The sequence below is a fragment of the Paenibacillus glucanolyticus NBRC 15330 genome (genome assembly GCF_004000885.1).
Classification (GTDB): Bacteria; Bacillota; Bacilli; order Paenibacillales; family Paenibacillaceae; genus Paenibacillus_AQ; species Paenibacillus_AQ glucanolyticus.
The window spans coordinates 1-115343 of the sequence record NZ_BIMC01000003.1; the positions used below are offsets into that span (position 1 = coordinate 1).

General features: G+C 47.8%; 121 protein-coding genes, 1 tRNA gene and 1 pseudogene (1 of these 123 running past the window's edge). 90 read left to right on the forward strand and 33 right to left on the reverse strand.

Features of this window, described 5'->3' with window-relative positions; translation table 11 throughout:
• Positions 1-185: 185 nt before the first annotated feature.
• Positions 186-1298, reverse strand: a complete 1113-nt coding sequence (locus PGL02S_RS06050) for an HD-GYP domain-containing protein (protein ID WP_006207392.1) — start codon at positions 1296-1298, stop codon at positions 186-188.
• A gap of 172 nt (positions 1299-1470) precedes the next feature.
• Positions 1471-3969 carry a DNA gyrase subunit A gene (gyrA, locus tag PGL02S_RS06055; RefSeq protein WP_036640567.1) on the reverse strand — a complete coding sequence of 833 codons (2499 nt, stop codon included), beginning with the start codon at positions 3967-3969 and terminating at the stop codon, positions 1471-1473.
• Between the two features lie 409 nt (positions 3970-4378).
• Here gyrA and PGL02S_RS06060 point away from each other — a divergent pair, with 409 nt between their 5' ends.
• On the forward strand, positions 4379-5182 hold the full coding sequence (locus PGL02S_RS06060) for a YheC/YheD family protein (protein ID WP_036640566.1): 804 nt from the start codon (positions 4379-4381) through the stop codon (positions 5180-5182).
• A 160-nt stretch (positions 5183-5342) separates the two neighbouring features.
• On the opposite strand, the gene gyrB is transcribed toward PGL02S_RS06060, so the two are convergent.
• From gyrB to dnaA, 6 genes are all read right to left on the reverse strand, one after another.
• Positions 5343-7253 carry a DNA topoisomerase (ATP-hydrolyzing) subunit B gene (gyrB, locus tag PGL02S_RS06065; protein WP_036640565.1) on the reverse strand — a complete coding sequence of 637 codons (1911 nt, stop codon included), beginning with the start codon at positions 7251-7253 and terminating at the stop codon, positions 5343-5345.
• Positions 7254-7279: 26 nt separating this feature from the next.
• Positions 7280-7531, reverse strand: coding sequence for an extracellular matrix regulator RemB (gene remB, locus PGL02S_RS06070; RefSeq protein ID WP_006207389.1), 252 nt, complete (start codon positions 7529-7531; stop codon positions 7280-7282).
• Positions 7532-7544: 13 nt separating this feature from the next.
• On the reverse strand, positions 7545-8657 hold the full coding sequence (gene recF / locus PGL02S_RS06075) for a DNA replication/repair protein RecF (RefSeq protein WP_036640564.1): 1113 nt from the start codon (positions 8655-8657) through the stop codon (positions 7545-7547).
• Positions 8658-8713: 56 nt separating this feature from the next.
• Positions 8714-8929, reverse strand: coding sequence for a S4 domain-containing protein YaaA (yaaA, locus tag PGL02S_RS06080; RefSeq protein ID WP_006207387.1), 216 nt, complete (start codon positions 8927-8929; stop codon positions 8714-8716).
• Positions 8930-8967: 38 nt separating this feature from the next.
• Positions 8968-10110 carry a DNA polymerase III subunit beta gene (dnaN, locus tag PGL02S_RS06085; RefSeq protein ID WP_006207386.1) on the reverse strand — a complete coding sequence of 381 codons (1143 nt, stop codon included), beginning with the start codon at positions 10108-10110 and terminating at the stop codon, positions 8968-8970.
• 203 nt (positions 10111-10313) lie between these two features.
• Entirely contained in the window at positions 10314-11660 is a 1347-nt protein-coding gene (gene dnaA, locus PGL02S_RS06090; RefSeq protein WP_006207385.1) for a chromosomal replication initiator protein DnaA, read from the reverse strand.
• Positions 11661-12392: 732 nt separating this feature from the next.
• Between dnaA and PGL02S_RS06095 the strand changes: the two genes are divergently transcribed.
• Complete coding sequence (locus PGL02S_RS06095; protein WP_228030089.1) at positions 12393-13106, forward strand: hypothetical protein; 714 nt, start codon at positions 12393-12395, stop codon at positions 13104-13106.
• Between the two features lie 75 nt (positions 13107-13181).
• Here PGL02S_RS06095 and gntK read toward each other — a convergent pair whose 3' ends face one another.
• The 4 genes from gntK to gnd all read right to left on the reverse strand — a co-directional run bounded on the left by gntK (position 13182) and on the right by gnd (position 18044).
• On the reverse strand, positions 13182-14729 hold the full coding sequence (gene gntK / locus PGL02S_RS06100) for a gluconokinase (protein ID WP_173937126.1): 1548 nt from the start codon (positions 14727-14729) through the stop codon (positions 13182-13184).
• Between the two features lie 87 nt (positions 14730-14816).
• Positions 14817-16178, reverse strand: coding sequence for a GntP family permease (locus PGL02S_RS06105; RefSeq protein ID WP_006207382.1), 1362 nt, complete (start codon positions 16176-16178; stop codon positions 14817-14819).
• A 154-nt stretch (positions 16179-16332) separates the two neighbouring features.
• A complete protein-coding gene (locus PGL02S_RS06110; RefSeq protein WP_006207381.1) occupies positions 16333-17010 on the reverse strand; it encodes a GntR family transcriptional regulator in 678 nt (225 codons plus the stop codon).
• Positions 17011-17144: 134 nt separating this feature from the next.
• Positions 17145-18044 (reverse strand): phosphogluconate dehydrogenase (NAD(+)-dependent, decarboxylating), encoded by a 900-nt coding sequence (gnd, locus tag PGL02S_RS06115; RefSeq protein WP_006207380.1) that lies wholly within the window; start codon positions 18042-18044, stop codon positions 17145-17147.
• A 455-nt stretch (positions 18045-18499) separates the two neighbouring features.
• Between gnd and rpmH the strand changes: the two genes are divergently transcribed.
• From rpmH to PGL02S_RS06175, 12 genes are all read left to right on the forward strand, one after another.
• Positions 18500-18634 (forward strand): 50S ribosomal protein L34, encoded by a 135-nt coding sequence (rpmH, locus tag PGL02S_RS06120; protein WP_006207379.1) that lies wholly within the window; start codon positions 18500-18502, stop codon positions 18632-18634.
• 221 nt (positions 18635-18855) lie between these two features.
• Entirely contained in the window at positions 18856-19206 is a 351-nt protein-coding gene (gene rnpA / locus PGL02S_RS06125) for a ribonuclease P protein component (RefSeq protein WP_009591465.1), read from the forward strand.
• A 75-nt stretch (positions 19207-19281) separates the two neighbouring features.
• Complete coding sequence (locus tag PGL02S_RS06130) at positions 19282-20172, forward strand: YidC/Oxa1 family membrane protein insertase (protein WP_036640559.1); 891 nt, start codon at positions 19282-19284, stop codon at positions 20170-20172.
• Complete coding sequence (gene jag / locus PGL02S_RS06135) at positions 20169-20951, forward strand: RNA-binding cell elongation regulator Jag/EloR (protein WP_036640557.1); 783 nt, start codon at positions 20169-20171, stop codon at positions 20949-20951. Before PGL02S_RS06130 ends, jag begins: the two co-directional genes overlap by 4 nt.
• 188 nt (positions 20952-21139) lie before the next feature.
• Positions 21140-22516 (forward strand): tRNA uridine-5-carboxymethylaminomethyl(34) synthesis GTPase MnmE, encoded by a 1377-nt coding sequence (gene mnmE / locus PGL02S_RS06140; RefSeq protein WP_036640637.1) that lies wholly within the window; start codon positions 21140-21142, stop codon positions 22514-22516.
• A gap of 109 nt (positions 22517-22625) precedes the next feature.
• Positions 22626-24512, forward strand: a complete 1887-nt coding sequence (gene mnmG / locus PGL02S_RS06145; protein ID WP_036640554.1) for a tRNA uridine-5-carboxymethylaminomethyl(34) synthesis enzyme MnmG — start codon at positions 22626-22628, stop codon at positions 24510-24512.
• A gap of 3 nt (positions 24513-24515) precedes the next feature.
• A complete protein-coding gene (gene rsmG / locus PGL02S_RS06150) occupies positions 24516-25238 on the forward strand; it encodes a 16S rRNA (guanine(527)-N(7))-methyltransferase RsmG (protein ID WP_006207373.1) in 723 nt (240 codons plus the stop codon).
• 1293 nt (positions 25239-26531) lie between these two features.
• Complete coding sequence (gene noc, locus PGL02S_RS06155) at positions 26532-27350, forward strand: nucleoid occlusion protein (RefSeq protein WP_006207372.1); 819 nt, start codon at positions 26532-26534, stop codon at positions 27348-27350.
• 291 nt (positions 27351-27641) lie between these two features.
• Complete coding sequence (locus PGL02S_RS06160; RefSeq protein ID WP_006207371.1) at positions 27642-28403, forward strand: ParA family protein; 762 nt, start codon at positions 27642-27644, stop codon at positions 28401-28403.
• Positions 28396-29235 carry a ParB/RepB/Spo0J family partition protein gene (locus tag PGL02S_RS06165; protein WP_006207370.1) on the forward strand — a complete coding sequence of 280 codons (840 nt, stop codon included), beginning with the start codon at positions 28396-28398 and terminating at the stop codon, positions 29233-29235. Before PGL02S_RS06160 ends, PGL02S_RS06165 begins: the two co-directional genes overlap by 8 nt.
• Positions 29236-29478: 243 nt before the next feature.
• On the forward strand, positions 29479-30627 hold the full coding sequence (locus PGL02S_RS06170; protein ID WP_036640552.1) for an aminotransferase class V-fold PLP-dependent enzyme: 1149 nt from the start codon (positions 29479-29481) through the stop codon (positions 30625-30627).
• 38 nt (positions 30628-30665) lie between these two features.
• Entirely contained in the window at positions 30666-31166 is a 501-nt protein-coding gene (locus tag PGL02S_RS06175) for a DUF4446 family protein (RefSeq protein ID WP_006207368.1), read from the forward strand.
• Here PGL02S_RS06175 and yyaC read toward each other — a convergent pair.
• Complete coding sequence (gene yyaC, locus PGL02S_RS06180; RefSeq protein ID WP_036640550.1) at positions 31141-31746, reverse strand: spore protease YyaC; 606 nt, start codon at positions 31744-31746, stop codon at positions 31141-31143. The genes PGL02S_RS06175 and yyaC overlap by 26 nt on opposite strands.
• 272 nt (positions 31747-32018) lie before the next feature.
• Here yyaC and PGL02S_RS06185 point away from each other — a divergent pair, with 272 nt between their 5' ends.
• The 7 genes from PGL02S_RS06185 to PGL02S_RS06215 all read left to right on the forward strand — a co-directional run bounded on the left by PGL02S_RS06185 (position 32019) and on the right by PGL02S_RS06215 (position 36537).
• The gene (locus PGL02S_RS06185) at positions 32019-32273 is read left to right on the forward strand and encodes a DUF3343 domain-containing protein (protein ID WP_036640546.1); all 255 of its coding nucleotides are present in this window, start codon (positions 32019-32021) and stop codon (positions 32271-32273) included.
• 77 nt (positions 32274-32350) lie between these two features.
• On the forward strand, positions 32351-33178 hold the full coding sequence (locus PGL02S_RS06190; protein ID WP_306766004.1) for a mechanosensitive ion channel family protein: 828 nt from the start codon (positions 32351-32353) through the stop codon (positions 33176-33178).
• Between the two features lie 67 nt (positions 33179-33245).
• Positions 33246-33467 (forward strand): DUF951 domain-containing protein, encoded by a 222-nt coding sequence (locus tag PGL02S_RS06195; RefSeq protein WP_006207362.1) that lies wholly within the window; start codon positions 33246-33248, stop codon positions 33465-33467.
• Positions 33468-33634: 167 nt separating this feature from the next.
• A tRNA-Ser gene (locus PGL02S_RS06200) sits at positions 33635-33725 on the forward strand.
• Positions 33726-33881: 156 nt separating this feature from the next.
• Positions 33882-34922, forward strand: coding sequence for a tyrosine-type recombinase/integrase (locus PGL02S_RS06205; RefSeq protein WP_036640545.1), 1041 nt, complete (start codon positions 33882-33884; stop codon positions 34920-34922).
• Position 34923: 1 nt separating this feature from the next.
• Complete coding sequence (locus PGL02S_RS06210) at positions 34924-35670, forward strand: helix-turn-helix domain-containing protein (RefSeq protein ID WP_036640543.1); 747 nt, start codon at positions 34924-34926, stop codon at positions 35668-35670.
• Between the two features lie 603 nt (positions 35671-36273).
• Positions 36274-36537: a hypothetical protein gene (locus PGL02S_RS06215; RefSeq protein WP_036640541.1), complete on the forward strand. Its 264-nt coding sequence runs from the start codon at positions 36274-36276 to the stop codon at positions 36535-36537.
• A gap of 59 nt (positions 36538-36596) precedes the next feature.
• Here the strand turns inward: PGL02S_RS06215 and PGL02S_RS06220 are convergent, their stop codons facing one another.
• Complete coding sequence (locus PGL02S_RS06220; RefSeq protein WP_081742779.1) at positions 36597-36827, reverse strand: hypothetical protein; 231 nt, start codon at positions 36825-36827, stop codon at positions 36597-36599.
• An 82-nt stretch (positions 36828-36909) separates the two neighbouring features.
• A complete protein-coding gene (locus tag PGL02S_RS06225) occupies positions 36910-37125 on the reverse strand; it encodes a helix-turn-helix domain-containing protein (protein WP_036640539.1) in 216 nt (71 codons plus the stop codon).
• Positions 37126-37269: 144 nt separating this feature from the next.
• On the opposite strand from PGL02S_RS06225, the gene PGL02S_RS06230 reads away from it, so the two are divergent.
• From PGL02S_RS06230 to PGL02S_RS06300, 15 genes are all read left to right on the forward strand, one after another.
• Positions 37270-37572 (forward strand): hypothetical protein, encoded by a 303-nt coding sequence (locus PGL02S_RS06230; RefSeq protein WP_036640538.1) that lies wholly within the window; start codon positions 37270-37272, stop codon positions 37570-37572.
• A gap of 117 nt (positions 37573-37689) precedes the next feature.
• Positions 37690-38001, forward strand: a complete 312-nt coding sequence (locus PGL02S_RS06235; RefSeq protein ID WP_036640532.1) for a hypothetical protein — start codon at positions 37690-37692, stop codon at positions 37999-38001.
• A gap of 1066 nt (positions 38002-39067) precedes the next feature.
• Positions 39068-39418, forward strand: coding sequence for a hypothetical protein (locus PGL02S_RS06240; protein ID WP_036640529.1), 351 nt, complete (start codon positions 39068-39070; stop codon positions 39416-39418).
• A 182-nt stretch (positions 39419-39600) separates the two neighbouring features.
• Positions 39601-41013: a bifunctional DNA primase/polymerase gene (locus PGL02S_RS06245; protein ID WP_036640527.1), complete on the forward strand. Its 1413-nt coding sequence runs from the start codon at positions 39601-39603 to the stop codon at positions 41011-41013.
• Between the two features lie 167 nt (positions 41014-41180).
• Positions 41181-41867, forward strand: a complete 687-nt coding sequence (locus PGL02S_RS06250) for a hypothetical protein (protein ID WP_164762860.1) — start codon at positions 41181-41183, stop codon at positions 41865-41867.
• A gap of 97 nt (positions 41868-41964) precedes the next feature.
• Positions 41965-42189, forward strand: a complete 225-nt coding sequence (locus PGL02S_RS06255; RefSeq protein WP_036640523.1) for a helix-turn-helix domain-containing protein — start codon at positions 41965-41967, stop codon at positions 42187-42189.
• 211 nt (positions 42190-42400) lie between these two features.
• Positions 42401-42790, forward strand: a complete 390-nt coding sequence (locus tag PGL02S_RS06260; protein WP_036640522.1) for a hypothetical protein — start codon at positions 42401-42403, stop codon at positions 42788-42790.
• Positions 42783-42989: a hypothetical protein gene (locus tag PGL02S_RS06265; RefSeq protein WP_036640521.1), complete on the forward strand. Its 207-nt coding sequence runs from the start codon at positions 42783-42785 to the stop codon at positions 42987-42989. Before PGL02S_RS06260 ends, PGL02S_RS06265 begins: the two co-directional genes overlap by 8 nt.
• 518 nt (positions 42990-43507) lie before the next feature.
• On the forward strand, positions 43508-43840 hold the full coding sequence (locus PGL02S_RS06270; protein WP_051449209.1) for a cold-shock protein: 333 nt from the start codon (positions 43508-43510) through the stop codon (positions 43838-43840).
• Positions 43841-43943: 103 nt separating this feature from the next.
• A complete protein-coding gene (locus tag PGL02S_RS06275) occupies positions 43944-44681 on the forward strand; it encodes a hypothetical protein (RefSeq protein ID WP_167666158.1) in 738 nt (245 codons plus the stop codon).
• Complete coding sequence (locus tag PGL02S_RS06280) at positions 44681-44890, forward strand: hypothetical protein (RefSeq protein ID WP_036640518.1); 210 nt, start codon at positions 44681-44683, stop codon at positions 44888-44890. Before PGL02S_RS06275 ends, PGL02S_RS06280 begins: the two co-directional genes overlap by 1 nt.
• Position 44891: 1 nt before the next feature.
• Positions 44892-45212 carry a hypothetical protein gene (locus PGL02S_RS06285; protein ID WP_036640517.1) on the forward strand — a complete coding sequence of 107 codons (321 nt, stop codon included), beginning with the start codon at positions 44892-44894 and terminating at the stop codon, positions 45210-45212.
• Between the two features lie 44 nt (positions 45213-45256).
• Positions 45257-45610, forward strand: a complete 354-nt coding sequence (locus tag PGL02S_RS06290) for a hypothetical protein (RefSeq protein WP_063455970.1) — start codon at positions 45257-45259, stop codon at positions 45608-45610.
• A gap of 538 nt (positions 45611-46148) precedes the next feature.
• Entirely contained in the window at positions 46149-47411 is a 1263-nt protein-coding gene (locus tag PGL02S_RS06295) for a hypothetical protein (RefSeq protein ID WP_127502848.1), read from the forward strand.
• A gap of 14 nt (positions 47412-47425) precedes the next feature.
• Positions 47426-47755 carry a DUF2577 family protein gene (locus tag PGL02S_RS06300; RefSeq protein ID WP_036640511.1) on the forward strand — a complete coding sequence of 110 codons (330 nt, stop codon included), beginning with the start codon at positions 47426-47428 and terminating at the stop codon, positions 47753-47755.
• A 1505-nt stretch (positions 47756-49260) separates the two neighbouring features.
• On the opposite strand, the gene PGL02S_RS06305 is transcribed toward PGL02S_RS06300, so the two are convergent.
• Entirely contained in the window at positions 49261-49455 is a 195-nt protein-coding gene (locus PGL02S_RS06305; protein ID WP_006207336.1) for a YjzC family protein, read from the reverse strand.
• Positions 49456-49694: 239 nt separating this feature from the next.
• Between PGL02S_RS06305 and rpsF the strand changes: the two genes are divergently transcribed.
• The 18 genes from rpsF (at position 49695) to PGL02S_RS06395 (ending at position 68794) form a co-directional block, all read left to right on the forward strand.
• Positions 49695-49979 carry a 30S ribosomal protein S6 gene (rpsF, locus tag PGL02S_RS06310; RefSeq protein WP_036640509.1) on the forward strand — a complete coding sequence of 95 codons (285 nt, stop codon included), beginning with the start codon at positions 49695-49697 and terminating at the stop codon, positions 49977-49979.
• Between the two features lie 46 nt (positions 49980-50025).
• Complete coding sequence (gene ssb, locus PGL02S_RS06315) at positions 50026-50523, forward strand: single-stranded DNA-binding protein (protein WP_036640506.1); 498 nt, start codon at positions 50026-50028, stop codon at positions 50521-50523.
• 21 nt (positions 50524-50544) lie between these two features.
• A complete protein-coding gene (rpsR, locus tag PGL02S_RS06320; RefSeq protein ID WP_006207333.1) occupies positions 50545-50817 on the forward strand; it encodes a 30S ribosomal protein S18 in 273 nt (90 codons plus the stop codon).
• Positions 50818-51652: 835 nt separating this feature from the next.
• A complete protein-coding gene (locus PGL02S_RS06325; protein WP_036640504.1) occupies positions 51653-52327 on the forward strand; it encodes an SOS response-associated peptidase in 675 nt (224 codons plus the stop codon).
• Between the two features lie 728 nt (positions 52328-53055).
• The gene (locus tag PGL02S_RS06330) at positions 53056-54822 is read left to right on the forward strand and encodes an ABC transporter substrate-binding protein (RefSeq protein ID WP_036640502.1); all 1767 of its coding nucleotides are present in this window, start codon (positions 53056-53058) and stop codon (positions 54820-54822) included.
• Positions 54823-54888: 66 nt separating this feature from the next.
• On the forward strand, positions 54889-55851 hold the full coding sequence (locus PGL02S_RS06335; RefSeq protein WP_006207328.1) for an ABC transporter permease: 963 nt from the start codon (positions 54889-54891) through the stop codon (positions 55849-55851).
• Between the two features lie 12 nt (positions 55852-55863).
• Positions 55864-56787: an oligopeptide ABC transporter permease gene (gene opp4C, locus PGL02S_RS06340; RefSeq protein ID WP_006207327.1), complete on the forward strand. Its 924-nt coding sequence runs from the start codon at positions 55864-55866 to the stop codon at positions 56785-56787.
• A gap of 11 nt (positions 56788-56798) precedes the next feature.
• Positions 56799-57776, forward strand: a complete 978-nt coding sequence (locus PGL02S_RS06345; RefSeq protein WP_006207326.1) for an ABC transporter ATP-binding protein — start codon at positions 56799-56801, stop codon at positions 57774-57776.
• Positions 57773-58738: an ABC transporter ATP-binding protein gene (locus tag PGL02S_RS06350; protein WP_006207325.1), complete on the forward strand. Its 966-nt coding sequence runs from the start codon at positions 57773-57775 to the stop codon at positions 58736-58738. Before PGL02S_RS06345 ends, PGL02S_RS06350 begins: the two co-directional genes overlap by 4 nt.
• Before the next feature lie 217 nt (positions 58739-58955).
• On the forward strand, positions 58956-59948 hold the full coding sequence (locus PGL02S_RS06355; RefSeq protein ID WP_036640499.1) for a D-alanyl-D-alanine carboxypeptidase family protein: 993 nt from the start codon (positions 58956-58958) through the stop codon (positions 59946-59948).
• A gap of 242 nt (positions 59949-60190) precedes the next feature.
• Positions 60191-61177: an LCP family protein gene (locus PGL02S_RS06360; protein ID WP_036640496.1), complete on the forward strand. Its 987-nt coding sequence runs from the start codon at positions 60191-60193 to the stop codon at positions 61175-61177.
• Between the two features lie 231 nt (positions 61178-61408).
• The gene (locus PGL02S_RS06365) at positions 61409-61852 is read left to right on the forward strand and encodes a CBS domain-containing protein (RefSeq protein WP_006207322.1); all 444 of its coding nucleotides are present in this window, start codon (positions 61409-61411) and stop codon (positions 61850-61852) included.
• A 252-nt stretch (positions 61853-62104) separates the two neighbouring features.
• A complete protein-coding gene (locus PGL02S_RS06370) occupies positions 62105-62407 on the forward strand; it encodes a MazG-like family protein (RefSeq protein WP_172964086.1) in 303 nt (100 codons plus the stop codon).
• Positions 62404-63330 (forward strand): DUF2232 domain-containing protein, encoded by a 927-nt coding sequence (locus PGL02S_RS06375; RefSeq protein ID WP_253806067.1) that lies wholly within the window; start codon positions 62404-62406, stop codon positions 63328-63330. The genes PGL02S_RS06370 and PGL02S_RS06375 overlap by 4 nt, the downstream gene beginning before the upstream one ends.
• Positions 63331-63341: 11 nt before the next feature.
• Complete coding sequence (locus tag PGL02S_RS06380; RefSeq protein WP_036640493.1) at positions 63342-65342, forward strand: DHH family phosphoesterase; 2001 nt, start codon at positions 63342-63344, stop codon at positions 65340-65342.
• Positions 65339-65782, forward strand: coding sequence for a 50S ribosomal protein L9 (gene rplI / locus PGL02S_RS06385; protein WP_006207318.1), 444 nt, complete (start codon positions 65339-65341; stop codon positions 65780-65782). Before PGL02S_RS06380 ends, rplI begins: the two co-directional genes overlap by 4 nt.
• A 1-nt stretch (position 65783) precedes the next feature.
• Positions 65784-67148 carry a replicative DNA helicase gene (dnaB, locus tag PGL02S_RS06390; protein ID WP_036640492.1) on the forward strand — a complete coding sequence of 455 codons (1365 nt, stop codon included), beginning with the start codon at positions 65784-65786 and terminating at the stop codon, positions 67146-67148.
• Between the two features lie 356 nt (positions 67149-67504).
• Complete coding sequence (locus PGL02S_RS06395; RefSeq protein WP_006207316.1) at positions 67505-68794, forward strand: adenylosuccinate synthase; 1290 nt, start codon at positions 67505-67507, stop codon at positions 68792-68794.
• Between the two features lie 426 nt (positions 68795-69220).
• Here PGL02S_RS06395 and PGL02S_RS06400 read toward each other — a convergent pair whose 3' ends face one another.
• From PGL02S_RS06400 to PGL02S_RS06415, 4 genes are all read right to left on the reverse strand, one after another.
• The gene (locus tag PGL02S_RS06400; protein WP_006207315.1) at positions 69221-69919 is read right to left on the reverse strand and encodes an ABC transporter ATP-binding protein; all 699 of its coding nucleotides are present in this window, start codon (positions 69917-69919) and stop codon (positions 69221-69223) included.
• Complete coding sequence (locus tag PGL02S_RS06405) at positions 69919-71019, reverse strand: ABC transporter permease (RefSeq protein WP_036640490.1); 1101 nt, start codon at positions 71017-71019, stop codon at positions 69919-69921. Before PGL02S_RS06405 ends, PGL02S_RS06400 begins: the two co-directional genes overlap by 1 nt.
• A gap of 118 nt (positions 71020-71137) precedes the next feature.
• Positions 71138-72520, reverse strand: a complete 1383-nt coding sequence (locus tag PGL02S_RS06410; RefSeq protein WP_036640488.1) for a sensor histidine kinase — start codon at positions 72518-72520, stop codon at positions 71138-71140.
• On the reverse strand, positions 72517-73194 hold the full coding sequence (locus PGL02S_RS06415; RefSeq protein ID WP_036640486.1) for a response regulator transcription factor: 678 nt from the start codon (positions 73192-73194) through the stop codon (positions 72517-72519). The genes PGL02S_RS06410 and PGL02S_RS06415 overlap by 4 nt, the downstream gene beginning before the upstream one ends.
• 259 nt (positions 73195-73453) lie before the next feature.
• Between PGL02S_RS06415 and PGL02S_RS06420 the strand changes: the two genes are divergently transcribed.
• The 7 genes from PGL02S_RS06420 (at position 73454) to PGL02S_RS06450 (ending at position 82090) form a co-directional block, all read left to right on the forward strand.
• Complete coding sequence (locus PGL02S_RS06420) at positions 73454-74134, forward strand: hypothetical protein (protein ID WP_036640484.1); 681 nt, start codon at positions 73454-73456, stop codon at positions 74132-74134.
• Between the two features lie 272 nt (positions 74135-74406).
• On the forward strand, positions 74407-75981 hold the full coding sequence (locus tag PGL02S_RS06425) for a peptidoglycan DD-metalloendopeptidase family protein (protein ID WP_036640483.1): 1575 nt from the start codon (positions 74407-74409) through the stop codon (positions 75979-75981).
• Positions 75982-76654: 673 nt separating this feature from the next.
• Positions 76655-77386, forward strand: a complete 732-nt coding sequence (yycF, locus tag PGL02S_RS06430) for a response regulator YycF (RefSeq protein ID WP_006207308.1) — start codon at positions 76655-76657, stop codon at positions 77384-77386.
• Between the two features lie 74 nt (positions 77387-77460).
• Positions 77461-79215 carry a cell wall metabolism sensor histidine kinase WalK gene (gene walK / locus PGL02S_RS06435; RefSeq protein ID WP_379431668.1) on the forward strand — a complete coding sequence of 585 codons (1755 nt, stop codon included), beginning with the start codon at positions 77461-77463 and terminating at the stop codon, positions 79213-79215.
• The gene (locus PGL02S_RS06440) at positions 79212-80489 is read left to right on the forward strand and encodes a YycH family regulatory protein (RefSeq protein ID WP_036640478.1); all 1278 of its coding nucleotides are present in this window, start codon (positions 79212-79214) and stop codon (positions 80487-80489) included. Before walK ends, PGL02S_RS06440 begins: the two co-directional genes overlap by 4 nt.
• A 40-nt stretch (positions 80490-80529) precedes the next feature.
• Positions 80530-81279: a two-component system regulatory protein YycI gene (yycI, locus tag PGL02S_RS06445; RefSeq protein ID WP_036640476.1), complete on the forward strand. Its 750-nt coding sequence runs from the start codon at positions 80530-80532 to the stop codon at positions 81277-81279.
• A 7-nt stretch (positions 81280-81286) separates the two neighbouring features.
• On the forward strand, positions 81287-82090 hold the full coding sequence (locus tag PGL02S_RS06450) for an MBL fold metallo-hydrolase (RefSeq protein ID WP_036640474.1): 804 nt from the start codon (positions 81287-81289) through the stop codon (positions 82088-82090).
• Between the two features lie 118 nt (positions 82091-82208).
• Here PGL02S_RS06450 and PGL02S_RS06455 read toward each other — a convergent pair whose 3' ends face one another.
• The gene (locus PGL02S_RS06455) at positions 82209-82472 is read right to left on the reverse strand and encodes an alpha/beta-type small acid-soluble spore protein (RefSeq protein WP_173937127.1); all 264 of its coding nucleotides are present in this window, start codon (positions 82470-82472) and stop codon (positions 82209-82211) included.
• A gap of 1097 nt (positions 82473-83569) precedes the next feature.
• Between PGL02S_RS06455 and PGL02S_RS06460 the strand changes: the two genes are divergently transcribed.
• The 4 genes from PGL02S_RS06460 to PGL02S_RS06475 all read left to right on the forward strand — a co-directional run bounded on the left by PGL02S_RS06460 (position 83570) and on the right by PGL02S_RS06475 (position 87314).
• A complete protein-coding gene (locus tag PGL02S_RS06460) occupies positions 83570-84940 on the forward strand; it encodes a S1C family serine protease (RefSeq protein WP_036640472.1) in 1371 nt (456 codons plus the stop codon).
• Between the two features lie 413 nt (positions 84941-85353).
• A complete protein-coding gene (locus PGL02S_RS06465) occupies positions 85354-85521 on the forward strand; it encodes a CxxH/CxxC protein (protein ID WP_006207301.1) in 168 nt (55 codons plus the stop codon).
• Positions 85522-85642: 121 nt separating this feature from the next.
• A complete protein-coding gene (locus PGL02S_RS06470) occupies positions 85643-86089 on the forward strand; it encodes a GNAT family N-acetyltransferase (RefSeq protein ID WP_036640471.1) in 447 nt (148 codons plus the stop codon).
• 190 nt (positions 86090-86279) lie between these two features.
• Positions 86280-87314, forward strand: coding sequence for a GTPase (locus PGL02S_RS06475; RefSeq protein ID WP_036640469.1), 1035 nt, complete (start codon positions 86280-86282; stop codon positions 87312-87314).
• A 71-nt stretch (positions 87315-87385) separates the two neighbouring features.
• Here the strand turns inward: PGL02S_RS06475 and PGL02S_RS06480 are convergent, their stop codons facing one another.
• From PGL02S_RS06480 to PGL02S_RS06490, 3 genes are all read right to left on the reverse strand, one after another.
• On the reverse strand, positions 87386-87676 hold the full coding sequence (locus PGL02S_RS06480; RefSeq protein WP_036640466.1) for a hypothetical protein: 291 nt from the start codon (positions 87674-87676) through the stop codon (positions 87386-87388).
• 111 nt (positions 87677-87787) lie between these two features.
• The gene (locus PGL02S_RS06485; RefSeq protein WP_036640464.1) at positions 87788-88231 is read right to left on the reverse strand and encodes a HEAT repeat domain-containing protein; all 444 of its coding nucleotides are present in this window, start codon (positions 88229-88231) and stop codon (positions 87788-87790) included.
• A 53-nt stretch (positions 88232-88284) separates the two neighbouring features.
• Positions 88285-88458, reverse strand: coding sequence for a DUF3934 family protein (locus PGL02S_RS06490; RefSeq protein ID WP_006207297.1), 174 nt, complete (start codon positions 88456-88458; stop codon positions 88285-88287).
• 257 nt (positions 88459-88715) lie between these two features.
• Here PGL02S_RS06490 and PGL02S_RS06495 point away from each other — a divergent pair, with 257 nt between their 5' ends.
• The 3 genes from PGL02S_RS06495 to rlmH all read left to right on the forward strand — a co-directional run bounded on the left by PGL02S_RS06495 (position 88716) and on the right by rlmH (position 91231).
• Positions 88716-89294, forward strand: a complete 579-nt coding sequence (locus tag PGL02S_RS06495; RefSeq protein WP_036640462.1) for a TetR/AcrR family transcriptional regulator — start codon at positions 88716-88718, stop codon at positions 89292-89294.
• A gap of 77 nt (positions 89295-89371) precedes the next feature.
• On the forward strand, positions 89372-90496 hold the full coding sequence (locus PGL02S_RS06500; RefSeq protein WP_235187377.1) for a cytochrome P450: 1125 nt from the start codon (positions 89372-89374) through the stop codon (positions 90494-90496).
• Between the two features lie 255 nt (positions 90497-90751).
• The gene (gene rlmH / locus PGL02S_RS06505; protein ID WP_036640455.1) at positions 90752-91231 is read left to right on the forward strand and encodes a 23S rRNA (pseudouridine(1915)-N(3))-methyltransferase RlmH; all 480 of its coding nucleotides are present in this window, start codon (positions 90752-90754) and stop codon (positions 91229-91231) included.
• Positions 91232-91234: 3 nt separating this feature from the next.
• Here rlmH and PGL02S_RS06510 read toward each other — a convergent pair whose 3' ends face one another.
• Entirely contained in the window at positions 91235-91483 is a 249-nt protein-coding gene (locus tag PGL02S_RS06510; RefSeq protein ID WP_036640454.1) for a hypothetical protein, read from the reverse strand.
• Between the two features lie 338 nt (positions 91484-91821).
• Here PGL02S_RS06510 and PGL02S_RS28710 point away from each other — a divergent pair, with 338 nt between their 5' ends.
• Positions 91822-92109: a zinc-binding dehydrogenase gene (locus PGL02S_RS28710; protein ID WP_235187371.1), complete on the forward strand. Its 288-nt coding sequence runs from the start codon at positions 91822-91824 to the stop codon at positions 92107-92109.
• On the forward strand, positions 91998-92291 hold the full coding sequence (locus PGL02S_RS28715) for a zinc-binding dehydrogenase (RefSeq protein ID WP_228030086.1): 294 nt from the start codon (positions 91998-92000) through the stop codon (positions 92289-92291). Before PGL02S_RS28710 ends, PGL02S_RS28715 begins: the two co-directional genes overlap by 112 nt.
• A gap of 537 nt (positions 92292-92828) precedes the next feature.
• On the opposite strand, the gene PGL02S_RS06520 is transcribed toward PGL02S_RS28715, so the two are convergent.
• Positions 92829-94139, reverse strand: a complete 1311-nt coding sequence (locus PGL02S_RS06520) for an amidohydrolase family protein (RefSeq protein WP_036640453.1) — start codon at positions 94137-94139, stop codon at positions 92829-92831.
• Between the two features lie 159 nt (positions 94140-94298).
• Here PGL02S_RS06520 and PGL02S_RS06525 point away from each other — a divergent pair, with 159 nt between their 5' ends.
• Both PGL02S_RS06525 and PGL02S_RS06530 read left to right on the forward strand, forming a co-directional pair.
• Positions 94299-94727, forward strand: a complete 429-nt coding sequence (locus PGL02S_RS06525) for a MarR family winged helix-turn-helix transcriptional regulator (RefSeq protein WP_036640450.1) — start codon at positions 94299-94301, stop codon at positions 94725-94727.
• 392 nt (positions 94728-95119) lie between these two features.
• Positions 95120-95503: a hypothetical protein gene (locus PGL02S_RS06530; protein WP_036640448.1), complete on the forward strand. Its 384-nt coding sequence runs from the start codon at positions 95120-95122 to the stop codon at positions 95501-95503.
• A 200-nt stretch (positions 95504-95703) separates the two neighbouring features.
• Here PGL02S_RS06530 and PGL02S_RS06535 read toward each other — a convergent pair whose 3' ends face one another.
• Entirely contained in the window at positions 95704-96408 is a 705-nt protein-coding gene (locus PGL02S_RS06535) for a LysR family transcriptional regulator (protein WP_036640427.1), read from the reverse strand.
• 215 nt (positions 96409-96623) lie between these two features.
• On the reverse strand, positions 96624-97286 hold the full coding sequence (locus PGL02S_RS06545) for a type 1 glutamine amidotransferase domain-containing protein (protein ID WP_036640425.1): 663 nt from the start codon (positions 97284-97286) through the stop codon (positions 96624-96626).
• Between the two features lie 585 nt (positions 97287-97871).
• Between PGL02S_RS06545 and PGL02S_RS06550 the strand changes: the two genes are divergently transcribed.
• The 4 genes from PGL02S_RS06550 (at position 97872) to PGL02S_RS06560 (ending at position 99266) form a co-directional block, all read left to right on the forward strand.
• Positions 97872-98096: a hypothetical protein gene (locus PGL02S_RS06550; RefSeq protein ID WP_006207251.1), complete on the forward strand. Its 225-nt coding sequence runs from the start codon at positions 97872-97874 to the stop codon at positions 98094-98096.
• Between the two features lie 95 nt (positions 98097-98191).
• Positions 98192-98482: a hypothetical protein gene (locus PGL02S_RS28090; RefSeq protein WP_006207250.1), complete on the forward strand. Its 291-nt coding sequence runs from the start codon at positions 98192-98194 to the stop codon at positions 98480-98482.
• 17 nt (positions 98483-98499) lie between these two features.
• Positions 98500-98769, forward strand: a complete 270-nt coding sequence (locus tag PGL02S_RS06555) for a hypothetical protein (protein WP_244892319.1) — start codon at positions 98500-98502, stop codon at positions 98767-98769.
• 38 nt (positions 98770-98807) lie between these two features.
• Entirely contained in the window at positions 98808-99266 is a 459-nt protein-coding gene (locus PGL02S_RS06560; RefSeq protein WP_155984604.1) for an Hsp20/alpha crystallin family protein, read from the forward strand.
• Here PGL02S_RS06560 and PGL02S_RS28095 read toward each other — a convergent pair whose 3' ends face one another.
• Complete coding sequence (locus PGL02S_RS28095) at positions 99267-99467, reverse strand: hypothetical protein (protein ID WP_006207247.1); 201 nt, start codon at positions 99465-99467, stop codon at positions 99267-99269.
• Positions 99468-99543: 76 nt separating this feature from the next.
• Here PGL02S_RS28095 and PGL02S_RS06565 point away from each other — a divergent pair, with 76 nt between their 5' ends.
• The 5 genes from PGL02S_RS06565 (at position 99544) to PGL02S_RS06590 (ending at position 102594) form a co-directional block, all read left to right on the forward strand.
• Positions 99544-99804, forward strand: a complete 261-nt coding sequence (locus PGL02S_RS06565) for a hypothetical protein (protein WP_231887964.1) — start codon at positions 99544-99546, stop codon at positions 99802-99804.
• Between the two features lie 363 nt (positions 99805-100167).
• On the forward strand, positions 100168-100608 hold the full coding sequence (locus PGL02S_RS06570; protein WP_006207245.1) for an Hsp20/alpha crystallin family protein: 441 nt from the start codon (positions 100168-100170) through the stop codon (positions 100606-100608).
• A 140-nt stretch (positions 100609-100748) separates the two neighbouring features.
• Positions 100749-101285 (forward strand): hypothetical protein, encoded by a 537-nt coding sequence (locus PGL02S_RS06575; protein ID WP_006207244.1) that lies wholly within the window; start codon positions 100749-100751, stop codon positions 101283-101285.
• A gap of 36 nt (positions 101286-101321) precedes the next feature.
• Positions 101322-101582, forward strand: coding sequence for a hypothetical protein (locus tag PGL02S_RS06580; protein WP_235187374.1), 261 nt, complete (start codon positions 101322-101324; stop codon positions 101580-101582).
• 796 nt (positions 101583-102378) lie between these two features.
• Positions 102379-102594: a glyoxalase/bleomycin resistance/dioxygenase family protein gene (locus PGL02S_RS06590; RefSeq protein WP_036640418.1), complete on the forward strand. Its 216-nt coding sequence runs from the start codon at positions 102379-102381 to the stop codon at positions 102592-102594.
• Positions 102595-102809: 215 nt separating this feature from the next.
• On the opposite strand, the gene PGL02S_RS06595 is transcribed toward PGL02S_RS06590, so the two are convergent.
• On the reverse strand, positions 102810-103700 hold the full coding sequence (locus tag PGL02S_RS06595) for a hypothetical protein (RefSeq protein ID WP_036640416.1): 891 nt from the start codon (positions 103698-103700) through the stop codon (positions 102810-102812).
• Positions 103701-103999: 299 nt separating this feature from the next.
• Between PGL02S_RS06595 and PGL02S_RS29095 the strand changes: the two are divergent.
• The 3 genes and pseudogenes from PGL02S_RS29095 to PGL02S_RS06610 all read left to right on the forward strand — a co-directional run.
• A pseudogene (locus tag PGL02S_RS29095) lies at positions 104000-104050 on the forward strand (S-layer homology domain-containing protein); the annotation flags it as partial.
• A 12-nt stretch (positions 104051-104062) separates the two neighbouring features.
• Positions 104063-104458, forward strand: a complete 396-nt coding sequence (locus PGL02S_RS06605; RefSeq protein ID WP_159063492.1) for an S-layer homology domain-containing protein — start codon at positions 104063-104065, stop codon at positions 104456-104458.
• A 204-nt stretch (positions 104459-104662) separates the two neighbouring features.
• The gene (locus PGL02S_RS06610) at positions 104663-106033 is read left to right on the forward strand and encodes a hypothetical protein (RefSeq protein WP_036640411.1); all 1371 of its coding nucleotides are present in this window, start codon (positions 104663-104665) and stop codon (positions 106031-106033) included.
• Positions 106034-106261: 228 nt separating this feature from the next.
• Here the strand turns inward: PGL02S_RS06610 and PGL02S_RS29100 are convergent, their stop codons facing one another.
• Positions 106262-106417, reverse strand: a complete 156-nt coding sequence (locus tag PGL02S_RS29100; protein ID WP_409372503.1) for an aldehyde dehydrogenase family protein — start codon at positions 106415-106417, stop codon at positions 106262-106264.
• Positions 106418-106422: 5 nt separating this feature from the next.
• Entirely contained in the window at positions 106423-106662 is a 240-nt protein-coding gene (locus PGL02S_RS29105; RefSeq protein ID WP_036640409.1) for an aldehyde dehydrogenase family protein, read from the reverse strand.
• A gap of 431 nt (positions 106663-107093) precedes the next feature.
• Here PGL02S_RS29105 and PGL02S_RS06620 point away from each other — a divergent pair, with 431 nt between their 5' ends.
• Genes PGL02S_RS06620 through PGL02S_RS06635 form a run of 5 tightly spaced genes read left to right on the forward strand, consistent with a single transcriptional unit; the run spans position 107094 to position 111392 of the window.
• On the forward strand, positions 107094-108197 hold the full coding sequence (locus tag PGL02S_RS06620; RefSeq protein WP_051449205.1) for a glycosyl hydrolase: 1104 nt from the start codon (positions 107094-107096) through the stop codon (positions 108195-108197).
• Positions 108187-109062 carry a GGDEF domain-containing protein gene (locus PGL02S_RS06625; RefSeq protein ID WP_036640622.1) on the forward strand — a complete coding sequence of 292 codons (876 nt, stop codon included), beginning with the start codon at positions 108187-108189 and terminating at the stop codon, positions 109060-109062. Before PGL02S_RS06620 ends, PGL02S_RS06625 begins: the two co-directional genes overlap by 11 nt.
• A 50-nt stretch (positions 109063-109112) precedes the next feature.
• Complete coding sequence (locus tag PGL02S_RS28100) at positions 109113-109256, forward strand: hypothetical protein (protein ID WP_006207234.1); 144 nt, start codon at positions 109113-109115, stop codon at positions 109254-109256.
• A complete protein-coding gene (locus PGL02S_RS06630) occupies positions 109249-110550 on the forward strand; it encodes a glycosyltransferase family 2 protein (protein ID WP_036640405.1) in 1302 nt (433 codons plus the stop codon). Before PGL02S_RS28100 ends, PGL02S_RS06630 begins: the two co-directional genes overlap by 8 nt.
• A gap of 53 nt (positions 110551-110603) precedes the next feature.
• A complete protein-coding gene (locus tag PGL02S_RS06635; protein WP_036640403.1) occupies positions 110604-111392 on the forward strand; it encodes an AAC(3) family N-acetyltransferase in 789 nt (262 codons plus the stop codon).
• 235 nt (positions 111393-111627) lie between these two features.
• On the opposite strand, the gene PGL02S_RS06640 is transcribed toward PGL02S_RS06635, so the two are convergent.
• Positions 111628-112410 (reverse strand): hypothetical protein, encoded by a 783-nt coding sequence (locus tag PGL02S_RS06640; RefSeq protein ID WP_244892318.1) that lies wholly within the window; start codon positions 112408-112410, stop codon positions 111628-111630.
• Positions 112411-112857: 447 nt separating this feature from the next.
• Between PGL02S_RS06640 and PGL02S_RS06645 the strand changes: the two genes are divergently transcribed.
• Positions 112858-115343, forward strand: partial view of a hybrid sensor histidine kinase/response regulator gene (locus PGL02S_RS06645; RefSeq protein ID WP_244892317.1) — the 5' portion only. It continues 577 nt past the right edge of the window; only the first 2486 of its 3063 coding nucleotides appear in the window; it begins with the start codon at positions 112858-112860; its stop codon lies beyond the right edge, outside the window.

The window sequence follows — 115343 nt, forward strand, 5'->3', positions numbered from 1 at the left end:
CTTCTTCGTTGTCGGTGCATCTCGTTCGCACCAGCAACTCTTATAATATATCACACTCTCAAGTACTTAGCAAGCTTTTTTTTGAAAAACTTTCTTTCAATGAAAGCTGCGATATATATCCGCTCAGAAGCGGCAAGAAATAATATATCACAGCATTCTTATGTAGGTCAACCCTTTTTTTAAAACTAGGAAATGACTTCTTCTATATAGAGCTGTCGCTGCTGCACCAGATTGATAATCTCCCCTTGAACCGATACCATCGGCCTTGTCGGATGCTGGCTGTCGGTAAATACAATTTCCCCTGAGCTGCCATTGCTTAGACGCACCCTGGTTCCTGAATGCAAGGCTGTCACTTTATGAATGAAGGTCTGAACGATCTTCGGATCCAGTTTGCCGAAGGCTTCAAGCTGAATCTGTTCCAGCACTCGATATGGAGACTGGGCATTCCGATAAAACTTGTCCAGGGTCATCGCATGAAAGATATCCGTTACGGCTACGATTTTGGCATAGATATGAATCTTATTCCCTTCAAGACGAAGCGGATAACCTGAGCCATCTACTTTTTCATGATGCTGCAGGGCCGCGAGCCGCACCCCTTCATTCACCGCCGCCACATTCTTAAGGATCTGATATCCGTAAGTTGTATGCTGGCGCACTTCCTCGTTCTCTTCTTCGGTTAGTTTGGAAGGTTTGTTTAACACAATCGGATCAATTTTAGCATTGCCGATATCATGCAGCAGTCCCGCAAAAGCCACTTGCATCCAGTCTTTCTGCGGAAGCCCTACCCACTGTGCCAGCTTATATGAAGAAAGGGCACAGAGCACAGCGCTGTGATACCGGTAATCATGACGATTTGTCATGCGTGGAATAAATTTGAGAATATGATAATCCTGCTGATGCTTCAATAAATTATCCAGCTGATTACGAACCTCATACATTCGAAGCTCGCCCGTTATTGCAGATTGATAACAGTTTTTGACCAAGATCATGGTTTTGTCGTACTCTTCGTGCAGGGGAAGGTCTTTTCGAACGGGTGCCTCTTCGGTCCCATCCCCCTGCTGACTCCCTGTAAAAATCAGCGACGGCTTCTGCCCTGCAGATTTTACAGTTGGTATTCTTGTACTATCTGCTTCTACAGACTCTACAGCAACCTGATCCACCATAAAAGCTTTGAGTACTTCCAGATCCCGCGGAAGCAAGACCTTTCCTTTTTGAAGCAACAATCCTCCAAGAGGCGTGTGCACATCTTTAGCCAGCTTCACACCGGCCACCACTTCATTCACGGCTTTGATCGTCATGATCAACCCTCTCCATCTATTAGGCTGCACCATGGCAGCAAACTTCACCTTATATTATACATATTATAGTTCGACTTCCGCAGCCTGTACAATACCAATTCCCTGAATTTGTAATCCAAAAGCACAAAAAAAGAGCATAGATGCAAATCTGCATCTATACCCTCTTACTTCGTTATTCTTCAGTTGCCTCTGTCGGCGTTGTGTCGCCGTCCTGGCCTTCTTCATCTTCATCATCCGGTTCCGGATCATCGCTCTTATCCGCACGGCACACCGTACCAACAGAATCGTCCTCACGGATGTTGATCAATTTCACACCCTGAGCATAACGGCCCATGGTGGAGATGCCTTCCATGCTAGTACGGATAATGGTACCGCTAGACGTAATGATCATGAGATCTTCTTCCGATTTCACGACCTTCAATGCTACAACCGGTCCATTCTTCTCCGTAATATTAATCGTCTTGATCCCTTTACCGCCACGGGTCTGGCTGCGATAATCACTCGCTGGCGTCCGCTTGCCGTAACCTTTGGTCGTTACAATGAGGATATCAAGCTCCCGATCCACAACGTCCATGCCGATGACTTCGTCATCGTCATCCAGCGTAATCCCTTTTACGCCTGTCGCACTTCTTCCCATCGAGCGCACATCGCTCTCCTTGAAGCGGATGGACATTCCCTGCGCCGTTCCTATAATGATCTCCTGCTGACCGTCTGTCAGCTTGACCTCAATCAAGGAATCATCCTCGCGCAGGTTAATTGCAATCAGACCGCCCTTGCGGATATTCACATAATCCTCAAGCGGGGTTTTCTTGACAACACCTTGGCGTGTGGCAAAGAACAGGAAATTATCGCTATCAAAGTTCTCCACCGGGATCACGGCATTAATCGATTCACCCTGCTCAATCTGAATCAGGTTGATGATCGGTGTTCCGCGTGCCGTACGACTAAGCTCCGGAATCTCATAGGCTTTCAGTCGATACGCCTTCCCTTTGTCCGTGAAGAACATGAGGTAATGGTGAGAATTCGTCACGAAGAGATGCTCAACAAAGTCCTCGCTCTTCGTGTCCATCCCCACGACGCCACGTCCACCCCGCTTCTGGCTGCGATACGTGTTCGCAGGCAGACGCTTGATATAACCGGTATGCGTAATGGTGATGATCACTTCTTCCCGTGGAATCAGATCCTCATCCAGGATGCTGTCTTCCCCAACCGTAATCTCTGTACGGCGCTCGTCGGAGAAGCGCTCTTTAATCTCTTGAAGCTCATCATTGATGATCTGAAGCACAAGATGCTCGTTCGCCAAAATTTCGCGCAGTTCCGCGATTTTGGCAAGAAGCTCCTGGTATTCATTCTCAATTTTCTCGCGTTCGAGACCAGTCAGACGCTGCAAACGCATATCCAGAATGGCCTGCGCCTGCTCTTGACTAAGACCAAAACGTTCAATCAAGCCCTCGCGAGCGGCCTCTGTCGTCTGGGACGCACGAATGAGCGCAATGACCTCATCAAGGTGATCCAGCGCAATCCGCAAACCTTCGAGGATGTGGGCACGCGCTTCCGCCTTTCTGAGTTCGAACTCGGTACGGCGGCGAATAACGATGACTTGGTGCTCCAAATAGTAGAACAACACGTCCCGCAGGTTCAAAATTTTCGGCTCATTGTTAACAATGGCAAGCATGTTAATACCGAAATTCGACTGCATGGCCGTATGTTTATAGAGGTTATTCAACACGACATTCGGGTTGACATCCCGGCGCAGCTCAATCACGATCCGCATACCGTTACGATCCGATTCATCCCGGAGATCCGTAATTCCGTCAATCCGCTTGTCACGAACCAACTCGGCAATCTTCTCGACCAGACGAGCCTTGTTCACCTGATATGGAATCTCATGAACGACAATGCGCGCCTTGTTGTTATTCTCTTCAATCGTTGCCTTCGCCCGCATCGTAACGGAACCGCGACCGGTGCGATAGGCTTGACGAATACCTTCACGTCCAAGGATAAAACCCGCTGTAGGGAAATCCGGACCTTGGATATATTCCATCAGCTCCATCGGTGTGATGTCAGGATTACGAATCATCGCCTGAACCCCATCGATAACTTCACCAAGATTATGAGGTGGAATATTGGTGGCCATACCTACTGCGATTCCTGATACGCCGTTTACCAGCAAGTTAGGATAACGCGCAGGAAGAACAACCGGTTCATGTTCCTCACCATCATAGTTTGGAGCAAAGTCTATAGTCTCTTTATTAATATCACGCAGCATTTCCATGGCAATTTTCGATAAACGCGCCTCTGTATACCGCATAGCCGCTGCCATATCGCCGTCAATGGAACCGAAGTTTCCGTGACCGTCAACAAGCATGTAACGCATGGAGAAGTCCTGCGCCATCCGAACCATGGATTCATAAACTGCGGAGTCACCGTGAGGGTGGTACTTACCGATAACCTCGCCAACGATTCTTGCCGATTTCTTATGCGGTTTATCCGGGGCCATTCCGAGTTCAGACATCGCATATAAAATACGACGGTGTACTGGCTTCATTCCGTCCCGTACATCCGGCAAAGCCCGGCTGACAATGATGCTCATCGCGTAATCCATAAAGGACTCGCGCATCTCGGTACCAATGTCCCGATCTTTGATTTGGGAGAAATTTTCTTCCGCCATGCTGGACCTCCTTCATTTTCCTATCAACCATGCCTTGATCTATGTGAAAAAAGCAGAATAGTGATCAGAAACCTAGAAACGCACTAACCTTTATTATATTACTTTCACAAACCGCGCACAATTAAACCCGGGATGGATAGTGAAAGAATGATTTTTGCCCGGATACCGGGATATACGCCCTGTCCTCCGTGCCGCTTTTCACATACAATGCATTGCAAAGAACTTTTTCGAATCATCACATCTTTATATTATACCACTGTTTGTCATACTTGTCCTATGTTTTCCGGGTGCAGCCTCTCTTGCTGGAGTCGGTCCAAATCTTTCATATGAGCTCGGATAAACATGACCTTTTGTTACGAGACAGGCAAAATCCTGTCACACATCACACGGCCGGAAAGGATGAAGATGGTTGGCTATACAACGCGTTGCAAGTAAATGGGCGAAAACGAAAATACTCTTGAACAATAAAGGTCTCGCCTCTTATATTCCCTCTACCCGCCAATATTCTATGGAGGCGCTTGAAGATATGCTTAATACGCACACGCTTGTGTATATTAAGCCGGATCGGGGGACCTACGGCATCGGCGTCATGTCAGTCGAACAGCTCCATTCCCTAAACGCTGAACCTACCGGGACCTCAACTGCTTCCTACAGGCTTCGTTATGACCAAAAGAACGATGTGTTTACCTCCCTCGAGAGTCTCCATAAAACACTGAACGCTCTGTTTCAAGGCCAAGAGTATCTGATTCAGCAAGGGATTCATCTTCTTCGTCATAAAGGGCGCCCCTTCGATCTTCGAGTACTTACACAGAAGAGTCCATCGGGTCAATGGGTGAGCACGGGCATTATTGGCCGGGTGGCAGCCAAGAACAAAATCATTACCAACCACCACAGCGGCGGCGTTGCCCAACACTATAAACCGCTGATGATTGAGCATATGACAGCACAAGAAGCAGAGAACATCCGAAGAGAGCTGAATGTGCTCGGGGTTAACGTCGCGGCTCAGCTGCAGAAATCCTATCCCAATCTGAAAGAGATCGGTCTTGACGTTGCCATCGATGAACGGTGGAACATCTGGATTTTGGAGGTTAATACTAAACCTGCACTATTCCCGTTCAAGAAATTTTTCAAAGATCCAAGCGTCTATAAACAGGTTAAAAAATATGCTGACGCCTACGGTCGCAAGTTATCCAGCAAGAAAAAAGCGAACTAACCCCTACTGTCGTACGATTCGGTCCTGATAAAGCTTGAACGGTTTGTATAACAAGTACGTGAGAATCATATTCCCTGATGTTAGGACAATGTTGGCAAAAAAATAAAGGGGCCCCCAGGCCATCAAAGACCTTGGGATGCCCCTTTTGGCTTACATCCGTTTATACATCCAAATTCCGGACCGTTTTTGCATGCTCTTGAATGAAATCTCGACGCGGCTCAACGTTGTCGCCCATCAGGGTATCAAACAATGTATCTGCCAGGATTGCATCCTCGATTGTCACCTGAAGCATGGTACGGCTCTCAGGATCCATTGTTGTCTCCCACAGCTGGCCGGCGTTCATCTCACCGAGACCTTTGTAACGCTGTACGTTGATTTTGACGTTCTCGCCGAATTCCTTAATGATCTCGTCACGCTCTTTCTCACTGCCGGCATAACGGATCACCTTGTTGCGCTCGACTTTAAAGAGCGGCGGTTGAGCGATATATATATATCCCGCTTCTACCAGCTTACGCATGTAACGGTAGAAGAACGTCAGCAGCAGGGTACGAATATGCGCACCGTCGACATCGGCATCGGTCATAATGATGATTTTGTGATAACGGGCTTTGGACAGATCGAAATCCTCTGCAATCCCCGTACCCAGAGCCGTAATAATCGCCCGGATTTCGGCGTTGGACAAAATGCGGTCAAGCCGCGCTTTCTCCACGTTGAGGATTTTACCACGCAGTGGCAAAATGGCCTGGAAATGTCGGTCGCGCCCCTGCTTGGCGGATCCGCCGGCAGAGTCACCTTCGACGATGTACAGCTCACTGATGGAAGCATCCTTGGAGGAGCAGTCAGCCAGTTTACCTGGCAGAGCACTCACTTCAAGCGCACTCTTCCGGCGTGTCATCTCCCGGGCTTTACGCGCAGCTTCACGCGCACGCGATGCCTGGAGCGCCTTCTCCAAAATTCGACGGGACACCGACGGATTCTCCTGCAGGAACTCCTGCAGCTTCTCAGCGAACAAGGACTCTACAATACCACGCACTTCGCTGTTGCCTAGCTTGGTCTTGGTTTGTCCTTCGAACTGTGGCTCCGGCACCTTGACCGAGATAATGGCCGTCAATCCTTCACGTACATCATCACCTGACAGGTTGTTGTTGTTATCCTTGATCATCCCGGTTTTGCGGGCATAGTCATTGATAATCCGAGTGAGCGCACTCTTAAAGCCGGATTCATGCGTCCCACCTTCGTGCGTATTGATGTTATTCGCAAAAGAGTAAATATTCTCGGTGTAACTGTCGTTATACTGAAGCGACACTTCAACCTGAATATTGTCCCTTGAACCCTCAACATAAATAGGATCTTCGTGCAGAGCTTCCTTCTTCTCATTCAGGAACTTGACGTATTCAATGATTCCGCCCTCGTATTTGAAAAAGTCGGACGCACCCGTACGTTCATCCGTCAGTGTAAGTGCAATGCCCTTGTTCAGGAATGCCAGCTCACGGATCCGTGTTAGCAGGGTGGTGTACTCATATACCGTCGTTTCCGTGAAAATCTCCGGATCCGGCAGGAAGGTTACGGTTGTGCCGTGCTCATCGGAATCACCGATGACTTTGATGTCATATTGAGGTACGCCGCGATGATATTCCTGCTGGTAGATGTGTCCGTCACGTTTAACCTGAACCACGACTTTAGAAGACAGTGCATTCACAACCGAAACGCCGACGCCATGCAGACCGCCGGATACTTTATATCCGCCGCCGCCAAATTTACCGCCGGCATGAAGGACGGTCATAACGACTTCCAACGTCGACTTCTTCAGCTTGGCGTTCTCACCGACCGGAATTCCGCGCCCGTTATCGATAACCGTTACACTGTTATCCTCATGGACAATAATCTCGATATGGTCGCATATTCCCGCCATCGCTTCGTCAATACTATTGTCCACAACTTCCCATACCAAATGATGCAAACCCTTGGCACTGGTAGATCCGATATACATCCCCGGACGTTTACGAACGGCTTCCAATCCTTCCAGTACCTGAATCTGATTCTCATCATATGTCGGTTGATTCATAGACATGCGTTCACCTACTTCTACAGATTCTGTTATGCCTGAGCTACAAAATGATTCGCTCGTTTCTTAAGCGTTGCAGAGGAGATCGGGGAGTAATAGACGATCGTTTTCGTCACCACAATGGATTTCGGATCTTCTTCGCCAATCATCTCCACGACTTTATGCTGCTGGGCATGCGTGACGAACTGCTTGGAGATCTTCGAAGATTTCTCTATCGAGATATCAAATATCCCAACCAGCTCTGACGAACGGATGATCTTCTCTCCGCCCAAATGAATATACATATGGAATCACTCCTTAAGAGCCCACCTGTCCATCATGGACATGAAAAATGCTGGCACCCTTCAATTTGTCGGTATTCAAACTCTCAATTCCCGTCGCCGTGATGAATGTCTGCACTTTGCTCTGGAATGTCTCGATCAATTGTGTCTGCCGGTACGGATCCAATTCAGACAGCACATCATCCAGAAGCAGCACCGGATATTCACCGATCTCTTCCTGTATCAGCTCAATTTCAGCCAGCTTCAAAGATAGCGCCGTCGTCCGCTGCTGGCCTTGGGATCCATACGTTTGGACTTCTTTGCCATTAATATAAAAAGCCAGATCATCTCGATGAGGACCTGCCAATGTCATACCACGCCGTATTTCTTGCTCTTTCATTTGTGATAATTTTATCATAAATGTCTCAAATAAGACAGCTTCATCTTCTTCCTCCGCGTCAGCAAAGGACGGAAGGTAGTGCAGCGAGAGATCTTCGAGGCCGTTTGTGATGCCCTGATGGATGCTTTCGGCCCACTTTTGCAGCTTTTTTATAAATTGTTTCCTCTTCTTGACGATTTTAACACCATGTTCTGCCAATTGGCTGTTCCAAATGTCCAGCATCGCTTGCTCGGCGCTGCCTTTTCCCCATAATTGCTTCAGCAGATTGTTGCGCTGCACAAGCACCTTCTGGTATTGCTGGAGATGAAACAGGTAGCTTGGGGCCACCTGCCCGATCTCCATGTCAAGAAACCGGCGGCGAACCCCCGGCGTGCCTTTGACAATCTCCAGATCCTCGGGCGCAAACATCACGACATTGAGCGAGCCGATGAAATCGCTGAGCTTCCGCTGCTCCAGCCCGTTAATCTTTGCCCTCTTCCCCTGCTGAGACAGACTCAGCTCAAGCTTTAAGGCGCCATACTTGCGATCGATCTCTGCCGAGACATGGGCATGCGATTGCTCGAATCCAATCAATTCGCGATCCTTGGAGGTACGGTGGCTCTTCGTTAAAGCCAATACGAAGAGCGCCTCCATCAAATTCGTTTTTCCTTGCGCATTGCGTCCGATAATCAGATTGACATCACCAAACGCCTCAAGCTGCAGCTTCTCATAGTTGCGATAGTGCTGCAGGCTGACATTTTTGACAAACAAGCTTATCCTCTCCCTCGTCTTCCGCGCTTAGCGCCAAAGCGGCTGCGGGAGGCTGTCTATTGTGCTGCCACCTGAAACGTTCCGCAGTCCTCCACCTTGATAATGTCGCCGGGAACCAGTTTGCGTCCGCGCCGCTCTTCCTTTTCGTCGTTGACCAGGACTGCTCCTTCCTGCAGCAGAGCCTTTGCCATTCCACCTGTGGATACGCAATCTGAAAGCTTCAGGAACTGATCCAGCTTGATATATTCACTGTGGATAAATATTTGCTTCATGACTTCGTCCTTTCATCCCTATCAACATGGGGATAACTTTAATTGGCCGTACGGTACGGCAGAATAATATATTGGCTCTTGCTGTCGTCCAGCGGCTTCAGAACGATCGGGCTCATCACGCCCATAAAAGCGATCATCAGCTGTTCACTCTCAACCACCTTCAACACATCGAGCATGTACTTTGAGTTAAACGAGATGCGCAGCGGCTCCCCTTTGAAATCAATCAAATCCAATTCTTCACGCACTTTACCGAGCTCCGATGAGCTGGAGGAAATTTCAATGCCTCCGTGTTCCATCGTTTGCAGGAGGACAATGTTCGTTTTTTCCTCTTTGGAGAGCAGATAGGCACGATCGATCGACTCGCTCAATTTTTTTGTGTCCAAAACAAGTTCTGTTTTATGCGATGTTGGAATAATTCTAGAAGTATCGGGATAAATTCCATCGAGTATACGGGAATAGAACAGAACACGGTCAATTTTAAATAATACCTGATTATCTGCCACAACGATATCTACAAGTGTATTTTGGTCCGGAATGATCTTGCTCAGCTCATTGAGTGTTTTGCCTGCAATAACGACATTGTTGAACGAAATGTCCTGAGTCCCCTCAAGCTGTGCTGAACGCGTAGCCAAGCGGTGACGGTCCGTAGCGGTAAATTTCAGCTCGTTATCGTTAAGATTCCACAATACCCCTGTCAAAATAGGCGTTGTTTCATGGGTGGAGATCGAAAATACCGTTTGCTTGATCATATTTTTCAGCAGATCCCCGGGTATAGATACGGTTTGGCTGTCTTCAATGTTGGGCAATACCGGGAATTCTTCGGGATCCAAGCCGACCATCTGAATTTCCGTTGCTCCTGAAGAAATAAAGGTTTGGAAGTTGTCTTTAACCTCCATCTGAATTTCTTGGGAAGGCAGTTTCTTGATGATTTCAACGAAAAACTTAGCCGGCAGCACAACACTACCAGGCTGCTCTACTTGCACGATCGTATGTTTCTCATCTTCCGAAGGAATAAACGATTGAATGGAAATATCAGTATCGCTAGCGGTTAGTGTAACACCTGAATAAGTGACGTCCAGTTTAATGCCGCTGAGGATCGGAATTGTGGTTCGGCTGGAAATCGCCTTCGATACGTGTTGAATGGATTCGTTTAATACATTTTTTAATATGCTGATTTTCATCAATTTCACTCCTTACGGAAAAATGAGAGGGGTTTTTATCACGTGGCGAATGCCATGATGATCCCCCTCTTTATGGTTAATTTATTTATTAATTATTATTAGTAATAGTAATAGGGGCACTGAATATGTGGATAAGCCCCAGAAAAGGCATAAAATTAAGCCTATCCACATGTGTATAGATTGTGCATAGGCTTTGAACTTGTTCAGGATGGATTTTTGATTTTCTCTGTAAGATTATTGACCACTTTGAAAAGCTCCTGGTCATTTTTCAGAGATTGGGTAATCTTCTCATGGGCATGTATGACAGTGGTATGATCCCGGCCTCCGAATGCCTCTCCGATTTTGGGAAGAGAGTAATCGGTCAATTCGCGGGACAAGTACATGGCAATTTGCCGCGGAAACGCGACGGCTTTGGTCCGTTTACGGGCTTTGAAGTCTTCGAGCCTCAGGTTGTAATACTCGCCAACCTTCTGCTGGATGTCCTGAATCGTAATCATTCTCGGCCGGCTGGACGGGATGATATCCTTCAGTGCCTCAGCTGCCAGATGTGTTGTAACGTCCTGATTGGTCAGGGAGGAATAAGCAACTACACGGATAAGGGCACCTTCCAGCTCTCGAATGTTCGTATCGATCTGATTCGCGATATACATCATGGCTTCGTTCGGGATATCCAAATTCTCGGCTTTCGCCTTCTTGCGAAGGATGGCGATCCGTGTCTCCAGATCCGGCGGCTGAATATCGGTGATTAGTCCCCATTCGAACCGGGAACGGAGCCGTTCTTCCAGCGTCGGAATCTCCTTAGGCGGACGGTCACTGGATATGATAATCTGCTTCCGCTCTTCGTGCAGGGCATTGAACGTATGGAAAAATTCCTCCTGCGTCGACTCTTTGCCTGCCAGGAACTGAATGTCGTCAATAAGCAGAATATCGACGCTGCGGTACTTGTTGCGGAAGCTTTCAGCGCGGTTGTCCCGAATGGAGTTGATGAATTCGTTGGTGAATTTCTCGGAGGAAATGTACACGACTTTGCTGCTGGGATTGTGCTCCAAAATATAGTGGCCGATGGCATGCATCAAGTGTGTTTTTCCAAGCCCTACCCCACCATATAGGAATAATGGGTTGTACGCCTTAGCCGGAGCTTCGGCAACAGCGAGTGAGGCAGCATGTGCAAATCGGTTGCCCGAACCGATAACAAACGTGTCAAACGTATACTTCGGATTCAGCATATGGGACTGAATTTCTTCCCCGGATATCTCAAGCGGCGGCGATGGCTGCTGCAGCACAGGTTCGTGTCCTTTTGCCTCTTCAATAACAAAGCGAACATCAACCTGCTTGCCCACCACCTCCAATACAGTTGCACTAACCAGCTTGGTGTATCGGCTCTCCAGCCATTCCACCGCAAATGTTGTCGGTGCAGAAATGACGACGGAGTGATCGTTAATGGTCAATGCCTTCGTAGCTTTAAACCAAGTGTCAAAACTCGGTTTGCTCAGCTTGGTTTGTATAATCGATAATATTTCTTGCCATAATTCGGAAGTATGGCTTTCCAAAACTGTCACTCCTTTAAATCTTCCAAATGTGGCTAGAGCCATGTGTGGAAATGTCGAAAGAAAATGAATGATGTCTAATTATCCCCAGAACTAAACCCTGTGGAAACAAAAAAATATGGATAAATTGAAATTGTTCACAACTTTATCCACAGCCTGTTGATAATATTATAGCTTCATTCACATATTCACAACCAAAAGTAATATCATCATAGCAAAAGAAGGCCTTATTTTCAATGTATGTCGCTAATTTATCCACAAATTCAATACGTTGTGCATAATTATTATTCACACCACTATATATTGTTTATAATCTGTTTAGCTTTCGACATCATCGGCTTCAAAGCGCGAAAAATTATTCACAGGTTGTCCGATTCGCAAGCAGAATTTTCTTCTCTCACCATCTGTTCATAACTTTTGGTTGAATGTTCTAGCAGCAAATAAATCGACCAAAGGTGAAAAATGGCTGTGGATAGTCCTCGATGAAATCGAAAGATTTCAATTTGAGGGCTTTTTTTGATAGGGTATTGTGGTTTTGCATATATATGAGCTGTATAAACTATCAAATCGATGCATCTCATGAGTAGAACTCACATTGGCAGGTTTATATTACGCTGGATGTTGCTAGGGGCTGGAACGCTGGAAGTTTCATTGCAACCTTCTTTATCCTGAACCCGTACTATTAAAAAATGGGATTGGGGGAAACCCAGCATGTGGACAGAGGAGGAAAGCAGCTTGGAGTGGAGAAAAATAGGGCTTGTACTCTTCTTAGCCATCGCATTGGTTCTGATCGGAGTGTGGGCGAAGGGCTATTATTCGAAGAAAGTGTTTTATGTGGAAGGAGTAAAGTACTCGAAAGTTGTCGAATCAGGGAGCGGGGTCATCGAATACAGGGCTTCATTCGGCCGTGGGGAGCCGTTATACGTCCATTCCTATGATGAGGAAAAACGGGTTGAGATGGGCGGCGAGCAGTATGAAATCCGGCCGAATGATCCGAAAACAGGCCATTCTACGTCATATGATGTGCTTTATCCTGACGGAAAGAAATATCGTGTGGAATTGTTCGGAGAACGGGAATTTATTTCATACGATGAACAGGGGGAAATGGTGATCCCCGGCATGAGGTTCACGGATAGCGCTGGCCAAATTCATCGATCCGATCCGCAAGAGCCTCGCTACTATCCTTCAGAGCTTGCTAAAGCTTCTAATGAGCAGTTTCATGACCCCAACGGCAGCGTAGGATTCTTTTTGCTAGCCCTCGGGTTAGGGATCATGAATTGGTGTTTTTTCAGATATGAGCCTTTTCAACGCTTTATGTTTCATATGTCACCCTCGAATCTGATGATAGATAATCCGGAGCCTAGCGATTTCTACTTCTTTATGTGCAAGGCGGGGGGCATATTCGGTATGGGATTTTCTCTGTGGATATTTTTTAGGCATGCGCTGTAATAAAAAAATAAGAAAAGCCCGTTTTTCGACATGGATTTCTTCCGTCGAAAACGGGCTTTTACTTATATAGTAAGTTTACGATTGTTCGAATCTGCGCTGGAATTCGGTAATCGCTTCGTAATCTTCCTCCAGCTTCCGCGATATGCGGATAAAGATGGGCAGCAGCGCCTTATAAACATCGGAGCTTTCTTTTACAGGATGGTGTTCGTGGGTACCGCCGACCATCGTTCCAACGATGTCGAGTGATTCTGCTCTTCCTGTGGCGTACAGACCGAGCACCACGGCACCAAGACAGGAGCTTTCATAACTTTCCGGTACGATAACCTGCTGATCAAAGATATCCGCCATCATTTGCCGCCAGATGGGAGAACGGGCAAAGCCGCCGGTGGCGTGAATTTTGGCCGGTCGGCCGATTTGCTCCTCCATCGCCAGGAGCACAGTATACATATTAAAGATCACACCCTCCAAAACGGAGCGGATCATATGCTCTTTTTTATGATTCAGGGTCAAGCCAAAGAACGATCCCCGGGCATTAGGATCCCATAATGGTGCACGTTCTCCGGTCAGATACGGGTGAAAGAGAAGCCCGTTCGACCCTGGCGGAATACGGTCCGCGATTTTGGTTAACACATCATACGGATTGATGCCAAGCCGCTTGGCCGTTTCAATCTCCGAGGCTGCGAATTCATCCCGCACCCAGCGGAATATCATGCCGCCGTTATTAACCGCGCCTCCGATGACCCAGTGCTTCTCGGTAAGGGCATAACAGAAGATACGACCCTTGGGATCGGTCATCGGCTTGTCCACTACGGTGCGGATCGCACCGCTCGTTCCGATCGTGGCCGCAACGACGCCCGGCTGGATGGCGTTCACGCCCAAGTTGGACAGAACGCCGTCGGCAGCTCCCATCACAAATGGCGTGGACGGGGAGAGGCCCATGGCTGCAGCAAATTCATTTTTCAAGCCGTTCATGATATGGGTGGTGGGTACAATCGTGGACAAGTGGTCTTTGGTGATGCCGGCAAGTTCGAGGGCCTGCTGATCCCATGCCAGCTGCTCGAGGTTCATCATCCCGGTGCTGGATGCAATGGAATGGTCGACAACATACTGTCCGAATAACTTGAAATAGACGTATTCTTTAATCGAAATGAATTTGGCAGCTTGATTATATACGGATGGCAGCTCGTATCTCATCCACATGAGTTTGGTGACAGGGGACATGGGATGAATCGGTGTTCCGGTACGTTGGTACAGCTCCATGCCGCCCAGTTCTTTTTTTAGCTTCGCAGACCAGGCTGCGCTGCGGTTATCCGCCCAGGTGATGCAGCGGGTCAGCGGGGTGCCATTCCCATCAACGGCAATCACGCTGTGCATGGCCGCGCTGAATGAGACAAACAGGACTTGAGCAGGGGCTATTCCGCTCTGTGTCATGACCCCTTGGACAGAAGCAATGACGGTTTGAAAAATTTGCTCCGGATCTTGCTCTGCCGTAGAGGGGGTAGGGGTGAGCAGGGGATATTCACCGCCGGCTTTGGCTACAACCTCGCCATTCTCTTTGAACAGCACCGCTTTGGTGCTTGTTGTTCCGATATCAACACCGATCATATAGTTCTGCGTACTCAAGAGACATACCTTCTTTCTACGTAAGGGCACCCAGGCAGCTGCTTGAATATCAGCCTTCCGGGAGCCCTCATGTGTCTTATAGCTTTATTATACAATTACATTCAGAACAAGAGCCAACACAAGTCCAGTTACGGACAGGATGGTCTCCAGCACGGTCCAGGATTTGAGGGTCTGTGATACCGTCATATTGAAGAATTCCTTTACCATCCAAAAACCTGCATCGTTTACATGAGACAATACGATGGAACCTGCGCCGGTAGCGAGCACCACAAGCTCCACATTGACGCCTGGCGTCATGGCAAGCACGGGAGCGACAATTCCGGCTGCTGTTGTCATCGCAACCGTTGCAGAGCCGGTTGCGACCCGTATAAGCGCAGCGACAAGCCATGCAAACAGTATGATGTTGATGTTTGCACCCGTCGCGATTTCGGCGATGGCGTTACCAACGCCGCTATTGATCAGCACCTGCTTGAACGCACCGCCCGCCCCGATGATCAGAATGATCGTTGCAACAGGGGCGAGACATTCACTGGTGAAGCGGGAGAGATCATGTTTGTTGAAGCCGCGGGCGAATCCAAGCGAGAAGAAGGAAAAGACCGCAGCAATCAGCAGTGCAATGATCTCATGACCGACGAATTTGCAGAACACGGATATAAAGCTGTTGGACTCCGGATCGATAATATCAGCCGCAGAACCAATGAGCATCAGAATAACCGGCAGCAGGATCGTAAACAGGGTGATGCCGAAGCCTGGCAACCCGCGGTCCGCTTTGCTTGAGAATTGCTCGGCCAGCTCTTCAGGCGGATCCGTCATGATACGTTTACCGATAAATTTACCGAACACCGGTCCAGCAAGAATTGCAGCAGGTATTCCAACCAGGAATGAGTACAGAATGGTCATGCCAAGGTCCGCATTATAAGCTTCAATCGCGATCATTGGAGCGGGATGGGGCGGCACCAGACCGTGTACGGTGGACAATCCGGCCAGAATGGGAATACCGATGTGCAGCAGGGACATTTTTGTTTTGCGGGCAACCGTGAAGACGATAGGGATCAACAGGATGACACCAACCTCGAAAAATACCGGTATACCTACAATAAAGCCGACAACCATCATGGCCCAGTGGACGCGCTTCTCACCGAACCGATCGACGAGGGTGGTTGCGATTTGCTCAGCGCCGCCGGATTCCGCCATCATTTTCCCGAGCATCGTACCCAGGGCGATAACGATTGCAATCGTTCCAAGCGTACCTCCTAAGCCGCCTGTAATCGAAGTAATAACGTCTGCAGGCTGCATGCCTGTCAACAATCCAAGCATCAGTGCGGAAATCAATAGCGTAACGAAAGGATTCCATTTATATTTGGATATCAGCACGATCAGGAAGACGATCGTCAGCAGTGTCCAGATCATCAAAGTAGCATTATGACTGAGACCGAATAGTGAATTCATACCTTGCTTCCTCCTATAGTTGACCCATATTGAATCGGGAAATAGATAATAGTTGAGATGTTCCGGGATAGTATACCCAAATCAAAGCGAATCTCATTGTATACTTGTCGACAACTTAAAGCGTGCCAATCGTATAAAGGAAAGGAGGATTAACCTAACCCTCCGGAAAACTAAGATGAAGCGTTTGACGGGAATCATCAAAATAACGCTGAACCGCCGTCTGAATCCTTGCCGAATCCAGGGATTCCATCTCTGCGATGAGCTGCAGATGTTTATCCATGACATAACGGACTTTGAATTCCCCACCACTGAACACCTGACGTGTCGTAATTAACATGACAGTGATCACGATCGGACGAATGCTCTTCCATAGATGAAGAATTCGTTTATGACGGGCTTCCGTAATGATTCGTTCGTGGAATGCCAGATCCTGATAGGAGAACTCAACCGGGTCCTGGTGCTTGGCGGCAAGCTCCATTCGGTCCACGATTTGTTTTAATTGTTGGACTAATTCAGGCTGCGGATGTACAAATACATGTCCCTGAACAAAGCTCTCAATAAGATAGCGGACATCGTACAATTCCTCAACTTCCTTAAGCGATAAGCCCATAACCACTGCGCCCATGCGTTCCAATTGGATTAACCCTTCGCTGGACAGCGTTTTCATTGCTTCCCGGACAGGGGATCTGCTGGTGCCGAATTCTCCCGCGATTCGGTTCTCGGACAGGATTTCCCCCCGTTTTATGGTGCCGCTAATAATTTGCAGTCTCAGTTCACTTGCGATGGCCTCTCCGAGAGAGGCTCCCTGAAGCCAGGTTGAGGGATACTTCATAGCATGATTCTCCAATCCGATGCTGATTCTTGTGTTTCTAGTGGTAATAATACCACATGCGAAGAGAAGGGGACCATGAATGCGTTCTGCGCAGGATGCCCTTATGTATCAGCAGGGATTAACGAAGAAAAGAGCTATTCCGATTTCTCAACTGCATGGCCGCCGAATTCATTGCGAAGCGCGGCCACGACCTTGCCGTGGAACGCATCCTGGTCAAGGGAGCGGTAGCGCATAAACAGGGACATGGCGATAACCGGTGCGCTTGCTTGAACTTCGAGTGCGGTTTCAACGGTCCATTTTCCTTCGCCGGACGATTGCATAACACCTTTAATGCCTTCGAGCTTGGGATCTTTGGAAAAAGCATTCTGCGTCAGCTCCATAAGCCAGCTGCGAATGACGGATCCATTCGACCATACCCGAGCAACGTCCTCGTATTGGAAGTCAAATGCGCTTTTCTCCAATACTTCAAAGCCTTCCGCAATGGATTGCATCATGCCGTATTCAATTCCGTTATGAACCATCTTCAGAAAATGGCCGCTGCCGCTGTTCCCTGCATACAAGTAACCGTTCTCAACTGCCATATCTTTAAACAGGGGTTCGATGGTAGCAAATACGTCGCGGTTGCCCCCGATCATAAAGCAGCCTCCGTTATGGGCACCTTCCATGCCGCCTGAAGTACCGGCATCAAAGTAGTGGATCCCTTGGTCCGTCAGTTTGGCTGCGCGGGCAATGGAATCTTTGTAATGGGAATTCCCGCCGTCAATCAGAATATCGCCTGGCTCCAGTAGAGGTGAGAGAGAATCGATGACGGAATCTACGATATTTCCTGCAGGCACCATCATCCATAGGATGCGTGGTTTATCCAGCTTGGCCACAAGAACTTCGGTTGACGATGCGGGCTCGGCTCCATATCCAGCAGCTTGACTGACCAACTCCGTATTTAAGTCGTAAGCGACGACCTGATGCTGCTGATGAATCAGATTTTGAACCAGATTGAGGCCCATTTTGCCCAGACCGATCATGCCTATTTTCATAAAACAATGCAGCTCCTTCTTAGGTGTATACTTGTATACAACTTTAACTCAGTTATTTATACTACTCTTTTATAGCTCCTGTGTAAATAAGGAAGCTTTGGAGAAATGGAAAGGACATGATGATGTCCGAAATGACATTCTCAAGTTGTTTAAATAGGTTATCCCCATGTGGATAATTCAAAACTAGCAAAAATGACTACTTGTGGAAAACTTATGTGTGGGGGCAGGACAAGTTGGGTTTGACTTTTGGGCACGAACGTGATTAAATATATAAAGGCATTTTCTGTGAAGATGAGAACATTATCCGCTTGCTTTTAGCGGTCTGTTTACAAGATATACGTCCATAGACGTCGGTTCAACAAATCGCGGTCTATTCTTCCGTGAAAGTGCGTCAATTGACGTTTTGATCTTAAAATATGGGTAAGAGAGATTCCTGTAAGGGGGTGCATTAATTCATGAGACCGACTTTCAAACCGAATGTGAGCAAACGTAAAAAGGTACACGGCTTCCGTAAAAGAATGAGCACGAAGAACGGACGCAAAGTATTGGCTAACCGCCGTCAAAAAGGAAGAAAAGTACTGAGCGCTTAATATTGTGCCGCGAAGACCACCGAGGTGGTCTTTTTTTCGTAATATCTCCTGGAGTGTGAGGAGAGTCCTATATTATGAACACCATGCGCGTTAAATTGGTCGTAAAGTATTCAAATATAGGTGTTTATCGCTGTTTTGGCATGACTATACTATTATAATAGTAGAGATGCCGGGAAGCTTACGATGTGTTGAACTTGATTAACGGCAGGCGGGAGAAACTTGTGCATAGAAAACTTCGTTTACGAAACCGCGCTGATTTCAGCCGGGTATATCGACACGGAAAATCCTTCGCCAATCATCAGTTTGTTGTATATTGGTCACGCAAAAAAGAGGTAGAGCAGTTCCGCGTGGGCGTTTCATGCAGCAAAAAGATCGGCAATGCGGTGGTCCGCAACCGGATGAGACGGCTGGTTAAGGAGATTGTCAGGCACCACCAGCATCAGATTATCGAGCATATCGACTTGATCTTTATCGTTCGAAAAGGCGCCCTCGATAAGTCCTATCAGGAGCTGGAGAAAAGCGTGCTTCATGTATTGAGAAAATCGTCCCTTTTGAAAGCGAAGAGGGGCTGAACCATGTGTTTATTTGTCCATATAAATATGTTATGATTTACCGTGGAATGGAATGGCGAAGAGAGGGGTTTTGAAGTGTCGTTCATGAAGACAAGACGAGGAAAATGGTTCCTCCTCACCGCTGTAATTCTTGCAGTGGCCGTTATCTCAGGTTGTGCACCTGGAGCAGACCAAACGCGTACCATTGAAGATTTGAAAAATGGGGGCTTTTGGCAGAGCAACGTTGTTTACTACTTTACATTGGCACTGGATACGTTTGCTACATGGTTTAACGGTGAATACGGATTGTCCGTACTCGTGATGGTGCTTATCGTTCGTACCTTGATTTTACCGCTGACTCTGAAACAGGTCAGAAGCTCGAAGGCAATGCAGGCCATCCAGCCTGAAATTCAGAAAATTCGCGAGAAATATAAAGATCAGCCTGAAAAAGTTCAAATGGAGACGATGAAGCTCTTCCAGGAGAACAAGGTTAATCCGATGGCGGGATGTTTGCCGCTGATCGTTCAAATGCCAATATTTATCGCACTCTATCATTCGATTTACTATAACAATCTCCTTCGTGACCATGAATTCCTGTGGCTTCAGTTGGGTCAACCGGACAAGCTGTTCATTTTGCCGGTACTCGCAGCGATAACCACTTACCTGCAAACTAAAATGATGATGAAGATGAACCCGTCTCCGCAAATGGGGATGATGCAGTTCATGTTGTTCGTTTATCCGATTTTGATCTTTGTGATGTCCTTCCAGTTCCCGTCCGCACTTCCGTTGTACTGGTTCTACAGTAACCTTTACACGATCGTGCAGAACTACTTCTTGTACCGCAACAATGACAAGGCTGCTGTCGTGGCGAGCGTGGCCAGCGCAACCGAAGGTCAGAAGAGCAATAAAAGCGGCAATAAAAACGGGAAAAAGAGTGGCAGCAAAGGCGGGAAAAAAGGTTCGAAGGGAGCCAAGAAGTCGAGATGAGTAAAATCGTCGCAACAGGAAAAACCATTGAAGATGCTGTCGCACAAGGGCTGGCCCGATGGGGTGTAAGTCAAGACCGTGTATCGGTTCAAGTATTGAGTCAGCCATCAAGAGGATTCCTGGGCCTGTTCGGGGTCAAGGAAGCGAAAGTAGAATTAACGCTCCTGCCTGACCATGCCGGCGGCGATTCACCTGTGAAGGAAGCTCCTTCAAATACGCAAGCTGCATCGGCCAAAGAGGTTCAGATCTCTCATACCTCTGTTATGACGCCTGAGACGGCTGTCACTACGAAGGCAGAGGGCCCTGGTGCAGCTTATATTGAAGGGAAGGACCCCTACCAGGAAGCCACCGCCTTTCTCCTTGATACGGGACAAGCCATGGGGCTTGATATTACGGTGGAGTTGGAGAAAGGGAAAGACTATGCAACGCTTCAAATTTCCGGTGCCGGACTCGGGCTGATGATCGGCCGCAGAGGTCAGACACTGGATGCCCTGCAGTACCTGGCGAATATTGTTGCGAATCGGTATTCCGACAGTTATCTTCGTATTGTACTGGATGCCGAGAACTTCCGTGATCGCCGTAGAAAGACGCTGGAAGATCTGGCAGATCGATTGGCGGGACGGGTTCTGAAGACTCGCAAAGAGATTGTGCTCGAGCCCATGCCGGCTGCCGAGCGGAAGGTAATTCACTCCAAGCTCCAGTCACATGGAGCCGTGAAGACTTACAGCAAGGGAGAAGAGCCAAACCGGCGGGTTGTCATTACACCCAAGTCTTCCTAAATAAGTTGAAGAGCATATATGATCAATGACTCCTTAAGTTCCAAGAGGGAGTCATTGTTTTTTAAAGAGACCTATACAAAGAGACTCCGGCAGGGGTATTTCTTTTAAAGATTATCAATATGGCGGCCAAGCGAGTTCGTAGTGGTTGTGATATTGAGGTTTTTTTAATGAAAGAGGTGAAGGAAACTATGTTCAGTGATACTATTGCAGCTATTTCTACAGCAGTCGGCGAAGGTGGAATAGCCATTATTCGTGTTAGCGGACCGGATGCTGTTCAAGAAGTGGAACGTATATTCAAAAGCAAAAACAAATTAACGCAGGTGGACTCCCATACCGTACATTATGGTCATATTGCTGATCCGAAGACAGGAGAGAACCTGGAAGAGGTGCTCGTGACCGTTATGCGTGCTCCCCGGTCCTTCACGACGGAGGATGTAGTGGAGATTAGTGCTCATGGCGGGGTGATCTCCGTAAAGCGTGTGATGGATCTGTTGCTTCTATTAAACATTCGCTTGGCGGAGCCGGGCGAATTTACGAAGCGGGCCTTCTTAAATGGCCGGATTGACCTGTCCCAGGCCGAGGCCGTTATGGACCTGATTCGTTCGAAATCGGATCGTGCCTTCTCGGTTGCTCTAAAGCAGGTTGAAGGAACGCTATCCCGCAAGATCAACGAGCTTCGTCACACTCTTGTAGAGACACTGGCCCATATCGAAGTGAATATCGATTATCCTGAGCATGATGTGGAATCACTCACCTCGGAGTTCATTAAGGAGAAAAGCCAGCAGGTGATGCATGAGATTGATAAGCTGCTGAAGACTGCACAAGAAGGGAAAATCCTGCGTGAAGGAATTACGACGGCTATCATCGGCCGTCCCAACGTAGGCAAATCCTCGCTCTTGAATACACTTGCCCAGGATAATCGGGCGATTGTCACGGATATTCCGGGAACTACGCGAGATGTTATCGAGGAATTTGTCACGATTAACAACATTCCATTAAAGCTGCTGGATACCGCAGGGATTCGGGAGACGATGGATGTGGTAGAGCAGATTGGCGTTGAGAGATCCAAGCATGCGGTAAACGAAGCGGACCTAATTCTACTCGTACTGAATGCCAGCGAACCACTACATCAGGATGAACTGGAATTGATGGAACAAATACGCGGTAGACAATGCATTGTCATTATGAATAAAATGGACTTACCGTCCCAACTCGATCTGGACATTCTGCATCGGTACTACCCTGAGGAATTGATTGTTCCGATGTCTGTGAAGGCAGAAGAAGGTATCGACCGGCTGGAAGAAGCCATATCGAATTTGTTCTTCAGCGGCCAGATTGAAGGTGGGGATCTGACCTATGTAAGCAATGTGCGCCATATTGCCTTGTTGAAGAAATCCAAGCAGTCACTTCAGGATGCTTACGATGCGGCGGAACAGCTTATTCCGATTGATATGATACAGATTGATGTCAGAATGGCCTGGGAGCAGTTAAGCGAGATACTGGGCGAAGCGGTTGGTGATTCGCTCATCGATCAGATTTTTTCACAATTTTGCTTGGGTAAATAAGCAAGCAGGTTTACTATATAGAGGTGAGATTCGTTTTGAATTTTCAGGGATATCCGCAAGGGTGCCCTAGATTACGTATATAACACATTTTAGAACAGGAGGGTGAGCTATGAGTTATATGGGTGGCACTTATGACGTAATTGTCGTGGGTGCGGGTCATGCCGGCTGTGAGGCTGCACTGGCATCTGCACGTATGGGTGCCGAAACGTTAATGGTTACGATCAATTTGGATATGGTTGCTTTTATGCCTTGTAACCCGTCCATCGGGGGTCCTGCAAAAGGACATGTCGTGCGCGAAATCGACGCATTGGGTGGAGAGATGGGACGCAACATCGATAAAACCTTCATCCAGATGCGGATGCTGAATACGGGAAAAGGTCCGGCCGTTCACGCGCTGCGTGCTCAAGCCGATAAATTTTCTTATCAGCATACGATGAAAGAAACGATGGAGAAGGAAGAGAAGCTTACGCTTCGTCAGGGTATGGTAGACCAGCTCATCGTTGAGGATGGAGTGTGTGTGGGCATCCTGACCCAGACAGGTACAGAATATCGTGCGAAGGCTGTTGTGCTGACTACCGGTACGTACCTGCGCGGTAAAGTCATTATGGGTGAACTCATGTATGAGAGTGGCCCGAACAATCAACAGCCATCGGTTAAACTTGCGCATAACCTGCGTGAGCTTGGATTCGATCTCGTTCGGTTCAAGACGGGAACGCCACCGCGTGTTCACAAGGACACCATCGACTTCTCCAAGACCGAAATTCAGCCTGGGGATGACAAACCGAAGTTTTTCTCTTATGAAACAAAATCCTCCGATAATGAGCAGCTTCCATGCTGGCTGACGTATACATCGGTGGACACACATCAGATCATTAATGATAATCTTCACCGTGCTCCTATGTTCTCGGGCATTATTGAAGGAACGGGACCACGTTATTGCCCGTCCATTGAGGACAAAATCGTTCGTTTTGCCGACAAACCGAAACATCAGATTTTTCTTGAGCCTGAAGGTAAAAACACAAAGGAATACTATGTGCAAGGACTCTCCACCAGCTTGCCTGAGGATGTGCAGCTTGCGGTCCTTCGTTCCATTCCGGGCATGGAAAAGGTTGAAATGATGCGCAATGGCTATGCCATCGAGTACGATGCGATGGTGCCAACGCAGCTGTGGCCATCCCTGGAAACGAAAAAGCTGCCGGGCCTGTTTACAGCCGGTCAGATCAATGGAACCTCGGGTTATGAGGAAGCTGCAGGTCAGGGTATTATGGCTGGTATCAATGCAGCACGTAAAGTGCAAGACAAAGAGCCTGTCGTTCTGGATCGTTCACAAGGCTACATCGGGGTATTGATCGATGATTTGGTAACCAAAGGAACGAATGAGCCTTACCGTTTGCTTACTTCCCGTGCCGAATATCGTTTGCTGCTTCGTCATGATAATGCGGATCTGCGTCTCACCGAAATCGGTCATGACATCGGACTGATCTCGGCAGAACGTTATGCTAAATTCCTTCAGAAGAAGCAGTTGGTAGAGCAGGAGATCGAGCGTCTTCGTCAAGCGAAGGTGAAGCCGGTTGAGGTGAATGCTACGCTTGAAGCAGCCGGTTCTGCACCGATTGTGGATGGAAGCAATCTGCTGACAATCCTTCGTCGTCCGGAAGTATCGTTTGCGATGATCGAGTCGCTTTCACCATCTCCATATGATCTGGATGAGGATATGAAGGAGCAGGTAGAAATTCAAATTAAATATGCGGGTTATATTGAGAAACAGCTGGGTCATGTAGAGAAACTGCAAAAGATGGAGAAGAAGCGCATTCCGGAAGATATCGTATATGACGACATTAACGGATTGGCTATGGAGGCTCGGCAGAAGCTGAACAAGATCCGTCCAATCTCCATCGGTCAAGCATCGCGGATCGCGGGTGTAACACCAGCGGATATTTCGATACTTCTCGTTTACCTGGAGCACTACAACCGGGTGACCGCAGCGAAAGGATAAGGAATGGACAACATTCAGAAAGCTTTTGTTGACCGGCTCGGAGAGCACGGGATCACGATAGATGAGAAACAGCTTCAGCAGTTCGAGATGTATTATGAAGTACTGGTAGAGTGGAATGAAAAAATGAATTTGACGGGGATTACGGAGCGGGAGCAGGTTTATACGAAGCATTTTTACGATTCGGTAACGCTTGCCTTTTATGTGGATATGAGCAAGATTGGCAGTATGGCGGATATCGGATCAGGAGCTGGCTTCCCGGGTATCCCTCTGAAAATATGCTTTCCGCATATTAAGCTGACGATAGTAGATTCACTGAACAAACGAATTACGTTCCTTAAGTTTGTTGTGGACACCCTTGGTCTATCCAGCGTTGAACTGATCCATGGTCGTGCGGAGGAAGTTGCCCGTAAGCAGGGGTACCGTGATGGCTTCGACCTGGTGACGGCAAGAGCGGTAGCCAGAATGGCTGTGCTGAATGAGTTCTGCTTGCCTTTCACCAAGGTAGGAGGACGTTTTGCGGCGATGAAGGGCAGTGACCCTGCTGAAGAGGTGAAGGAGTCTGCTAGAAGCCTGAAAGAGCTCAGAGGGGCGCTGAATAAGGTGCATTCGTTCTCCTTGCCTGTAGAGGAGTCTGATCGGCACATTGTGGTCATCGATAAAAAGGGTGCCACACCTTCCAAATATCCTCGCAAGGCAGGTACGGCAGCGAAAACACCAATTATATAATCTACTTCTCTTCTTTAGAAGGGAAGTCATAGTAGAGATGGACTCGATGGAGTCCTTCTTTTTTTTATGAGTAGGGTAGGGTTGCCTCCATAAGGGTGAGAAACTCGAGCGATAGCTTTCTATCAGAGCTTCTTAAAAGCATGAGATTACGAATTTGCTAGTAGGCTTTTGTGTGAGGTATTGGATTTGTGTAAAAGGCAGCTTCATTTTTTTGAAATGGGAGTAATGAATGTTGTTTGCTCTTACGATAGGCTGAGTATCATGATGACATTCGTATTTCTATTCCGGTTGAATCTTGGATAGGATGGAATTGTTCCTATGGATATATACGTTAAAATAAGAGAATGTTTCACGTGAAACATCCCAGAAGATTTATAAATTAAAACAGTCTCTTTTTTACACAGTTGCTGATACTTGAATGAAAGCCTCTTTACTACCAGTGCAAGAACAAAATCAGGTTAGAGGGTTGCTGGACTCGCAAACATTACCTGATAGTGTTTTCTCCGAAATTTTGAACCTGGGTGGGTCCATTCCGGGGTACAGATACAGATTAAGACGTAATTCTATTGGTATATCCCACAATCATTCTGACAACTCATATCCCATGAAGCATCATAGGAGTGTAGATTTATCTACCATTCTTATTTTGGAAGTCAAAAGTTTGGAACTGTGCACAAATCATGTATAAACCAAGCGAGAAATGCAGGAAAAAAGGTGATATTGGAGAATAGAGTTATAGGACAAAAAGTGGTAGAATAGAATCGTAGTATCCATTTGAGCAGATGGGCGATTCTGCCCGTTCTTTGATGGGATGAAAGAGTATAAATCCTGGTTTGGTCACTTTTCCATCCTTGCTTCGTGCAGTCTTCATTAGAGAACTTGCGACTGCTGTTATTTGGAAGTTCCATGTCACCCAAGGGGACAGTGGTCTCTTACGAAGTAGAACTAATATATACAACTTGTGAGATATCGAAAGTTAGACAACATCATGCTATGGCCTCCTGATATATCTCTCAAGAAGCAACCGCTTCATGCAGCGGGGTTTGATCAGAGAAATGCGGTCTCGCCATTAGGGCTTATTCTCTAATCAGCATGAAATCTGTTTTTGCAGGGAAATGCCTGGCTCCACAGTGGAATCTAGCACCATGACAGCTTGGAAATTGCTATATCTAAAATGGGCGCTAGATTCATAAGGAGTTACCTCACATTGTGGTTGTCCAATCGCTTATACCGATTCCGGGAGTTTCCGGAGGCTCATCCGTGCTATCATGAAATTAGGTGGTAATATACGGAATGAAAGAACAATTTTCGAGATTGTTTGGCTTAGCGGCAGAGCGGAACCAAGGGGATGAAGTGAAACAAATCCCGGTAAACGAGATTGTCAGCAGCCCATACCAGCCACGGACGATTTTTGATGATGATAAGATTGATGAGCTGCTCCAGACGATTAAAACCCATGGGGTCATCCAGCCTATCGTCGTTCGTGTCCGTAATGGCGTGTATGAGATCATTGCAGGGGAACGCCGCTGGCGTGCGGTTAAGAAGCTGGGTCTGGACACGATTCCGGCCATTGTTCGGGAGTTCAACGATTCACAGGCGGCATCGATTGCGTTAATCGAGAATTTGCAGCGTGAAGGACTGACTTCGATTGAAGAAGCTGTTGCTTATCAAAAGCTGATAGATCTTCACCAATTAACACAGGAAAGCCTGGCACAGCGATTAGGCAAGAGCCAATCGACCATTGCCAACAAGATCCGTCTGCTGCAGCTACCGGAAGCAGTCAAGCTTGCACTGATGGAACGTAAAGTGACGGAACGCCATGCTCGTGCATTGCTTTCATTGGATAATGAAGAAACCCAGCTCAAGGTGCTGGATGAGATCATAACCAAAGAGCTGAATGTGAAACAGACGGAGGCTCGTATCGCCTTCTATAAAGAAGTAACTACGATGAAGAAATCCAAGCGCATATCCTACAGTAAGGATGTTCGTTTGGCCCTGAACACGATTCGTCAATCGATTGACATGGTCTCAGGTTCCGGAATGGCTATCAAAACAACAGAGAATGATCATGAAGATCATTATGAAATCGTTATAAAAATACCTAAACGTTAAGATATGGTGTGAAGCGGTATACATCGTACCGCTTTTTCTGTTGACCGAGGAGGGGAGATACCTCATTCAATTGAAATTCTCTTAACTCTCTTCGGCAGGCAGAGTCATATAGGTTTATTCTTACTTACAGATGAGAAACACGTGATTAATATTGTTGCTCATTTTCATCGGCGCTATATCCTGGAGCATTCCGGTACATGGGGATTGTTCACATATTTTATGTACAGCTAATTTGCTGTATACATCTATTGCGACTACTTAGAAGAGTCTTCCTACATTGAGGTGAAATGAGTGTCAAAGATAATTGCCATAGCAAATCAAAAGGGCGGTGTCGGCAAAACGACGACTTCCGTCAATCTGGGAGCTGGATTGGCTTCGCTAGGCAAACGGGTGCTTTTGGTGGATATAGACCCCCAAGGAAACACAACGAGTGGGGTTGGCATTAATAAAGCCGATGTTGCAAACTGCATTTATGATATTATCATCAACGAAGTACACCCGAAAGACGCCATCTGTGGGACAAACATAGAAGGTCTGGACATCATTCCGGCTACCATTCAACTGGCTGGTGCTGAGATTGAGCTTGTTCCTACGATCTCCCGTGAAGTGCGTTTGAAAAAATCACTTCAATTAATCAAGCCCCAGTATGATTATATTTTGATAGATTGTCCTCCGTCGCTAGGCATTCTAACAATCAATTCTTTGACTGCGGCCGATTCCGTTATCATTCCGATTCAATGCGAGTATTACGCTCTGGAAGGTTTGAGTCAGCTGCTGAATACGGTACGTCTAGTTCAGAAACATCTGAATACATCCCTCAAGATTGAGGGTGTATTGTTAACCATGCTGGACGCGCGCACCAACCTGGGCATTCAGGTGATTGAAGAAGTGAAGAAGTATTTTCAGGAAAAAGTGTACAGAACGATTATTCCGAGAAATGTTCGTTTGAGTGAGGCGCCGTCTCATGGACAGTCGATCATCACCTATGATCCCCGTTCAAAGGGAGCGGAAGTATACTTGGAGCTGGCAAAGGAAGTGATCTCGTATGAGTAAACGTTTGGGAAAAGGGCTGGATGCGCTTATTCCTTCTTTGTCTATTCATGATGATGACAAGGTAGTGGAAATTCCGCTCAGTCAATTGCGAGCGAACCCGTATCAGCCGCGCAAGACATTTAACGATGAAGCGATCCAGGAGCTGGCAGAGTCGATTCGTCAGCATGGCGTAATTCAGCCGATTATCGTTCGGAGTGTGCTGAAAGGGTATGAGATTATTGCCGGGGAGCGCAGATTCCGGGCGTCTCAGTATTGTGGAAAAGCTACAGTTCCAGCGGTGGTTCGTTCTTTTAGCGATCAACAGGTAATGGAAATTGCCCTTATTGAGAACTTGCAGCGTGAGAATCTGAATGCCATGGAAATTGCGGTGGCCTACCAGGGACTAATGGAACAATTTTCCTTAACGCAGGAAGAACTGTCTCTGAAGGTGGGTAAGTCTCGCTCTCACATCGCTAACTTTTTACGGTTGCTATCTCTACCGGAAGAAGTGAAGGAAAATGTTTCACGTGGAACATTATCCATGGGTCATGCTCGAGCGATCGTTGGAATTAAGGATCCGATCCTTGTTAAACAATTAGCGAAGCAATGTGTGGAACAAGAGTGGAGCGTTCGTGAACTAGAGGAAGCGGTTAAGAATTTGGATCGCAAGCCTGCCGACAAAGCGAAGGCGAAAGTGAAAAAGCGAGATCCTTATATTGACCATCTGGAAGAGGATTTGAGAGAGCGATTTAAAACAACGGTGAAAATTAAGCACAATAAAGACAAAGGGAAGATTGAGCTTAACTACTATAGTAGACAGGATCTGGAACGACTGCTGGAGCTCCTTCAATAATAGATGAAGGTTGTTAGTGAAGAGGGCTCTAGCACGAGTGGGATAGGTTATAGTGTGACGGATTGAAAAGCAAACCAGAGTGATTAAAAACCAAAGACATGTCGACGTTCCTGTATGGGAATGAGATATGTCTTTATTTAACTGAATGTGCATGGTGACAGGGATGTGAGTGTACTACAATGTGTCGATGTTTGACCATGTATTATAAGGCATCCATTATAGAAGAGATGAAGGGGAAACATCATGGACCCGATCGTTTATCTGGATCATGCGGCTACTTCATGGCCCAAACCTCCTGAGGTGTTTGAGGCCATGAGGAAGGCGATGGAAGACGCTGCAGCTAATCCGGGACGGGGCAGTCACCGGATGGCCGTGAAAGCTTCCCGTGTGCTATACGGGACTCGGAAGACACTTGCGAATATCTTCGGGGTGAAGAACCCTAATGATATCGCACTAACCTCGAATACAACCGAAGCGCTGAATTTAGCAATCAAAGGATATTTGCATGAAGGAGATCATGTGATTGCTACGATGATTGAACACAATTCGGTGCGAAGACCTTTGGAATATTTAAAACGCACACGAGGACTACAAGTGGATTATGTCCCCGTGGATGAGGAAGGTCATCTGGATTTACGACTAATTGAGGGTGCGTTTCGTTCTAATACCAGGTTGGTTGTATGCAGTCACAGTTCCAATTTGCTCGGCTCTATTGTTCCTCTATATGAACTGGGAGACATAGTGAAGAGGAAAGGTGCTGTACTGCTCGTAGATGCCGCTCAGAGTGCGGGCATGTTGGATATCAACGTGGAGGACATGCATATTGGTATGCTGGCTTTTCCGGGACATAAAGGGCTTCTTGGACCACAAGGAACGGGCGGGTTGTATATCTCACCAAATATTGATCTGGAACCCTTAATGCATGGAGGTACAGGAAGCCAATCGGAAGCGATTGAGCAGCCGACGGTGCGTCCGGATCGATATGAGGCAGGAACACCTAATACGGTGGGATATGCAGGGTTGCAAGCAGGAGTGGAGAAGGTGCTGGAATGGACGCCGCAGCATATCTACCGGCATGAATGGGAGTTAACGCAATATATGATGGAGGGTCTGCAAGAGGTAAGAGATCTTCGCTTACTCGGACCAGCTTTAGGAAAAGCGCGAACGGGCATTGTAGCGTTTGTGTCAGAAAGGTACAGTGCATCGGAGCTTTCGTTTCGACTGGACCGGGAGTATGGGATTGCCGTGCGTGCCGGTTATCATTGCACACCGCTTGCACATATGGCATCGGGAACGGAAAAGACCGGTGCAGTCAGAGCCAGTGTAGGTATTTCCACACGCCGTGATGAGATTGATCTGATGAGAAGAGCTATTGCAGAAATTCACAGTTAAACGATTAGATCAAGATGGAGAAGAGGAAGGAAGAAAGCATGTCTGAATTAAATGAATTGATCATGGAGCAGCTTCATTGGTTTGTCGTCGGAATGATCATGATCATCTTGATCTTATGGATAACGATAATGGTTCAAGGGGCAAAACTGCGAAAAATGAGGCGTCGATACGATGCGATGATGGCAGGCAGCGGGGTAGAGGATATTGAAAGCCTGTTGGTCCAGTTGAAAATTCAAATGGATGAAATTGAAGAGGGACATGCCAGTCACCAAAAAATGCTGGATACGATCAGCAGCAGCATAAAAGGGATGAAGTCCAAGGTGGGCATCGTCCGATACAATGCATTTGGTGAACGAGGGAACGAAATGAGCTTCTCCCTGGCTATTCTCAGTGAACAAGAGGAAGGGATTGTTCTGACCGGCCTGCATAACCGGGAGAGCTCCTATGTGTACGCTAAACCATTGAAGGATGGACAGTCTAAATACCCATTGTCTCCGGAGGAAAAAGAGGCCGTTACTCTTGCGCTGCAAGAAGGGTAGAGCGGTTCCACTCTTTGATACCGGCAAAAAGACAGGTTGCAATGATATCAGATAACCGCATGACCAAGCTCAAGCGTGTGTTCTGCAATACAAAGTACTCCATAAAGCCGCCGACATTGACGATACCCGTTACATGGATATCGCCGACCGGCGGTAATTCTTTATGTACACCGGCTCCAGGCTTGAGAGGTCCGTCGGATACCTGAATAGAGCCTACACTTGATGATTGACCCAGACAGGCATCAATTCCGATCACAAAGGGGTTATCATATTTTTCATGAATAGCAGTCAGGGTATCCTTAAGATTCATAGCGTGGACAGGCTCGTCCAGTGTTCCATACAGATGGAACAGGGGGCTGTTATAACGGGCAAGAGATGTGCCAACCAGAGGGCCCAGGCAATCACCCGTAGAGCGATCGGTACCGATGCAGACAATGACAAGCGGACGATGCTGAATACGAGCGTCAGAAAGATGGAAGAGCAGGCGATGTATAATAGCAGAATGGATGTTAGGGTCCGTATGTGGTATTTTTAAGCTTGAAGCCTCCGGGCGAGACGTGATTTTAGATAGACGGTTCATAGAATCTTCCTTTCGTCTGCATTTGGTAGTATCAGTATATGGATGAAAGACCGTTTTTATACTTTGGGATTTGCTTAAAATGTGATTTGGTGTTCATTTCAGACAGCTTCCTAGCTTAAAGAAAGAGGATGAGCCAGTCTTTACGGCTTTATACGGGTTTATATGAATAAGCTGAACTTTTTAACAGTTTATATAAAACTCTTATTATTAGGTCATGATGTTAAATAAGCATATTAATAGAAACGATAGGCATGATGGAGGAGGATGGAACAGTGGAGGGCGCGATGCTAATCGCATTTGATTCCACCCAGCAGGCGCTGCGTGCGGAGATGCTGCTGGAGTATGCGGATATCGAAATCGATCTCTTTCCTACACCGAAAGAGATTACGGCAGGCTGTGCATTATCGATTCAATTCCCGCCAGATGCGTTAAAAGATGTTCAAGAGATCATCCGACAGGAGCATGTGGAGATCCGGGGCATATTTGCACTTGATAACAACATGAGGTATATAGGCATCGAAGAATAAGGGGAGGACATCAGGCTTGAGGAGCTTGGTTATCTGACCGGGAGACAGGTAGTTTACAAAACGTTGGTGAGGGAGCAGTGGACTTGAAAAATCAAATCGTTGGATTTTTTACCGATGAAGCGATGTGGATGAATATACTGACATCGGGCATTCGGGTCATTATCATTTTTATTCTGACACGTCTTGTTATTCGGGTTGTGTATAAAATGATTGATCAATTCCTGTTGAAGCAGGAGAAGAGTCGGATTCAAGTTAATTCACGACGATTTGTTACAGTGGGAGAGCTGTTAAAAAATGTAACTTCCGTCGTATGTAATTTTGTTATGATTCTAATCATTCTCTCGGAGTTCAACTTTAAGTTAGGGCCATTGTTAGCCGGTGCCGGGGTCCTTGGCCTGGCCATAGGTTTTGGGGCACAAAGTTTGGTTAAGGACGTGATTACCGGGTTCTTCATTATATTTGAGGATCAGTTTGCTGTAGGCGATGTGATTAAGAGTGGTGAATACCGGGGAACAGTAGAGATGATTGGACTCCGCACATCGCGTGTAAGAGGATTGAACGGAGAAACATATATTATTCCGAACGGGATGATTACGAGTGTCACGAACTACTCGCTGTCCAATTCGCTTGCAATTGTGGATTTGCCGGTTAAGAATGATCAGCAGCTTAAAGATACGGTTACACTTATTCAAACGGCGCTTGAGGGTATCACGGAACGTCGCCCTGAGGTGCAGCGGACACCGGATGTGCTTGGAATTCAAACCTTGAACACATCGGAATATGTCGTTCGAATTGTAGCGGAATGTAATCCCAATGCAAGGGAAGCTGTGGAGCGTCAGATTTTCACCGATATCAAACAGGCGATCGAAGCACGGGAGATGGGACAAGAACGTGCTCAGGGTTGATCAATTTCGTTATCTAATGATATATAATAGATAAGATGAAAGAGATGAAACCAAGGGAGCGGAAACCATGGAACGCAAGGTATTTCAGTTAGGGGATATCGTTCAGATGAAGAAACCTCATCCTTGTGGGAATAATGAGATGGAGATTATTCGCATGGGGATGGACATTCGGATCAAGTGTACCAAGTGCCAGCATAGTGTGCTGATACCCAGAGGAAAGTTCGAGAAGAACCTGAAGAAGGTTTTACGTTCGGCACAGGATTCCGAAGGGGCAGGGGATACTCCGTAATATCTCCTCCCGAGGAGGTATCCCAAGCAGCTGTATGCGAAGCAAGGGATCTAGGGAATGGATATTTGGATTTGAACTTCAGCTTCGGTCACTGTGTCTAAGGTAGGTCAGAGAACAGACAAGCTGTTGACGAGACAACGTTTCCATGCTATAATCAATCTTGCTGTGGAAAGGTACCCAAGAGGCCCAAGGGGGCTGACTCGAAATCAGTTAGGCGTCGCAAGGCGTGCGTGGGTTCGAATCCCACCCTTTCCGCCACCAATCGTTAATACCCGCCATTACGCGGTTTACAATACGGTATGTGATGCGCAAGCTGTTCGAAATACATACGTTAAGGCGCTAGCTGATTACGAAGCGCCTAACTGATTCCGGAATACTCTCTACGTGATATCGCGTAGGGGGTATTTTTTCGTTATGGATAAAAGAACCGGTCGTAAAACGGTAGGCACGCGGCAACCGATCGTTAACGTAGCCTTGCCGTCTTATACGCTACAGGAAGCCGTTGATTTCGTCATTAAGATTAAGCGCGCCAACAACCTAAAGGGACGGACTATAAGCGGCTACATACAGAATATGAACTACTTTATCGAATGGGTTACGGAGAGGTACGGCGAAATCACTATTTGCGAGGTGACGGCCGATCTATTACGCGAGTATGTTTTATGGTGTGCGAAGGATAAGGAATACTACGCAGGCCATCCGTTTAAAGCGGAGTACGAGAAAGGGAAGCTCGGGTTATCGCCGGCATCAGTAAACGTCCGTATCCGCGTGTTAAAGACGTTCTTTGCGGTTCTGTACGGTGAGGAGGTTATCGATCGGAATCCGGCCATTAACGTCTCCCTAATGCGCCAAGATGTCGATACTGTTATGCCTCTAAGTGACGATGAGCTGCGGCGCTTTATGAAGGCGCCAGACCAACGGCAATGGGCGCAATGGAGAGATTACGTTATCATGACGTTGATCCTGGATACAGGCTTACGACTAGGCGAGATTTGCGCGTTAGAAAAGCCGGAGATTGATTTCGTTAAAAAGTCGATTACGCTGCCAGCATCGAAGAACAAGAACCGCAAATCGAGGACGTTACCTCTATCGACAGAGACAGCGCGCCTATTAAAGCAGCTTATTGCGGAAACGGAACGCAACTTCAACACTACATATGTATTTACTACTAATTACGGCGAGCAATTAAGCGAGAAGACGATACAGAAGTCATTTGATAATTACGCGGAGAGGGCGAAGCTAGGCCGGACAGTATCGCCGCATGTGCTACGTCATAACTTCGCGACAATGGCGGCCGAGAACGGTATGTCCATTTTCCACCTGCAGAAGCTAATGGGGCACGCAGACATCGCCACAACGCGTAAGTACGTCCAAATTAGCGAGGGCAGCTTGGCGGAAGAGCATAAGCGGTACAGTCCGTTAACGCGTCTGACAAGCCGTAAGGGAGGCCGTTGATATGACGAAGCCATCAGGCGGCATTGTCCGCGTTCAGAAGCGCGATAACGGCTATACGATTCTAGATCCGTATTTTCTTAGCGATGACCGCCTATCGTGGAAGGCGAAGGGGCTGCTCGCGTATCTCCTGTCTAAACCGTCTAACTGGCGAGTGTATATTGCGGACCTAGTCAAGCGGTCGAAGGACGGACGTGACGCCGTATACTCCGCGATAAAGGAGCTCGAGAACTGCGGTTATGTTGAGCGCCGACAGACGCGTGATGAAGCGAACCGAATAACCGGAATGGAAACGGTAATCTATGAGCGGCCGATTATCGATGATCCAGATCCGGACTTACCACATACGGATATTCCGGACGTGGAAAAACCGAAGACGGAGAAACCGACACAAGTAATTAATGATTTAAATATTACTGACTTTAAAAGAGAAATAGATAAGAGCGATAACGACGCCATTTTACAGGCGCTGGCTAAAGCATTGCGCAAGCTGCCGCTAAACGACACCGCAAGCCTGTACGACCACTATTTCGAGGATACTTACGCGATGCTGACGCGTAGATTTAGCGGTCAACTTGAGGCGGAGGTTATTGCGCTGGCTGCCGATCGGTACTTCACGAAGGCCGTTGATCTACGGACGGGATTGCCGAAGTCTAGCGTTTATTCTCCGGTGGGAGTATTTCACGATTGCTATGGGGAAGCTCTAGCGGAGTGGAGAGCGGCACAGTTTAAAATGAATAAAAGCGTGTAGACTTAAGTCTGATTACGACAGGTAGTTTATCTAATTCTTTTTGTGTTCATCTTTAAGAATATAGATGCCCAATCAAATGTAGAATGGTATAATATACAAGCAAGGTAAGCGGCCCGGTGGTGATATTCTGGACACTTATCAAATTATCATGATAGTATTTACTGCAATGACGTTTAGTTTGGCACTAGTGAAAGCTATCATTGAGTTGATAAAATTATCCCAAAAGAAAGAGTAGCCCACGCCTCCGCCAAGAGATGGACTACTCATTCAAGAGTTTTGATTGTAGTTTTTTATTACCCTTACCTTGCAAACACTTTTTGGTTATCGCAATAACGTTATAGCGATAATTTTATTATCGTCAGTTATATTTTACACCTGTCAAGGTAACGTTACAACAACAAATTATTGATTTTTATTGAAAAGCGCTTGACTTATGCGGATTATCGACCCGCGGTCCAAGCGTTTTTTCTATAATTTTAGAAAAAATCAAACACACATAAAAAGGGATTGTCAACATGAAAATTACGTATACGTAGATAAACGTTGACATAAAAATCGAGTGTGTTAAACTGGTTATCCAGCTAAAAAGGGGAGATGAACATCATGTCAGACAAAAATCTAAGAGAGACATTGTTGAAAATCAGTATTCGTACAGGGGGACCTATCGAAAAGAAGGAATACGTAAACGTTGATGTTCCTAAACCGAAATTTGAGGATACGCACGATAGAACAACGACTTGGTACCGAAAGGACTTACTTGCGGAGCTTAACGAAATAACTAAAGGTAAACGTGGATTGAAGACGCAGATTCTTAACGCTATTCTCGATGACTACTTGAGAGAGCGTCGCCGCAAGTTAGACGAATAGAGTGAATTACATAAAAGAAGACCGCGCCCACATTAACGGGGTAGCGGTCTTTTCTTCGTTTATATTCGCTTAAACATCGCAGTATCCCGCGAGTAATGCGTCCTGCAGCCGGTCTCAGCGTTACGAACACGCACGTAATCGGCCGTATACCGATCGATAAATCCTCGGTCAACTTCGGAGTAGACTCCGGCCGGATCTTCCTCCCAAATGGATATGAGCGCTTCGGATAGGGCGGCCGCGAAGAAATGGACGTCTTGGTAGAGTTGGCGTAATTCGCGTTCTGTACTCATGGCGATATCCCAAGGTAGCGCACTGTTATGTACCCAATAGCGGCAAAAACAATTAATGCTGCGATGGTTCCTCGTGGATTCTTCATTTTTCCCCATCCTCTATAATTTCTATTAATTCCCCAACGGAGCAGTCCAACGCACGACAAAGTTTCTCAAGAGTATCAAATTTAATGCCGTCAGTTTTCTCGTTATATAGCTTCGTTATACCATTTCTATGTAAGCCGGTCATATCCGCGAGTTCAGAAATCTTTATTCTCTTCTCTCCCATTATCCGCGACAAATGCACCTTAATCGCCATGTTCAGCCTCCATTCAATAAGAAAATTATAAATTAGAGTGTCAAAAATATCAATTAGGCTATTGACGATGCACATCGCAGTGTGTATACTAAAGGTAATCAAATAAACACTACAGTGTGCAAATAATATATTGGAGGTTTCAAAATGACTAATGCAGTTACGTTAGAAGTTTCTCAAGAATCGAACGCATCGTCCCTCGTTACCAGCCTGTACCCAGTAGGCTACCGCTATTCCCGCCGCATTGATCGTTTTATCCTCGTATGGAAGCCGCAGAACAAGCGCAAGCAAGAAATCGACGTTCCTATCCGTGTTCTCGCGTTGACATTGCCGGAGACATTCGCAAGCATCTGCGCAGGTTACACGGCCGGCTGCGTTGAGGTAACCGAAGCAGAGTTACGCGAACTAGGCTTTTACGTGGAGGTGACGCATAATGCAGGCAACGCTTAACAACGGACTATCACGTTCACACCGCGCAACATCCCGCCGGACAAGCCGCAGGACTCAACGGTACCTAATCCGCGGCCTAGCGTGGCTGATTGCTGCGATCATTCGGGAGGTACTCGCATGATTCTCGAACGCGTGCCGTTATTGCTCGTCTACACGCCGCACGAATCCGAGTTCGTTGACGCAACCATCGTACATACTGCGCCATTGACTGCTATGTATACCGTTGACGGTGCGTTGTGGATCGCCAGAATCGCGCCTCAACACGACCACTACGTCTGGACCGACGATGCGCCGCCGGTCATCATATCGCAAGATAAAGGGCCGGACGCTATACCAGAGATCCGCGCTAGGCTGCAGAGTGTGTCCGGACTGGACTTCCTTTGCCGCGACGTACTGGATACCGGCGTCGACGTTGAATTTTCGTTATGATTTCGTTCCCCGATGATGCCGGCCGCTCGAACGGCTGATAAGCGGAGGGGAGATCGGTAATGACCCGCCTAGGTAGAATGTTGAACGCAATTCCGGCCGTAGCTGCAGATGCGGCCGATCTTATCGTCTCCAAACGGTAAGGTTATCGGTCACGACTCCAATCGTGACCACCGGATACGGTGCGCTAACACCGATGATCCGAAGTCCGTAGCGCCAAATGCGGACGCTTTACTAATCGTCAGAACGGCGCCAAACGTTCAGGCGATCGATTTGCAACGCGGGTACGAGAGGCGCGAACCTCTCCCGGAAAGTATCCGCGTAATCACGGCGACAGGCTGGCCGTTGAGACATTTGCGGATGGAGGCGGCAACCTTCGTCCGCTTTTGTTTACCTATAATACGAATATAGGTTCTGTTGGTTCCATTTATTTTCATATTTTTTGCGCGTAAAATGTGCGAAACCAAATTTCCGTACGTCGAGGTATGTGAACGCGGAAAAACTTAACGGAGTTTGTGCGGATCGCGTTCGAGCGTTGTTGAAGACAATGTACACAGAATATTTCCGTAAAGTGTGCTGATCGCCCCCGGTCGGCAACAAAGTAGTGTAGACGGAATTATTTCGCGCAGAAGTGTACGGTACGGCTAATTGCGGTGTCATAACGTACGTAAACCGAGAAATTCAACGAGAAAGTGTGCGAAACAGGGTCGGCCGGGAACATATTTGGTAGGAAGCAAAATTTCACGCCAGGTTGTACGGTTTCCTATTGACGTCCGTCTATGTATATGAGGGCTGGAAAATTTCGCGAATCTTGTGCGAAGTCGGCTGCGGGCGGGAGCAATAACGGTAGAGGCGGAAAAATTTACGCCAGAATGTGCGAAACGATTCCGTAGCTTTCTATATTACGGTAAGGAGGCGATAAAATTTCGAAGCACATTGTGCGGATCTCAATTGAGCGTCGTTGATGTTAGCAGGAAGGAAAATTTACGCCGGATTGTGCGAACGCTGTGCGCCAGTGTAGATAATACAGTACAACCAAAAATTAAAACGAAAAGGGAGACGATGAAAAATGAAATTCAAAGTAACCGCAAATCAAAGCCTTAACAACTTCAATGAGGTGGCTCTTAAAGACATCTATAGTCAGTTTGATATATCGGTTGTAGAACTTTTGGAAGATGGGGAGGAAGCTGCGGTTTATTTCAACAATGACATGCTCAATAACAATCTAATCATCCGCGAAGAAACATTGTGGTCGGGGGATTTAAGAGTTGAGACAGTGATTAGCGTCAGACACTGTAACGAGTGGGATGCGGGGATTTGGTACTTTATTGGGGGGATCTTCTTGAACCGATCCAAGTTTATAGAATCATTCGGGACCTTTTCGAAATGTACAACGAACTTTCACTCTCTTCATTTTTAAAAACAGTAAGCTACCTATGTTCAACTTCTCAATTCGCGTCACAACAGATTCAAAGAGAGAATAAGGATCGGATGGTAAAAGGAATTAAGGACGAGATTGAACAGGTTAGACTTTGTTAATTGGACTAGAACAAGATGGGCGTCATCCTCGGCGCCCTAATTTACGCAAAGGAGGCGAGCTAAATGGACGTGATCGATCGACTATTCGACTTTTATATCATTCAGCACCGACGGTATCTGCTTCAATTCCCTGGCGGCTATTATAGGACAATCCCCGGAGGAATTAACCCGCTCCGACGCTACCATCTCGAATACCATCTCGAAGGGAAATCCGCGGTCGGCACGTTTGCCGGCCAATACTTCACGAAGTTGATAACGTTTGACGTCGACTTTGAAGACGCCGATTTCGCGAAGTGGGTAACGTACAAGCTTGCCGCAACACTGGACGCAGCCGGCATTTACACTTATCTAATTTCATTCAGCGGAAGCAAAGGATATCACCTCGATATCTGCCTGGCGGATGCGATCGCGGTTAAGAATGCGCGCAGATTCTTCGACTTTATTGTCACAGGCGCAGACTTAACCGAAGTCCAGGGCGGCCAGGTCGAGTATCGGCCGTCCGGAATGCAAGGCGTAAAGCTACCGCTCGGATATCATCAGAAAACGGGCGCTTATTGCGGATTCTGCACGGTTGAGGACGGGTTGCGCATCATGGGGCCGGAAGAATCGCACGCATACTTCCTTGCTGCCAAGAAGACGGAGGCCGCGTTAATTCTCGACACAATTGCGGGCGGTGACGGCGCATATAGTGAGCGTGAAGCAGCCGACATGGAGGAGGCGATCGGACGTCACAGGCCGCTCGAAACGTACGAACAATCGGAGAGCTACACATTGAGTCGCGCTGCCGAGCGATACAACGTCGGACTTACCAGACCAGGCCAGCGTCATAAATCGTTCCTACTTCTCGCGCGCCTCTTTAATCATAACGGAGTAGACAGGGCGGAAGCACGGGCGGCCATAACGGAATGGTTCGCGTGGCAGAATCCGGATTACTACGATTCAAGCCGAGAGTTTTGCGCGAAGGATCTCGCCGAGTGCGTTGATTACGTCTATGACCGGGATTTGACGTTGGCGGCGCAACAAAAGGATATAACGGTGACATTCACGGAGATAGACGACATCATGCGCAAGTGTCCGCAGAAGAACCAGAAGGCGCTGGCATACGCGATGCTAGTTCATTCAAAGAGGTGGGCGGACCCTGGCGGAACCTTTTACATGACGTACACGCAAATGGCGAGTGCTTCCGGTATGGATGAACGGACAGCGCGACGGCAAGTCGATAAGTTAGAGAAAGCGGAGGTTATCGAGATCGTTCGGCGCGACCAACGGAAAAGAGGGACATTTCTCAAGAAACCGAACGTTTACCGCATGCTTCTGGATTACGACGAGGATAGCGGCGTTTTCGAAGTTACCGAGGAGGCGGATTTTGTGGCGTGTCTGACACATTTCTACGATCGCGACCAATTACGGAAGACTTTGCCGCGAAAGCAGTTCGAATCATTAATCGGTGCCGTCAACACTGATAATACTGCTTAACCAATCATCCTAAAGGATAGAAATAACCATTTATAGGACAAAACGTACATCATTTTAAGGAGGCGATTGCCGTGATCCGTAAAGAGGAAGCGTTAAAAAAGATCCAAAATTTCATTATAGAGAACAAGGACGCACCTACAGTCTGGCGTTCGGAACTTGTACGAGGCTTGACGGAGGAACTAGAAAGTGAGGGATTCGTACCTGCGCTGTACTGGTTGTGGAAGATGAAGCATCCCGCATTACTCCGAAAGGGGGCAGCGCCTCAAACGATCGGCGAGATCTTGGCGGACTTCATACTTAATATAAGCGAGGTCGCGGAACGAAAGGCAGAATATCCGGTACTTGGTCCGGAAAGGGCACACCGGAATGAAAAACGGAGAGAGGCACGAGAACTCCTCATACGTTTTGAGCGCGATGACGATTCGGACAATCAACCGCCGGGAACCGTCTATGAAGATTCCTTTGTCGACGGTAATCCGGTTGAGGAGCAGCTATTCGATGAGCGATGCGATATGTCTGCGGAAGAGTTAATCGACCGACTCGAAACGATTAAGCGAAGCCCAGGCGAGTTCATCGGTAAGTATGCGGACGGCACCGAGTGGAATCGTGAGACGCACGATAAGCGTAGAACGGTCGAAAATGTGGCCGAGGCTATTGAGCGTACAGATATTAGGAGAGTAAAAGTATGCTTGGCATGCGGAAATGCGTTCTATTCACATAGTAAGCAACCAGGACGAGTCAAGGTCTGCGATACCATCATACACCTGAAATTCAAGCCCAAGACTCAGTGCCAAGTTACCCGCGACAGGGCACTTGCGCCCCTCCGCAAAAAGAGGAAAAAATCATCAGCGTAATCGAACCATTTTCCAATACTATATAGACGGGTAATCCGTCAGAGGCTTATTTTATTTGGGGTAAATGTAATTATTTTAATTGAAGGAGGGTTATGTAATGGACGGATTAAGCGTTATGGCGGTAAGGGTCAACGCAAATATGACCCAGGCCGCGTTTGCCGAGAAGCTACGTGTAAGCCCGGCTTTAATATCGCTTGTAGAGAGCGGACAAAGGTCGGTGACCAAGGAGTTACAGATTAAAATCGCGCTGGAATTTGGCGCTGGTCCTGACGTAATGCAGGCGATTGAACGCGCGAGAGAATCTAAGAGATTGGCGCTTTAATTGGCACCTTCCATTTTTTTTGGGGTTCACACCAAAATTCACTTATAATTCCCCACAATAATTATACAAAGAAATCAGGTAGAGGTCAAGACTTGGGGACCAAATATTATAAAGAATCCAAGCATGTCCTACAGTTCGGACCCTAAACCACTGGTGCACCACGCAGGCAAATTCCCGGCAAACTGCTGAAGCCGATGAATGGATGGTAAACATGACGGTTGAAATTACCCATGATGATCGATTTACGATTATTAAGTATGCGGAGGATAAGCGTCCGATAAAGATCGAGCCTTTCGTTATTAGGTCAGTGGAAGACGTTGATGCCCTACAACATATTATCGGATTCATCCAGAGCAAAGCTAACGCGCCGCATCATATTGCGCGGATGGATGAATCGAAATTATATGCGCTGATAGAAAGTTTATCTATGACGATCTGCGGAATGTACTCGCCTAAAGCGGAATGGGGTATTAGCAAGTTTGAGGTCCGCGCGATCGTACTATTCACGCTGCAGGCCGCGATTGCCACCGGAAAGTGGCCGGATTCATACAAAATGACCGATACCACGTTCGTTCAATATGGCGGTGGCCGCTATGAATAAGTTATGGCGCGCTGGTGACCGGCTTGTTGCTTACGTTGATGATCCCGCGGTAATCCGCAAGATAAATCGCAGTCATCCGTACTTCACCGAGACTAGCCAGTACTATGAGGGCGGAATATGCGTCGCAAAACAGTACAACGTGCCTGACTCGAAGAAACGGAATGCCAGACGGCTGCTCAGCGTGAACGTTGAAAGATAGGTGGTATGGTAAGCGCTGATATGATGCCGATACAGCCTCTAGAAGTTCGGAAGGTATAAACACCTTCGGGGCCTATTAATCATGCCGGAAATCAAGCGAAATCAGCGTAAAGCGTACCGAATATGCACGATTTTAGCGGAGGGGAGGCGAGGGATTGAATGACAAACAAGCCGACGCAAAGCATTACTGTCCTTATTTTCGAAGCGATTGCGGCTGTGTTTTGCTTCAAGCGATGAATAAGACGGATATTCGCTGTAAAGTGTGGCGCGGTGAAGAAAGTATCCGCTGCCGATACCTAGATACTCAAATCGCGAAAAGGGGATGAGCGCCGGCAATGAATGACGTAAAGGTAATCGCAATCGAACCGATCGAGTATCACCGCCGACGTGTTACCTTGCGGAGTGAGAAGACCGGTCATGAATACGTGATGGTTTTCGGAGAATCGATAAGTGAGCGGATTATTCGCAGAAACGCGCCGTTTCTGGTTAGAAGACAACACATTAAAAGGAGATGACAGAATGTTCAAAGAGAGTCTTACATGGAAAGGTTTAAATGCGGATGAGATGGCCGAAATACACGCAATGATTGAATCCACGAACTATAAGTCACCGGCCGCGCAACCGAAAGCAAAGCGCAGCAAAGGAACAGTTCGCAAGTTTAACGACCCAAAGCGCTACGGATTTGTCGAGGTGGACGGCACAGGCGAGCGCATATTCTTCCACATTAACGAGTCAGTCGATCCTGGCCTCACGTGGCTCTCATACGGAGAGAGAATTTCATTCGATATTGAAGAGGACGCAAAGGGCCGCAGTCAGGCCGTGAAAATCAAATTAATCGGGAGAACGAGTTAGTTATGAGCTAGGCGAGAAAGACGGGCGTCTTATCGCAGTCAAAATCGCTCTAGTTTAAATATAAAACAAATAAAAGGGGAAATGAAAAATGCAAACAATTTACATGAAAGAGACAGTAAACGGCTACGAAAAGGGACGACTCGTCGAGATGGAATATGTAGATGCCCTTCAAATTCAGGGCCAAGGCAAGGGAATTCTCGTAGAAGCAGGGCAGGACATCCAGCGTAGTATAGCCGAGAAAGTAGCTAAATACCGCGAGGACTATAGAGCCATGATTAATTCAGATGATCCGGTCTATAAAGTGGAAGGCGCAATTGATTACTACACAAAGCAAATGCAAGAAAAGCTGGAAAAGGAAGTTGCGGAACTTAACGAACAATGGAAATTAACCTATGCCGGCATGCGCAAAGCAGCGGACGAGGACGCAGCCAAACAGCGCCGTTATTTAACCGAGTCTGAGAAAGAATCAGCAAAACAACACGCCACTAAAGCCGCCCAAGCCCTGAAATACGGAAATGATCCGAGTGTACTCGAGGAATTGGTACGTCTGGCTCCACAAATGCCGAACGGACAGAAGCTCGCGCTATTAGACGAACTCGAGCGTATTGAGATCGCGGCCAACGGTAAACATGACGGGTTAATTAAGCGTCTGTACTCCGAGCTTAGCAGCGTTATCGAAGAGGATATGTTAGCCGTCAAAATAGTTGATCTCCTTGCGGACAGAAGCGTCGATTTCAGCTTCCGCACGCTTAAGATAACACACCCGACTTATAAACACTTGAAAATCAACACCCACAATAACCAAAGCGTTGGTACTCATGTATCTATGGGGGCGGTCTGATGAACATCAACTACAGGGCAGTAAGCAACTACTATAAAGGCGAGTCTAATCGCGTCCTAAATGTAACGGAAAAACATCTGAATTTTGAGGACGCGGAAGCATTCCACAAGTTTACCGAAGAGAATCCGGAAGCGTTGATCCGTCATTTTGACGTCAGAAATGGGAATATCTTCGCGCAAGTACAATTTACCGAATGGGAGGACATTTAATATGAACGGAACAATTACGATAACAAAGAGATTTCAAGAACGCTATGACTCGCACTCCTGGGGCGCATCTATCGAGTTTGATAACGGAGTAAAGCCGCTTTACCTCGGCAAGTACGGCGGAACCGGCTTCGAAAAGCACGTACCGCAGATTATCGAGGAAAATTTAGACGGCGCGCTCATCTTCTTGACCGATCGCAAGGAAACGGGCGTCAATCTTATCGTGAAGTTGCCGCAAGGCGTGGCGCTGTCTGACGCATACAAAACGCAAGTTAGTAACAAGTATCAAGCGGACGGCACGATCGCGACGATTACATTTGAATAACGAGGGGCCTTCGGGCCTCTCTTTTTAATTAAGGAGGAATCGACATGTACGAAACTGAAATTGACGCGCTCTCAGCGATGGAACCTGCCGCACGCCTAATCGCGCAGATAACGGAATGGCGGCGGCCAGGTGATTACCGGTTCAAGGCGGATTTTCCAGCGGAATATAAACAATGGACCAGTAGCGCTAACATACTGCGCAAGTCTAAGGACCGCGATTTCCGAGACTATGGTCAATACATGCGCCGGTTTAGTGATGTGATTACGGAATTGGACGAGCTGCCGAAAGATTCGCGCAAGTTTAGGCGGAAAATGGCGGAGTTCGGACGAGTCGTGGATCACGGTTTGAAGGTTCACGCCAGGATAAGCGAGAGGGTGGTGATTGCCGATGGCGTTTAATCTCGAAGGACGCATCCGAATAAAGGACGATGGCGCCACTCGAACGCTCGATAAGGTACGCAGGCAGACCGACCGAGCCAGAAGAGCGACCGATGAGCTTGCGCAGACAAGTAGAATGTTAGCGAGAGCGCAGGAGCTCACAGCATCCAATACGCGCGACCTTGCTAGCATGTTTGATCGCGCTAAGTCGGCCGCAGTCGGTACTGGAAGGGCGGTAAGATCGAGCGCCGGCATGATGAGCGGTGCTGCACGTTCAACGGCGGGCCTAACTCGGCAGGTGGCTGCGTTGACTTCCGGTTACCTTGCCGCCCGTGGAGCAAAATCACTATTTGATAAAACAATCAGCGCTGCAGCTCAGTATGAAATGCGCGAAGTAACGGTCAAGGCGATGTTCGGCAAGGAGAGCGAGAAGAACGCCAGGCAGTACCTCGATTTCGTACAAAGCCGCGCAGATATCTCCATGTTCACGATGGACGACTTCCTTGACGCAGGTAAATCATTTATTCCGACCACGAAAGATAATAAGCAGCTCGAGCGGATGATTAACCTGGCCGAACGCCTCGGCGCGATCGATCCTGAGCAAGGTCTGACCGGCGGTGCCTATGCATTGCGGGAATTCTTCTCGGGCGATGCTGTTTCGTTGGTCGAGCGGTTTGAACTCCCACGTGCTGTCGTAGCCGATTGGAAAAATCTCCCCCTAGAAGAGCAGCTCAACAACCTGGATAAATACTTCGATCGCATCGGAGCTACAAACGAACTCCTTAACGCTCAATCGCGGACATCACTCGGCCAGTATCGTAAATCGATCGGCCAGATTAACCGCGCATTCCGTGAGATGGGTACGGAGGGATTGCGCAAGATTAATCCGTTGCTCGAGGATTTTAACAAGTATCTGAGTGGTGAGAAGTTTAAAAGGCTCAAGGTATGGGCTACGGACGCGTTCAGCGGCTTGGTAAATGGCGCCGTCAACATGGTACGCAAGGCAACGGACTATATTAACCGTAATTTCATCGATAACCCGGAGTTTCAAAGTCTCGCACCGGAGATGAAGGTCCGCTATATCTTTAATAAACTGTCTGACGATTTCACCGCATGGTATAACGAGTCAGGTAGGGCTAAGGTTGAGGGGATAGCGAGGAGCCTAACAGATACGTTGGCAGGCGCCCTTAAGGCATCCCAGCCGTTAATTGATGCGGCGATTAAGCTAGGCACAGCGCTCGGCAGCGGTATCATCCAGGGCGTGCTGTCCGATCCGTTACTCGCAACGTTACTTGGCGGAGGAGCCGCGGCTAAACTGCTCGGCGGTGGCGGTAAGGGCGGCGGCAAAGGTGGCGGAGGTAAAGGCGGCAAAGTCGCAGCATTAGCGATTAATCCGTACGTAGTCGGCGGTGGCGCAGCGTTGGCCGCGATGGGCTATAGTTCGAGCGTATGGGAGAGTGTGAAGAGTAATCCGGACTCGATCTACAGCTCGAAGGTAATCGGCGGAGGTAGTAACGCGCGAGAAGTGGTGAACACGACGAAGATAACGGATGCGCAGGTTAACGCCCTGGTCGGTCACTTGAAGGGGCATTCGGGAGGTTTGCGAAATGTCCCGTACAACAATTACCAGGCGCGTCTGCATGCCGGCGAAACCGTCCTCTCCCGGGAGGAAGCGAAACGGTACCGTGGCGAAAGTGGCGCTAACTATGGCGCAGGCGGCGGATCGGGCAGCGTAGTCATTACCGGAAATACGTTCCACGTACGCGAGGAAGCGGATATCGAGCGAATTGCGAAAAGGCTGGCGTATGAGCTGGCGATGTAAGGAGGCGCAATAATATGACGATAGAGCTGATAGAGGGCGGAGGGTTTAGTCAGTTAAAACACGTCGTTAAAACGATCGGCCATAACAAGGATGTTGATATCGAATTTGCGACCGTTCTGGCGCCATTGCCGGGCATCCGAATAAAAATCGATAACATGCCGGTCGAATTGGACGCAGATGACGTTGTTGTCTGCGAGCATCTACGGGACCATATGCGCGAGGTAACGATCAATAGCGGCGAAATCGTAGAGTTGGCGGTATTGTCTCCGCTTAAGTCAGGCGACCGCGTTGCTGTAGCGATGTATGCGGAAAATCAAGGCTATCTCGTTTTAGACCGGATTTAATTACATGCGGAATCATTGGCGTTTAACACTGCGCTAGTGGTTCCGCTTTTTTTGCGTGTAACCTTTATGCATAACTTACGAAAAGTAAGCAATAAGGAGGAAAAGCTATGTCTGGCGGAGAGATTTCGAGAGAATTGCGAATATGAACGGGTGCAAAAGTTTACATATAGTCGGATTTTCGCTAATTTAACGAGATTGCGGACAATGGCGGAATACGGCCGAAATTGAGCGGATTCACATAATGACGATACTGACTATGGGCGACTATTGGCGCGATATTTGTGCGATTTATCCTTTGTGAATTAATGTGAATTTAGCGATTTTATCCGCCGCATGCCTGGGACGGACGTGCCCTCGAAAATTTCAGGGGGTCAAACCGCATATTTATACGCTAAATCGATGTATAAACGGTTTGAATACGATGCATAATCGGACGCAATCGGACTAATGGCGTAACCATGCGGGTTACAGCGTTAGCCGACACCGTTATGATTATCAATCAGCTAGGTATCGCGATGAATAACGCATGCATAACGTTCGATCCCGCGAAAGGGGGGGCGGGTAGGCAGCGAACGAGGTCGAAATCAGGTGACCACACCGTCCGCGCAATAAAAATAACTCAGGGACCCAATATATGGTAAAACATAACGGAGTCCGATTCGCTAAAAATTTCCGCCAAGTTTTTTAAACTCGGGATATCCGCGCTTGTCTCCGGAAAGAATACACTATATAATAGTAGAAACTAATCTGATAAGCGTAGATGAGACCGAATCAATCCGTTATGTGACCGTAAGCTGAACGTTGATACAACGCCAGTTATAACGGAAACGATAACGAAAATGTGACTCGAAATCAGTTAGGCGTCGCAAGGCGTGCGTGGGTTCGAATCCCACCCTTTCCGCCACCATCGTTTATAAGTTCCGCTGTTATGGATGTAAACGATACGGTTACATAAGTTAGGTGTAAGCTGTATATGCACCTTTGAATAAGACACTCTCTTGCAAGGTTATCCTGCAGAGAGTGTTTTTCGATTTGCTAAGGAATTTATCCAATCCACTTGCTGAAGCGAAAAAAAGAAGGACCCGATTGGGCCCTTCCTTCTGGGTAGGCGGTGCTTGTGAATTGGAATCATTTTATCAGCACTTATGCGAACCTTGTCAATAGCTTCACTTGTCCAAGAGGTCAAGCATTCGGCTCATTTCCTTAGCTTGCAATCCGTGTGAATATCAGAAACCTCATGCGTCGTTCAGCTGCAACGTTCAACGGAACCACACCTCTCTCATGCACCGCCTGATTATAATGTGCGCCTGAAGCATGATTTGTATGCATGGTTACGTTGATGGAAATATATGCCTCGCTGTTCAATGAGGGATTCACGTGGATGGATATGTGGATCCATAAAGCCCAATTTATGGCGGAACCTGTATCACGCGAATGCCATCTGCAGGTACAATGATCAACAGTGACGCGGCTTATTGGATAAAAGTGAGCACAGCTTTCTTTTGTTACTTAGGCTGTACTCTGCGTTTATTCAACCATACACGGTCATCATTCTGGGTTTCTGGAAAGGTGTCACCCCGGCTCATTTTGATCTGGCGCGGATTCTCGATCCCCATGATATGGTCTCTGACGCCTACTTCCATATAAACCCCGTTGTTGGGGGCCTTGTCGCCTGCACGAAATTCGGTCTGTTCTCCCATTGCGGGTCTACCTCCTCATTATGATGGATGGACTGCATGTATTATCATGCGCCAATGGACGGCAAATCATCGCAGGGAATGTGAGAAAAGCGCGGTAATAAAGGGAAGAGTGCCTGTACGACAGTGAAAAGAAACTTGCATCCGATCATCCGTTCTGATATAGTATTATGGTGCGAGTTAGACTCGCTCCTTGCTCTCAACAGGGATTGAGGGCCGAAGTCCATAAGGAGGTGAAACATATGCGCAAATATGAAGTGATGTACATTATTCGTCCTGACATTGAACAAGAAGCTGTTCAAGCTGCAGTCGATAAATTCCAAGGCATCATCTCCAACGGCGGAGAAATTACAAAGCATGACGTAATGGGTAAACGCCGTCTTGCGTATGAGATCAAGAAATTCCGTGATGGCGTATTCGTTCTGGTAAACTTCAACGCAACACCTGAAGTTGTAGCTGAACTTGAGCGTCTCATGAAGATTTCTGACGAAGTTATTCGTTATCTCATCACGAACGACGTTGCTTAAGATGTAGAAGACTTTGTAATTGATTTCGTTCTAGGAGGGGATTGGATTGTTGAACCGTGTCATTTTGATTGGCCGACTGACTAAGGATCCCGAGCTGCGATATACTCCTTCAGGTGTTGCTGTAACGCAATTTACACTTGCTGTTGATCGTCCATTTACTGGACAAGGCGGGGAGCGCGAAGCGGATTTTATTCCGGTCGTGACCTGGAGACAGCTTGCGGAGACTTGTGCCAACTATCTGCGTAAAGGCCGTCTGACGGCTGTAGAGGGGCGCATTCAAGTGCGGAATTACGAGAATAACGAAGGTAAGCGTGTATACGTCACCGAAGTCATTGCCGATAATGTTCGCTTCTTGGAGTCAAACCGTGAAACAAGCGGTGGCGGAGGAACTCGTGAGGAATCGTCGTTCAGCGGAGGAAGCAGCGGCAGCAATAGCAGCGGCGGAAACCGTGGGAACAATAACTACTCGCGAAACAACAATCAGGATCCTTTTTCCGATGAAGGAAAACCGATCGATATATCGGATGATGATTTGCCATTTTAATACGGAAAGGACTGACAACGCATGGCTTTTAAACAAAGAGAAGGCGGAGACAACGACAAAAGACCGGCACGCCGTGGCGGCCGCAACAAGCGTCGTAAAGTATGTTTCTTCACTGTGAACAAAATTACTCACATTGATTATAAAGATACAGATCTGCTCAAAAAATTCATCAGCGAGCGCGGAAAAATCTTGCCTCGTCGTGTAACAGGCACTAGTGCAAAATACCAGCGTGCTCTGACGATTGCGATCAAACGCTCCCGTCAAATCGCATTGCTTCCATACACAACTGAGTAATCATTGTGTTCCAGCGATCCAGCCTAACCATAGGCTGGATCGCTTTTTTATTGTGTAAGTCAACAGCTTGTCTGCGAGCAGAGGTAGCTTAGCAGGCATGATCCTTCTTGCTAGAGGTATAAATTGCCCCTCTGATAAAAGCTGAACGATCAGCAAAGAGAAAATGCCTGGGCTCATATCATCACAGCAGTGAAAGTAATCATCAAATTTATGGTGATATCAGTTTAACCAAATGTTGGGATACAATGTCTTCGTAGAAGAATACTGTCTCCTCAGAGTGTACATTTTGATTACATGGCTGTGCACAAGAAATACAAGTGCGGTGTAAAGCTTTCCAGTTTTAAAGCCCTGAAACCCTGTCTGTTTCAAATGGACATTGTCTATTGCAAGCAATACATTGTCAAGAATGATTTAGACCTTCATTCAGAAAGAAAAATTAAAAATAAACGGCTGAAAACCACCCTTCGAAAAAAATTCCTTCTATTATATATAGCTATACAGAGGCCACCTTAAATAAGCATGAAATCCCATTAAATAAACAGTCCAAGAAATCTACAAGAGATGTATCGAAAAATGAGATCATTACAGCATCATTTATGCCTCTATATAGAAGAGGATGTTCTGCCTATTTAATCAGAGAGAACGCACATTGCTGTAATAGTGCACTAAAGAAAATTTAATATTGTGATTACATAAAATTTGCAGAAATCTTTCAGTTCCCTGATGTCCACTCCAGGGATACAAGCGTACATGAAGTGGAAGCTCAATGATGTTAGTCTTATTATGCATATTCCTCCTCCATTATCCAAACGATAAGGAAAAAGGAGGTAGTTGTATGTGCAGAAGATTCTCACTATCCGCAGGGATCGATGAGGTGAATGAACGTTTTGGTATCCATCGGGTAATGTATTATTATAAGAGCCGGTATAATATTAGTCCAACCCAAACCATGCCCGTCATCGTACAGGAGCAGGGGGAGCGCGTGCTTGATGAGTATCGCTGGGGGCTGGTTCCTTATTGGGGAAAGGACGCGGTCAATGCCGATTTTACGACAGTGGATCAGAACCCAACATACCGGAGAGCAATCGATACGAGACGATGCGTTATTCCATGCAACGGTTTATATTACTGGAGAACGATTGGTAAACGGGGTTATGCTGTCAGAACGGTTATCGGGGAGAATGAAATTTTCGGCATGGCAGGGCTATATGAGACATGGCGGGATGCCAGAGGCAACGAAATGAGAACATGCACGGTCTTAATGACAGAAGCGAATGAAGCCATTCGGGAATTCGAAACACGCATGCCAGCTATTTTGTCAGAAGAGAATATGCGCAAGTGGTTAGATCCTGAGGTCCAGGGAACGAATGCGGTCTATCCGCTGCTTAACACGTATCGGGGACAGATGCGGATGTATCCAGTAACACCACTTATAGCTGACGATTCGCATGATCATCAGCAGTGTATTGAAGAAATGGATTTAAAATTAGCTTGGGTGAAGAACCTATAGTTCGTAAGTATGAAAGACAAAGGTCGATTTATCTGACATGGAATTCAAAGCAAAAAGCAATCTGGAGCTGTGCTCGGGTTGCTTTTTTAGCGTTAATGGAGCAGTGGACTAAACTATGAAAATATGGAAAGCGGATGAATTACGTCATCTAATAACGAGTAAAAGCTTATGGTCAGAATGATATATAACATGGAATTAAGTTCTTGCTTTATCAAGAAGGAACTAAATGGTATTGTGTAATATAACATAACATTTAGTTGACCGAAATATTGAAAAACAAAAGGTTTTAAATGATTAATAAAATACTGTGTTATGATTCATGACGTAAACAGTGCAAATACCAATGAGTTTATAGTTATTTATTGTAAATAAATCTTGATATTACATACATTTTCAGTAAACTAAGGATATACAACGGAAATAAACTTAATTATTACCCCCAAAAACGACGTTAAAAACATGATTTTTGAGAAAAATGAAAAAAAGTAATTGACGTTACCTAAATTTACACGTATCATAACATTAATTTTATAGGCAAGAAGATATTGCTAGAGACTTTGGCACTAATTGACCAATGGTATATTTTCTGTAAATCTTTCAATTTATTTCACATCATGCAATGACATCCCAGGAACTTTTAAGTATAAGTACCCGAAATTATTTAAGGATGATTTCAATATTCGTCCTGATAATTTATAGCAACAACATTTTTTAAGAGGAGGATTCGCATGAAGAAAAGAATGTCACTCTTGTTCGTGATCATGCTCATGGCCGTTACGGTTCTGGCAGCGTGCTCGGGCGGAGGAACAGCAGAACAGCCACCAAGTCAAGGGGAGCAAACAGAGCAACCACCAGCTGAAGGCAATGGCACAGAAACTACAGAACCGCCAGCCGAAGGTGGAGATGAGAGCCAAGGTTACTTCGAAGCTACTGATCCATCATTGAACCCAGCAGCTGCATTGAATCGTAAAGATACACTTATTGTTGGTATGACAGCACCAAAAGGGGTATTTAGCCCATTCTACTGGCAAACTGCATATGACAAATTTGTTGTAGAAGCTATGTTCGACTCTTTCTTCTCTATTCAAGGTGACGGTACTTACGCGAACCGTTTGGCTGAAAGTGTTGAGGTTTCCGAGGATAAGTTGAAGTATACATTCAAATTGAAACCAGGCGTTACCTATTCAAACGGTGACCCGGTTACAGTAAAAGATTATGCGTTTGCAATGAAGGTTTATCATGATTCCAGCTATGACGGTCAAACCGATATGCTGTCTGTCAACATCAAAGGCGGTAAAGAGTATAACGAAGGCAAAGCTACCGATATTTCCGGTATTAAAGTTATCGATGATAACACGATTGAAATTGAAGTTACAGAAGCAAATGCGATGACAAAAGACAATCTCGGAACCGTTTCGTTTGTTCCAGAATCTTACTATGGCAAAGGTTACAAGCAAGGAAATCTCGAGTACATGAAAGAACTGCACGCTAAACCTATTGGCAGCGGTCAATATGTACTGAAGAGCTTCTCCCCAGGTCAAGAGGTAGTATTGGAAGCAAATCCTAACTATTTCCTGGGCGCACCAAAAATCAAAAACGTAATTTACAAAACAACAACTGAAGAAACCAGATTGGCTATGTTCCAATCCGGTGAGATCGATATGGATATGGTTACAGTAAACGAGGATAATGTAGAGGCTTTGAAAGAAATGGGCTTCCTGGACATTAACATTTTCCCAACCAATGGTTATGGCTATGTTGCAATGAACCATAAAGATCCAAAATTCCAAGATCCTAAAGTCCGTCAGGCTTTGATCTATGGTTTGAACCGTGCAGAGGTTGTAGAAATCATCTATGGTCAATATGCTAACGTGATCAACATTCCACAGTCCAGCCAATCATGGGCTTACACAGAAGAAGGCATTGAGCCTCACGAGTTTGATATGGAGAAAGCGAAGCAGCTTCTTGATGAAGCAGGCTGGGCACCAGGTGCTGACGGCATCCGCGAAAAAGACGGCAAGAAATTTGAAATTCATTTCTCTGCTACAGCAGACAACCCGGTAATTGATGCACTGATTCCAGTAATGACTCAAAATTACCAAGAGTTGGGTATCAAATTAACCGCAGAAACTTTGGATTTTAACGCCATCATGGACAAGAAGGATAAAGGCGAGTTCGAAATGTTCTTTGCTGCATGGGGCTTGACTCCAGATCCAGACTCCACTGTATATATTACGGATGGAAATCAGAACGATATCGGATACTCCAATCCTGCTTATGACGCAGCTATGAAAAAAGGTTTGAACGCCTTTGATCTGGAAGAACGTAAAGCAGCTTATGCAGAAGCATATCGAATTCTGAACGCAGATGTTCCGGACCTCCCGATTTATCAAAGACGTGATGCATGGACAATCAACTCCAGATTGAACGGCATCGATATTACGCCTTACAAAACTTTCGCTATTGATCTTTACAAAGCGGAAATTGAACAATAGCATCAAGAAACATATGCTCAGCTCGCAAGAGCTGGGCATATCCACTTATAAGCCGGGAGGAATATTATGAAGCAGTACATTATCCGGAGGCTGCTGCAGATTATCCCGACAATGATCGGGATTTCCATTATCATATTTGCTATATCATCTTTGGTACCAGGTGATTATATCACTGCAGTGAACAACCCGACGATGACTGCTGAGAAGGCAGCACAGCTTCGGGCAATTTACGGTTTGGATAAGCCGCCAGTCGAGCGTTACCTGACGTGGGTCGGCAATATGTTAAAGGGTAATCTCGGAGATTCCCTTGTGCACAAACAACCTGTTACAACCGTAATGGGGAACTATGTATGGAATTCCTTTTTTATTGCCTTTTTCAGTTTGATATTGAGTTGGATTATTGCAATATTTGCTGGCGTATTCTCAGCCAAGTTCCAATACTCTTTATTTGATAAGATTGTCACATTAGTTATCTTTTTGTGTATGTCACTGCCTTCTTTCTTTATTGGACTCCTTCTTATCAAGTTTTTAGCTTTGGATTTAGGGTGGTTCCCGGTTGGCGGCATGAAGACTTCAGGGTTTAATGGAAACACATGGGATCAACTTGTTGATATTGCATGGCATATGTTCATGCCGGTTACCGTACTTACCATGCTAAGCACAGGTGGTTTGACGCGGTATTTCCGTACAAGCATGCTGGAAGTTATCCGTCAGGATTACATTCGGACTGCTCGGGCTAAAGGCTTGAAAGAACGTACGGTTATCTTCAAGCATGCGCTGCGCAATGCAATGCTCCCTGCGATCACTTTGATGGGCTTCGAACTACCAAGCTTATTTGGTGGGGCCATCATTTTGGAGAAGATTTTCATCTGGCCCGGGGTAGGTCAAGTATATCTGGAATCCATCAGCATGCGGGATTATCCGTTTATGCTAGGTTTCACGGTATTCATATCTATACTGACACTTCTCGGCAACCTGTTGTCTGACGTTCTGTATGGAGCTGCAGATCCAAGAATTCGCTTAAAGTAGGAGGAGATTCATTTGTCCGCAGAGGCTGCACCATTAAAAACGAATCTACCAGTTCAGAAGAAGCAGCCGGATTCTCCATGGCGAATAGCTATTCGCCGTTTTTCCAGAAACCGTCTCGCTGTCATTGGACTTTTCATAATCGTATTTATGTTTTTATTATGTTTTGTTGGCCCAGTATTCTCACCTTATTCCTTATATGATTACAGTGTAGCTGACAAGAATTTGCCCCCAAGCTCGAAGTTCTGGCTAGGAACCGATAAACTGGGGCGTGACATTCTCCTGCGTATGATGCTCGCGGGCAGAATATCCCTTACGGTTGGACTTGTAGCCACAGGGATTTCCATTATTATCGGTGCCACCCTTGGCGCTTTGGCAGGATTTTATCGCAGATGGGTAGATACGCTGATTATGCGTATGGCTGACATCTTCATGGCTTTGCCTACACTGCCGATCCTCATCATTTTGGGTGCTATCTTGTCCGACTTGAAGGTCGAACCAGCAGATCGTATCTATTTCCTAATGCTGATTATCGGTGTACTCGGCTGGAGCGGTATTTCCCGTCTCGTGCGGGGGCAAATATTGACTCTTCGTGAACAGGAGTTTATGCAGGCAACGGAAGCTTTGGGGCTTAAAGATCGTCGGAAAATCTTCCGCCATTTGCTGCCCAATACGATTCCTATCATTATTGTATCGGCAACATTAGGCGTAGCAGGTGCGATTATTTATGAATCTGCATTAAGCTTTCTCGGGGTTGGTGTTGTTCCACCAACGCCATCATGGGGGAATATGATCTCAGCCGCAAACAATTTGATTGACTTCCGTAAGAGACCGTGGCTCTGGATACCGCCAGGAATGTGTATTCTTGTAACGGTTGTAGCAATCAACTTGATTGGTGACGGGCTTCGCGACGCACTTGACCCGAAAATGAAGAAGTAGGAGATGCGAATATGGCAAAAGAATTAGTTGAATTCCGTAATTTAAAAACGCATTTTCAAACCTCCGCAGGTACTGTAAAAGCCGTCGACGATGTCAGCTTCAAAATCCGTGAAGGCGAAACACTGTGCGTGGTAGGTGAATCGGGCTGTGGTAAAAGCGTGACAGCCATGTCACTCATGCGTTTAATTGATACACCTCCAGTAGGGGGCGAGATTTTTTATGATGGCAAGGACCTTCTGAAGATGAGCAAGCGCGAAATGAGCTTGATTCGTGGTAATGATATCGCCATGATCTTCCAGGAACCGATGACCTCACTTAACCCGGTATTGACGATCGGGGAACAGATTGTTGAACCGATTCTGCTTCATCAGTTGGTTAATCGTAAAGAAGCAAAAAAACGTGCAATTGACCTCATCAATCTCGTTGGGATTCCGCGTGCGGAGAAGATTTTCGACTCTTATCCGCATGAACTTAGTGGCGGTATGCGCCAGCGGATCATGATTGCCATTGCACTCAGCTGTAATCCGAAGCTCTTGATCGCTGATGAGCCAACAACAGCACTCGACGTTACGATTCAGGCCCAGATTCTGGATCTGATGCGCGATATTAAAGGGAAGCTGAACACATCCATTATGTTAATTACGCATGACCTGGGTGTGGTCGCCGAGATGGCGGATTATGTTGTAGTTATGTATGCAGGTAAAGTCATTGAAGAAGCGCCTGTAATCGAGCTCTTCAAGCATCCGAAGCATCCTTATACCAAAGGACTTCTGAAAGCTAAACCGATTATTAACCAGACGCAGGAACGTCTGTACTCAATTCCGGGACAGGTTCCAAACCCGGTGGATCTTGGAGACAACTGTCATTTCCATGATCGCTGTGAATCGTGCATGCAGATATGTACAGAGAAAACACCTCCGCTCGGTACCGATCCGAATGGCCACAAGGTCGCTTGCTGGTTGTATGAAGAGGAGGGGAAAGCACAATGAGTCAGGCACTGGTCGAAATTGATGGTTTGAAGAAATACTTTCCCATTACCGGCGGCATATTGCAGCGGACGGTGGGCAATGTAAAAGCGGTCGATGGCGTCAGCTTTTCCATTAACAAAGGCGAATCCTTTGGGCTTGTAGGCGAATCAGGCTGCGGTAAGAGCACCATTGGCCGGACCATTCTTCGCTTGCTGGAAAAAACAGAAGGTAAAGTAATCTTCAATGGTCAGGATATCCATTCATTATCTAAAGAAAAATTGCGTGCACTTCGTCCGAAAATGCAAATCGTGTTTCAGGATCCATTTAGCTCGCTGAACCCAAGAATTAAAGTTGGGGAAGCGATTGGCGAGGCTCTGATTGACCACGGCTTAGTTAATCGCAGAGAACTTAAAGACCGGGTTATTGAAACGCTTGAGATCTGCGGCCTTGCCGCATATCACTATGATCGTTATCCGCATGAATTCTCTGGCGGACAACGACAACGGATCGGGATTGCCCGTGCGTTGATTCTAAATCCCGACTTTATCGTAGCGGATGAGCCCGTATCGGCATTGGATGTTTCAATCCAAGCGCAAATCATCAACTTGCTTAGTGACTTGCAGCGTGAGAAGCAGTTGACCTATCTGTTCATTTCTCATGATCTCAGCGTTGTAGAGCATTTGTGCAATCGAATTGGGGTAATGTATCTGGGATCGATGGTAGAAATGGCCAGCAAGGAAGAGCTGTTCCGCAATCCGCTCCATCCTTATACCAAAGCGTTGCTGTCAGCCGTACCCGTACCGGATCCAACGCTAAAGCGCGATCGGATCGTACTGAAAGGCGACATTCCAAGCCCGGCGAATCCGCCATCCGGCTGTAAGTTCCACACTCGCTGTCCGCTGGCTTCGGATCTGTGCAAACAGGAGATTCCAGAATACCGCAATATGGGCGATAATCATTTTGTAGCTTGTCACTACGCTTAATATGACTCTTCTTATCTAAGTTTTCTGACAATTAACTTCATATGGATAAGAAGTTTAACAGAGTTACTCAAGGATTTCCTCCGTCTATGGGCGGATGGGGGTCCTTTTTTCCGTTAAACCAGTGAATGAACTTACAAATATTCCTAAATATTTTTTTTGAAAAAAAGCAGACCAAATGCCCGTTTCATCCGTCTAATAGTATGGAGGGCTAAATTCTATGAAAAAACGGTGGCTTTGGCTGGTGATGGTATTGTTAATAACCGTACCCATTGGGGCGGTGGTCATAGGAAATATAGAACGAGCGGGGTTTAGGCCCAAGGTGGACGCGCGAGCGGTTGTCTTGATGGATCTGAACACCGGGCGTATTTTGCTCAGCGAGAACGGCGATATCCCCTTACCGCCTGCAAGCATGTCCAAGCTGATGACAGAATTGGTGATACTGGATGATATCAAAACAGGAAAAAAATCCTGGGATGATGAAGTTCAGATCAGCGATACGGCAAGCGGCGTAAGTGGAATTAAGATTGCCTTAAAGTCCGGTGAATTCCTTACGGTGCGCGAGTTGTTCCAGAGCATAACGGTTTATTCGGCCAATGATGCCGCCGTCGCTCTTGCGGAGCATTTTGCAGGTTCCGAGGAGGCGTTTGTCCAGAAGATGAATGCCAAGGCTAAAGAGATCGGGCTGTCCAGTGCTACGCATTTCGTGAATGCTTCGGGCGTAGAGAGCCATACGGACAAGGACCAGGAATGGTCTTCGGAGAGAGAAACCGTTATGACAGCCGAAGACACTGCCAAGCTTGCCGCGCATTTGATTAAAAGCCACCCCGATATTCTCAGCACCTCCAGCAAGACTCAAACGAAAATAAGTGGACGAAATTTATATTTAAGCAACACCAACTGGATGCTGCCGTCACTGGGAGGCCCCTACTCTTATGAAGGTACAGACGGCTTAAAGACAGGATACACGGTCAACGCAGGGTACTGTTTCACGGGTACAGCCGAGAAGCAAGGCAGCCGGCTTATCGCGGTTGTCATGGGAACTGAATCCAAAGAAGCAAGATTTGAGGAGACCCGAAAGCTATTTGACTACGGATTTGCCAAAACGTTAACATGGAAAGAGCGGCTGGATGATTGGTTTCAATATTCGGGAATCACAGCTGCTCTTTCGCATGATAAGCTTGCTCTTTCACATGATAAGCTTGCTGTTTAGCTGATAGATGAAGATTTGGTAGATTTATAGAACTGCCCGTGAAGGGTTCACAATTGATAATCATCTGGTTTACAATAGATGATGTGCTGAAGCTGGTCTTCTAAATAAAAGTGAGTCAACGGGAGGATATCCCGTTTAATAAGGAAAGGAGGGTGAGCCAAGTAGCTTTGGGTGCAATTAAGGGCCTTTAACGATCTGACTTATCCATTAATTTATTTTATAATAAAGAAGGAATCGAACTCATGAAGAGGAAATCAATATATATTACTCTCGCTATTGTCATACTGCTGGGATCATCCGCATTTTTGTTCAGAACACAGCTTGCGGTTGTAGCCTTTGATTTGTTTATGGCAAAGGATGTAGAGGAATCATTGCAGAAATCGTATAAACCGCTGCAGAGCGACAAGACACCCGAGCCTGTAGTACTTCAAAGCGAACCGTTCTCTGTCATGCTGCTGGGCAGTGACCAGCGGGAGGATGAGCCTGCGCGTTCGGACACGTTGATCTATGCAGTTGTGCGTCCACTGGATTCCAAGGTGCTGCTCATTTCAGTTCCAAGGGACACGTATGTCGATATTATCGGTAAGGACAAGAAGGATAAGATTAACCACGCATTTGCCTTTGGTGGTCATCAGATGGCCAAAGATACGATGGAAGCATTTTTTGAGGAGGACCTCAACTATTATGCCTCCATTAATTTTCAGGGATTGAAGGACGTGGTTGACGCCATTGGCGGGGTTGAACTGCCGATTGGCAAGGATATCGTCAATAAAGGCAAAGACCACGAGAAATTTACGATCGAGGCAAACAAGCCGATTTACAACGGTGAGGAAGCCTTGAATTATGTGCGTTACCGTGAAGATAGCGACTTTAATCGGGCGAAGAGACAACAGGTGTTTCTGGATGTCGCTGCCAAGCGGGTCATGAAGCTTGATCAGATCGGCAAGGTGCCGGAGCTGATTGAGATCATGGGTGATAATTTCCAAACCGACATGCAGCCAAAGTTCATTATTGATCTGGCCAAGCAGATGCTGACCGGAGGCAAGGTGGATATGACCAGCTATACGATTATGGGCGAAGGCATGAAAATAGGCGGTGTTTATTATAATGAACCCGATATGGAAGATGTGCAGGAAGCCCGCGATCTGATTGACAGCTGGATGGATCCGAACACACCGGCCAACCAACTGCTGCAGCCAAAAGATGCAGAGAAGCAAAAACTGAAATAAATAAACACCGGTACTTCCGGATGATGGTCATAGTGCGTTGCTTCACCTCAATCAGCAGTCCGGGTTGTCTGGCTGCTGATTTTGTGCCCTATACAAGGGAATCAGATCGATGAAGCTAACGTATGTATGAGTATGGATAGGGGAAGGAGTAACCTGCATACCTAGGCTTCATAAGAGAAGGTTACTTAACATGGCTTCATGATGTTGAAGTCATAAGGAGGATAATGTTTTATGAATATCGCTTTTTTTCTATTGCCGAAGCAGGAAGTAATCTGTTTAACGCTGGATTCCACACTCAGGCAGACGCTGGAACGAATGGAGTTTCATCGATATACGGCTGTGCCCGTACTCGGTAAGAACGGCGAGTATGCTGGAACGGTGACCGAAGGGGATCTGTTGTGGCATATGAAGAACTCGGATGGCAAAATCACATTTGAGAACGCTTCGAAATTTTTGCTGAAGGATGTTCCTTTCCGCATGGACATGAAGCCGGTGTCCATCGACGCCCGGATGGAGGATCTGATTAATCTGGCAAAAGTGCAGAACTTCGTGCCAGTTGTGGATGATATGAATCGCTTTATCGGGATTGTGCGCAGAAGCCTCATTATTGAGTACTGTGAACGGTTTGTTTCCAAGGAGACGATGGAGTCCCAAGGGGCGCCTCAATCCATCTAGGATTGTAAATAACAAGGGTGTGGGACCGCGATGATGACGTGGGTAACACGCCCTGTTTTTTCATAGTTATCCAAAAGATCAGAAGTCGGGGGAATAAGCTGGGCCCAATTGGAGTACAAAGAGAAGGTAGGTTATCTCTTTCCCATGGGACTAAAGGATGGACAGGGTGCCCTGGGCCTTTGTGTGGGTGGCTTTTTTTTATGCTATAATGGAGAATAAAGCTGTTTTCAGGGAGAGATGGATATGCCAAATATGCCGAAGGACTTGGATGTAGCTAAACGCGCTAAAGTGATTGAATGGCTCAAAACCGAAGTAATCGATAATGTATCCCGGTTATTCAAAGCTCTATGGGAAGGCAGCACTACAAAGGTTGGAGATAGTTTGGCAAGCCTGATGATGAGCTCGTACATACTGGGCCGAAGGCTCGGCTTGACCTATCGGGATATGGATGATCTCTTGTTAGAAAAATTGAAAAAGCATAAGCAGGAAGGACATCAGCTGGAAGATTGGTACCAGGATATTTCCGCACTCGAAGAACATTTGCGTAAGAGGTGAACATATTGAAACTGCGCTGGACTACGGCGGTATGGAGCGTTATTTATTTGCTTCTGCTGCTATCATTACTCACACCCTTTTCGATCGTAACGGCTTTCTTGTTAGTTCTGCCGGTTGCGATTCTATTTACGGCTTTGAATACAAAATCTTTTTTTATGCATGTGGTGCCGGTGTGGCTTATTGCGCTTCTGATTGATCCCATCTATCTGTTATTCGCGATTTATTTTGCGGTTCCGGGAATTATTATGGGGTATTTGTACAGGAAGCGGAAGTCGGCAATGCAAGTATTGAAGTATGGCATGGCTGTCATGCTGGTGGAGATGCTTCTGCTGCTGATGATCAGCACAGCTTTCTTCCAGTTAAACCTGTCGGATTATGTGGATGAGATCGTGAAAATGACGACCGCTCCGCTTTCGGAGATGGGCGTTGAAGGCGGGATCGGTGGTCAGTTCCTGGGAACGGAGCTTGATACGCAGCTGATTAAGGATCAGACGATGCGCTTGGTTCCATTTGCGATGATTATCAGCTCGTTTCTCATGACCGTGGTAACCCACGCGCTGGCTCGCCCTACACTCCATAGCATGGGATTGTCTGTGCCTCGGCTGAAGCCGGCTAGAGAATGGATGCTGCCGCGCTCCCTGATCTGGTACTACCTGCTTATTTTCTTCATCAATATTGCAACCATCGATTCGGACAATACCTTCATGAAGATGATTGTGGCCAATGCTACGCCATTGCTGCAGATCTGTTTCATGATTCAAGCGCTGGGGTTCTTCTATTACCTCGCTCACGAGCGGAAATGGCATCCGATTGTGCCGCTCTTGACGGCTATCCCGATTGTTCTGTTCCCGCCGGCTATGATTATCGGAATCCTGGATCTGGCGTTTCCACTTCGTCAGGCCTTTAGTAAAAACAAAAGATAGGGTGATGAGTCATGCCTAAATTTCTGCAGAAGCGCTGGCACGGCTATCATACCGTCTGGGCGTTTGCGCTAGTGCTTCTGCTTGTTATTTTCCTGTCGTTCTACAACACGATCCTGGGCCTGGTCGGGCTGCTGCTTGCGGTAACAGGCGGATACGCCATGCTGAAGACGGAGATGAAGTTCCGCCGCGAGCTGGTAGATTACATCGGTGACCTCTCATTCCGGATTCAGCGGGTAGAGGGTGAAGCCGTCAGTGTGCTGCCATTTGGCATTGTGCTGTACAGCGAGGACAGGACCTTGGAATGGCATAATCAATTCGTGGTCAACATGTTTCCGAATCAGACTCTGGTTGGCGTATCCTTGCAGGAGCTGTTTCCCCAGCTGGTGGTAGCGTTGCAGGAGTCCCAAGAGAAGAAGGAACACAAGGAGAAAATGCCGAAGGAAATCAGGCTGGAGATCTCTCACGAGGATAAGTTCTACGGAGCCACGGTCATTCCGGATGAACGACTGATTTATCTGGATGAGATCACCGAGCTGGCGGTGCTAAGGCAGCGTTATGAGGATGAGCGTCTGGCCCTGGGCATCATCATGTTGGATAACATCGATGAGGCTTCGCAGGGCATGGATGATCAGCAGCGGACCGCGCTGATTGCAAAGGTAACCAGCGAGATCACGGATTGGGCACGTGAATTTAATGTTTATCTGCGGAGACTTTCGTCGGATCGTTATCTAATGATGCTGAACCACAGATCTCTGGAAGCACTGGAGAACAGCCGGTTTCTGATCCTGGATGAAGTCCGGGAGATGACGGCTGATTTGAAGGTGCCATTAACCTTAAGTGTCGGCCTTGCCTTCGGCTCTGATGACATCACGGAGCTCGGTCAGCTGGCGCAATCCAGTCTGGATATGGCTCTTGGCCGTGGCGGAGACCAGGCCGCAGTCAAAGCGGGCCAGCGTCTTTCCTTCTACGGCGGTAAATCCAATGCGGTGGAGAAGCGGACGCGGGTAAGAGCGCGCGTCATCTCCCATGCGCTGCGTGATTTGATGCAGGAGAGCGACAAAGTCATCATTATGGGGCATAAGCTGCCGGATATGGATGTGATCGGAGCAGCCATCGGCGTGCTGAAAGCTGCCCAGATGTACAAGGTTGAGGCTTACATTGTCCTGGAGGGATTGAACCCATCCATTTCACGGATTATGGAAGAGGTCCGGAAGGATGAGGCGTTGATGAGCCGATTCGTTTCGACAGAACAAGCGATGCAGATGATGACGGAGCATACGCTGCTGGTTGTCGTTGATACACATAAAGCCTCCATGACGATGGAACCGCGTCTGGTGCATCGTGCCAGCCGGGTCGTTGTCATGGATCACCATCGGCGCGGTGAAGAGTTCATCAACGACGCTGTGTTAATCTATCTTGAGCCGTATGCTTCATCGACCTGCGAGCTGGTCACGGAGGTGCTTCAGTATATTCACGAGCGGGTATCCCTTACCCCGGTTGAAGCCACCGCGTTATTAGCCGGGATTACGGTGGACACGAAGCATTTTGCGCTGCACACGGGATCGAGAACATTCGAGGCCGCCGGATTCCTGCGGCGTCACGGTGCCGATACGATGATGATTCAGCGGGTGCTCAAGGAAGATCTGACAGAATTTATAGCGAAGGCAGAAATCGTAAAACATGCTAGAATGGTATATGACCATATCGCTATTGCGGTATCGAAGAACGGGGAGCCCATGCCGCAGCTGCTGATCGCTCAAGTAGCGGATATGCTGCTTAATATGACGGATGTGCAGGCATCGTTTGTTATTAGCGAACGCACCGACGGCAAGATTGGTATTAGCGCCCGTTCGATGGGCAAGATGAATGTTCAGATGATTATGGAACGTCTCGGGGGAGGCGGACACTTAACGAACGCCGCAGTACAGCTGGATACGACGCCTGAGAAGGCAGAGGAGAAGTTGATGGAGGTACTGGCGGACATCGAAGCGAAAGAGGGGTTATTTGAATGAAAGTCATTTTCATAAAAGATATGAAGGGCCAAGGCAAGAAAGGTGAAGTGAAGGAAGTATCCGAAGGATACGCTACCAACTTTCTGATTCCGCGCGGCGTTGCTCGCCCGGCAACCGATGGCAACATGAAGAACCTGGAGCAGCAGCAAGCTTCGGAGGAGAAGCGTAAAGCTCAGGAGAAGGAAGATGCACAGGCACTTGGCAAGAAGCTGGAAGAGATGACGGTTGTCCTGAAAGCCAAAGCAGGCGAAGGCGGCCGGCTGTTCGGAGCAATCACAAGCAAACAAATCGCTGAGGCGCTGGCAGGACAGAAGATCAAAATCGACAAACGCAAAATTGAACTTAGCGATCCGATCCGCAGTCTGGGTGTAACCCAGGTTCCGGTGAAGCTGCATCCTGACGTCAAGGCGACGGTCAAGGTTCAAATCACGGAGGAGTAATATGGGAGGAGAACTCTATTTCGATCGGGTCCCTCCGCAGAACCTTGAGGCAGAGCAGGCGGTGCTGGGTGCCATTCTGCTGCAGAGTGAAGCGCTGATCACAGCGATGGAGCGGGTGCAGTCCGAGGACTTCTACGATAAAACGCACCAGATGATTTACGAAGTTATGGTGCAGCTTGGAGAAGGCAATCAACCGATCGATCTGGTGACCCTTACATCTCTTCTTCAGGATAAAGGCCAACTGGAGGAAATCGGAGGAGTCAGTTATTTAGCGAAGCTGGCCCATGCGGTTCCGACGGCGGCCAACGTGGATTATTACGCTCAGATTATCGAAGAGAAATCGATGCTGCGGCGGTTGATTCGAACAGCAACACAGATTGTCAGCGAGGGATACACAGGAGGCGAAGATGTATCCGGCATGCTGAGTGAAGCAGAGCGCCGCATTCTGGAGATTTCCAACCGACGCACAGGCAGCGGGTTCATTGCGATTCGCGATGTGCTGATGGAAGTATTTGAGAAGGTGGAGGTCCTCCACCAGAACCGCGGGAATACAACGGGGATTCCGTCCGGCTTCGTTGATCTTGATAAAATGACGAGTGGATTCCAGCGAAATGACTTGATTATTGTGGCGGCCCGTCCGTCCGTAGGTAAGACGGCCTTCGCACTGAATATTGCCCAGAACGTGGCTATCCGGGCTAAGGAAACCGTCGCCATCTTCAGTCTGGAGATGTCTGCGCCGCAATTGGTTCAGCGTATGATTTGCGCCGAGGCCAATCTGGATGCAAATGTCATGCGGAACGGGGATTTTAAGGGTGACGACGATTGGTCCAAGCTGACCATGGGCATTGCGGCACTGTCGGAAGCGGAAATTTACATTGATGATACACCCGGCGTAACGGTTGCCGATATCCGTGCAAAATGCCGCCGTTTGAAGAAAGAGAAGGGGCTCGGCATGATACTGATCGATTATCTGCAGCTCATTCATGGACGCGGCAAGGCGGGCGAGAACCGGCAGCAGGAGGTATCTGAGATCTCACGTACGCTCAAGCAGATTGCCCGGGAGCTTGAGGTGCCGGTTATTGCGCTGTCACAGCTCAGCCGGGGCGTGGAGCAGCGTCAGGACAAGCGTCCGATGATGAGTGACCTTCGGGAATCCGGTTCAATTGAGCAGGATGCCGATATCGTGGCCTTCTTATACCGGGATGATTATTACAATCAGGAAACGGAGAAGAAGAACATCATCGAGATCATCATTGCCAAACAGCGTAATGGTCCCGTAGGCACAGTAGAGCTGGTGTTCCTCAAGAACTTTAACAAGTTCGTTAATTACGAGCGAACGCATGCGGATGCCTTTGCAGCCGGGTGACGACAGAGGCAGCTTGTTAGCAAGGATTCTATTGGTTTCTTAATGGCGCATGTGGCCTTTGTCGTAAAGTTCGGGAAAATCTCTAATACCTGCCGCAACCTGTAAGTTCAGGGCGTTTCTTATTGCACATTCCCGAATAAAGCAGAAATCATTCCATAATCTCGTCCTAATTCCGAACAATCGTACACACTGATGTGCGATTGTTCGTTTTTGTATTTGACTTTAAAAAATGGGGCTGTTACACTGTTATTGCTGCTTTAATGCAGTGAGGTTGTTTTTTAATCATAATGAAATGCTTATTACATCAGTGTTTTGTGAAATAATAAGGGTGTAACAGCCCGGGCGGAGGAATGATTATGTCAACGGTAGTCGTTGTGGGAACACAATGGGGAGATGAAGGGAAAGGGAAGATCACGGATTATTTAGCGGAAAGCGCTGACGTGGTAGCCCGTTACCAAGGCGGCAATAATGCTGGCCACACCATTCTGATTGACGGTAAAAAATTCAAGCTTAGCTTGATTCCATCCGGAGTATTCTATAAAGATAAAACCTGTGTGATCGGAAACGGTATGGTGGTTAACCCGGCTGCACTTATTGAAGAGATTAATTATATTCATGATAATGGATTCAGCACGGATAATCTGGTAATCAGCGATCGTGCTCATGTTATCATGCCTTATCATATGGTATTGGACGCTCTGGAAGAGGATCGCAAAGGTCCCAACAAAATTGGCACGACTCGCAAGGGAATCGGCCCTTGTTACATGGATAAAGCCGCACGTAACGGCATCCGGATCGCGGATCTGATGGATGCGGAAGAGTTTGAATTGAAGCTTCGCCATATGGTGAAGGAGAAGAACCAAGTGATTACCCAAGTGTATGGTGGGGAAGGACTTGAGGTTGAAGAAATCCTGATTCAATACCTGCAATACGCTGAAATCATTCGTAAATATGTGCGTGACACTTCCGTTGTCCTGAACGATGCCATTGACGGTAATCAAAAAGTATTGTTCGAAGGCGCACAGGGGGTCATGCTGGACATCGACCAAGGCACGTATCCGTTCGTAACCTCTTCGAACCCTTCTGCTGGCGGTGTATGTATCGGTTCCGGCGTAGGACCATCGAAGATTCAACAAGTGATTGGGGTCGCTAAATCGTATACGACGCGTGTAGGGGACGGACCCTTCCCGACGGAGCTCGACAATGAGATCGGCCATTATATCCGTGAAAAAGGACATGAATACGGCACCGTCACCGGACGCGCCCGCCGCGTAGGCTGGTTTGACAGCGTGGTTGTGCGCCACGCCCGTCGCGTAAGCGGCATTACCGGCTTGTCCCTGAACTCCCTGGACGTGCTTAGCGGACTTGAGACCGTTAAGATCTGTACCGCTTATAAATTCCGCGGTGAGGAGATCACACATTACCCAGCAAGTTTGAAGATGCTGGCTGAATGTGAAGCGATTTATGAAGAACTGCCAGGCTGGAGCGAGGACATTACCGGAGCGAAGACGCTGGAGGATCTGCCAGAGAATACTCGCCGCTATGTAGAACGTGTATCGGAGTTGACTGGTATTCCGATTTCCATCTTCTCCGTAGGCCGCAACCGGGAACAGACAAATCAGGTGCTTCCGATTTATGAGAAATAATATCGAGTTGGAACAAGAGTAGAAGCCATTCCAATTTGGAAAAGAAGATATATTGCGAAACCTGCTAATGGCGATGCCATGCGGGTTTTTCTTTTTATTTGGGATGAAATCTATGATTGTACCTCGGAAATAACATACAAGACCCAAAAGTGGAAGGATTTGTCCCTTTGTCTGAGGATATTATCCCCTAGCAGTATGTCCATCAACCCTATAATGGAGAGAGACATAGAGGACAGCACGCTGATTATTTGGAATTGGGGCTAAAGGCAGCGGATATATGCAGTCATTTCGATTTAGGGGGGACAGAAGCCATACGGCCAATTGGGCATGTGGCCTTCTTCGAGAGCCGGAATGTGTTTGCACATTCAGCATAATAAAGACCGGATTCATCCTCAGGTTTGTCGGGATGGATCCGGTCTTTTCATTCTACAGCAGAATCGGCTGCGGCTGCTCGGACAGCTTGCCGTCCTCGATATATACAATCCGGTCACACAGATCCAGCATACGCTTGTCATGCGTGACCATCACGGCGGCCTTCTGGCGCAGCTTCACCTCATCGGCCAGCATCTGCACGACGGTCCGGCCGCGTTCAGAATCCAGACTGGCGGTGGGCTCATCTGCCAGAATGAGCTCCGGGTCGTTCATCCAGGCCCGGGCAATGGCAACGCGCTGGCGTTCACCGCCTGACAGGCTCTCGGGATAATGATTCTTACGATGGGACAAGCCCAGGCGCTCAAGCAGATGGTCTGCCCGCTGCTTTGGTTCCTGGCCCTGCTGGCCGGCCAACTTGGCAATTAACAGTAGTTGATCACGAACGGTCAAATACGGAATGAGATTCGAGGATTGAAAGACAAATCCGATATGGCTCAGCCGCAGCTGATTCATTTTTTTGGCCGACAGCTTGGTGACTTCATGATCACCCATCCAGATTCGCCCCTGCGTAGGGGATAGCAGTGCCCCTGCTATGGACAGGAAGGTACTCTTGCCGGACCCGGAAGGACCGACCACCGCTACGAACTCACCGCTCTTGATATCCAGTGAAATGCGGTCCAGCACTTTAACGGACGTATCCCCATCGCCGAATTCCTTACTCACCTGATCCAGCATCAGTTTGGATTGTTTCATTATGCAGCCCTCCCGATAGCTTCGATTGCATCAATCTTGATAACACGATAGAGCGACAGCAGAGACCCCATCAGGGAAACCGCCAGGAACAGCAAGGAACAGAGCAGAACAACGGAAGGAGTTAAGGAAAAAGGAACGACGCCGGCTATCAGGAGGGATACCCCGTAAGTTAGACCGATACTGATGGCAAGACTGACCACGGTCAGTGTCAGCACTTGAAAGATCAGATTCCTTACGAGATAGCCGGTTCCAGCTCCAATGGCCTTCAGGACGCCGAACTGGTTCATTTTTTGAATCGTGATAACGTAGAAGAACACAGCCAGTACAAAAGCCGCGATGACAAACAAGAACACAATCATCATTACGAGTGAGCCCTGCTCCTCCTGAAAGCCGGGAATCCCCTGCAGTGCCTTGCTTTTCGTTATGATCTCGATGCCGTATATGTCCTGAGCCAAGGCGTCCATCTGCTCCGGACTACCATTCAGAGCGACCGCATTATAGATGGTCCCTTGCTGTGAACCGCTGGGCTGAAGCGCCTTCCATCCCTCAAAATTCAAGTGAATGACCGGGGCATGGCTGAAGGACTGTCCTTCTGTAAAGGCTGCAATCGTAAATGCGGCACCTGTTGCCTGATCAACGATCCGGTCACCAAGCCGGTATCCGTCATCCTTCAGGGAGCGGTCAGCCATCACATGTTCCGCATCCGTATTGTTTATCATGGTTCCTTCCACAACCTTGGGAGCCATCATACTCGCCATATCGATGGCAAAGAAAGCCGCGTCGAATTTGGCGGTGGAGCTTTCCTTGGTCAAGGTATTCATGTGGACCCCCAGCGGGGAGGCATGGTCTCCAGCCGGATGCCGCTGGATCTCTCTCCAGATCTCATCGGTCAGAATGGAACGGTTGATCCGATGGTCGGACTCTTCCTGGAGTATCAGATAGTCGGCCTTCATGTTTTGTATGGATGAGGCATTATCGGAAGAGAGCCCCTGAGCCAATCCGGTGACGAACAGGACAAGCCAGGATATCAGTACCATAATGAAGCCGATCAGCAAATAACGCAGCTTCGCGTGTTGAAGTTCGCGCAGTGCAAGAAACATGTTTCTCATCTCCATTCCTGTAATGGGGTAGCATCTTCTCCCTGTATGATCACTACGGGATATGCCACAAGTATAGGAATGGAATATGAACAGCGCATGAACTGGAACCAGGCTTAAGCTACAGGGTGGGCAGGGTCACGGTAAAGGTGGTTCCTTCTCCAGGCTGACTCGTTACTTCAATGCGTCCGCCGTGCATCTGCACAATCTTCTGGGTTATGGCCAGACCTAGTCCGCTGCTGCCCTCGGAGCGGTCGCGTGCCTCATCCACACGATAGAACCGGTCAAAGATGTGAGGGAGATGTTCTGGCGGAATGCCAATGCCCGTATCGGAAATCTCGATGCTGCATGATGGGTTGTCCTGTCCTGTGATACGCAGCGAGATGATGCCTTCCGGAGCGGTGAATTTAATGCTGTTGGTCATGAGATTGGTCCATACCTGATGCAGCAGCTGTTGATCGCCGTGGATATAGGTAGATGGCAGTGACATATCCATGGTCAATTCCTTGCTGCGCCAGCTCCATTCGGTGTGGAACAACACCTGCTTGATTTGCTCGGCAACGTCGAAGGTGGATTTCTCCAGGATATTTTCTTCTTTATCCAGGGAAGCCAGCATGAGGAGCTGTTTGCTAAGCTGGGACATCCGGCGGCTCTCCGCCTCGATAATCGACAAGTAGTGCTGCTGCTGTTCCTCGGACAAGCGCTTGGTTTGCAGCGTCTGCGAAAAACCTTGAATAGAGGCAAGCGGTGACTGAATTTCATGGGATACATTGGACACAAACTCCTGGCGCATCTGCTCCAGCTGCGCTATACCTTTGGCCATCTGGGAAAAATGATCCGCGAGCTGCCCCAGCTCATCTCTTCTCGCGATATTCAGCTGTACGTTATAATTGCCCTTTGCCACATTCTGTGTAGCCTCGGTTAATTTCACGATGGGTTTCACGATATATCGCGTAATGACGCCAACCAACAGAATGCTCAGCAGGATGGCGATAGCCATAATGATCGAGAAGAAGATGCGCATTTCGCCGAACTGGACGGTAATATCGGGTCTGATGAAGAGTGCATGAGGGCTGCCGTCTACCTGCAGCGGAATGCCGATAGAGTTGCTTAATACATTGTCGAAGAAGCCGGTAATGAACAGCTCTGATGGAAACTCTGCGATGCCATGGTACACCGTACCGTTCAGCACTTGCTGCACGGTTTCAGGCGAGAGATCCCGTTCACGGAAGATACCGCCATAAAGCCACTCCTTGCCGTGATCGTTGACCAGATAGAATTGATAGCCGAGCTGCCCGATGTGCTGCAGATAATCATGAATATTGAGTTCCGGGTGCCTGTCATAGAAATCCCCGATGTCCTTGGCCATGGTGGTGACCTTCTGGTCGTTATAAGGCTTAAGATTGTACTGGTAGTAGAGATTGGACAGCACAAAAGCAATCAAGCTGCTGATCACCATAATAGCGATGGTGGTAAGCACGATGCGCGAATAGAGGGTCTTCATTGCGGCGAGGCCTCCAATTTGTATCCTACTCCCCGGATCGTTCGTATTTGAAAATCGCCGCTTCGGTCCGCAAAGCGCTCCCGCAGTCTTTTAATATGAACGTCAACGGTGCGGTCATCCCCCTCAAAATCCGTCCCCCAGATGAGCTGAATCAATTCCTCCCGTGAGAACGTCCGGTCCGGATAGCTTGCAAGCTGAGAGAGCAGCTCAAATTCCTTCATCGGCAGCATCAGCACTTTTCCGTGTCCCTGAACCTCATAGCTTTTGCGGTCGATCGTGGTTTCGTTCAGATGAATTTTATCTGCGCTCACCATCTGATACCTCCGCAGCAGCGCCTTGATGCGAAACAATAATTCCTTTGGCTCAAAAGGTTTGGTTAGATAATCATCCGTACCCACAGCAAAACCCTTCTCCTTGTCCACGAGCTGATCCTTTGCCGTCAGCAGAATGACGGGAAAATCATAATACCGCCGAATCTCCTCGCAGAGCTGATAGCCGTCCATATTCGGCATCATGACATCCACAACAGCCAGATGAATCTGTTCTTCCGCCAAGCGAGCAGAGGCTTCCTTCCCATCAGCAGCTGTAAAGACCGTATACCCTTCCGATTGAAGATGATATTGCAGCAGCTCCCGAATATGCGCGTCGTCATCCGCGATTAAGATATGAATCATTACTAGAATAAACCCTCCTTCATATGCAGTTTCCAATTGACTATATATGTATCACAAATACCCCGGTCTGGTCGATTCCTGCCTTCACAACACGGGACTAGTGTGGCCTGAATTTACGTGAATCATGAAATATATCAAATAAGAAGTAGAAAAAATGGATAGAAAACGGTTGAAGCGATTCCGAGCCGTCAATACTGGAAAAAGAAAGCAATCATTGTCATGTCATTTCTGAGCATGCATGAGGAAGGAGGAGATACGGATGAATTGGATGAAATGGCTGCTAAAGGTCAGCCTTACCGCCATACTGGTGAGTACACTGACGATTGTGACAACGGGCATTGTGGTCAATGCTTATCTTCAATCTGTTCTTGCCAGTTTCAATATTCAACTGGAGACGGAGTCGGTGGGGGTTGGAGGCATTATGAAGACGATGCTGGGCATGGGTTCAGGCTCTAAGCCAGATGGCAGCAGCGGGGACATTCCGAAGGCACAGGATCCCGCCGGTCAGGGTGCAGCATCTGATGATCTGACAGCAGGGGCAGGGGCAGATCAGAGCGGAGGGACAGAAGAGGACACCAAGGCGACTACAGGCTCATCGGGGGATTCGGACGAGCCGCCGGTTGATGATCAGGCACCGGAAGATTCTCTGCCCGTGATGGGGACCACTACGACGGAGTCCGATGATTCCGCCCTGGAGGATCAAGAGATCGTGATGTCTCCGACGGATATCGTGGATCGGAAAGAAAGTCTGTCGACGGCGGATAAGGAAGAGATTTTTACCATGCTGATGAATAAGCTTCCCCAATCCGAAATGCAGAAGATATCCGAGGCCATGGAGGATGGCCTGACGGCAGCGGAGCTTACGGAGATCGAAGAGGGCATATCCAAATATTTGAACCCGGAAGAATTCGATAAATTGATCTCGATGCTCAAAGAATAACGGTTTGGTAGGTTTCAGACTCGGTTTGTCACTGTTTTGTCACTGACTGGCGAAAGTTGTATATTGGAAAAAATCAGGAAACCCGTGCTGCGCGCGGGTTTTTCGCTGTTTTCACAAACTTGAAATGATTGTAATGGCTATGTTAAAGTATACGAAGATCGAAAAGGTTAAAATTTTGATACCTTTTGACAGGTAGTGTCATATTCAATGCTAAGTCGGCAGGTTCAGATGAACAGAGTCTTACATATGAACAAGGCTTAAAGGAGAGAGACATGAAAGGTTCTAAGGGGAAACGGTGGATGAACAGCGTCTTGCGCAACCAGGCAGGCGAACATTCCGCCCACAACAACAACTCGAATAGCGGGTCCTCTGAGCCGTCGAGCCCACACAACCGGGGATGGAAATCGCCGCGCAGATGGGTTTGGATATCGGCAGGGGCATTGCTCATAGCAGGATCGATATATACTGGCGGAAAAGCGTATGTGAACGCGAACACGATTCCGTTCTACCATGTGCTTGTAGATGGGAAGGCAGTCGGTACCATTCAAGATGATGCTCAGCTTGACCAGCTTCTGAAAGAGAAGCAGAAGGAATATCAGGAGGAGTATCCCGATGTCCTTATGGTACTTCATACTGAAGGTATCACAACCAAGGCGGACCGTTCCTATAAGCCAATCGTGAACAGCGAGGAAACCCTTGATAAGCTGGACGGCATGCTGAAGGCCTATGCCCGCGGCGTGGAGCTGAAGGTGAACGGAGAGACCGTGGCAATCATGAAGGATCAGCAGACGGCACAAGCGGCCGTTGAGGCAGCGAAGCTGAAATTCGCTCCGACTGCTGCCAAGAAGGAGCAGACGCAGAAGGTCGCCTTCACGAAGACCTCCGCATCGGCATCAAGCAAGAAGAACGATAACGGCAGCGGGCTCCAGTCGGTTGATATTAAAGAAAACATCTCGCTGGCCAACACGAAGGCCGATCCGAACAAGGTGCTGGACGTGGAAGAGGCGATGAAGGTGCTTACGGGCACCAAGGACAAGCCGGTGGTTTACACGGTAAAAGAGGGAGATACCATATCCTCGATTGCGCAGCAGTTCGGCATGAAGTCAGCTGACGTGATGGCATTGAATCCCCAACTGGAGGAGAAATATGTGCAGATCGGCGCCGAGCTGCAAGTGACGAAGCCGGAAGCGCCACTTACTGTAAGAACGGTTGAGACGGTATCGGTGAAGCAGCCAAGCAAACCGGAAACGATTGTTCGCAAGAGCAGCGAACTTCCGCTTGGCAAGCGAAAAGTCGTCCGCCCTGGACGCGATGGTGTGAAAACGGTCGATTATATCGTAACCAAAGAGAACGGCAAGGTCATATCCAAGCAATGGACGGGTCAACAGGTGGTGCAGGAATCCCTGCCGGAAGTTGTGTACAAAGGCACCAAGGTGGCTCCTAAGAAAAAGACATCCACCGCAGCCATGAGCCAGAAATCCAGCGGCAGCATGTTTGCTTGGCCAGTGAGCGGAGCACGAATTACGAGTCCCTTCGGACATCGCTGGGGAAGAAGCCATGAGGGTGTGGATATGGTGGGAGGCAGTACCATTATGGCATCCGCCTCCGGAAGAGTTGTGTTTGCCGGTCAGCAGAGCGGCTATGGCAACGTCGTTATTGTCGATCATGGCAACGGATATCGTACCCTTTACGGTCATATGAGCAAGATTTCCGTAAGTAACGGACAGTCGGTCGGACAAGGCTCCAAGCTGGGGGTCATGGGCAATACGGGCCGTTCTACGGGAACCCATCTGCATTTTGAAGTGCAAAAAAATGGAGTTGCCCAGAATCCGATGAATTATCTGTAGTTCTGTGTTATACTAGGGAAACCAATGCGACATAAGCCATTATTGGTTCATATATCATAATAGTGAAGATGGCCGCTCCTTAACGGGGGCGGCCATTTTTGCGTCTTGGCAGGTGGGGATGTGGGACAGAACGGGAAATATCTTTCCAGCCGCTGTTGTCCGCCCTTTGTCTGAATTGTATGTTGTAAGGGGACAAAGGGCTCCCAAAGGCGTCTTCCAAGATATTTTCCCTTATCTGTTTGATCCATCCCCGCACCTTCCAGCCATGCTGCCGGAGCAAAGATGGCCGTCGCCTGAATCGGAGCGACCACTTAGGGGGGAGGGGATGTGGGACAGAACGGGAAATATCTTTCCAGCCGCTGTTGTCCGCCCTTTGTCTGAATTGTATGTTGTAAGGGGACAAAGGGCTCCCAAAGGCGTCTTCCAAGATATTTTCCCTTATCTGTCGATCCATCCCCGCACCTTCCAGCCATGCTGCCGGAGCAAAGTGGCCGTCGCCTGAATCGGGGCGGTCACTTAGCGCTGTGTGGGGGGGAGAGGATGTGGGACAAAGCGGGAATTTGCTGCCGATTACATTGAGATGGCTGCTCAGGAGCGGTGGGTGTGTAGCGGCGGCAGGTGTGGTAAAATGAAAAGAAGACCGTTTAAGTGAAGGTATGAGGTGAACAGGAAGATGCAGGGAACCATTCTGGTGGTGGATGATGAACAGCCCATCGCCGATATTTTAAAGTTTAACTTGGAAAAAGAGGGCTATGACGTCATCTGTGCTTTTGATGGCATTAGCGCCGTGGAGATTGCGCTCACGAAGCGGCCGGATTTAATGCTGCTTGATTTGATGCTGCCCGGTAAAGATGGAATGGATGTGTGCCGCGAGGTACGTGCCGCTAACCTGCAGATCCCGATCATCATGCTCACGGCAAAGGACGGAGAGATCGACAAGGTGCTTGGACTTGAGCTTGGCGCAGATGATTATGTGACGAAGCCGTTCAGCACGAGAGAAATACTGGCACGCGTGAAGGCGCAAATGCGCCGCCAGCAAAAGCCCGACAACTCAGCGGATAACACAGGCGGCACAAGTGCGGGTGGACAAGGCCTGCGGCTGTTCGAGCTGTTTATAGATACGGATATGTATATGGTATACAAGAGCGGGGAAGCGCTCGATCTGACGCACCGTGAATATGAATTGGTGTATTATTTGGCCCGGAATGCAGGCAAAGTGATGACGCGCGAACATTTGCTGCAGGCCGTATGGGGCTTTGAATACTTTGGCGATGTGCGGACCGTGGACGTTACCATCCGTCGACTGCGCGAGAAAATCGAAGAGAATCCTAGCAAGCCGGAATACATACTGACTCGGCGCGGACTAGGCTACCTGATGCGCAGCGCTAAAAACGGAGGCCTGTAATGAAGTGGCTGTCCTTCTTCCGCACCATTCAGGCGAAGGTCATCATCATTTATGTCCTTCTCATTCTGATCGCGATGCAGCTGATCGGGGTGTATTTTGTGAGTGCGATGAAGAACTCGTTGACCAGCAACTTCACGAAGGATTTGCAGGAGCGCGCCGAGCTGATGTCAGTGCTGGCAGCTAAGACCCTTGGCGGCGAGAATGATTCGGAAGAGGATTCGATCGACAGCCTGCGGATTATGGTGAACAATCTGTTCAATTTGAACGGAGCCGAGATTCAGGTGCTGGATTCCACGGGACGGGTTCTCACCACCTCGCTGCCTTCGCATGCAGACTACGTGAACACCAAGAATACACAAACGGTTGTCAGCCGAGCATTGCAGGGAATACAGGATAATGAGGAATACATTATCGATGATGATAATATCCGCAAGAAAGTGGTGGCCAAGCCGGTCATGTATAACGAGAAAATCGTCGGTGCCATCTACATTGTGGCCAGCATGAGCGAGCTGTACAGCACGATGCAGCGGATCAACAATATTTTTATATCGGGGATTCTGTTGGCGCTTGGCTTAACCGCGGTGCTTGGCGTCATTCTGTCGCATACGATTACCCATCCGATCAAGGAGCTGACCAAGCATGCCCGGGCCGTCGCGGACGGCCGGTTTACCGAGAAAACGCCGGTGTTCGGCAGCGATGAGATCGGCCAGCTCAGCCAGGCGTTCAACTATATGACCAGCCGTCTGCGCGAAGCCCTCTCGCAGAACGAAGAAGAGAAGGAGAAGCTTGCTTCGATTCTGACCAATATGAGTGACGGCGTTATCGCAACCGATGAAGCGGGACGTGTCATCCTGATGAACCGGCGCGCCGGGGAAATGTTGGGCGTGGAGGGGGAGGAGCTGGCAGGACATGATATCGTATCCCTGCTGGGTCTAGAGGAATCCGAATCGGAGGCGCTGGCGCGCAGTGAAGGGCATGATTCCAAGCTGCTGGAGATTGTGCCGCGCGAGGGCAGCGAGCCGTTCATGATGCGTGTGACCTTTACGCCGATTCACCGGCGGGAGATTGGTATTACAGGCACCATTGCCGTACTGCAGGACGTTACAGAGCAGGAGAAGCTGGAAGCGTCGCGGCGGGAGTTCGTGGCGAATGTATCCCATGAGCTGCGTACGCCGCTGACCACCATCAAGAGTTATACCGAGGCGCTGGAGGATGGGGCGCTGGAGGATAAACAGATGGGGCCGCGATTTGTCGGCGTCATCCAGAACGAGACCGGCCGGATGATCCGGCTGGTAACGGACCTGCTGCACCTGTCACGGCTTGATTCCAAGGAGGCAGCTCTGCACAAGGAGCCGACGGACATTGTGGAGATGTTGGAGGATGTAGAGGATCGCTTCTCTTTCCAAATGAAGCAAAAGCATATCCGCACCATAATTGAGGTTAAACCAGGGGTATCCACAGCTATGCTGGACCGGGACGGCATCGATCAGGTTCTCGACAACCTGATCTCCAATGCCTTGAAATATACGCCAGACGGAGGCACTATCACCATGGATGCAAGCATTACGGAGGAAGGCATGCTGTCTTTATCCGTTAAGGATACCGGGATCGGTATTCCGAAGAAGGATCTGGACCGGATCTTTGAACGCTTCTACCGCGTAGATAAGGCCAGAACACGCAATTTGGGCGGAACGGGACTCGGTTTATCCATTGCCCGGGAAATTGTCAGAGCCCATGGAGGCTTTATTACCCTGCAATCAGAGCTTGAGAAGGGCACAACCGTGACCTTCACCCTGCCCTTGAATAACGAGGGGAGGGCGGTTATGTGAAGGAACGTATGAAGACCGTACTGCTGGTTGTGTTGGTCCTTGGCAGTCTGCTGCAAAGTTATGTTCTGATATTCCGTTTCCCGGGCAGCGATTCCGTTGTTCAATCCAAGGATTCCTATATCCGAACCGAGGAGATGGGACCGGAGGAGAAGCCGGAGAATCTGCTCTTTCCTGATAAAATGGTCATTCATCTGGGAGAAGACAAACATACGGTATTCTATTCGAACGATACGTTTTACAATCTCGTGTATAACCGGCTTAAGGGCCGGACCTTTGATAACTTTCAGCGCCGGATGGTCAGCAATATCGACTGGACCAAGGTTCGTTCGGAGAACCGGGGCATTGAGCTGAGCTTTGATTCGGGCATTCCGGTTACTCTGCTGCAGCGAGTAATGCAGATCGTGCCGGACACGCTGTTTGAAGGGGAAAGCATCAATAAAATATGGCTGTACAGTGTGGAAGGCGAAGCTAAGGTTCACGTCATGTTCTTCAGCACGGAGGGCGATGTCGTCTATGAAGCCGCGCAGGCTGATTTGACGGTACAGGACGTGGATCAACTGGTGGATTTCGGGCTCAGCTGGCCATCGTATAAGATGGTGGATGGGCGCTACTATATACCGGAGAAGGAACTGAATATGGTCAGTGTCGAACTGCCGATTGGCGAATATACGGTGGAGCAAATGCAGCGCAGTCTGTTCTTCGATCCTAGCATCACCCGCAACATTAGGGAAAAAGACGGCTCCGAGATTTATACGGACAGCAAGCGGAGCTTACAGGTTGACGAGGGGCAAAAATGGATCAGTTATACCGATCCGGCTGCGCCGCCATCCGGCGAGAGCAGTCCCGGGAAGGATGTACTGTCCGCCATTGATTTCGTGAATCAGCACGGCGGCTGGAACGGAACGTATCGACTGGGCAAAGCAGGCGAATCCGAGGACCGGACGCTGGTGAAATTCCAGCAGTACTATGGCGGATTTCCCATCCTGAATACACCGGGCTTCCAGTATGGGGTGATGGAACTGGACTTACAGCAGGGTACGGTCACATCCTATGAGCGTTCGCTGTTATATCTGGAGTCCGCCCCGTTGAAGAAGCAAATGGTAAAGCTGACAGGTGGCGAGGCACTGGAGGCGAAGCTGAAGCCTTATGCTGAGGATAACTCCATCGCGAGTCTGGACCCTGCATATCTGCCAGTGCGAACGGAGGAAGATCTGCTGCTTAAGCCGGTATGGGCGGTCGAGCTTCAGAACGGGACAGTCATCACGCTTGAATAAGCGATAGTGTTCAACAATGAAGGAATAAGGAGGGAACATCATGGATTGGGGCCGTGCCAAAAATGTATTGATCTACGCGTTTTTGCTGCTGAATCTGGTGCTGGGCTATCAGCTCTGGATGGATTACCGTGAGCAGGTCGGCTCCAATCTCGATTTCACCTCGCTATCCGAGAGCACCCAGCAGGTGATGGAGGAGAATGGGATTCAATTGCTGAGCCCGATTCCGACGGAGACGCCGCAGCTTCCTAAAATTAATTATATATACAGTGCAGAAGCGCAGGGCGAGCCGGTAGGGCTTGAGGAGCCGGTTGACACCAAGCTGGTGTATGCCGATGAGAAGGAATTGCGAAATGCCTTTGAAGGGAAGGTTGCCGATCTCGGAAACTATCGTCATGATCCGCAGTCAGACAAGGAGAACATATTCGTATTCCGTCCGTTGGTGCAAAAGGAATGGCCGCTCTTTAATGTGGAACTGGAGTTCATTTATGAATCACAGAAGATTCACGCCTACCGCGAACCGGTCTTTGAGATTATGCCAACCGATGATATGGAGGAGCAGAAGGTACTGTCCGCATCGAAGGCGCTTGAGACCCTCATTGAACGTAACTTTATACCGCCGGATACAGCGGTCAGAGAGATTCAGCTCGGTTATTATGGGCAGCTGTTTAATACGGAGGATCAATTGGCAGCGCCAACCTGGCGGTTTACGCTGGATCATGGCGAGATGATTTATGTACAGGGCATCAGCGGGGATGTCCTTACGCCAAAAAGCGATACGACAAAGGAGTAACAAGACTATGGGGATATCATTTTCCGTGCTGTCGAGCGGCTCAACGGGCAATGCGACCATTGTCCGCAATGAGGATACGACACTGCTGATTGATGCGGGATTGAGTGCACGGCGCATTGATGAGCTGCTGAAGGAACGCGAGATGATGGGGGAAGAAATCGACGGCATCCTGATAACGCATGAGCATTCCGATCACATTCGGGGGCTTGGTGCGGTTGCCCGTAAATACAATCTGCCCATCTATGCGAATGAGAAGACGTGGGAAGCGATGACCAAGTCGCTGGGCAAGATTGCCGAAGAGAACCGGATTGTGCTGGAGAGTCATGAGGTCAAGGATTTTGGCACGCTGCGGGTGGAGCCTTTTGAAATATCCCATGACGCTGCGGCACCGGTCGGTTATTGCTTCTATGATGGCGATGAGAAGCTCGGCGTGGCTACAGATCTCGGTTATGTCAGCGATAAAGTGAAGAAAGCGCTGGATGGATCGGACGTGCTGGTACTGGAGGCGAACCATGATATCGAGATGCTCCGGATGGGACGGTATCCATGGAATACCAAACGCCGGATTCTCGGCGATATGGGCCATTTGTCGAATATTTCGGCAGGTGATGCCCTGAGCGAACTGCTGACGGGAGATACCAAACGGACATATCTTGCCCATCTTAGCCTTGATCATAACATGATGGAGCTGGCAAGAATGACCGTCCGTGATACGATGGAGGATCGCGGGTGCTTCTTCAAGGACAGTGAGTTTAAATTGTGTGACACGTATTATGACCGTCCAACCCCTTGGGATAAGGTAAGCGAGTAGACGTAAAGCCATTATAGATTCATTATATAATCATTAGAAAAACAGCCCCACCGTCATATTTATTTATGAGATGGAGCTGTTTTTGTTGTTATGGCCTATCCTGAGAACTTCGCCCGCGTTAACGCTTGCTGAGACTCTCCTGCGCCATGCGAACCATTTCCCGGACCATGGAACCGCCAATCGCACCGCCGACTTTGCCGGCCTGCTCCGTGGTCAGATCTCCGTTACTGCCGGGTTTAAGCGGTACCCCCAAAGACTTGGCGACCTCATATTTGACGTCTTGCTGACTCTGCGGGTCTACCTTGTAACCTTCATTCTGCATCACCTTGGTCATGAATTGCTGCATTTCGGGGCTCCGGTGCCGCCTTGATCTTCTTGCCATCCCATAACCCTCCTCACTGCTGTATGGTTTCCCCCTCATAACATTCCCCGTTGAGAACTTACAAATGAATGGATAACCTAACCATTTCAAATACTAGGGGGAGTTTGAGAGCTCTTCTGGTTGTTAATAGGATCATTTCATAGACAAGACTCGGATAGGAGGCTAGCTGCTGGGAAATCGGAAGTATTTTTGCAATGGGAAGCTTATGAAGAATAAGTTGCCGGGAATCCAAATAGGAATGATGTGTAGGTCAACCGGAGCCTACCTCCTGGCCTGTCTGATTTGTATGGATTTGGCAGCTCTTGGCGATCTCCTTTGCCATATTCTTAACACATTTGTTCTGTATAGTTCTTGAAGGGGGAATGCACGATTGAGGGCTGAGACGTTCAGTGCCTGAGGGATGTCGAAAGAATGGAACATGGAATAATATCCTTGAAAATGGAACCTCTTGGTTGTCTATCACGTATAGAAGGGTATCGTGTTCACCCGTGATTGTTGTTGTTCTGTAATGAAGAATTACGCTGTGTACAGACTTTTGGAATTGCCATCAATTTGGCATTTGTTTTTACAAAAGAAAGCTGACGTGAACCTCTGTTCGTGTGGTACAATAGGAGCACTAGAAGGCTGGATGCTTCTGTCAGAACCCGCATCGAACAAGACATCAGGGCCTCTGTATGGTATAGATCGAGCTGGTCCAGGTATTCCCAGTTTTTTTTACGAAAAACAGATGTTTCGCGCTTAAGCCGCCCTGTTTGTGGTAATAGAAAGATACAGGGTTTTTTTTGAACTGTCGGGTGGCAATACATACCTTTTATGGAACTAGATTTCAGCCGAAAGAGCCGGAATATTCGCTAAAGAGCCATATTTCGATAAAAGTTCAAAGAGAGGGTTCAAAAATGCAACTTTTTGAGCCGCTAAAGAGTTAATACAATAGAGAGATATTTAACAGGTGGCACGCTGCCGATTCATAGAAAGCTAGATACACTCGGTGCAGGGCGGTTGTTATGACGACAAGATGATTAAGTCGGTAATGGCGGAAGGTCTGAAGCTGGTAAAGTATCTTGACGTGTAGCAGCCAAGGGGAGAGAGGGATCGCAATGGGATTGTTTGACGATGATTTCTATTCAACTAAAATTTCCAGACAGAGCAAAAATACCAGCGAGGACCCATCTGAGCGAAAAACGAAGTGGCGGACTTCCCGCCGTAAAAAGAGTTTATCCACATTTCAGATATCCGCGATCAGCTCCGTATGCAGCGCATTGATTGCAGTCATGCTGTTCAGCTTCCTTACAGGACATCCTGCGACTTCGTCGCCCATGACCTTAATTAACGGCAGTCACCAGCTGTCCACGTCCGATGGCGATCCATACGAACGAATTATCAGCGCTGCTCAGAAGGTTCGGCCTGCCGTAGTCAGCGTACTGACACATAAAGAGACCGTCCTTCCCGAAGAGGAAGGCCTTGAGGGAGAGGGTCTGGAAGAGGAGTCCGCTGTTCCACCGGAACAAGAAGGAGACTTTGAGCTTCCGGAAGGGTTCGATTTCGGGGAAGATTTTGACTTTGGCAATGATTTCGGGGGCTCGCAAGAGGATGCCTTGGGCTCCGGCGTTATCTTTAAGAAACTGGAAGGCAAAGCCTTCGTTATTACCAATAACCATGTGGTTGAAGGAGCCGATTCCCTGGAGGTTGTATTGGTAGGCGGGGAGAAGAGGAAGGCAACCTTGGTCGGCACAGACAACGTCAGCGATATCGCAGTTCTGTCCATTGATAGTAAAGGTATCGGCGAGGTCGCAGAATTTGGCGATTCCTCCAAGCTTCGTCTAGGCGAAACGGTCATTGCCATCGGGAACCCGCTTGGTCTTGGCGATACACTCACTTCCGGCATCGTCAGTTACACGAACCGTATTATTCCGGTGTCACTGAATCAGGATGGCATCTACGATTGGGAACAGGAAGTCATCCAGACTGATGCCGCCATTAACGAAGGCAACAGCGGCGGTGCGCTGGTGGATCTGAACGGCAAAGTCATTGGCATCAACACAATGAAGATTGCTGACACCGGCGTAGAAGGACTCGGGTTTGCAATTCCGGTCAATGAGATTACGGAGGTTGTGACCGAACTGATGCTGAAGGGACACATTGCGCGTCCGTATCTGGGCGTCTACACGGTGGATCTAAGTAATCCGTATGCTCCGCTTAGCAAGAAGGAGAAGGAGAACCTCAAGCTGCCGAAGACGGTAACCGAAGGCGTGGTTGTACTGGATGCGCTTGGTCCTGCGCTGGATGCCGGTATGCAGTTGAATGACGTCATCATCAAGCTTGACGGCAAACCGATCACCACGACGCTGGAGCTTCGCAAGCACCTCTACCGTAACACGAAGGTAGGCGGTGACCTGAATGTGACCTTCTATCGCGACGGCAAGCTGCAGTCGCGGAAGGTGAAGCTGGAAGAAAAGCCTGGAGAATAATACGGGCAGTTCTGAAGAATATGGAATCAGGCCCTTGAAGATTTTTTTATGCCACGTGATCGTTCGTTGTTTAATGCAGCAAGTAACGGGTATATATTATCGTTAGCGTTGAATAGAATCCAATATATAGAGATTTTGAAAAAGGTTAGATTAGAGCCGATGAACGGCCGCGAAAAAAGAGCGTGATCCACGCTCTTTTTTTCATTTACCTGAAAGAGATGTAGAGAGCGCAGGACAAGTCCTGTGAAATCCATGGATGTGGAGGAAGCTTTTGCAGATTGAAATAAAGAGGGAATAGCCATTTGCGGCAAAAAGATTTCTTTTTGTCGTAGAGTGTGGTAGAACAGAAGAGTGGCTATACTTGATTGATGATAAAACACAACATGAGGCGAATGATAGAAAGGATGCATAGAATGTACGTCGTATGCAAGGAACATGTGGAACTAGCGATCGAAAATTTCGTGGATGAATATGAGGATGCCCCGGATATTGTTGATCTGAAGGAGACCGAGTTTTCGGACTGGGACCCACCGGTGAAGTGCGCGGAGTGCGAGAAGCATGCTGAGTTTTTAGTTGTGTAACTTTTGAACATTTGACTTGAATAGATGATACCGATGAGAAAGCGTGATGAATTCACGCTTTTTTTGTTAGAATCGATGGGATTATGTTTTCGCTAAAATCTTGGGAATGGTGGGGACGTCGATGACACAGAGGAGCATCCGAGGCATCCGTGTAACGGATTATACCGATATCTATCTCCTGAACTTGGAGTTTAATCCGAATCTGCATGCGTTCTCGGAAGATAAAGTCAAAGAGAAAATCGAGACCCTCATCCACCATACGAACGATGTGGTTCTGCTATGCGAATCTCATGATGAGGTTATAGGCTACATTCATGGAAGTCCTTATGAGCTGTTGTTCTCAGAATCTTTAATCAATGTGTTAGGTTTTGTCGTAAAGGAGAGGTACCGAAATCAAGGGACGGGAAGTCTGTTGATCGAGAGTCTGGAGCAGTGGTCCCAGAGCCACGGTTATTCCGGCGTCAAGCTGCTGTCACATCCGAGCCGTGTGCAGGCTCACAGATTTTATGAAAGACGGGGCTACAAGTTTACCAAGGATCAGAAAAACTTTATAAAAAAGTTTGAATAAACTCATGCTATCGTACAGGGACAGCCTTTTCAGCGAGGGGTTGAAGAGGTAATAAAGAGTATGCCTGCATTCCGAACGTACTTGTCAGATGGAGCCATAGGCTTCGATGTACAGACTGTCAATAGTGTATGATGGGTCTATAGATGGAATGTGGCGCGGTAAATACCTATCGTGAATGGAGACGATCACTGTGGATGACTACGGGAAATCATGGGAGAATGAAATCAGGCGGGCCGCAGATGAGGCCTACGATAAGGAAATGGATGCAATCAATCAACAGCTGAAGCAAGAGATCCTCATTGCGCTCATTGGCGATGTGAATACCGGGAAGTCTTCCACCATGAACCGTATCGTCGGTGAAGAGGTGGCAGGCGTAGGGGCTGAGCCGGGAGAGACAACCGAGATTAGACCGCACAAGTACAAAGAGCACATTTATTTTATTGACACTCCCGGATTGAATGATGTTAATACGGCCAATTCGGATGTGACCTTGAATTATTATAAACAGGCGGATATCGTACTGTTCTTCCTGAACGCAGCGGGTACCGTCTTCTCCGAGGTGGAGAAAAAGTCCTTTGAGAAGATTCAGAGCATCAACTCAAATATTTTGATTGTGCTGAACAAAATCGATGCCGCGGATGAAATCGACCGGCTGGTGGCGCGCATCAAGAAGGAGACCGGGGGGCGCTACGAAGTTGCACCGGTATCCTCACGGACGGGTGAGAACATCGACCAGCTGCGGAGCAGCATTCTGGAGCTGCTTAAAAAAAAGTCTAAAGACATTCTCTTTGCCAAAAGTATCAAAGAGAAGTCTGCGACAGCCAATGCCTGGATCATTGGAGCCTCCGTCTCCGCAGGGGCGGTAGGCGCATCGCCTATTCCGGGCTCGGATATCATTCCGATTACCGGCATTCAGGTGAGCCTGCTGACGCGGCTGGCGGTGCTGTACAATAAGCCGATCAGCAAGGAGACAGCGAAGGAGCTGGTCATTGCCACGATATTCGGGAATATCGGCAAGAGTATTTTTCGGCAGATCGTGAAGGTGTTTCCAGGAGCGGGATCTGTCGCCGGAGCGACGGTCGCGGGCGCAACTACGCTGGCGCTGGGGTATGCGGTGAAATATGCCTATGAGCACAATATCGAGATCAACACAGCAAATATTACGAAGCTTTACAAGAAGTTCAGGGATAAAGCGGAGTCTGAAGCCAAGAGCGAGTCCAAGTAATCTGATGGAATAGAAAAAGGGGCCATCGGCCCCTGATCGCAGCTGCTTCACGGCAGCCGATACTTCCTTATTTACTTTACCGCAGCATGATCGGATTTTGCCTGCTCCAGCATCGATTTCCAATCCGGGAAATCCGTTTCTCTTGAAACATGCCGGTCAAACAGTTCATCTGGAATGTTATCGATATCTTCGTGAGTTTCCACCTGGAAGTTACCCTTTATCAGAAATTCCCCAAAGCTGCCGTGCGATGAATGTTTACGCATAAACGCTTCATTGAACAGCTTTTCCAGAGAAATGTTATCCGGATCCTCCTGTACCGACTTTTGTCCTTGCAACTCCTTCAACAGATCGTCAAACGACATAGGCTTTTGCTTTCTCAGAGTACCACTCCTAAAACTTTTATTTGTTTTCAGTATAACATATCAGAAATATCTCATACGCATAACCGATTGGGCAGGGGCTTTTCAGTCAAGTTATCTTTTCAATAATGAAGACCACGTCTGCTCAAGCCAGACATCAAAGTCAGCGCCCTTGTCACCTTCGTACGTATCGTAGAGGTCGATTCTCATCTTTTTCAACTTCTCTTTGAACTCTTCGTACGTATGGTCGCGGGGCAGGCTTTTCTTGATGCGCAGCAGCACCTTCGTAGCGTCCTTTATCAGTTCGCCCTTCTGTCGTACCGGCATTTGCACATCTTCGCCGAAAGACAGCAGTTTATGATAAGCAGCCTCCCGCACTTGATAAACCGCATCCGTATTCAGTCTATGCTTGAGGATGTCGATGGATTTCTGATTTTTCCAATTTCCTAATTCTTCTACCGCATCCAAACGTTCTCTCCAATTGGCGTTCCGGTTGGCAGAGCTCTTCAGCTCCTCGTAATTCTCGGGCATATCCGTTACTACTTCTTGATTGTTCAATCATTTCATCTCCTCAACATGTTGTTTCAGGTGGATCTGTACCGTATGTTTAATTATGGGGTATCCTTATGGTTTCCGGCGTCGGCTGTACCGTTCGCCTGCTTGGCCCCTTTACTGGTATAAGGTTTGGGTTTACTCTTGGCTCTTCGAGCGCTTGCATCCCACCGGCTCCAGCCCTTCTTGCCCGTGCCTCTGCCTGTTCCGCCCTTGCCTTTGGATTTACTCAACAAATCACTCCGTTATGGTTTAGTCTTGTCCATATATGCTGATTGTTTACCAGCACTGTTGAAATATACACTGTATTTGCCCATATGTATAGGATACCACGGAATTTAGCATAAGAATCGGATTTTATTGGTGGATTTCAGCAGGAGTCATGTTAGAAGTTGACTAATTTCCTTCGGCATGCTATTTTATTTTTGAACTGACCAGTCAGAATAAGAAAAATGAATCGAAAATTAGCCGTGAAAGGGCAGATCCAATTGTGAGTAAAGATAAAATTATCCAAGCAGCCATTGAAGTATTCTCCGAGAACGGATACCACCGTGCAAGCATGGATGAAATTGCCGCCCGGGCACAGGTTGCCAAGGGGACCCTCTATTACAACTTCCCGGGCAAATCGCAGCTGTTCAAGACGGTTGTGAAGCAGGGCATCGAAGATATTATGCAGCGGACCGAGGCTGAACTGAACTCGCCTCTGCCTATGAAAGAGAAGATCGAGCGGGTGATCCGCGATCACCTGGATTTGTTTCTGGAATCCCGCCATTTTTCCCACATCGTGTTTAACGAGATTTCTAACGGAATCGAGCAGGAAGTACTGGATGAGCTGAAGGAGCTGAAGCGGAAATATTTAAGCTTCTTGGCAAGCATCATTGAGGAGGGTCAGTGTGAAGAGAACCTGTGCCGTGCCGTCGATGCCAATCTAGCCGCTGCCAGCATTGTCGGTACGCTGGAGAGCACCTGTAATTATTACCTGAGTCATCAGGATGCGTATTCCCGCGATGATCTGGAGCAGTTTGCGTTCACGATGATTACCCAAGGCCTGTTTATATCGCTTGAATAAGCGAGGCCTTCTTTTTTTGAGCATGTACAACTGACCAGTCAGTACAAAATTTACGGAGGAAAGCGACGGTGTTGATCATGGATTGGAATACAAACGGTTTACTGGCATTGGACTGGTTCAAACAAATGCGAATGGACTCCCCGATAGCGGCAGTTGAGGGGGATAGAGCCTGGAATGTGTTCAAATACGAGGATGTCAAAGCCGTGTTTACGAATTACGAAGTATTCTCATCCCAAGGCTCGTCTTCTACCGATGATCCCATTGAATCCAGTGTTCTGCGGCAGGACCCGCCGAAGCACCGTCAGCTGCGCAAGCTGGTGTCTCATGCGTTCACGCCGCGCATGATTGAATCGCTTGCTCCCAAGATTCAGGAGATTACGACTTCCCTGCTGGATGAAGCCGAGAAGAAGGGAACGGTGGATATCGTTGAAGATCTCGCAAGCCCGCTTCCGATTACGGTAATCGCGGAGATGCTTGGGGTATCGATGGAGTATCGGGAACGCTTCAAGGCATGGTCGGACGCTCTGGTGGGCAACAATTCGGATGCCTATTATCAGTGTCAGCAAGAGATGAGTGAGTATTTCTCCGAGATTGCCGAGGACCGCCGCCGGCATCCGCAGGATGACCTGATCACGAAGCTGGTGGAGGCGCGCATCGATAATGAGCATCTGACCGATCTGGAGATTATCGGGTTCTGTATTCTCCTTCTCGTAGCCGGTAATGAAACGACAACCAATCTGATCTCATCAGCGGTACTCGCCTTTGACAGCCTGCCGGAGGTTCGTGCGGAGGTGCTTGCAGACCCATCGCTGCTTCCGGGGGCATTGGAGGAAGTGTTCCGCTACTTCTCGCCTGTTCAGTTAATGTTCCGCAGCGTGAAGCAGGATACGGTGCTTCGGGGGCAGGAGCTGAAGCAGGGCCAATTCGTCTACATCTGGATGGCCTCTGCCAATCATGATGAGGATGTGTTCGAGAAGCCGGACGTCTTCAACATTCACCGGAACCCGAATCCACATCTGGGGCTGGGAAGCGGCATTCATTACTGCATGGGCTCCCAGTTAGCCCGCATGGAGTCCCGAATTGCCCTTCAGACTCTGCTGGACCGTTATCCCGCATACCGCCGCGACCGCTCCGTTGAGCTGGCACGGATGGACAGCACGATGATGTTCGCACTGGAGGAGCTGCCGATCATTTTGAAATAGATAGCAAGCGAAGAGTCGATCTCGGAGGAGAGCGGCTCTTTTTTTAATTGGTGATGTCATTACTCGAATAACGGTTGAACATGTATAGAAGCAATTGAAATGGCGATGCTCATCAGTTAAATGTTATGCGGCTCTCCTGTTGATTAGAAATTGAGGGAGGGTGGTGTAGCAATGCGGAAGGTATGACCTTTAACTGGGGGCGCTACCATGTTAGAATAAACGTCATAACAGCAGAGATTAAGGAGCGAAAGCGCCATGAATATACAGATGATATGCGTAGGCAAGTTGAAGGAGAAGTACCTGGTGCAGGGCATTGCGGAGTACAGCAAGCGCCTTGCCCCTTACGTGCGCCTCTCGGTGCATGAGGTACCCGATGAGAAGGCGCCGGAGAACATGAGCGAAGCGGAGATGCGGCAAGTGCAGGAGAAGGAGGGCGTGGGCATCCTCGGCCACATCAAGCCGGACACCCACGTCATCGCCCTTGCGATCGGCGGCCAGCTGTGGTCCAGCGAGGAGCTGGCAGCCCATATCGACAAGCTGGGCACGTATGGCACCAGCAGCGTAGCTTTTGTCATCGGGGGCTCTAACGGCCTCTCCGAGGACGTATTAAAGCGCGCCCAGACGAAGCTCAGCTTCGGGCGCATGACCCTGCCGCACCAGCTGATGCGGCTGGTGCTGGTGGAGCAGGTGTACCGCGCGGTGAAGATTAATCGGGGGGAACCTTATCATAAATGACGGCTAAAAATTGGGTTCTTTACTGCCGTCTTCGCGGCTTAGCCTGAAGTTGCCGAGGTCGCGAACGTTGTCTCCCGCTTTGAGAACGACGATGTAGCCCTGCGCGCCTAAGCAAAAATCGATTTCAAATTCGTCTTCCAGTTCAACACTTAGTTGGTTGAAGTAATCCTCGACCTGATCGAGGAGTGCCGCCGGAAGCGCCCCAACCCGGTGCAGCATGACAAGGTCCCGCTTAGTTTTGATGATTTTCAATCTATTTACCTCCTGAAAAAGAAAATGACCCCTCGAAAAGGGGGCTTGGTACTAGGTCACGAATATTATATATGTATCAAAAATTGCTTGAACCGGTTTTAAGCTAACTGGCAGATTAGCGAAAAAGGAAATTGCACATCAGTGACGATGTTGTAATCGTTAAAGCTTTGAATCTCATAATTACTCTTTTGTAAGGTGTGGTTAAATGGCCTTGGAAAACACAAAGTTTAAATACTTGGAGACTTTTTAAAATCCCGCCGTGAACGGATTAAGCCGGATCGTATGGTTTGGGCGGCTTTTTGGGACAAGTTGCAAAGCGTTTGGGAGCCGGCAAAGTATTGGGGACCGTTGGAAACCCAGAGAAAGCCAAGCTTGCCGCTTCCTTCGGATATGACGAATTATTTGTCCGGTCCGAATTTGCTGAGAAGACCCTGAAGTCCACCGGACAGAAAGGCGTTCACGTTGTCTTTGATCCGGTGGGGGGAAGCATGCGCAAACAAAGCTTAGAGGTGCTTTGCCTCTCGGCCAGTTGGTTGTTGTCGGAAACGCCAGCGGTGAAGAGGATGTCTCGCATTCCTTTAACCAAATATGGTTTTCCAACAAACAGTCCGCTGGTTTTACATTAGGCGGATACGCCGAAAGCAATCCTGCAGAAACCGGGAAAGCGGCGCGGGAAGCGTTAAGCATGCTGGCAAGAAAAGAAATCCATGCTGAGATTCACGGCGTGTATCCTTTGGAAAAAGCGGCAGAAGCTCTTACACTTTTAGAGCAGAAAAACACTGTCGGCAAACTGGTTTTGAAAGTATAAGCTCGAAGCAAAACGAGAGAGCTTCACTGTGAGCCTCTTTCCTAAAATACAGTTATTGAAGTAACGAAGACGATAGTTGAATAAAGCGAGATCTAAGAAAGGGCCATCCCGCGAAGGATGGCCCTATAACTTGCCGTTATAAACAACGCGGAGAACCGTATCATAAATAGTGGTAAAGTGGAGGGTAGAAATTGAATATTGATGCCCAGACATTAATCAAGATGAGAGAGCCTCACACCCAGAAGCTGAACAAAAGCGATCTGCAGGGGCATTTGGGTTCCATAAATATATAGATTCGTGAGTATGTGCCCTGCCGCATTACCGGCTAGGAAGATTCGGCATAAAAAGTGTATGATACGGTGCAGCAGCAACAGCGCCGATATCTGAGGACGGTGAGAAGGAGGGAAGAGCAGGAAACACTCTATCATTGATGTGGACCTATAATATAGATACATAAGTAACAGGGCACTCTTCGAAGTAGAGTGCCCTGTTTATAGTGTTTTAGCCAAATATACCATATTACACCGGTAAAAATGATTAACCTAGTTGTTGCACACCTTTGTACCATACGGCTTGGATAGACAAGGTATCCGAGATATTGGTTGTCGGATCACCAGCTACCAATACAAGGTCAGCGAGCGCCCCTACGGCAATTTGGCCCCGATCGTTAAGACCAAAGCGACGGGCCGGTTTTGAGGTAGCGGACCGAAGTGCTTCTATCGGAGTAAACCCGGCCATAACCAGCAATTGCATTTCATGATGAACGCTGGCACCATGCGCGAGGCCTCCGAGATTCTTAACGGGAACGGGGGAGACATCCGTACCGACCAGAATATCCACTCCGGCACGGTGAAGATCCATCACGTTTCTAAAGCTATTCTCCATATGGCCTTGCGGGAAAGTATTGAAGCTAGAGTTCAAAATATCGATCCATTCCGGACTTAATTTGGAATAAACACGCGGATCATTCGCCAATTCCGATGCCGGATTCCCAAGAATGGACGAGTTCAATACCAAACATGGTGTCACGAACGCGCCTGAATCGGCTATGGATTTCACCAATTTGGCCGTGTGTTCGGGCCTGTCGATAAACAAGTGACCCAATCCTTCCACCCCAATATCAATGGCGCTCTGTGAGGAATCAGCAGTCAAGACGTGAGCTATGACGATTTTATCGAACTTATGGGCTTCTTCCACGGCTGCTTTTAGAATCTCATCGCTCAAAACAGGCAGGCCAGGAGCAGCCATGACCGTCCCTTCTTCGATCATGATTTTAATATAATCGGCTCCATTCTCCACTTGGGTATGCACATGTTTGATCGCTTCCTCCACAGTCGTTACTTGGGGCACTTCTTCGTGATCGTGAGCGTAAGCGGCTAGCATAGCTTCCCGGTCTTCTTTCGATAACTTCTCCAATTCCTTTAATATGAAATCAGGGATTTCATCCCCATCCGGAAGCAGTTCATCCGGATGACCGCCTGGAGCGGTGATCGCTGTACCGGCAGAACGGACATCGGCGACGTCATTCACATTTTTCAACTGGATCGCCCGCCCTCTTTTCGTAAAATCGCCGTTCATTTCGAGTTCTGTCGTAACGCCGAATTTTAAGGCATCCCTTAGTCCACCAATGGAAGTGTGAACATGCGCATCAATCAAGCCTGGCAATAATGTCGCGTTTTTCGCATCAATGATGGTTGCGTTTGCCGGAAGATCTCCACTTACCGCAATAATGGTTTCCCCTTTGATGACAACATTTCTTGAATCGATAACCTTTTCCCCGTCGAAAATACGTGCATTTGTAATCGCCGTAACTTTTTCTAAAGGAGAGCTTTGGGCTGCATTCTTCATTTTGTTATTCCTCCTTGGAGTTGTACGTGAATCACTTCGGAGTATAACTGTTAGATAACTAACTGTCAACAAACTAATATTTATTTGACATGCAAGCTGGATCTCTGTATAGTTTATTTACTTACAGTTAGCTTTCTAACAATTTGAGGAGGTACGATCATGAAGCCTCGCAAGGATACGCCTTATCTGGATTTGTTTCAGATTATTGGCCTTAAGTTAAAGAAAAAAGCAGACGAGAGCATAAAAGAGTTGGGGTTAAACGCTCAACAAGGAAAAATAATTGGTTATATCTACGAGAACCAAGAAACTGAATTAATTCAGAGGGATCTTGCCGATCGGTTTCATCTGCGCGGGGCTAGCATTACAAGTATGCTTCAAGGTCTTGAGAAAAGAGGATTCATCGAGCGAAAAATCCCAGCCAATAATGAACGGCAAAAAAATATTTATGTTTTACCAAAGGCCGTTGAATTGATTGAAGACTTTAATGACTCCTTCCAAAAGGTGGAGGACGAAATCGTTCAAGTCCTTTCCGAAGAGGAGAAGCAAACCTTAAAGGAATTGTTGATCAAAATAAATGAACGCTTATAATGACTGCGAGGGTGATCTAAGCCTGATGTAAATTAGGCAGCCGATTACTTCGGCGGCTTTGTGTGCATCATTCTGAAGGCTTGATCATGGCCCAGAGATTGAGCAAAAAAGTTGGGAGTTAAGCGCCGAAGTGGAGTTTTCGCCGATAGACCCGTTAAGGCTGAACCGTATCATAAGTGACGGCGAAAAATATACTGTACTGTTCTGCTGATCTTCTATCTTTTTGTAATTTATGTTATGTTAGAATCTGGATTTAAAGCCAAGTAGCAGAGGTGATTACTCTGAGTGAAGAGTCTATGTTAATTTTAAAACTTCCATTTTATTGGAGAATGATCGATTCAGTAGTGAGTACTTTACATCAATACCCTAATGTTTAATTAGGAGGGGTAGACATGAGAAGAAAAAAGTTAGTAATCTCGCTGACAATCATATTTGTTATTGCATATGTTTTATTTGGAGTATGGATTGCTAATGACACAAAAGTGGTTTTAGAAAAGGCTATGAGTGGAGCAGCCGATTATCCCGAATATATGAACCAAACGACATATCAAAAAATTAATCCAATCGAACGTGGAGTTGGAAAAGAAAATTTCACGTATGACAAAGAGTTACATCGTATAGGATTTGTTTTTCCCTTGCATTTCTTTTTTGTATCGAAGGTCTATGTAACACAACAGTATGAAAATGATAGTCTCGGATTAAAGGAACCTGTCAATTTAAAACTAAAACTGAAATCTGGTAGATGGTATGCTACCAACGCACATATTAAACCTTAAAGAACAAAGAACAAGGTCCCATTTAAAGTCGCTAAATTAGCGGCTTTTTTTGTTTTATCGGTACAAGTTGTTGTCCCGAGCCAAGGACAACAACTTGTACCGATTGCCATAAAGGACAAGAACTTGAGGGCTGTCTAAGGTGTACAAGTCCATGCGCTAAACAAAAACTTGCGCCGTTACAGACAGCGCGGTGAACCTTATCACAAGTGACGGCTAAATATTTCTGGGAGAAATTCGGGCCTTCGACGCACGACGTGTGTAGGATGCGTTTGAGGGCGCCTCTGGAAATGCTCGCGCCAAAAGCGGCGGATGATGGGTAAATCCAAATCATAGCTGATCCATGGCTGGGAGCATAACCACGCTTCAAAAGACTCCTTGTCGTCAAATGTTGGTTCAACGTAATCAGGAGGTGCCACCAACGCAAACTCCTCCTGCATGTACGGGATATATTCGATTCCAGGGGCAGTAAGCTTTTGCGACATGATGATGATCTCTACCTTTTCCTCAAGCAGCCAGTCAAGTAGCTTGGGAGCGACACCGAGATAGGCAACGACGCGCATCTGGTAGGTGCCAATATAAGGAGCGATATATTCCCGAAAAAACTCATGTGCAGACCCGATTCGAAGTACGGGCAAAGAAGTGATCGCACTTGTCTTGAGGGTTTGTGTGGTTACTTCCAAAGCCTCGATTAGCCGAACCAACTGTGTATATAGTGCTTTGCCTCTCTCAGTCGGAATCATTTTCCGGGGAGCTCGTGTAAATAAAGGTTCACCCACCTCTGCTTCCAGATAAGCCAAATGCTGGCTCATGGCTGGCTGGGTCATCATCCTTGTTCTGGCGGCTTCCGATACGGAACTATGCTTGTAGATACTAATAAAGCTTCGGTACCATTCAAAGTCCGCCATGTTCGCTTTCCTCTCTTACTTGAGACATTTCTGGTGCTGTGCTCCTCATATCGTAAACAAAATTCCGATGACTGTCACGAGCGAAGCAACCCACGGTACAGCAGGGAGCCCTCCTGCAAAGCCCTAATCAATGACGATACCCCGATATAGGCACCAAGTGCATTGCCCAGATTAAAGGCCGCGATGTTCAATGTCGAGGCAAGTCCTCACGTGTATTATTCGCCTAATTTGCTTAATACTGCATCTGTGACAGCGAGCGTAGACTGAGGATTTTGTCCGGTAATCAGATTGCCGTCGACCTCTACATGTGTACTCCAGTTTGGTGCCGCTACAAAAATGGCACCCAGATCACGGATTTTGCTCTCCAAGAGGAACGGCAGGTAAGAGCCCAAGCCTGTCGCTTCTTCTTCTCTGTCGGTGAAAGCATTCACCCGCTTGCCTGCGACCAGCGGCTGTCCATTGGACAAGGTTGCGCCAACGAGACCGGCAGGACCATGGCAAACAGCGGCGACGATTTTTCCTGCTTCGTAAAATTCACGAAGCAATTGCTGGAGCTTTTGGTTGTCCGGCAGATCGAACATCGTGCCATGACCGCCAGGCAGGAATATCCCCTCGAATCCTTCTGCCATCACATCATCCAGCTTTTTGGTATTTTCCAGATGCTTGGAAGCGTCCAGGATTTCTTGTGGTGTTTGGTCGCCCACGCTGCCCGGGTCAATCGGGCTAGTTCCTCCCTTTGGGCTTGCTACGGTGATTTCATAGCCGTTTTCTTGGAAGGCCATATAAGCCTCCGCGAATTCCGATAGCCAGATTCCTGTCTTTTTGCCTTCCTGCATATCTGTATGATTGGTGACAACCATTAAGATTTTTTTCCCCATTTATATTGCCTCCTATACTTTTGAACTCTGCTTACAGGTGTTATTTTACGGCCGCGTTATCAATAAAACAAATTATGTTTTATGTGCATATATATAAATATATTTATACTTTGTACGTGGTAAGAGCAGTGCCGCCGCGCGGCACACTTAATCGCATTTTTCGCTGATAGACCCGTTAAGCTGAACCGTACCACAAGTAGGGCGGAAATTTCGCAAGAGGGGACCTTTATCCTTCTCAAGGGTCTACCCAAGCATTACTTTTTGGTTTGGATAACTGGGTTTTCCATCGAAAATCGAAAATACGAGATGGTGTAAATGAAATGACTTCGCCAGTCTCCAACGGGATTTCAGAGATGACTGGAAAAGTGTCCAAACTGTCCAGCAAACGATGCAAAGAGCGAACGAATTAAAAAAACTGATTAATGGTCCTTTTATGATCATACCTTTGAAAACTGGGAATAAAATTAAGAAATAGATGGAAAAAATGTGGACTTCGTTTTGTCATGACTGATTTCGTCGATTTTAGACCTTTCTTATGAACTGATTATTATTAATTCACAACGATCGTGCGAAAGGATGTGAAGCATGATTAATATTTGGTTTGGTGAAATTCAAATCGGCAAAGTATCAAGCTCATCGGGCGTTTTTTCAGGAAGTAATGAACAGTGGAAGTTTAGGAATACATCCAAGCAAAACCAAGCGTTTGGATCTATTAACGGAGAAGGGTGCTCGATTACCGATATCCTTGTCGTCCTGAATGATGACGATAAGGTGGATTCATCTTCGAGTTCAAAGCCTACTCAAAAGTGATAAACCCCTTTCGTAAAAAACAGCACCCGCGTACAGATGAGCTGATTCATGATATCCGTGGGCGATTGGAAGAGATGGAGTCTCTGTTAAAACGCATGGAGCAACAACTTAGCCAACCGGAATGCCCTCATCCAGGCATTCAGATCGAGACTGTCCACATTCACCAACCTGTTTTGGAGAATCTGGAATTTAGGCTAGATGCTTTGGATATCGACCAGCTCAGCGGATCACTCAACTTGGGCAACAACTTCGGAACTAAGTGGATCCGAAGTCGTAGCACATCCAAAGCCAAGAGCGGTTCCTCAAGCACTGCTGCCAACTCTGAGCCATCCAAGGAGAAAATTCATCCAACGTCGTCAGGCTATCGTTGGAATAATCGGGGGTGATGACTGTGGCTTCTTTTATGTCACCGCAATTCGTGATCGGGTCGATTCGTATTGGATCCGTGGAAAATGCTTCATGCATCAATATGGGGAATAACCGGCCGGCCGGCTTCGAGAACCATCAGAAATTGACCCAAGGTTTCGGAGCGGTCAGCGGAGATCGGAACCTGGTAGCCGGCATCCGCTCTTTGCTCAACGATTCCGATTTCCTGGATATGCTTCATGTCACGGACGGAGACATTCCCGAATGGCTCAACGGTATCATTTCCAAAAACGAGCACATAAAATAGGGAGGAACTTCATTTGGAGAAGGGTAGTGACTGAAGCGATGGATAAAAAAAAAGCCCCAAATAGCATTTGGCAAGGTTTCCTAAATAATTGGTCTGAGCAGATGCTTTTTGCAAACAAGGAATTGAACGCAAAAGGCATCGAAAATTTCGTTCAAGATACGATGAAAAATTACATGCCCAAAACTATGCTTCAACAGGCAGGCCTTCATCATTTTGCCGACTCACTCGATTACGAGCTGTTCGAAACGCATCAATCCATCTTCATAAGATGGAGTATACCAGCCGATGTTTCGCTGAAGAACATAAGATTTTACGTCAATAGTCGAATTTTAAAAATCGTACATGGCGATTCTTCCGAGGAGATCGCGCTCCCTCACGATGTGGATCCGGACCAGACATCCTCAAAATATGATCAAGGCGTCTTGGAAATCAGTCTTTCCAAGACAGGCGATCCAGAGCCGTTTCGGGAGATCTTTGTTCGCGACGGAGGCAAATGACTAAACGTTAATCCGAAAATGATAGGGCATTTGAAGCAAATTGGCCATTCCTTCAAGCAGAGGCTGTCTGCCCGAAGGAATATCCGTCTTTGCGATGGGAAGCTCGGCGAGTTGAGTCATGCAGCTTGTCGAATGCGGTAGGATATCCACGATCCGGACATTATAGCGGACGGAAGAATAAGGGGATATATCTACGGTCATACAAAATAACCGAGTCATTCATGACACCAAGGAGCCTTAGACGGAATATAAATGTAGAGATAGTCTCCTATTGGGGGTGAGCGGGTTGGCTGTAATCATTACGTTGGCAGCGGGAGCTATCAATGTGAATCAAATGAATAGGGGAAGCGGAATTTCGATAGGGGAGAACTCGCTACCCGGCTGGAGCCAGAATGGGAAAGACAATTACGGCAACGGTCAAAATATTGGGGCTAACGTACAAGTGGGATTCGTGGCTACCGTTGTCGATCCAGATGCAATTGATAACCCTATAGGTGAAATTCAACCTTCCGCTTCGTTACAAAATCAAACGATTTAAGAAAAAGGGAGGCGTGACCCATGGGAGATAAGCCGGTTTTAAAACCTTGCATTCGTTGTGGGCGAATACCGGGCGAGGAAGATGAGTATTGCAGCGACTGCGGAGTTCCGATTCTAAACCGTTGTTCGGACGAACCCGGAATATTTGGCAAAGGATGTACTTTTGTGAATCCTCCAACGGCGGTTTATTGCACAAAATGTGGGGAGCCTACCGTTTATCAATTAAATGGTTTGATCCAGCCGAAGTATCCCAATGGAAACAGACCCAAGTCTTCGGATATCAATTAGTTTCTCATATGGGGCCGCCGATGATATAGCTTATGTTTGCCTTCCTTAATCAAGATTCTCGCTTGGAGGGATTAGTATGGAGGAGCGGATAAAGACGAATACACCGAAAGATTTCTATAGCCAGGTGACTGAGGTACTCGGCGATGACTTTTGGAGTGAAATGAGTGAGCTTCTACCTAATTCGGGTCCTCGGATCGACGTCTTTCATACTTCAACAACGGTGGTTGTTTTAGTAGAGCTTCCCGGTTTGGAATCGGTGGAGCAAATAAGACTTCAATTAATCGGGCAGACGCTGGAATTGGAAGGCGACTTGCCTTGTCATTATCCCGTTACCGGTCCTCGGATCACAATAAGTGAGAGGTTCTTTGGCCCGTTCTGTCGGTCGCTGGCTTTGCCGAAGCCTGTGTCCGCTGAAGCAATTTCCGCGAAGTACACCAAAGGTTTGCTGGTCGTGGTGCTGCAAATTATCCAAGATGAAAATCAAACCCCGATCCAAGTCGATTTTGAACGATCCTGATCCAGCTAATGATGTTAATAATGAAGAACCCTGTTTACGAAGTAATTAGACTGGGATAGTTCACGACATTGTTTAAGAGAGAAACGGAAAAGTTTAGAGCATCAGTGTATTCATTACTTCTGATAAAGGAGGTCTAGTCGTTGAACGTATCGGGACAGAAGGCAAGCGTCATATTTCAAAAAATGATCGTTAACCATCTCGAGGATACTTCGGGGATTTTTATTGGGACCAACCAAGCGATTGGGTGGAGTACGATTAAAAAAACAAACCAAGGATTCGGCGAGTTGAGTCATACGGTTTTGTCGAATGCGGTAGGTGTTCTCCATGATGAGGATATTGTAGACTTCACCATTCAGGATTATCATAATATCATCTTAACGGAAGTTCCCAATAACCAGCAGCAATGCGCCATTCATTTCGGCTCCCTCCAGACGAATTCTTTAATCAACTCTTGTGCGATTGACTTGGGCGACAATAAGCAATTGGGATGGAGAACTGCCCGTAAAGATAACTTTGGAGTTGGCAAACCCATTGGAATCAATTCGCTAAAACGGACCATTGGGGTACTTAACGATAACGATGCCGTGGATGCGACGATAATTACAAACCAGCATGACGAAGATATATCTACGGTCATAAAAAATATTCGAATCACTCAGGACACCGAGGAGACTTAGATGGAATGTAATTATAGGGATAGGCTCTTATCGGAGGTGAGTTGGTTGGCTATCAACATATCGTTGGGGGCGGGAGCTATTAGTGTGAATCAATTGAATAAGGGGTGCACGATTGCAGTAGGAGAAAATTCTCAGCCCGGTTGGAGCCAGAAAGGGAAACACAATTACGCTAACTGTCAAAATATAGGGATCAACGTACAAACGGAATTCTTCGCTATCGTTTTCGATAAAGATGTGATCGATAACCGGATAAGTGGCATCAAATCTTTCGCTTCGTTGCAAAATCAAATGGCTTAAGAAACATCTTTCTATGACACCTTGGGATCGATTTGATGAGGCTGTAGAATGGTATCAACTGAGAAATGGGATGGAGGCGAAAAGGAACGGTCCTGACGCCAGCAAAAAAGCTTTTCTTTTCATACTGATATGGGACAGGCTAACCTAAAATCGTAATTACGGCTTTTTTGGACATGGATACTTTTGGCTTGATGTGGCGATGGCGACTATGGCGATACCGGCTGAGAGTAGAGAGCGGTTGTTGGATGTATATTTGGAAACGGCAAATGGACAGTGAGCGAATTGAGTATTCTTGAGGGTTTTGCTGGAGTCATGTTTGGTTACTTCGCTTTCTAGATTAACGGAAACGACAACGAGAGTGGAATCACTGACAATCAGGCCGCCGATGACTTCGGTGGCCTTCTGTCATGTTAAGAAGGCTTGAATCATAGCCCTTGGAGCGAGTAAGATTGGCAGCTATGTGTCGCGGGGATTTTTCTCCGATAGACCCGTTAAGCTGAACCGTATCATAAGTGACGGCGAAAAATGTTGTGACAAGAGGGATGTAGATGCAGCCTTATCTCTTCTTTGCAATGATGGGGGAGGCTTAGAAAGGAAAATGCCCCCGTACCTTTGGCAAGGATTGACGGGAGCATTCCAATCAATTGTTGAAGTAGTGTGACTGTTGGAGGTCGGGGAGCAGTGCTGGCTGGACGGGCCTCCATCCCAGAAGTTCCTGCGTTGCAGTGCTTGATCTTGGGATATCGAGCCCTGCAAGTGAGTAATACACCAATTGACCTAAAAGGAGCTTGTTAAAATGACAAACACACCTCAATTACGCGGTATGGCAAACATTAGTTTCTGGGCAGAGGATCTCAAAGCGGCAAAAGAATGGTATACGAAGCTTCTGGGAGTGGAGCCGTACTTTCAAGATTGGATTACCGCATCGGTAGTTGATCCCTTTGGAAACATTATCGGTTTCATTCATGGTCCGCATTATAAAGAAATTTGGGATTCTTTTCACCAAACATAACCTGAACTTCTAGCTGGTGTTTGTTACGCAAACTTACATCAGCTTTTCTGTGAATCTTGCTGCGCTTCGCACCGCACCGTCTTGGTCTGCCAGTTGCTTCTCCAGCATGGCTGGTCTTAACCTTGGGACGATTTTCACGGCGGTTCCCGAAGCGATGTGCTAACCCCATACTCGATTGACCTCCTCTATAATCGCTCTGCATCAGGAGCGCGGAATTAACCGTCCGATGGGGTGTACTTCCCAACGTCCAGCTCGAAAGTTGCTTCACTGGACGGGTCCAGCTCTACTTGGATGGTTCCTCGATTGTCGGTCAGCACAAGCATGCGTGAGCCGACGAGAGGAACGCGGTCAGCGCTGGTGCGCATGTGTGCTAATACGACATGAGGGGAACCTTCTGCAATATAAGTTACTTCAACTGTGAACATCGGATAATTGAAGAGCCAGTGGTTATCGAATTTTATGGCGGTCAACGTCCCGGCGAATGACGAGCCCTCCACGCGGAGGCGCTCGATGTCCGCTTGCCGCCGCTGGGCGTGGACGATGGAGCCAGGCAACCGCAGGAGTACGATGACGGCCCAGAGGGCGAAGCCAGCTCCAACGATTGCTCCGAGTTCTGGTGGGATTGTTGGCGACGTAACTATGGCCTCAAGGTCGAAGGGACGCGATGGATTGTTTATAAGCGTCCAGAGCAGAAGGACTCCCGCAACAGCAGAGATTCCACCTGCGATCGATAGCATTGAGTACAGGCCGGCGACCCTGATTTGTCCGAATTGATCGTCCGCTCGCGAGTACAGTCCACCGGTCGCACCGATCGCGGCGAGCAGCAGTACCACGGCGGCACCCACCGTTACAGGATGACCGAGGAACTTGCTGATCTCCGGTGTCGGCGCAAGGCCGAGCAGGGCGCCGAACGGCACGGAGCTTACCAGCGCCCATAGTACAGCAGCAGCGAGCAACCATGACAGCAGCGGAGCCACACGTCCGACAGGGCGTCCCGGTTGGAGCGCAGTCATCCGTCCGTTCTTGTCCGTGGTGGAAAACAGCGGCAGGATCTCAATATGATCTTGCTGCCCGTGCTTTTGCTGACCTTCCACAGTATTCCTCATTGGTATGTCCCTCCCGAGAAAGGTTCTCGTACCTCGAGCTGCGAAGGTAGAATCCCCGCGGCGCAGCCGGGCTGATCAACAATAAAATTCAATTTAATATAGTTGAGAAGCTAAAGGTGAATTTTGTAGGCATCCATAATTTTTCTATATATTACCACATGAATGTTGTCCACTGTAATACCTTCCACATACATTTTTTTACGAGTTAGAAGGTAATCATAGATTCGCAATATGGTGTGAGCAACTAACAGTCTTCGTAGATGTGAGGTTTTGCAAGACTTTGATCGCGAAGGTGTACATATCCCGATGGAAAGTTTAAGCCAGATCATGCCGTGACACGCTCGGAATTTGTAGTCATGCTAATGAATGCGCTGAAGATGCAAGAAGCAGGATCGGAGCTGATATTCACAGATAAGGCTGAGATCGGAGCATGGGCACAGAAAGCAGTCTCACAAGCACTACAACTGGGCATTATTAAGGGCTATGAAGACGGTACCTTCGGTCCGAATCGAAATATAACGCGCGCTGAGATAGCGATGATGATTGCGAAGACACTCAAGTTACCGAACGAAGAGAACGCGATAACTTCTTTCACAGATGACAAGGAAATTCCTGTCTGGGCTAAAGGTGCAGTGGAAGCCCTAAAGGATAATGGCATCATACAAGGAACGGGTACTAACCAATTCAACCCTCGTGCCGAAACTACGAGAGCAGAGGCAGCAACCATATTATTAAACATGCTAGATGACTTAAAATAAAGAATGAAAGGCATCCAAGAGGGTGCCTTTAAATTTAGCTCTATAGATGCTGTGAACCGTATGTGATCCAGTATGACGATGTCAGAGGTGTGTTCCGCATCCATCCTTGGAGGTAAGGGATTATTTTGGTAAAAAAGCGTACCCTCAACTCTTCAACGATACATTGTATAATGTCTGAAAAGGGATCGAAGGAGAGAAGAAGCATTGGGTTTTATCGAAGACTTTAAGCAACATATCCTCCGCAACGTCATGAAGGATATCGAAAAAGAATTTCAAAAAACATGGAGCATCGATTATAAAGGGCATGTGATCGAAATTCATCACGCGCTGAAAGAAGAGCAGCTCATACTGGACGGGCAAATCGTGGACCGCAAGCAGAAGAATCTGATGTTCTATTTGAAGTTGAAGCCGTATTCAACCTTATCCGGCACACTTGATGTAGGCGATGGCGTGAAGCAGAAGGTGAAGGTCAGGTTTGGAGGTCTTATCCGATTCAAATGCGTCGTCAAAGTGGGTCGGGCCGTCGTATGGAAGGAGTCAATCAAATTAGACTTTCTTCCGTGGAATCATAAGGAAATGCTGGTTCCTTTCATTGAGCAGCAAGTTCAGATCCACCACCGCGTGATGGATGATGCTTTACCTGATGACGAATACGTGTATAGCGACCATCATCCGCGGGTGGCTGCCGGTTATGCCGATCGGCACCTAGATGATGTGCCTACGCCGTTCTTCTCAAGAAAATTGCTCAAGAGATTCGCGAAGCAGCTTCATCATCCTACGGTCAAGACGCGAAAGGCCACGTACGAGGACATTATATGTGACCGGTTCGCCAGTTACGGAGGGGAGTTCATCGAACGCTTGGAAAAAGCGAATCTGGATGAAGCGCTTATGCAGCAAGAGGCCGTATGGCTGCTCGAGCATGCCGCCCATCGAGAGGTCGTCAAATTCGCCGTCACGGTTCTAGGTCATACGAATTGTGAACCGTTCAAGGAACGTTTGTGCGCGATTGGTATGCATGAGGAATTCACCGAGTACGTTATTTTTGCCTTGCTTCGTGGTACTCGAGAACCCAACCCGCTGATCTGGAAACTTGCTCAGTCCGTTCAGGGATGGGGCAAAATCGAGGCGGTGGTGCAGCTTGAAGCAACCACACCTGAAATAAAGCGCTGGTTGCTGACCAAGGGCTGCGAAAGCACCGTTCAACATGGTTATTTGGCCTATACTTGCGCGGTGAAAGGAGAACTTGCCTCCGCCTTGATGCAAGAGACGATCTCCAAAGAGCTGTACGACGGGACTAGTCGGATCATCGAGAAGATATTGCAGGAGGGTGATCCGGACCTGGTCGATTATTTGCTTGAACATGCGATCCTTTATCGTTTTGTCAGCCATGCTGCCGTTCATTGCAACAACGAAGGAGACTATCATGCTCTGATGCAATTAGCCCGATATTTAGCTGACGAAGAGGCATGGGAAGAATCTTTGGAAGATGTATGGAAACAGGAAGAGCGCAGATTGATCCAGCAGAAGCTGCAGCCCTTGATTGATGAACCAAGATGGCAATTGAGTCCAACTTGAAAAGTAAATTACTCAAGGTCTTGGGGACGGCCCCCGTAATGTAGCTACCCCGTAGAAGTGAAAATGAAGGCAATTAAAATGAGATTAGCAGGTATCCCGACGAGGGCTCGAAGCTGCGCTTCATCCAGTTCCCGCCTCCGAAAATAAAGAAGAACGCCACTACGGCGTTCTCCTTATCGCTTTAGAGGTATAAAACTTTCCCTATTCATTCAAAAGGGGCAGTGTTGATTAAAACGGGAATTTTCGTTCTTCTATTTGAATAGAAACCCATTTGATTTCTGTGAATTCGTCGATCACCCAAGGGTTACCGAAACGGCCCACACCTGAGCCTTTTACACCACCGAATGGTGTATTTTCAATCGCATTGACGGTTTGGTCATTCACGTGGGTCATACCAAACTCCAAATCAGCTGCCAGCTGCTACCTTTCTCCAAATCCGCTGTAAAGATGGCTGAGCTCAAACCAAATTCTGTGTTGTTGGCAATTTTAATGGCATCTTCATCTGATGCTGCTTTAATGATGGATACAATCGGTGAGAAATATTCAGTTTGTGCTAAACGACTGTCAGGGAACACATTTCCGAATATGGCAGGTGTCACAATATTTCCCTCACGTCTGCTATCCAGCAATACTTCTACACCTGTAGTTTTTGCTTCGGCAATAAATCCTTGTACTCTTATGATTTACTGGTATGCGATGATCTAATTCCGGATATAAATCGAGCATTGCTTCGAGAGTTACAAGATATTTTTCAAAATCGAATGTCCTTTGTAGGTGATCAGGCTTCTGAAATGGCACGACGTATTATTAATCTGCTATATTATCATTCGCCAATTATGGAGCAAATTAGTGAAAATACCTAACCCTTTTAAAATAAAGGTGAAACGTTACGGGCCATCGTACAAGGATGGCTCTTTTTTTGCCGTTACGATCGGAAGCCCTCAACTTGTACAGTTTTTGTACAGAATGGAATGATACAATTCGCGAGGGGGGGAACCCTCGGGTGAGGATTTTTTTTCTGCATAAAAGTATTGCTCCTTAGGGGATGGAGGTCGGCGGTTTGAAGTGGCGAAGTGGACGTAAGGTCTTGTGGATAGGACTTGTCTTATGGTTAGGCGCAGCCTTGGGGATCGGAGGAAGTTTGATCCAAGCCAAGGGGGAAAATGTAACGAAACGGTTTATTACGATGAATATGATCAACCCGAATGGTACGATGGCTACCTATTTACAGGGAGCGGAATCGGTCAATCCTGAATGGGCAGCGGGACGAGAGGCTCTCTCCGAATCCCTTGGGTTCTGGATGCAGGCGGCGCTGGCTAGTCATGACCTTGTTGCATTTGAGAAGAGTTATGACGCATTAACCCGTTATTTTACGGCAGATCGTCAATATATTGTATGGAAACTAAATCCTGAAGGCGGGGCGGAAGTCAGCACAAACGCACTTGGTGACGATTTGCGGATTATAGGGGCTCTGGTGGAAGGTTCCCGGATATGGAAGGGCCACTCCGAATGGACGGCGACTGCCAGCGATCTTGCGGAAACCTTGTTAAGCCGGTCACAAAAGAACGGGTATCTGGTGGATTTCTACGATTTCTCCACGGAGGAACTGCCCGACACCCTGAGTCTTGCTTATGTGGATCTTTCAGCACTGCGCAGGCTCTTGGAAGAAGGCATACTGGATATGAAAACGTACAATCGCTATCATTCCCTGCTGCAGGGGATGCCGGATGACGGCGTGTTTTATCCCAAAGCTTATCATGTGGTAAACGGGGAATATACATATGATGAAAATGTGAATTTAATTGATCAGCTGCTGGTCGCTATGCATGTCGGGGAAACGCAAAGGAGCCAAGAGTCGCTGCTTCAATTCCTCAAGCAGGAATTGAAGCAGACGGGAAAGATCGCGGGACAGTATAGACGCGCCGACCGAAAGGCCGTGGTGAAATACGAGTCTTCCTCGGTTTATGGTCTCGCTATCATGTTTGCTATTCAAATGGAGGACAGGCCCTTTGCCGTCAAGCTGAACAAACGTCTGCAGACCTTAAAAGGGAAAGATACCCGTTATCCTGGGGGGTATGTGTTCGAGAAGAACACGCATGTTTTTGATAACTTGCTTCCTTTATTAGGGGAATATGCTATTGATCGAGGTGGACATGGAAAATAAAAGATGGGTTCAACGCGCAGTCGGGGGATACGCCCTTCTGATCGGTTTAGCAGTGCTGCAGGAGCTATTGGTCTATATCAATGTCTTTAGAGACCAATCCTTTACCTTACTGGAGCTGGGATTCGCCATTGGCTGCCTTGCGGCTCTGATGCTGGGCTTCCTGGCCCCTGCCGGGGTCTCGGTCGTTTGTATTTTTGTATATATCGTGGCTTATTTTGTATGGCTTACGACTTATGCAAAGGTCGATGTGCTGTCCATCTCCTGGCTCTGGCTGCTCCCAGCCAATGTAGCCGTTGCCGCATTCATCAAAACCGGGCTGGTTCGCAATAAGCGGCTAATGGAGCGGCTGGAGGAGCTGCAACGAAAGAATCCGGAAGTGGATTTAGCCACCGCGCTAGGCAATAAGGAAGCTTTTAGGGAAACGCTGATCAAGCAGTCTAATCTCGCTAATCGTTATTCAGATACGTATAACTTCTGCCTGGTCATGTTTAAAATTGAATTTCTGCCGATGGTGCAGGAATCCCTGGGTTCACAAGGCTATGCCCAACTTCTCGCCTCCTTATCGGAAGGGATACGGAAGCATATTCGGTACGAGGATTACAAATTCGCCCTGGACCGGGGAAGATTTATTGTGCTGCTCCCTATGACAGACCAGGAGTATTTAATGACATTGACAGACCGAATTAGGCACGCGCTGGTAGACATTCCGTCTCAGGACGGGAAAGGCGGGGAGCTGAATCTGGTGATCCGTGCAGGGGCCCTGGTCTTTGCTAAGGAGCAATTCAGTCAATACGAAGACGCGGATGCCGTCATTGCCGCACTTGAACGCAACACGGAGACGGATTTGATCGGAGAATATATATGAATTTTTGCGCATTATTCAATAAGCAGCAGGCAGAGAAGGAGATGTAATAGATGTCTTACACTGCGTGGTTTGTTCCGTTATGCAAGATTGTCAGCCTGATGTTTGCCTTTGCGGTTCTGGGGCTGTTCATTGCAACGCTGAGCCTTCGGGTTCGTGTGAATCGAAGATACGACCGGAGGAAGAACAGTGGCTGACGCATTATTAATGTTTTGTATTATCAGCATATGGGGTGCGGTGTTTCAATCGATCCTGATAATGGTGGGAGCGGTCCGGTTTATTTTCAGACAGAGCCGTAAGGAATGGACCATTCCCGATGCGGATCAGATGGCACATTTCCCCAAGGTCACCGTCCTGGTCCCCGCGCACAATGAAGAATTGGTGATCGCGGCAACGGCGGAGCATATACTGCGGCTGAATTATCCGAAGGATAAGGTGCAGCTCATTGTCATTGCCGATAACTGCAGCGATGGTACCGCTGGAAGACTGAAGGCTCTGAACAGCAAGGCAGCGTATCGGGACCGGGATTTCATGGTATTTGAGCGTTCAGGAACGGGCGGTAAATCGGGGGCGCTTAATGATGCGCTGGCGTTTGCCAAACATGAATGGATTTGTATTTTTGACGCTGACGCGGCGCCGGAGCGGAACGCACTGTACTTTTTGATCGAGAAAGCAATGGAAGACCCCAAAACCTATGGAGCGGTCTTCGGGCGGAACAAGGCCAGAAACCGTGGGCAGAATTTTCTCTCCAAATGCATTAATCTGGAGCTGGTTACAGCTCAGCGAATCTATCATACCGGACTGTGGGAGCTGTTCAAGCTGGGAACCATTCCGGGGACGAATTTTATTGTGAAAACAGATTTGATCCTTGAGATCGGCGGCTGGGATACGGAGGCAATTACGGAGGATACGGCCATATCCTTCGAGATTATGACCCGGGGACAGCTCATCGCGCTGGCTCCCCAGGCAGAAGCTTATCAGCAGGAGCCGGAGCAGCTCAGTGTGTACTTGAAGCAGCGGGAACGCTGGGCCAAAGGGAACTTTTCCGTTGTGATGGAGAATATCCATCATTTGTTTGATCGGTCAAGCTGGCGCATTAAGCTTCATGTACTGTACTATGCGGCGAGTTATTTCTGGTTTTTACTGTCCATTATCGTGTCGGATATCATCATCGGTGTCAATCTGGTTTACTGGATGATTGCACTGTTCAAACCGGATGTGGTGTCACCGTTCCAGTTTGCAGATGATGTATATGTTTATCTGATGGTGGCCTGGGGATTGATGTATTACCTTTTTGTACTGCAGATCAATCTGGCGCTGGCAACCGATGTCGGGCAAAGCTCGATACAGAACTTTATTCTTTCCTGCCTATCGTATTTCACGTATGCTCAGCTATTCCTGCTGATCTCCTTGCGGGCCCTCTATTCTTTTGTTGTAGACAAAGTGACGGGGAGAAAAGCCAAGTGGTACAAAACGCAGCGATTTGGATGAGGGGACCGTTGCAGGAGAAGTTCTGATATAATGGGCCGGAGGAGGGGAAGAACATGCACACTATGGAGAGCTTAATGAAGCAATTGGAGCAGCTTGGCATTGACGGCTCCGGGACGCTGCTGATCCATTCTTCAATGAAAAGCATAGGCCCGGTCGAGGGTGGCGCGGACACTGTATTGGATGCGTTTACATCGCACATGCAAGAGGGGCTGCTGGTGCTGCCCACTCATACGTGGTCTTACATCAATGAGGAACATCCGAAATTTTACGTGGATCAATCACCTGTGTGCGTCGGGATCCTGCCCGAACTTTTTCGCAAACGTCCAGGTGTGGTGCGTTCGCTGCACCCCACGCATTCGGTGGCCGCATTAGGCAGGGATTCCATAGCGTTCACAAGTGACGATCACCATTTCGATACGCCGTGCGCCAGGGGTTCCTCCTGGGGGAAACTGCTCGACCGAAGGGCGGCCATTTTGTTGGTGGGGGTCGATTTAAAGCGCAACACCTTTATTCATGGAATCGAAGAGTGGGTGGACATACAGGGCAGGTTAACGGATGGGCATGAGAAGCTGTACACGGTTTTACCCGATGGCACGGAAATTCCGGTACCTTCCCGCAGACATTGCGGGTTGTCGTGGTCGGAGCATTTCTGGAAAGTCGATGAGGTCCTTGAAAGTCAAGGCGCGATGCATAAGGGGCGGTTTGGCGATGCCGTTGTCCGGGTATGCGATGCAGCTGCGGTGACGGATATCCTGACCGAGATGCTCAGGGACAATCGGGATTTATTCTCGGATAATCAGCCCTTGGAGGGTCAGCATGCTGAAGGAAGAGTTCGTTTATAATACATAGGATATATATCCGTTTTCACATTCGAAAGAGGAGATAGCCTGAGTTGTCTGCCGCTATTAAATCGGTTTGGCATAAGGCAAGGATTTCGGGAAATGTAAAAAATCGTCCTTCGAAGATACGACCTATTGGAATGCTATCAATTGACCCTTGAGAAGCATCCAGCGGCTGAAAATAAAGGGAATTTAAGAGCGCTCACCTGTCAGGTAGCGCTCTTATTTAAGGTGAACCCTATCCTAAGGCGTCTGCTTGCAGATCGGTCACCTTAAGTTTGGACTTAAAAGCCTCCATATTGTCTATCAGATACTTACTATTTTCGAATCCGGTCTGGGCAATGATGTTGTTGATATCCTGGACGAACTCGGGCAAGCTGGCGGTTGAGGCATGTTCGAATCTGTTCTCACCCGCGATGTCCCCGAACTGTCGTGCAGCTTCCTCCCGGTATTCCTCCACCCAATCCTTGCGAGTCGATACGTTCTTGGCAAAGTTCAGCAGGATGCTGTTCCAATCTTTTCCGTTCACTATCGCTTCTTGCAGCTTGTCCAGCGTGCTCGGCTCGAATTTCTTCATCATATAGGTTAGATCTATATAATCATCCGGGGCTCCAACCGGCCTCTGCGGCGGTGTTTCGTAATGGACCTCATTTGTCTCAGGATCCACCGTTCTGGTTTGGGAGATGGCTCCGATTTGACGGATCGTATTCATGAATTCCGCTGCTTCGTCATCTTCCATGTAGTTATCCGCCATATACTGGGCTTGAGTGAGTCCTAATTCCAATAACGCCGCTCGTTCTGCCTCTCCGGTCACGTCTGTAATGAAATTGGACTGAATGATGCCGTAAACGGCTTCCTTCACCTCCGGGGGTTGATCGGTGAGAAGACGATTCAGCGAATCATTGATTTGAGTGGTTCCAAAATAGACAGCCGAATGATTCACAATATCCGATGCCGCCAACTGTCTGGCAGCCGGGCTGATCTCCACGCTGTCGGTGTTATGCGGAATTATGGGCATCATGTCTGTGACCAGGGAAGGCTTCTCCGCATTCTGCTTTGAGTTTATGTATAGGTTTAAGTCTTGTTGGGTCGAGCTATGAATCTTCATCATTAACGCACCCCTATCCTATGTATTCCCATTGCTCTTCTTTCTACCTCATAGTATCGGAATAATCTTCCATATTCTTTAGGTTTTAATGGATAGAAAATGGCGATAGCGCTTCATAGAATCCGGGGGAACCGAGCGCAGCATCAGACTGGGCCTATTATAGCTTCATAATATAGACACAAGGATATCTCAATCCTTCTTCCTACCGCGATGTTAGATGTGGTAGATTATGGGTGAACGCCTATATTAGTGAATGGATTAGGAGAGGAATATTCCTTGGTAAAGGACCCGCCAAGCTACCAAATAAGAAAGAGCCATATCCTGTTATGGATAGGGTTATTCATCATCGTTCTATCGAGCATGCGCATATTGTGGATGGATTGGTTTCCTGATCAACGACAGGTTCCCATAAAGAACGGGCAATTGGATTTGCGTGATTGGAAGGCTGAAGATGGCGGCATTCTGTTGCTTGATGGGGAATGGGAGGTTTACCCTTCACAATGGCTGCAAGGGGGCAGCCGGCAGCATGCAACGGGCGAGCTGGAGCCGAGGCTGATCTCGGTTCCCGGAGGATGGAATGAGGCTTTGCCTGGTGAAGGCGAGAAGCCAACTCCATATGGATTCGCATCCTATCGCCTGCGAATTCTTGTAGATCCGGAAGAGGCTACTAATTATAGTATTCGCGTACCCAGCGTGCGTACGTCATCCGAGTTATATGTCAACGGCCGATTGCTTGCCAAATCCGGGCAGGTGGCGGACGTGAAGGAAGAATATACAGCGAAGAACCTGCCTTATTCCACAAGCTTTGCGGCAGACGACAACGGCGTCATTGAACTCGTGATTCAGGCCGCAAATTATGTGGATAGTCGAAACAGCGGCATTGTCAGGTCCGTTACATTCGGTTCCGAGGAAGCTCTTGCAAGGGCAATGAAACTTTCCGTTTCGATGCAGACGCTGGGGGCCGTCATATTTCTTATGCACTCTGTCTATGCACTCATTTTGTTTTTGCTGGGAAATCGGGAAAAGAGACTGCTTTATTTTTCTTTGCTGGCTCTATGTATAACCATCAGCAACGTATTCAGCAACGATGAGAAGCTGTTTCACCAATTATTTTACATTGGAAGCGATTGGGATTTCCGGCTTTCCAATATGGCATTCATCATCGGATGTTATGCGTTGTTGGAATGCACGAATCATCGGGAGCTTCCTTATTGGAGCAGGATGTATCCTGTTTACACGGCCATCAATCTGGGGACTGCGGGCATTACGATGTTTCTGGCTCCCCATCAGGTGATTATGCTCTTCCCGGTTTATTTCTTGTTGGCCGCTGTAGCTGTCGTGATTACAATCATGGCCATCTTTAAAAGAGTCATCCAGGATATCAAACACCATCTGTTATTGCTGTGTTCCATGCTCGTACTGGTTCATCATCTGTTATGGTCGTTATTCTGGCGGGAAAGCGGCTTGAGTATGATCCACTATCCGGTTGATTTGGTGATCTCGATGGGATGCCTGGCCTCGATCTGGTTCAAGGGTTATTTCAACATGCATGCAAATACCAGGGAGCTTGCCGCAACCTTGCAAAGAGTGAATGACCATAAGGATCAGTTCTTGGCAAACACCTCACATGAATTTAAGAACCCGCTCCATAGCATGTTAAACATGTCTCAATCCGTTCTGAAAAGGGAACGCCCTTCGCTGCAAAACAGGAGCATCAAAGAGCTTGAAACGATTCTGGCTGTAGGGCGTCAGCTGACCCTAATCTTAAATGATCTGATTGATGTGATGAGTTTACGGGAAGGCAATCCGCGGCTGCAGAAAAAAACTATATCGATTCAGCCTATTGTGACCGGCGTCATCGATATGCTGCAGCTTAACGCAGAAGTGAAGTCGGTAGCTACCTTGAATCAGATTCCGGAAGATTTTCCTTCCGTCATGGCGGATGAGAGCCGGGTGATTCAGATCGTGTTCAACTTGCTGCACAATGCCGTGAAATATACGAACGAAGGGAACATAACGATTCAAGCATTTGCAGATTCCGGAAGAGCTTATATCGTGATTGCTGACACGGGGATCGGAATGGATGAAGACATGCTGAAGCGTCTATTCCTTCCGTATGAGCAAGCGAGTGCTAGCGAGACCATGATTGAAGGCGGCTTTGGGTTAGGTTTAAGTATAAGCAAGCAGCTCATTGAGCTTCATCAAGGTACTTTAGAAGTATCCTCTGCACCGGGAGAGGGCTCGACGTTTACCTTCTCGTTAGAGCTGGCAGGTATGAACGCAGAGGAGGAGCAGAGCGGATCAAACCCGTTCGAGCCAGTGGGATTACGATGGACGCCGATCCAGGAAACAGCCGCAGCCGGCTTGGAAGAAGTGGAACGAATGCCGCCAGCTGCAAAACAACCGGTTGTAATCGAGAATAGTCGTGATCGCCCGCGTCTGTTAATTGTGGATGACGATCCCGTCAACCTGCAAGTGCTAGAAGCCATATTGCCACCTGACGAATATGATGTAACAATGGCAACCAGCGGTAAAGAAGTGTTGGCTGTTCTGGATGCTCAGGAATGGGATCTGGTCATCTCCGATATTATGATGCCGCAGATGTCCGGTTATGAGCTGACTCGAAGGATTCGTGAGCGTTTTACACTCACGGAGCTCCCGGTGCTGCTTCTTACTGCAAGAAGCCAGCCGAAGGATATCCAAAGCGGATTTTTGGCGGGAGCGAACGATTATGTGACCAAGCCGGTGGAAGCAATAGAGATCCGGTCGCGGATCGAGGCGCTGACCACGATTAAACAAACGGTCCGGGAACAACTACGACTCGAAGCGGCATGGCTGCAAGCTCA

Bases quoted from the DNA above. Each gene is read 5' to 3' on its own strand.
- PGL02S_RS06050 (WP_006207392.1), bottom strand. From the start codon at position 1,298: ATGACGATCAAAGCCGTGAATGAAGTGGTGGCCGGTGTGAAGCTGGCT.
- gyrA (WP_036640567.1), bottom strand. From the start codon at position 3,969: ATGGCGGAAGAAAATTTCTCCCAAATCAAAGATCGGGACATTGGTACC.
- gyrB (WP_036640565.1), bottom strand. From the start codon at position 7,253: ATGTCTATGAATCAACCGACATATGATGAGAATCAGATTCAGGTACTG.
- remB (WP_006207389.1), bottom strand. From the start codon at position 7,531: ATGTATATTCATTTGGGCGGAGAGAAGATCATCCGTTCGTCAGAGCTG.
- yaaA (WP_006207387.1), bottom strand. From the start codon at position 8,929: ATGAAGCAAATATTTATCCACAGTGAATATATCAAGCTGGATCAGTTC.
- dnaN (WP_006207386.1), bottom strand. From the start codon at position 10,110: ATGAAAATCAGCATATTAAAAAATGTATTAAACGAATCCATTCAACAC.
- PGL02S_RS06105 (WP_006207382.1), bottom strand. From the start codon at position 16,178: ATGAATTCACTATTCGGTCTCAGTCATAATGCTACTTTGATGATCTGG.
- PGL02S_RS06110 (WP_006207381.1), bottom strand. From the start codon at position 17,010: ATGAAGTATCCCTCAACCTGGCTTCAGGGAGCCTCTCTCGGAGAGGCC.
- gnd (WP_006207380.1), bottom strand. From the start codon at position 18,044: ATGAAAATAGGCATGATCGGTCTGGGCAAAATGGGCCTCAATCTGGTT.
- rpmH (WP_006207379.1), top strand. From the start codon at position 18,500: ATGAGACCGACTTTCAAACCGAATGTGAGCAAACGTAAAAAGGTACAC.
- jag (WP_036640557.1), top strand. From the start codon at position 20,169: ATGAGTAAAATCGTCGCAACAGGAAAAACCATTGAAGATGCTGTCGCA.
- mnmE (WP_036640637.1), top strand. From the start codon at position 21,140: ATGTTCAGTGATACTATTGCAGCTATTTCTACAGCAGTCGGCGAAGGT.
- mnmG (WP_036640554.1), top strand. From the start codon at position 22,626: ATGAGTTATATGGGTGGCACTTATGACGTAATTGTCGTGGGTGCGGGT.
- rsmG (WP_006207373.1), top strand. From the start codon at position 24,516: ATGGACAACATTCAGAAAGCTTTTGTTGACCGGCTCGGAGAGCACGGG.
- noc (WP_006207372.1), top strand. From the start codon at position 26,532: ATGAAAGAACAATTTTCGAGATTGTTTGGCTTAGCGGCAGAGCGGAAC.
- PGL02S_RS06165 (WP_006207370.1), top strand. From the start codon at position 28,396: ATGAGTAAACGTTTGGGAAAAGGGCTGGATGCGCTTATTCCTTCTTTG.
- PGL02S_RS06170 (WP_036640552.1), top strand. From the start codon at position 29,479: ATGGACCCGATCGTTTATCTGGATCATGCGGCTACTTCATGGCCCAAA.
- PGL02S_RS06175 (WP_006207368.1), top strand. From the start codon at position 30,666: ATGTCTGAATTAAATGAATTGATCATGGAGCAGCTTCATTGGTTTGTC.
- yyaC (WP_036640550.1), bottom strand. From the start codon at position 31,746: ATGAACCGTCTATCTAAAATCACGTCTCGCCCGGAGGCTTCAAGCTTA.
- PGL02S_RS06195 (WP_006207362.1), top strand. From the start codon at position 33,246: ATGGAACGCAAGGTATTTCAGTTAGGGGATATCGTTCAGATGAAGAAA.
- PGL02S_RS06205 (WP_036640545.1), top strand. From the start codon at position 33,882: ATGGATAAAAGAACCGGTCGTAAAACGGTAGGCACGCGGCAACCGATC.
- PGL02S_RS06210 (WP_036640543.1), top strand. From the start codon at position 34,924: ATGACGAAGCCATCAGGCGGCATTGTCCGCGTTCAGAAGCGCGATAAC.
- PGL02S_RS06215 (WP_036640541.1), top strand. From the start codon at position 36,274: ATGTCAGACAAAAATCTAAGAGAGACATTGTTGAAAATCAGTATTCGT.
- PGL02S_RS06220 (WP_081742779.1), bottom strand. From the start codon at position 36,827: ATGAGTACAGAACGCGAATTACGCCAACTCTACCAAGACGTCCATTTC.
- PGL02S_RS06225 (WP_036640539.1), bottom strand. From the start codon at position 37,125: ATGGCGATTAAGGTGCATTTGTCGCGGATAATGGGAGAGAAGAGAATA.
- PGL02S_RS06230 (WP_036640538.1), top strand. From the start codon at position 37,270: ATGACTAATGCAGTTACGTTAGAAGTTTCTCAAGAATCGAACGCATCG.
- PGL02S_RS06235 (WP_036640532.1), top strand. From the start codon at position 37,690: ATGATTCTCGAACGCGTGCCGTTATTGCTCGTCTACACGCCGCACGAA.
- PGL02S_RS06240 (WP_036640529.1), top strand. From the start codon at position 39,068: ATGAAATTCAAAGTAACCGCAAATCAAAGCCTTAACAACTTCAATGAG.
- PGL02S_RS06245 (WP_036640527.1), top strand. From the start codon at position 39,601: ATGGACGTGATCGATCGACTATTCGACTTTTATATCATTCAGCACCGA.
- PGL02S_RS06255 (WP_036640523.1), top strand. From the start codon at position 41,965: ATGGACGGATTAAGCGTTATGGCGGTAAGGGTCAACGCAAATATGACC.
- PGL02S_RS06260 (WP_036640522.1), top strand. From the start codon at position 42,401: ATGACGGTTGAAATTACCCATGATGATCGATTTACGATTATTAAGTAT.
- PGL02S_RS06265 (WP_036640521.1), top strand. From the start codon at position 42,783: ATGAATAAGTTATGGCGCGCTGGTGACCGGCTTGTTGCTTACGTTGAT.
- PGL02S_RS06270 (WP_051449209.1), top strand. From the start codon at position 43,508: ATGTTCAAAGAGAGTCTTACATGGAAAGGTTTAAATGCGGATGAGATG.
- PGL02S_RS06275 (WP_167666158.1), top strand. From the start codon at position 43,944: ATGAAAGAGACAGTAAACGGCTACGAAAAGGGACGACTCGTCGAGATG.
- PGL02S_RS06280 (WP_036640518.1), top strand. From the start codon at position 44,681: ATGAACATCAACTACAGGGCAGTAAGCAACTACTATAAAGGCGAGTCT.
- PGL02S_RS06285 (WP_036640517.1), top strand. From the start codon at position 44,892: ATGAACGGAACAATTACGATAACAAAGAGATTTCAAGAACGCTATGAC.
- PGL02S_RS06290 (WP_063455970.1), top strand. From the start codon at position 45,257: ATGTACGAAACTGAAATTGACGCGCTCTCAGCGATGGAACCTGCCGCA.
- PGL02S_RS06295 (WP_127502848.1), top strand. From the start codon at position 46,149: ATGATTAACCTGGCCGAACGCCTCGGCGCGATCGATCCTGAGCAAGGT.
- PGL02S_RS06300 (WP_036640511.1), top strand. From the start codon at position 47,426: ATGACGATAGAGCTGATAGAGGGCGGAGGGTTTAGTCAGTTAAAACAC.
- PGL02S_RS06305 (WP_006207336.1), bottom strand. From the start codon at position 49,455: ATGGGAGAACAGACCGAATTTCGTGCAGGCGACAAGGCCCCCAACAAC.
- rpsF (WP_036640509.1), top strand. From the start codon at position 49,695: ATGCGCAAATATGAAGTGATGTACATTATTCGTCCTGACATTGAACAA.
- rpsR (WP_006207333.1), top strand. From the start codon at position 50,545: ATGGCTTTTAAACAAAGAGAAGGCGGAGACAACGACAAAAGACCGGCA.
- PGL02S_RS06325 (WP_036640504.1), top strand. From the start codon at position 51,653: ATGTGCAGAAGATTCTCACTATCCGCAGGGATCGATGAGGTGAATGAA.
- PGL02S_RS06330 (WP_036640502.1), top strand. From the start codon at position 53,056: ATGAAGAAAAGAATGTCACTCTTGTTCGTGATCATGCTCATGGCCGTT.
- PGL02S_RS06335 (WP_006207328.1), top strand. From the start codon at position 54,889: ATGAAGCAGTACATTATCCGGAGGCTGCTGCAGATTATCCCGACAATG.
- PGL02S_RS06345 (WP_006207326.1), top strand. From the start codon at position 56,799: ATGGCAAAAGAATTAGTTGAATTCCGTAATTTAAAAACGCATTTTCAA.
- PGL02S_RS06350 (WP_006207325.1), top strand. From the start codon at position 57,773: ATGAGTCAGGCACTGGTCGAAATTGATGGTTTGAAGAAATACTTTCCC.
- PGL02S_RS06355 (WP_036640499.1), top strand. From the start codon at position 58,956: ATGAAAAAACGGTGGCTTTGGCTGGTGATGGTATTGTTAATAACCGTA.
- PGL02S_RS06360 (WP_036640496.1), top strand. From the start codon at position 60,191: ATGAAGAGGAAATCAATATATATTACTCTCGCTATTGTCATACTGCTG.
- PGL02S_RS06365 (WP_006207322.1), top strand. From the start codon at position 61,409: ATGAATATCGCTTTTTTTCTATTGCCGAAGCAGGAAGTAATCTGTTTA.
- PGL02S_RS06370 (WP_172964086.1), top strand. From the start codon at position 62,105: ATGCCGAAGGACTTGGATGTAGCTAAACGCGCTAAAGTGATTGAATGG.
- PGL02S_RS06380 (WP_036640493.1), top strand. From the start codon at position 63,342: ATGCCTAAATTTCTGCAGAAGCGCTGGCACGGCTATCATACCGTCTGG.
- rplI (WP_006207318.1), top strand. From the start codon at position 65,339: ATGAAAGTCATTTTCATAAAAGATATGAAGGGCCAAGGCAAGAAAGGT.
- dnaB (WP_036640492.1), top strand. From the start codon at position 65,784: ATGGGAGGAGAACTCTATTTCGATCGGGTCCCTCCGCAGAACCTTGAG.
- PGL02S_RS06395 (WP_006207316.1), top strand. From the start codon at position 67,505: ATGTCAACGGTAGTCGTTGTGGGAACACAATGGGGAGATGAAGGGAAA.
- PGL02S_RS06400 (WP_006207315.1), bottom strand. From the start codon at position 69,919: ATGAAACAATCCAAACTGATGCTGGATCAGGTGAGTAAGGAATTCGGC.
- PGL02S_RS06405 (WP_036640490.1), bottom strand. From the start codon at position 71,019: ATGTTTCTTGCACTGCGCGAACTTCAACACGCGAAGCTGCGTTATTTG.
- PGL02S_RS06410 (WP_036640488.1), bottom strand. From the start codon at position 72,520: ATGAAGACCCTCTATTCGCGCATCGTGCTTACCACCATCGCTATTATG.
- PGL02S_RS06415 (WP_036640486.1), bottom strand. From the start codon at position 73,194: ATGATTCATATCTTAATCGCGGATGACGACGCGCATATTCGGGAGCTG.
- PGL02S_RS06420 (WP_036640484.1), top strand. From the start codon at position 73,454: ATGAATTGGATGAAATGGCTGCTAAAGGTCAGCCTTACCGCCATACTG.
- PGL02S_RS06425 (WP_036640483.1), top strand. From the start codon at position 74,407: ATGAAAGGTTCTAAGGGGAAACGGTGGATGAACAGCGTCTTGCGCAAC.
- yycF (WP_006207308.1), top strand. From the start codon at position 76,655: ATGCAGGGAACCATTCTGGTGGTGGATGATGAACAGCCCATCGCCGAT.
- walK (WP_379431668.1), top strand. From the start codon at position 77,461: ATGCAGCTGATCGGGGTGTATTTTGTGAGTGCGATGAAGAACTCGTTG.
- yycI (WP_036640476.1), top strand. From the start codon at position 80,530: ATGGATTGGGGCCGTGCCAAAAATGTATTGATCTACGCGTTTTTGCTG.
- PGL02S_RS06450 (WP_036640474.1), top strand. From the start codon at position 81,287: ATGGGGATATCATTTTCCGTGCTGTCGAGCGGCTCAACGGGCAATGCG.
- PGL02S_RS06455 (WP_173937127.1), bottom strand. From the start codon at position 82,472: ATGGCAAGAAGATCAAGGCGGCACCGGAGCCCCGAAATGCAGCAATTC.
- PGL02S_RS06460 (WP_036640472.1), top strand. From the start codon at position 83,570: ATGGGATTGTTTGACGATGATTTCTATTCAACTAAAATTTCCAGACAG.
- PGL02S_RS06465 (WP_006207301.1), top strand. From the start codon at position 85,354: ATGTACGTCGTATGCAAGGAACATGTGGAACTAGCGATCGAAAATTTC.
- PGL02S_RS06470 (WP_036640471.1), top strand. From the start codon at position 85,643: ATGACACAGAGGAGCATCCGAGGCATCCGTGTAACGGATTATACCGAT.
- PGL02S_RS06480 (WP_036640466.1), bottom strand. From the start codon at position 87,676: ATGTCGTTTGACGATCTGTTGAAGGAGTTGCAAGGACAAAAGTCGGTA.
- PGL02S_RS06500 (WP_235187377.1), top strand. From the start codon at position 89,372: ATGGATTGGAATACAAACGGTTTACTGGCATTGGACTGGTTCAAACAA.
- rlmH (WP_036640455.1), top strand. From the start codon at position 90,752: ATGAATATACAGATGATATGCGTAGGCAAGTTGAAGGAGAAGTACCTG.
- PGL02S_RS06520 (WP_036640453.1), bottom strand. From the start codon at position 94,139: ATGAAGAATGCAGCCCAAAGCTCTCCTTTAGAAAAAGTTACGGCGATT.
- PGL02S_RS06525 (WP_036640450.1), top strand. From the start codon at position 94,299: ATGAAGCCTCGCAAGGATACGCCTTATCTGGATTTGTTTCAGATTATT.
- PGL02S_RS06530 (WP_036640448.1), top strand. From the start codon at position 95,120: ATGAGAAGAAAAAAGTTAGTAATCTCGCTGACAATCATATTTGTTATT.
- PGL02S_RS06535 (WP_036640427.1), bottom strand. From the start codon at position 96,408: ATGGCGGACTTTGAATGGTACCGAAGCTTTATTAGTATCTACAAGCAT.
- PGL02S_RS06545 (WP_036640425.1), bottom strand. From the start codon at position 97,286: ATGGGGAAAAAAATCTTAATGGTTGTCACCAATCATACAGATATGCAG.
- PGL02S_RS06550 (WP_006207251.1), top strand. From the start codon at position 97,872: ATGATTAATATTTGGTTTGGTGAAATTCAAATCGGCAAAGTATCAAGC.
- PGL02S_RS28090 (WP_006207250.1), top strand. From the start codon at position 98,192: ATGGAGCAACAACTTAGCCAACCGGAATGCCCTCATCCAGGCATTCAG.
- PGL02S_RS06555 (WP_244892319.1), top strand. From the start codon at position 98,500: ATGTCACCGCAATTCGTGATCGGGTCGATTCGTATTGGATCCGTGGAA.
- PGL02S_RS06560 (WP_155984604.1), top strand. From the start codon at position 98,808: ATGGATAAAAAAAAAGCCCCAAATAGCATTTGGCAAGGTTTCCTAAAT.
- PGL02S_RS28095 (WP_006207247.1), bottom strand. From the start codon at position 99,467: ATGACCGTAGATATATCCCCTTATTCTTCCGTCCGCTATAATGTCCGG.
- PGL02S_RS06570 (WP_006207245.1), top strand. From the start codon at position 100,168: ATGGAGGAGCGGATAAAGACGAATACACCGAAAGATTTCTATAGCCAG.
- PGL02S_RS06590 (WP_036640418.1), top strand. From the start codon at position 102,379: ATGACAAACACACCTCAATTACGCGGTATGGCAAACATTAGTTTCTGG.
- PGL02S_RS06595 (WP_036640416.1), bottom strand. From the start codon at position 103,700: ATGAGGAATACTGTGGAAGGTCAGCAAAAGCACGGGCAGCAAGATCAT.
- PGL02S_RS06605 (WP_159063492.1), top strand. From the start codon at position 104,063: ATGAATGCGCTGAAGATGCAAGAAGCAGGATCGGAGCTGATATTCACA.
- PGL02S_RS06625 (WP_036640622.1), top strand. From the start codon at position 108,187: ATGGAAAATAAAAGATGGGTTCAACGCGCAGTCGGGGGATACGCCCTT.
- PGL02S_RS28100 (WP_006207234.1), top strand. From the start codon at position 109,113: ATGTCTTACACTGCGTGGTTTGTTCCGTTATGCAAGATTGTCAGCCTG.
- PGL02S_RS06635 (WP_036640403.1), top strand. From the start codon at position 110,604: ATGCACACTATGGAGAGCTTAATGAAGCAATTGGAGCAGCTTGGCATT.
- PGL02S_RS06640 (WP_244892318.1), bottom strand. From the start codon at position 112,410: ATGATGCCCATAATTCCGCATAACACCGACAGCGTGGAGATCAGCCCG.